Origin of the sequence: Fodinibius halophilus, assembly GCF_011059105.1 — a bacterium.
GTDB lineage: Bacteria > Bacteroidota > Rhodothermia > Balneolales > Balneolaceae > Fodinibius > Fodinibius halophilus.
Genome location: NZ_JAALLS010000002.1, coordinates 1 through 115343 on the forward strand (window position 1 = coordinate 1; position 115343 = coordinate 115343).

The window sequence follows — 115343 nt, forward strand, 5'->3', positions numbered from 1 at the left end:
CTTCTCAATTTTTACACAAGTATAGGGACATTACCAACCCGCCGGCAACTGCTTTGTCACCGACGGGCCTTTTGTTGATCAAGTTTTTAGTTCTGCAATTCCTGCCTGCAATCGTTTTCGGACAATTTCGCGCGTATCGGAATCCATAAGGAGCTTATTCATTTCATTAAGTGCTCCTTTGGCCTTCAGCTGTACCAACATATCGATAAGCGTAAGCTGCATCTGCGGATCCTCTTGGTGGGGCAACGCCTTCACCAATGCTTTTTGGATCGGTGATTCATCCCGAAAACGGAAGAGGGCTTCGGCAGCCGCCATGCGTACATTTACGCTGTTGTCATTATTCATCGTGTAGATTAAAATATCTGTGATCTGCCGGTCCAGCTCGTTATTATCGGAAACAAACCGCGTTGAGTTTTTGACAGCAGATAAACGCTCTCCCGCCGAGGCCTGCTGATAATTTCCTCCATACATCAGGGCCTCTTTCATCTGCTGCACCTCTTGTTGCAGAGCCGCAACTTGTTCCGTCGAAGCCCCGCCATTATTATTTAGAAATTGTCCTGCCGAAAAACCGATGAGTAACAATATAAATCCTGCTGCGATACGCAGAGACCAGACCACAGCTCGACTTCCAAGGCCACTCTCACTTTCGGTGCTCTTATCCAGCGGTGTAATGGGTACATCGGGTTCAGCCTCTACCTTTCCAAGAGGATCAAAACCGGAATCAGTATTTTCTCGTCTCATAACAGTAGTATAACGGAAATAGTCGGCATGCGACTGTAACTCTTCAGGGATCTGCTCATTTTGGAAAAATGCCTGTAGTCGCTGCTCCTCTTCGAGAGAGGTCTGCCCCTCATAATACTTTTCAATCAGTTGTTTAGCTTGTTCCTTCTTCATAATTCTGTTCTTTTAAATAAGCGGTTCGCACATTCTTGCGGGCTCGTGAAAGTGCTACCCGTATATTATTAACCTTCAATCCGGTTTGTTCAGCAATCTCCTCATAACTCAGCTGTTCTATATCACGTAACTGAATAACCAGTCGCTGGCGGTCGGGCAGTTGCTGAATATATTTATGGATGCACTGCATACTTTCATCCATTTCAATACTGGCAACCGGATCATAACGACCTCCGGTTGAGAGATTCATCAATTCCAGGGCTCCGTCATTTTTATTACGATTGCGATACGAGCGAAGCTTGTCAATACACAAGTTTTTTGTGACCGTAACTGCAAGTGCCTCCAAACTATTATATTGCGATAATCCATCGCGCATATTCCACAGCTTCAGATACACATCCTGAATGGTATCTTCCGCTTCCTGTCGACTGTTGAGCATCCTCAAGGCCAACCGAAAAAGCTTGCCCTTAAAGGGCAGTACATATGTTTTAAATTTTTGTTTTGTCATCTCTGTTGGATAGACGAGCGATCATAGAAATCATTACACCAACATTACCATTTTTTTCGGAAAAGGATTTGAGGAATAGAACTTTAGATTACTCTTTCCCAAATACACGGTCAAACAATTGACTCCAAACCTCTGATCGCATGTCAAAGGATGGCTCATATTGTTCAAAGCCCACTACTTGGGTTGAATCCTCATTAAAGATAAGTCTATAGTTCCAAACAAAAGGGGCAGTCTCATCCGTAAGCCACAGATCAGAACGGCCGAATCGGAGATCATGAACTAATAGGGTAGGCGTATTTTTACTTGCAGCATAATATCCCTGGGAAAACCACTTTAACCGCTCAACAGGAAGCTGACCTTCGTAGGGTTTTAAGAGCTCCGCATTTTGTTGTATTGACTTGAAATCAATAGTTCGGTCATCATCAAATACGGAATAAAGACCGGCATATAACCTATCTCCTTCTTCAGCATAACCGGTCCACAAGAAAATGCTGAACGGAGCAGGAGTAGTCATATACTTTTGAGGATGGATATCCTGCTGTGTAAAGTTTTGCTCAAAAACGTCATTTACATGGGCTTTAACCCCAAAGCCGAGCAGCAAGTAAAGCGAACTTATTGCTAACCCTATAGTGTTGGCCCATTTCCTCTTGGCAGTATTTCGTTTTAAAAACAGGGCCGTGAGAATGCCCGCCATCAGCGGGAGAGTATAAAAGGGATCTATAATAAAAATAGAGTTAAAGCTCAGCGAATAGTTACTAAACGGCTGAAATACTTGTGTGCCATAGCTCGTACAAACATCAATAAAAATATGCGTTATAATGGTCATAAATACCAACAACGACCAATCTCTCAAACTTGTCTCAGACTGCTTATAGTAACGATGCAGCAACCATCCAAAGAGGGGAGCAGCAATAGCGCAAAAAAATAATGAATGACTGAAACCCCGATGAATGGCTAGTGCCTGAACCTCGCTCACAAAAGGAGAAGCTAATACATCCAAATCTGGGACAACCCCAAAAATGGCGCCCCATAACGGGGCTTTATTGCCAATCTTTTTTCCTAATACCAACTCACCAACGGCAGCACCAAGCGTAATTTGGGTAACAGTATCCATCTGTATTTTTCTAAAAAATTTTCAGTATCAACAATTTAGTTAACGTTGAACCAATACGTGAATTTAACACTGAAAATATTATCTCCTGTCTCACCCAATGCATTTACGAGATCTCCGGGTTCCACAAACCGATTTCGTTCTTCTTGTACAAAACGGTTTTGCTGCCATACCAAAAAGAAAGTACTACCCGGACGCCATTGGTAACGAAGCACTAAGCTACTGCGAAATGATTTTACCAAGAAATCGTTATCCGCAGGTACTTCAAATTCATCCCCTTTATGATTAACCTTATATTTTCCATCCTCTATGCTATAATCTTCATAGCGATCTATGTTATAAGATTCTGCAGCGGGCAATTCTCCCGGTTTATAATAATTACCACTGGCAACAAAAGGTTCGGCATAGAATTCAAGCGTCAAGTCTGGAGAAAAGGCATAGTTTACCCTTGTTTGGAGAGAAAGGGTAGAACGGTCGATACTGGAGAAAATATAACGCTTACCGAATGTTTCGGAAGGGCCTCCCTCCTTCGTAGTAATATATTGACGGGTATTCTTTTGTCGCGAAAAACGAGGCTCTATTTCAAATTCCCATCGATCTCCCGTATTCACTCGCACCGAGGGCCTTACTGCTAGCTGCCAGCCCCCAAACTCATCTTCTTCATAGCGACCAAAGATCTCACCAAATACATTGTCACTTCTGTTGGTAAATAATCCTCCGAATATAGCATACTCCTCTGGTGATCCCATTAATGGCCCTCCTCTTGTTAAACGATCACTCATTGTGCGTGGACTGTATCTCACATTAAAAAATGTACGCCAGAAGTTATTCCATTCGATATTACTGTCGAAACCAAATCTATTTTCTCTCTGCGTACCACCATAGTTCCAGGAGCCATCCCAACTCAACTCTAAACGGTACGACTGGTACCACGAACCGGGGTCGTTTTCCCGAAACGTCAGTTCTGCTTTTGAAGAAATATCATCTGCTCTAAATAAGATCCCGGTATCATTAAGGTCGAAGCCCGGCGATTTAACCCGCGCTCCTGCTTCCCATAGCCAATGCTCCCCCGCGTTTTTAGATATTTGTAACCGTCCTCGATAACCACCGAGCTTAGTTTTTGTAGAATCGAGACTTAAATATGAAGCATCAGGACGCTGATAATATCGGGCACTCGATTGCTGAACATTCAAAATTGCATCCGGCGATCCTGAGACATAACTAAAGCCGGCATCACCCGACAACTGGTATTTACCATCTTCAAACCTGAGGTTCCAATCAGTTCCGCCTGTAAATGCCGTCTCGTTTAGCTGGCTATTCAACTCGGTGTTATCTTCTAAATTGCGATACACCCCGGTCATGATAAACCCAATAGTTGATGTATACTCCCCAAATTCCTGTTCCGATCTCAAAACCCCATAGGTTGTGGTTGGCTCAACAACTACCTCATCATAGGTATCAGTATCAGCATTATAGACCTCTGCTTTTTCTCGTGCCGTTACCGTACCCAGCCCTCCCACAGAGAGCCCAGAGGGGAAGCGGCCTGTTATTTTTGCAGCTCCGATAATGGAGGTGTTCGATATCTCCTCAGCATAGTCAATATCGTCATTTCCGGTAGGCCGTAAAGAGGGCGCGGCACCGATGCGTCGGGAGTAGAAGTAACGATCTGATCGCCCCCCACCACCGGATAATGACCGAAACAGCTGCTGATTTTGTGTAAAGAATGGCCTTTTCTCTTCAAAGAAAGTCTCAAAAGCCGAAAGATTAACCTGGGCCGGATCGGCTTCGACCTGTCCGAAATCAGGATTAACAGTACCATCAATTTTTAAGTTTGGACCCAGCCCAATTTTAAAATCGCCACCAAAGCGTCCTTTCCAATTTACGTTTTCACTAAACGGATTATCTGAATCAGGATCCCCTTTTAGTAGCGCACTACCTGCTGCATAGGGGACAAATTCTATTTGGCGCTTTTGAGATATATCTTTAATTCCGGTAAGTGTCCCGAAACGAGAGGCCCAACCATTTTCATCTTGAGGTACCATCACCCAAAAAGAATCTTCATTTCTCTGCGGGATATATCTATTAATATTTAGCCCCCATCGTTGTTTCTTGCTATCACTATATCGAAGCTGTGAAAATGGAATCCGTATTTCTGTAGTCCACCCCTTACTATCAATATTACTCTTTGTTTCCCATACAGGGTTGTAAGAGTAATCTCGATTTCGGTAGCCCATTTCATCTTCAGGCTGAAAATAATCGGCCCTTACACTGGATGCAGAAACGGCAAAACTTCTTGACGTACGACGGTCCAGATAAGTATCCAAAGAAATGATCAATCGTTCTGAATTACCCATATTGTCGCGTCGGCTCAACTGGGCTTTTATCTTTTCGGGGTTATCACTGTACATTCGGGCACCTATGTATAAAGCCTCATCGCTATAGACAAAAGCAACCTTTGTTGTTAAGGTGGCCTCGGCCCCCTCATTGGGTTCGCGCTGTGTAAAGCCCGAAGTGTAAGAAGCTTCCTGCCATACTTTTTCATCGAGCTTGCCATCTAAAACAATATCCTCCTCACCCTTGGCATGCGCTTTTGCGGTACGCACATCCCCAATACTACTCTCAGACTGTGATTCTTGTGATTTAGATACTGTAGGGGAAAAAAATAAAATCGATAAAACTAGTACTGAATTTAATAACAACTTAAATATGGTATTCACCGGCAACGTCTATTATTGTTTTTCTATTGTCTCTGTGGCGTTAAAAATAACGCTTTAACATCAACTGATTATATGTTTTTTCTTGAAATCTGGTAAAACATCATTAAAGTTGTAAAATACTGCTAATATTTATCTAATAATCATGGTCTGGCAAAATTTGACTCTTAATATTTGAGTATACTTATAAGATAAATTTAAATTCAATAACTAATTTATCTTGTGTCAATATCTCGCAAACATTTTCTTAAACAAACCGGCGCTTTAGCATTAGGTTTTTCAGGAGTTCAAACATCCAATAGTAGCAGTTCTGGCAACCCTGTTGACGATTTTAATTACAGGGCCCATCTGGACTGTTCAAATGGAACCCCAAAAAGACTTTTGCCCGTGACAAAGGTATGTGGTATGGCAATACTACTACCGAAGGAAAATTGGAGCTATTTGTTAAATCAAAAAGCAGCAATATCATAAGAAATACCGATAATTTAACGGTAGCTCTCTGGAGCGATCTTATTATCTGTGAAAATACGGATGAAAAAATAGGCTTAAAGAGGGCTTTGCAAAACCTTTGATTTCGTCATTCTGAGCTTGTCGAAGAATCTCCAGTATCCATCTGCTGCCGTTGAAAGGGAGATCCTTCATTACATTCAGGATGACTGCCTGGTTTTGCAAAGGTCCCTTAAATGGTATTATCCTGAAGGCAAAGCCTGCAAACTGGAGCATAATGCGAAACCCAGCTCCGAACTGGCAACACTGTGTTTTCACCTGCCGGCTCTTCGTTATTCATGAATATTCAACATTCGGGATTAACCATGGTAATTACAGGGCCGTGGTATAAAGCACAGAAATAATAAGCACATAAAAAGGCCCCATTCAATCTAGCTGATGGGGCCTAATCATTTTGTTGGATTTCATGCTTCGAATTCTATTTCACTTTCATAGCTACCTGCAATAAACCAAGCCCCGCCTGCAAGAGCTAAATCTTTAAGTAAATTGGTCATACTGGGCTGCATTTGTCCTCCAATAACAGCCGGCAAGTGAATACTTAAGACATATATAAGTAACAGTACACCTAACAGGATGCAAGCCAGGCGCGCTTTCTTCTCTATAATAATACTTACGCAAGCAGCCAACATAGCAACGCCCGTCAAGTATACCCAGAACTGCCCGCCTGGAATAGGTACCATCCCAGCCATCTGTCCAGCCTTCATAAAGTGAAATAGACCAAAAATACCAAATGGTAGTGCGTATAAATAACGTCCTATTTTAGAAAACATACCTATATGGATTTAATTAATGGTTAAGAAGAGTAATATAGGCATATTTGGTTCAACGTTAAACTATTTAGCATTATCAATACCGCTCCGGTCTTTTCTTATCACATCCAACCTTATTCTAAGACTTATAATCAAAAGACAATAACATTGCACTGTTGCAATAGGTTTCTTTGCAGTACTGCAAAGAAACGATCTCTCCCCTTTTTACTCTGGCATTATCCCTCTCATTTCTTTCCAAAAATTATGCCGACCACACCTTCCTAAAGGGCTTTTTCCCTATTACTTAAAAATAATCATGCCCCAACTGCATCTTGGAACAGATGTTGTAATAGTATAAACATGAAGACACACAAGACATCTGTTAACCAAAAACCACCACCTGTTTTAACACTAAAAAAAGTTAAATCCCAACACATATAGGTTACTATTATGAAATTCACTAACAAACATATCACTTTATTCCTCCTATCATTCTTTTTGATGGCAGGATCAGTTTTTGCTCAAGAAACTACTGATCGGGACTTACAATACTTTACCAGTCCGGACCAACGAGGACTCAACCAATTTGAAGCACCGTTCACTACAGATATTGAATTTGACGGTGTACAAGTACGAATTGGAGGGTCAAACGCAATACAGTTCCAGGGAATCAGTCAAGAAAACACTGGCGACCCCTATTATGCAGGAAAAGATGATCAGGGTAATCCGATTTTTAAGACTTTACCCAATCTTGAATCCAATTTTAACCTAGCCACCTCAAATCTGGATCTTGATGTAGGCTTGGCAAATGGCCTCCGAATGCACTTACGTACATACTTAACCTCACAACACCACACTGAGGCTTATGTGAAGAGTGGATATATGCAGGTAGATCGCCTTGACTTCATTAGTGAAGGACTTGCTTCCGGCCTGATGGATAACGTACGCATAAAAGTAGGTCACATGGAGCTTAACTATGGTGACAACCACTTCCGAAGAAGCGATAACGGTTCTGCAATCCATAATCCCTTTGTAGGTAACTATATAATGGACTCCTTTACTACAGAAGTAGCCGGTGAGATCTATTACTACTCTGGCAACATGTTTGGAATGATTGGTGTCAGCAATGGTAAGCTGAACCAACATGTTACTGATAAAGCAGCAAACGGTTTTAAAACACATGCTACTCTTTACGGTAAACTTGGGTTTGACAGCCAAATTAATGATGACATGCGGTTCCGCCTGACCGGTTCTATCCTTAATGTAGCTCAATCTGCATCTATCTACCTATACTCAGGTGACCGGGCAGGATCTCGCTACTACTCTGTTATGGATGACGGATTCCGTGCCGGACGATTCGCGCCTAGCTTCACTCCCGGATATGGACAAGCTCCTGCTCCCGGTGAAATGACAGCTTTCATGATTAACCCATTCATTAAGTACAATGGTCTTGAGTTCTACGGAGTATTTGAAAACACCAGCGGTAATATTTCAGGCAATGACAGCCGTACCTTTAACCAGTATGGAGCTGAACTTCTTTATCGCTTCGGTGCAGATGAAGACTTCTATCTGGGCGGCCGCTATAACTTAGTAAGCGGTGAAACAACCGGTGGTGATATCGAAATCGACCGTATTAATATCGGCGGCGGATGGTTCCTCACTAAAAACGTGATGGCTAAGCTTGAATATGTAACACAATCCTATAGTGGCGAAGGCTTTACGGGTACAAGAGGATTTGCTCCGGGCGTAGCCCCATCAAACTTAACCAACAAATACAAAGATGGTAAATTCAATGGCGTCATGATGGAAGCCATAATCAGTTTCTAAGCATAGATAACCTGCCATAACCTCTAGGTTGGTTTATTTTATCCCTAATGCGGTATCGTCATTGATCTGGCGATACCGCTTTTTATTTGCCCTCCATCAAGGCCTTACTAAGCCCATCACCGACCTTAGGAGTGCATTTTCTTCCGAACTTCATACCTATCCTCGGGCGACTGGAGCTATCGCCCGGCGTGAGATGGGAGCTCATTCAAAATAACGGTATTGTCCAATTCTAGTGCCCCACCAGCTGATTAGTTGCTCAAAAAGGTGATCAATTTATTATTTGAAATAGGAAAAACCCGAGATCCTGACAGAGATGCTTCGGCAAGCTCAGTACATGGTTCAGGATGACATAGTTTTTTGATTTTTTTTAAACAACGTGCATCATTGCGAGGAGTACTGTGGTTTGACGGTACGACGTGGCAATCTCCCTGAAACGATTGGGTAATGTATGAGAGCTTCTTTTTTTACGCTAGACGAATCTCTTCTGGGAGATTCCTCGACTCTCTACGCTCCCTTCGGAATAACATGGTTTTTCAGTCGGGGGGGCTGGTCCCAACAGCTGTCGGGATACCATTCCCTCAACAGTTTTTTCGTCTATTTTTTTGCTGACAAAAATACCCCTCCAACTACTGGAGATTTATATCAACTATATCTCAATATAATTTCACAAGTCGCAGCCGTGCATCAATATGAGAGGCGATCCTTGTTATCTTGGAATTGCAACAAAAAAGTAGACAGAGAGTTAAGGTAGATCATGCAGCTTGGTTGTGTGTTAGTTGTTGTTCGATTTGAACTGGCGTGCGGTAATCCAGGCCGAGTGCAGCCGTTTTTTGAAATAAACTTAATGTTGGACGGGTTGCATCCCCGTCCAACAACTAGCTAAAGGACGGATCAACAATCCGTCTAACTAAGAGAGAGATGAGTTACTACAAGAGAAAATTACCACATTGGCAACAGGTGGAGCAGAATATTTTATGATAGGGACCTTTGCAAAACCAGGCAGTCATCCTGAATGTAATGAAGGATCTCCCTTTCAACGGCAGCAGATGGATACTGGAGATTCTTCGACAAGCTCAGAATGACGAAATAAAAGGTTTTGCAAAGCCCTCTGATAATCAATTTGAAAGGGTCATTGCCGCAGTCAACAAGGTAGGTCGGACATCTTGTCCGACTTTGGATAAATTAATCTACTTTAAGAAACAGACGGGCAAGGATGCCCGTCGTACATCTATGGATTTTTATCAGAGAAAATTACCACATTGGCAGCCCTAAGGATGACACTGCTTTTACTGGGAGAAAGGAGTTTCCCTCCCTAATCGCAGGGAGGGACCAAGCGAGCACACCGAAACTTTCTTGGTCTACGAAGCCATACCTATGCCTAACGGGGCTACTGCGCCCAAGTAGCTTTCGGCTGCGTAGGCTGTACTTCGGCAAATTTCCCCTTAGCATAGTAGATAGTGCAGGTGTGGGTGGGCCATAAAAAGGAGTTTTACAAAACCTTGCTTTATATGATTTGCCGGAAAGTACCCCCCCAGCCGCCCGACGAAAGATGGGAGCTCATCCGAAATGACAAGAGGAAAAGGAAATAATTTATAGCACTTTTTATTGAGAAAGGATAGAAAGCTGGAACTTTATCTTATCAATAAGTTCCTTAAAATTGAGAGGCTTAATAACAAAATCATGCGCTCCGGCAAGAAGTGCTTTTTGCGTTACATCAACTTCTGCATAGGTGCTCATGATAATAATTCGCACTTGAGGGGTATTCTCTTTTAGAAATTGCAAAAAAGATTTGGACCCCAGCAAATGACTGTCGATGACAACTACTGCAATGGGTTCTGACAATAAAATCTTTTTGGCATTAATATCACTTTCTGCTGCTAAGCACTGAAAACCCTCCTCATTCAAAACCAGATGCAGAGACTCTCGTACAGCCTCTTCCTCATCTATAATAAGTATGGGTTGGGAATTCATTATTCTGTTATTAGCATTAGCAGTTAGTGCACTCTATGTATTACTAATGCAATTTTGAGTCCAGCTTTTTATAAACCTTACAACTTTTTGAATTCCCTTTTTTAACACCTACTTATCTGCGTTAAAAGGCAATTAAACAATTCTAATAGTCCTATTATTTGTGATACCCTTACCGGTGTCATTGCAGTAGTGCATGGATGCATTGCTGTCTATTTGCAATAGTGCAAGCAAGACACACTACCATTTTATTTTATAATTAGTTATTTCAAAAACCCCCTTTTGAGACTTATAAATAGGGTTTTATGAAATAAATACCTGGAAGAAATGAGCTCTTTGGAACAGGCTTTGCATTACTAATAGTAGGAAACAATCCAACACATATGATAAAAAAAGAGGCCATTATGAAAACTCTACTCACCAACTTAATTCTGATATTATTTGTTGCCACAAGCTCACTTACTGCCCAAACAACAGATTATGTTCTGCTTGATAAAAGCACCATGCAAATTGATGGTACATCGACCATCCATGACTGGACATCTGAGGTTGAAGAAATTAATACTACCATTAATATTGAGAAAGAAGCACTTAAGGAAGAAACAGTAAATACCCCTGTGAAAACTTTTACAATGAGTATTCCTGTTAAATCTATAGAAAGTGGCAAAGGAGGGATGAACAAAAAGACCTATAAAGCACTAAAAGAAGATGACCATCCCAACATCACTTTTAAAATAGACTCCACCGAGATGTTAAATTATAACTCCTCTTCATCAACAATGGACCTGAATGTAACCGGAGAACTAGCTATAGCCGGGGTAAATCGTACCATATCCCTACCGGTAAAAGGAGCTATTCAAGATGAAGGAATCTATAAGTTTACTGGGAACTATGAGATCAATATGAAAGATTATGATATAGATCCCCCTTCGGCCGTCTTTGGAACGATAAAAAGCGGAGAAAAGGTTACTGTATCTTTTGAGCTTTACTTTTCAGCCGATAACCCAATGTAACTAACCCTCAAGTTGCGTCTCACTCCAATTAAAACACAGCTAATCACAATGCTTCAAACAGCCGGTTTACTCACAATTATCTTATCGATGCTATTACCCTTATGGAGTGGGGCACAATCATTACCTGGCGAACTTACTATTGCAAATGGCGGTAGAATATGGATTGAAGGAACAGCAGGTCCCGTAGATTTTAGTTGTCACGCCCAAGAACTTTCGGGCCAAGGCCAAATTAACAGCACTACCAATCCCCAATCTGCAGTAAAAGAAGATGGAGAAGTACAAATATCGGTTTCGCTGCCTGTTCATTCCCTTGATTGTGGTAAAAGAGCGATGAACAACGATATGTATAAAGCGCTCAAGGCAGAACAGCATCCTTCCATCACCTATCAACTGTTGGAAGCCACTCTTGACAAGAAAGCAGCTACACCCAATAGCTGGATGCCTATTATAACACGTGGAATTATGAATATCGCCGGTGTCTCTGATACCACAGAGGTTGAAGTGAAAGGGAAAGTAATTGACAATAATCACTTTCAAGTGAAAGGAAGCAAAGCACTGAATATGGATACTTACGATATTAAGCCACCCAGCAAAATGTTTGGACTTATTCGGGCTGATAAAAAATTAGATTTACACTTTAACGTCACCGTATCACTTCAATCTCAAAACAAATAGCTATCTAATCTGAAAGCCCCAATCGCTCCATCTTCCGATAAAGTGTCGAGGGATCGATGCCCAGCAGACGGGCCGCTTCCGATTTATTCCCTTCGGTACGTTTCAACATACTTTTTATGTGATGTTTTTCAAACACACGCACGGCCTGGTCCAAGGATTCGCTATCCATATTAAACTCTTCGGATCCCGAAGCATCCCGGATGGCACTTGGCAGATCTTGCAGCTGCAAATAATCACTGTCACTTAACAATACCGATCGTTCAATCACATTCTCCAGCTCCCGGACCTGACCTTTCCACTGGTAAGCCATCATGGCACTCATTGCCTCGCTTGAGATACCCTTTAAGTTTCTTTTCAGTTCCTTATTATATTTTTTTAGGAAATGATGGGCCAACAGAGGGATATCGTCTCGGCGTTGCTGCAGAGGAGGCAGAGAAAGCTCAACAACGTTAAGTCTGTAATAAAGATCATCTCGAAAGTTTCCTTTTTCAACTTCTGCTTCCAGATCTTGATTGGTGGCTGATATTATTCGGGTATCAAAATTAATTGTTTTATTTGATCCCACCGGTTTTACTTCCCGCTCTTGCAGTACACGTAATAAATTTACTTGCAAGTTCAGTGGAATCTCAGCTATCTCATCTAAAAAGACCGTACCGCCATGGGCCGCTACAAAAACCCCATCCTTATCCGTCGTAGCCCCGGTAAACGCTCCTTTTGTGTGTCCAAAAAGTTCTGACTCAACAAGATCTTCTGGAATGGCACCACAATTAATTGCTAAAAATGGCTTATTAGAACGGTCACTATTTGAATGAATGGCACGGGCTACCAACTCCTTTCCGGTACCACTTTTGCCCGTCACCAACACATTACTATTAGCGCTACTTACTCGCTCTACCATTTTGTATACCTTTTTCATGGCATCGCTTTCGCCGATGATATGATTGAAATTATATTCCTGGTCGATCTTCTCACGCAGATATTTATTCTCCTGTGCTACTTTTTTATGCTCCAATAGATTTTCTATGCGGATGAGCACCTCATCAAAATCAAGTGGCTTTAAAATATAATCTGCAGCCCCTTTGCGCAGTGCACTAATGGCGGTCTCAATGGTAGCGTGGGCCGTAATAATAATTGTTAACGTATCTGAAGAGTGCTGCAGCGCATATTCCAATACACCAAGCCCATCCCTTTTGGGCATTTTTAAATCGGAGACAATAATATCGAAACTATTTTGATCTATAACCTGTATAGCCTCCTCACCATTCTCAACAGCCGTACAGTTGTACCCTTCATCTTCAAGTACAATGGTTAAGGATTCTCGAATGCTTGTTTCATCGTCTGCTACTAAAATTGATCCAGTCATATTATTAGTTTTTTATCGGTAATTCTATAATAAAAGTTGCTCCTTCTCCCGGCTCTGACTCCACCCAAATAGAACCATCCATTTTACTAATAATTCCATGACTCACCGAGAGGCCCAGCCCTGTTCCACTCCCCACTTCTTTGGTCGTAAAGAACGGTTCAAATATACGGGATTGGTCTTCTTCTGTTATCCCTTTTCCAACATCTGCTACTTTTAATTTAATATGCTGTTCTTCTCGGATAGTAGTAATGGTAACTACGGGTTCTGAGATCCCTTCCATCGCATCCACAGCATTTAAAAATAAATTTACCAACACCTGGTGTATTTGGTCGGGTACACAGGTAATGGGCGGGAGGTTATCCTCAAGATTCATTTCAAAATTCACATTACGACAGCGTGCATCATGCTTCAATAACCCAACAGCAGATTGTATTTCTTCATTTATCTGTACATTTTCTGCCTGCATGCTCGAGGGCCGCGAAAAGTCTACCAAATCACGGACAATCTTATTAATTCGCTGTATATGCTCACGAACCTTCTTAAGCTGATCCTGCAAAAAGTCATCGTCTGTTTTACGCTGGCATACCTGGACCAATGAAGAAATAGCAGTCAGAGGGTTGCCAACCTCATGAGCTACCCCGGCTGCCATATGACCTACAGTAGCTAATCGCTCAGATTGCTGAATCTGCTCTTCTCGCATCTTAATATCCGTAAGATCACGTAATATCTGAGACCGCCCCACAATTTCGCCATCTTTATTTCTGATGAATGATTCTGTTAAGTTAACCAGTTTTTTTTCACCATTTTGGGTCAATCGCTCAGTCTCATAATTTCGAACATGGCCCTTATATTTAAGGCCAAACTCGATACATTCCAGCTCTTGCATGGCAATAAGCTCATCAGGTACTATATAGGATATCGGTTTACCAATAATCTCATCCCGCTCCCATCCCAACATCTCTTCCGCACCCTGATTCCAGGAAGTAATAACCCTTTCATTATCAATAGTAATAATGGCATCGGCCGAATGCTCAATAATATCGCTGTAGCGTAACTTTGTTGCTTCAAGGCGATCCTCATAATATTCTCTATAATTGTAGACCGTCCAGGCAGCCCATAGCATGAGTACAAGAGCAACGATAACTCCTCTGCTAAAATATAACCACTGCATCGTTTCCGACGATGTTTCAGTCAACAACGTCTGATGAATAATTTCGAACGCACCAAAACCAATACCAATGATAATGAGTGAGGTAAAAAAGAGGTATCCCACTCGAGCTTCTCGTAAAAAGCGAAGAATTTCTTTCATCTCCGAATTGCTAAATAATTATTGAATTCCCTAACACGCATACTACCAACTGCCAAGCAACTTTCGCACCAATACAATTTGACCAATATGATAAGCATTATGATCGACAATTAGCATTGCTTCCCGAAATAAAGTTTGACCGTCTCCATGAGTAATTAGTTCCTGCAGCTCATGATCAGAATCTCGGACCAGAGACTTCATCTCTTCTATTCCCTCACGCACTTCCCGGATAGCATTTTGCAACTCGTCTTTACTGTTTGGGGAGTGGGAATCTGGCCAATATGCTTCTGGCCAGTCGATAGCCTCATATTCTGGGTTTTTACAAAATTCAAGAATATCGTTTTGGGCAATTCGGATATGTTCAATGAGCTCCCAAATGGTATGAGGAACACCTTCAACCTTGATGCCGGCTTGTTTATACGTAATACCCAGTACTGCCTGACTAAAGGTAACGTGGGCATTTTCACCTTCTAATTGTTCAAGCAGAAGTGTCCTGACCGACTTCTTTATAGCCATAACTATGGTTTTACAATTGAATTACCTTTTATATCAATATCTGCGATGCATAATAAAAGATGCCAAAAGAAAAGAAAGTTAAGAAAGGAAAAATACTACAATCAGAGGGGCTAAAAAAGGTAGTAAATGACAAAAGCCCTGCAGGCGCAGAGCTTTTTTTCAAGTAACTGTTTATAATATACGCATAGAACCCCATACAGAACAACTATTTCTTTAATTCCCCACTTAATATATAAGTGATCTATAACTAATGGCTATTAATAGGTAATTAAAGTATAACTTACAGCAGCATTTCTAATTTAAAATAAAGTTAAATATTAAACTTTTAGATGCCTATATGTGCACTCTTATACATATTAAGTAACATTTAGGGGGGCTAAAGCAAGAATGGAAATTCCACCTATTACATACGACAGGTTTCTTTTTTAAAAGTTCAGAATCGTAATAGTAGTGCCTACTGTAACTCAGTAAAGGAAAGTAAGTTATCCTAAAGGAGGAGGGAGAAATAGCAAAAGCCCTGCGAGCGCAAAGCTTTTTTGATCAACTGTTTACAATATACAAAGATTATAGTGTACAGATCAATAATATCTGTCACTACCCAACTAATCTATAAATAATATGTATGTAATATACTTTAAAACATATCTATTCATCTATTAATAATTAGCAGCGTGCTTATGGATATAATCTAATTATACATCTGAAATCATTGATTTGTGCTAATACTGAGCTATCCTTAAGACAAGCAAAATTATTTAACACAAAAAAGCAGTGATAATAAAAATCATATACCAAACCTGGCGGTTCTGATTGAATACATGAATGGGAGGGAATAAAACGACGCGGATTGCAATAGTGGGGAAGGGAAAAATAGCAAAAGCCCTGCTGATGCAGAGCTTTTTTCGAAACACTGTTTACAATATAAGCATAGATCCCTATACAGAACAACTATTTCTTTAGCTCACTATTTAATATATAAGTAATCTATAATTAATAGTTATTAAACTTTATGTAATATTAGGTTATTGTTATTTTAGAAATCGAAATACATTAATTTTTTTGAACACAAATAACTGGTATTTGTTCAGCATGCCTAAACAAGTTGGCGACCTGGTACTTTATTCGGTTGATGATTTACATAAACAGCTAGGACTCAGCAAAATGACGATCCGGGCCTACCTGCGGGATGGAAAAATCCGTGCTCGCAAATTAGGAGTACAATGGTATGTTACTGAAGAAGCTCTGCGAGAATACTTCGGAGAATCCTCTAAATCCAAATCAACAACTGTTCCTAAAAAACCAAAGAATTATCGCTATGTTGTCAAAGGCATAAATGACCTGGTAAGTGAACAAGAAGAATGTGCCACTATACAGGAAACAATCAGCTGTATTGAAGATCAGGCTATTATTAGTTTATTCCAGGTAGCAATTATTGATCGCGACTCCGACGAAGTGGTAGAGCTGATAAAAGCGCGCGATTTCCTGGATCGCCACAAATAAAAAAGCCCCCGGCATTTTACAGCCGGGAGCCTGTCTAGCCACTCATTACAATCAAGGATCACAGCAGACTTAACTACTGCTTCATTAATAAATACGAGAATTTTACTAACACAGATTTAATTTTATCCTATGCTCGAAAAAGAAGACACCAAACTTGAAATATTTGGCTTTGGAGATGACGATGACAAAGAAGATACGTTCTACTGTCTTGTAAACACTGTTAAAAATCCGGATGGAATAGATCTTGATAAACTCTCCATGGCCGACCCCCGAAAGTTCGATGAAGTACTCAATGAAATGGGCTGCATCTTGCTACTGCGAGGCGACGAGGTCGAAGAGCTGATCAACAGGGGCGATATCACTGACTCAGACCTTCATAAATCGATCTACGACTTAGCAGTAGAAGAAGAGATCATATCCTAACCTCCCTGGTGGCAGCACAGACAGCCTCTTACACTTCAAAGGGTTTATGATTCTGCCACCAATGCCAGGTCCGCAATAGGGCAATAACCGTTTTACCGTCGGTAATCTCACCTCGATGTACCATATCTATGGCATTTCGAAACGGGATACGCTCTGTTATCAAAAACTCATCTTCATCCACCGCCTGCTCAAAAGAGCTAATATCCCAAGCTACATAGCAGTGGATTATCTCATCTGAATAGCCAATACCGGGATAGAAGTGGCCGACATAGTCAAACCTCTTACATTGTAGTCCCGCTTCTTCTTTTAGCTCACGTTCGGCCGTTGATCCGGCACTTTCATCCGGATCAATCTTCCCGGCCGGCACCTCATAAAATATTTGACCCACAGGGTATCGAAATTGACGTACCAGCATAATATCCCCATTTTCAAAAACCGGTACTACGGCTGAGGCCCCCGGATGCTTAATCCACTCTCGTGTTGCTGTGGTATCATCAGGAAGAAGCACTTCATCAAAATAAACATGGAGCAGTCGCCCGCTAAATATTTTGGTGGATGTACGTATTTGCTCTACAAGTTCATGGGAGTCGTTCATAGCAAGATTTTTATGTATCTTTAGCCGTAGTTGGATTTATCCAATTTTCACAATTAAATGATAACAAAGATATAAGTTTTCGTTGTCCGAAACATTTAACATTGACCAACAAGATTTTGAGGTAAAGCAAGACCTTTTTACGTGGTCGAATGCGATCTCTTTTTCGCGCATTCTCATTGCCTTACCCATTGTATATTTGCACTATACCAATGGACAGCAAATTACGTGGGTAATTACTGCACTTGTGTTATACGGTATCTTTTCAGATTACCTGGATGGCTATATTGCACGCTTTACAAACAATGTTACCGAATGGGGCAAAATACTGGACCCGCTGGCAGATAAATTCTGCGCATTCATCTTATTTTTGTATGCTACCTATATCGGCATTATTCCCCTTTGGTTTTTTATTATTGAAATTGCCCGGGATGCTTTTATTATGGCTGGGTCGCTGTATATTCGAAATTTGCGCGGCAAAGTAGCTATGGCAGTAATGTCCGGTAAAATAAGTGTTAATGTATTGGGATTATACTGGCTTGCTGCCTTTTTCTATCCCGGGGCCACGGCAGTTCACCAGATGCTGATGGGCGCATCGCTGGCGCTTATGTTTTTCTCCTTCTTTGATTATCTTCATCGATTCAACCAAATACGAAAGGGCGTCGCATTTAACTAAGCCTTTTTTAAGTACGTTTTTAATTTTAGCACATAATAGCCTCTCCCTTGCAGAGAGCATCCTGGATCTCACGGGAACTACTCAGAGAAACAGGCTGACATTTTATTTTTTAAATACGAAGCACGACATATGGGTTTTTTAGAAAAAATTGGTCTCAAGAAAAAAGAGAAAGTAGAAAAGGGCGTCGAAAAAAGCCGCTCCGGTATCATGAAAAAAATTGGCAAGGCTATTGCCGGTAAAGATACCGTTGACGCTGCCGTACTCGATGAGCTGGAAGAAATCCTCATCACTTCGGATGTGGGCGTCAAAACAACGCTCGAGATTATCGACCGTATCGAAAACCGTGTTGCCAAAGACAAATACCTCAACAGTGATGAGCTGCAGCGAATTTTACGCGAGGAGATTATTGGCCTGCTCAAAGATCATTCCGCTGACAAACCGGCCGAGTTTGATGCTGAATTCCCTCAGAAACCCCATATTGTGATGGTAGTAGGGGTCAACGGAGTGGGCAAAACAACCTCGATCGGCAAGCTGGCCCATCTCTACAAAAAGGCAGGTAAAACCGTTATGCTCGGCGCCGCTGATACCTTTAGGGCTGCTGCAGTAGATCAACTTAAGATCTGGAGCGAACGCGCGGATGTACCTATCATCCAACAGGGACAAAATGCCGATCCCGCAGCTGTTGCTTACGATACCGTGGAATCTACCAAAGCCAAAGGGGCAGATATCGCCCTTGTTGATACGGCCGGACGCCTTCACAACAAGAAGTCGTTAATGGAAGAGCTTGCGAAAATAAAACGTGTTATGGGGAAAGTGGTGGATGGCGCCCCTCACGAAGTATTACTAGTGCTTGATGCTTCCACCGGACAAAATGCGATGCAACAAGCAAAGGCTTTTACCGATTTTGTAGATATCACCGGCTTGGTGCTCACAAAGCTTGACGGTACCGCCAAAGGAGGCATTGTTATAGGAGTCTCAAATGAATTGGACGTGCCCGTTAAATATATTGGAGTTGGGGAAGAGATCGAAGATCTACAAGTCTTTGATCGCGAACTCTTTGTTAATTCTATGTTTAAAGACTAAATATCGAGAGCGTAGAAAGAGCCACCGGAAATTTCCATTTTTATTTTTCAACTTTTTTAGTGACCATTAACCTTATAATGGCTTAAGGACATTTCCCAAAAAAGGTATCGGTTTGGCTTACAGGGCTCTCAACAAGCTATTGCAATCAGCAATAGCAATTGTATTACTCTTTCTTTTGACTCCAATCTTAGGATGGGGACAAAAAAGTGGGACTCTAGCACTTCAGAAAGGAGATTCGCTGGCTTATGCTGCACAATACGATTCAGCAAACTTCTTTTACAAACAAGCAACCCGCCTTTTTAATCAAGAAAAGAACTGGGACAAAAAAGTTACGGCCCTCTATGCTATTAGTAGTAACAAAACTTCACAAGGTAACATAGATGAAGCTGAACAGTATCTTGACAAGGCCAGAACTATTGCTCAGCACTACCTTACCAAGAGCCATATCTTCCATACAAAGTACTTATATCAAAAAGGGCGTATTGCAGAAACCAAGGCAAAGTATGATTCGGCACTAACCTACTATCACAAAGCCTCTGATCTTGCAAACTCCTCCAGTTCCGATAAAAGCCTGGAATGGCAAATTAAGGTACTGGCTGGTACAGGTGAAGTATATATTGCAAAAGGAAAATATGATCTGGCTTCACAAAAACTGGACAGAGCCGAAGCTCTATATCATCAATTCCAACTATACAAACCGAGAATATTAAGTCGTATCTATAATAGTCACGGCACGGCTTTTAAAAACTTGGGACAGTATAAAAAGTCCCTGGAGTACTATATAGAGTCACTGGAGATAGATCGTCAAACTCTGCCCCGCCACCACCCGGAATTGGCAAAGTCGAACAACAATATTGCCATTATTTATTTCTACCAGAGTGATTACCAGCGGGCACTCGACCATATGAAAAATGCGGTTAAGGTATTAACCAACTTCCATGGTGAAAACCACCGACTGGTCGCCCGCGGATATAATAATATTGGTATTGTCTATTCTGAAATAGGAGAACTTGAAAAAGCAACCGAATACCTTAAAAAAACGCTCCGAGTCCGAAAAAATATTTTAGGGAAAGAACATCCTGAAATTGCCATAGGTCACCAAAACCTGGGGGCGATCTATTATGATCGGGGAAAATATGAACAAGCAATTAATCATTATAAAAAAGCCCAAGCCATACACCTTAAGCATTTCCCAGAAGGACACCCCGAATTAGGCAACGTATACGCCAACTTGGGGCAGGCATATAATGCAAAGGGAGATTACAAAAAAGCTCTGGATTTCTATCATAAAGATCTGGATATAAACCTAGATCTTTTAGGGGCTGAGCATCCTTTTATTGGTGACACCTATGCTAAAATTGGAGAAACATACGCTCATAATAATAATTATACCAAGGCCTTAAGCTACTACGAGCGTGCTGTCTCTATTTTTGTTTCCAATTACAGCCAAGAGATTAGCCTCGGTGAAATTGCACTGGAAGAGGTTTTATATCCTGCTAAACTTCTGGAAACACTGCGTTTAAAAAGCCAAGCGATTAAACAGCATGCTGATAAATCAGATGAACCTCTATCGCTGCTGGATCAATCATTGCAAACCTACTTACAGGCTGTTCAGCTAATTAACAAGCTGCAGAAATCTTATAAAAGAGAAGGGTCCAAGTTTTTATTGCGCAATCGAACCTCTGAGCTATACCACCAAGGCTTTCAAACAGCATTTCGCCTATACCAAAGAACGGGAAATACCGACTACAAAGAGTACGCCTTCTACTTTGTGGGCCAGAGCCAAAGCCAAATTCTTCTGGAAGAGATGCAAAAAGATGTTGCGCAATCATTTGCCAATATTCCCGACTCACTTATTGCCCGAGAGGCCGCCCTTCGTACCAAGCTAACAACTTTGCAGCAACAACTTTCCAGCTCAGCCCAAAATCCTCAACAAACGGACTCTACCAAACGTTTTGCCCTGGAAGACTCTCTCTTCCACCTCCAAAAAGCATTGAGTAATCACACCAAAACCCTGGAATCATCCTATCCCAAATATTACCGGCATAAATATCAGCCCCTTATTACTCGAGCTTCAGAAATACAAGAAAAGTTTCTGGCGCCACAAAAGACTGCTATTCAATACTTTTTCAGCGAAGAGGCTTTATATGCATTTATAATAACAAGTAACGACTTTCAACTTCGTAAACTTAGTACCGACTCTCTTCTATCTCAAAAAGTTAAAGCATATCGTAACGTAATCACTGAAACCTCTTCAGCATCAGATTTCAGCTCCAAAAGTCACGCTCTTTATAAACAGCTTATAGAACCTATTGAAGACGCTATTGAGGGAACCAAGCTTCTTATTATTCCTGATGGGAATTTACACTACCTACCTTTTGAAAGCTTGGTAAGCAAAAATAAAAAAAACAACCCTTCCAAACGCTTCCATGATCTACCTTATCTTGTTAATGATTATACCATCAGTTACGCTCCCTCAGCCAACTATATAGAGCTATATCACCAGGAACGCCCCCACGAAACCTCTAAAAAGCTTGTCGCTTTTGCCCCGGTCTTCTCTGAAATTTCAACAGATGAAAAAAGAGAACTATACCCAGCTTATAAGCGGCCATTACCTTCTTTGCCTCTCAGCAAACAGGAAGTGCAAAGAATTGAAGAACTTATGAACTCTTCTCAAGGCTTTTGGCCTTTTCAAAAAGAAGAGGAAACGACAGTCCTCATTGAAGATGAAGCCACAGAACGAAATTTTAAAAACCTGCCTCTGGAAGATTATCGCTATATACACCTGGCAACGCATGCTTATGTCTCCGAAGAAAATCCCCACCAGTCGGGTATACTGTTCAGTGTTAATCCAGAACACCCAAAGGATGGTATTTTACATGCTTCCGAAATTTATAACCTCTCGTTGAATGCTGAACTTGTTACGTTGAGTGCCTGTAAAACAGGAGTGGGACAAATGGTAAACGGAGAAGGAATAATAAGTTTGAGCAGGGCCTTCCAATACGCCGGGGCACGCAACCTTCTGGTCTCGCTCTGGAATGTCAATGACCGGGCCACCTCCTATCTTATGGTCGCTTTTTATGAACAACACCAAGATGAACAATCCATCTCTTTAGCTTTACAACAAGCAAAAGAAAAAAATATAGCAGAAAAACGATATGCACATCCGAAATATTGGGCCCCCTTTATTTTTATTGGCCAATAAAAAAAGCCCCATGCACAAACATGGGGCCCTTTATAACTTTAAATTGATACTACCTATTCAGTTGTAGTCGTACTAGTATCTTCGTCCTCTGTTGTATCGGAAGTATCTTGATCTGGCATAGCTAGTGCTAACGATTGCTCTTCTGAAAATAAAAACATGATGGTCTCCTGATTTTTTTATTTATAATTAACGTACAACGCACTCTTTTTATAGAATGCTTAAAAAATATGACATAATTTGGCACCAAAGGCAAACTTGTTAACTTATACAAGAATTTAGATAAAAAGCATAGATATCGCTCATACAAATTCAGGATGAATATAAAACGGCTACTTATTATCGGGATCACCCTGCTGGCGGGGGTTCCCTGGGCAGTTTGTGGGCAAAGCCTGCAGCTGGCCGACTCGCTCTATCAAAAAGGGAAACAGTACGATAACAGCGGCCACAAAAAAAAGTCTGAATTCTATTACCGGGAAGCCTATAATATCTATAGCGACTACCAAGACACCGCTTCCTTATTAAAAGCCGGAAAGGAATATGCGAGTGCAATGATGTGGCTTTCAAAAAATGAGAAAGCCATGGCCCTTTATAAGAAGCTGCTCAAAATAGACCACCCTGCCAGTGATGCCTATTACCGGGGCGACCTCTACAATAGTATGGGATTGTCTTCGCGAAAAACCGGTAAATTAGATCAGGCCCTTACGTATTATGAGAAATCCCTTGAGTTAGCTAAACAGTCAAAAAACAGCCTGCTTATTGGGGTGGTGTTCAGCAATTTCGGAACCGTATATGAAACAAAAGGGAATTATACCAAGGCTATGGATTTCTATGAGAAATCATTGCCTTATTTTAAAGGAATAAATCGTAAAAAAAATATTGCCATCACCTTTTCTAATATAGGAAGTATCTATTCAGGCTTGGCCCTCTATGACCAGGCCCTTGTATATTTTAATCGAAGCCTGGAAATAAAGAAAAAAGATGGAGATGTCCGACAACTAGCTGAAACATACCAGCAAATTGGTAGCGTCCAACGGAAACGCGGAAACTACGATCAAGCGTTGGTTTCGTACCAAAAAAGCCTTGAATTCAGCCGAAAGGCCGGAACCCCTAAAGAAACGGCCAGTGCTTTAAATAGCATTGGGTTACTCTACAAACAGCTAGGAGAATTAGATAAAGCGCTCAGCTATTACCAACAGAGCCTTGCCATTGCCGAAAAAACGGCCGGCCCCTTATTTATGGCAACCAAGTTGAATAATATTGGGCAGCTGCTCTGGGAACAAGACAAAATTGAACAGGCAAGTGGCTATTTTATTAAAGCCTATAAGCTTCGGAAAAAAGCGGGGAACCCCCATGAAATTTATGGCTCTCTTATTAGGATGTTCAGGGTGAACCTCGAAAAAGAGAAGTTCCAGGAAGCAAAGAACTATGCCACCCAACTTAAAACGATAGGAGATTCGACCGACAGCTACAAAATGTTACGTACTGCTGCTGAGTTTTTTGGAGAAATAGAACAAGAAAAAGGAAATCTGGAATCTGCTCTCACCCAGTATAAAAAAGCGTATGCCTATAGTGAGTTTTTACCCCCAACCTATAAACTACAATCTGCTAAAAATATGGGGAGTCTCTATCACAAACTAAATTCTGACAGTGCTGTCACCTATGGAAAAAAAGCCATTCGGCTCATTGAAAAACACCGCTCCAATGCAGGTGCTGTTTCAGAGCTTAAATCGGGATATTTTGGCCAACACTCCGATTTCTATACCGAAGTTGCTTCCTGGATTCTAACATATTCGCAAGCCCCAGCACAAGCGTATAAACTGGTAGAGCAAGCCAAGGCACGCTCGTTGAGTGATCAGCTGGCCCGGGCCTCCCAAAACATCGACCAGATACTGCCCAAAGAGGTGCGTATTGAACGCCGGAAAAAACATAGCCAGATTGAAGAGCTATATACCCGGCTGGAACAAACGACAGACAAAGACGAGCGAGCTGATATTGAGCAAAAAATCCGATCAGTCGAGCTTAACTATGCCGCCTATGAAAATAATTTGCATAATGAATATCCAGAACTAAAATCGCTGAAATCCCCCGAACCAATATCTCTGGAACGGGCCCAAGCACTTACTGACGAACAAACAGCCGTACTTGAATATGCACTTGCGGGTAATCAGCTGATCATCTTTTTGATAAGCTCAAGTAATGTTCATGTAGAGCAAATATCGTTATCTGACAGCCAGCCATTGGACGAACAGCTCACTGACTTAGTGGCTAATTTCAAAGGAGCTATTTTATCCAATGCCCCACGCGCTCAACTGCGGTCTCAATCCACCGAGCTGTACAATACTTTGTTAAAACCTTTTGAGGACGAACTTGAATCATTTTCTAACTTAATTATAGTCCCGGACGGTGCTTTGGCTTACCTTCCCTTTGAAGCCCTGTCTCGAGGCGATCAGTACCTGATTGAACGTTTCAATATTAAGTATGAGCCTTCGCTTACGAGTTTGGCTCTGCTTAAAGAATCAGAAAGTCCCAGCCAGCAGGATTTACTGGCCGTTGCAGGGTCAAATTTTTCGGGAGAGAATAACAATAATCCCAGGTTCCGGCAGAGTAACCTTTCTGCCCTGCCTTCTACCCTGATGGAGGTTGACTCTATTGCATCCCAGTTCCCTCGGTCTGCTATCCTTAAAGAGGATGAAGTATCAGAAGAACGCTTTAAAGAGATGCTTCAACAGAACCAATATCGATATGTCCATATGGCTACACATGGTATTATTGATGAAGACCGTCCCAGCAGAAGCGGGCTGGCCCTATCCTCTGAGGGGGAGCTCACAGCATCCTCAAAAGAAGACGGCATGCTGCGCAGTTCCGAAATTTTTGGGCTCGATATAAATTCTGACATGGTGGTGCTAAGCGCCTGTAACACCGGCCTGGGCAAGGTGGTAAAAGGGGAGGGCATTCTGGGGATGCAGCGCTCCTTTTTCTATGCCGGGGCTTCTACCGTAGTTGTAAGTCTGTGGAATGTTTATGACCGTTCGACGGCTTCGTTTATGACGGAATTTTATAAAGCTCTCAAAAACACCCCCTCTGAAGAAGGGTGGACCGACAGCATGCTCCGATGGGTAGGGTGGGACGAGTCTATCCCCTTTGGGCCCAAAGCCAAAGCTATGCGAAAAGCAAAACTAAAGATGATTAAACACCCACTGTTTAATCATCCGGTATATTGGGCTCCATTTATAGTTGTCGGCCGGTAATATTTCAGAAATGAACAGTCTTTGGGTTGCTCAGATTATTATTAAGCAATTTTAATAAATATCAGTCATCCTATTATCCCTCTCACCATAGTTCTCATTCCTTCATAAGTTCAAATAGTACGTGCAACAACATGAAGTAAGCCCAGATAGGTGGTGGTCCTAGTACTTTAGGAATAACTCTTAAATCGTCATCGAAATTTCTCCTTCTTATGGAAGAGGAGTGGTTTGGCAACCACCCCTGTCCACTCTACTGCTGTCCAGACGGACTTGCGATATATCGACTTTTCCCCTCTAGAGCTGTGGAAAAAGTAACCAGCCTGGAGTCAAAAATACTGCCAGTTTATTAATCCAGTGCATGGACCATAACCTGGCCTTTGATAATGATCAAGCACTTTCCCACCATCAAAATATTGCTGAGGGGGACTTACTTGAATAAGATCTGCAAGAAGCACATTGGAACCGTCGATCAATACCTGAAGGTGATTCCTGTTCACCTATCCGGCAAACCTTAAAAGCTCCCTTTGTTGCATTAGTTAGTTGAATACGGCCTTTTATAAATTTACTTTTCCCTTTACAACTGGGTCTATAACACCCCGCTTAGCGATTGGAGGCCATGGCCCATAACGCAATATATCCCTCTTGTCATCCCGGACTTGATCCGGGATCTCTTGGTCGTATTTATAGGGCTTTCTATTTATTCAAAAATTCTGATCCTTCGTGATCTCAATAAATTTTTGGTTATCTACTTCAGGTGCTCTCTCAGCATTTGTTATTGCTACCGTTGATCCATAGATCGTACGAACGATCTTAGTTAATTTATCAAAACGTATTTTATGCACCTCGTCAGAAGGACGGTGGTAATCTTCGTGAACGCCAGTAAAGAAGAACACAAAGGGCACGCCCTTACGGCCAAAGTGCCAATGGTCGCTGCGTCGATAAAACTGGTTGGGATCTTGCAGATCGTTATATCGATCACTTAGCTTTATCTGTCCGCTGCGTTCGTTGCCGGCCTTTACAAGGCTATCGAGCTGAGAAGAGATAATATCACCGCCTATGATGTAGCTATAGTTCTCAATCCCCTCTTCTTCATGCTTTCTATCAATACGGCCAATCATATCAATATTAATATTAGCTACCGTTTGCTCCATGGAAAAAACCGGGTGATCGGAATAATATCGTGACCCCAGCAGCCCTTTTTCTTCTGCTGATACATTTAGAAAAAGGATACTCCGTTTGGGCTTTACGTTATTTTCACCGGCTTTAGCAAAGGCCCGTGCCACATTAAGTAACCCTATGGTGCCACTCCCATCGTCATCAGCCCCGTTATAGATACGATCGCCTGTAGAGTCAGGGGCCCCAACTCCTACATGGTCGTAATGAGAGGTGAGCACCACTACCTCATCTTTGAGTTCGGGATCAGCTCCTTCGTAAAAGGCCAATACATTTCTTGAATCAACTTCTTTCTGCGTTGAGTAAGGAATATGACTTAGCTGATATGGCAGCTCCTTGGGCTTGAACGCTGAAACATCTTCAATCAGACCTTGTTTATGTACAGCCAAGGCCGTTTCTGATTCGAGCCCCAGTATACGTGCCGCAAGTGACGGGTTTATAATGTTATATCCTTTGCTAAACCCACCGGCAGACTCCTTATCACGATAGGCAAGCCCTAGCCGACCAACCTTTCCGTAGTTGGTTTGTGCTTTTTGCGCACGCTCCTCAAACTCTGCTGTAGTTGCAGCGGGGATAATAAGCATCCCTTTAGCACCCCGGCTCATGATTGTTTGAAAACGTGCCCGAGTGTTAATTGCAGGATTTATCAGTGTGTCCTCATCTACTGTATGGGGTATCTTTTCAAATACCATTACCCATTTGCCTTTCAGCTCAACGTCGTTGAGATGTTGAACTCCGCGAGAACTATCGGCAACTCCAAATCCCGCAAAAACGATCTCAGCCTGCAGGCTGTCTGTACCCCCATAACGGCGAATAAAATTAGCAGATGAGTTTTTGCTGGCGGTAGAATGGTCAATGAGTTTCTTTTGGTCACTTTCAGTGTTATAGACACTAAAAACAACACTGTCACTTTTAGCTCCTGCTAATTTAAAGCTCTGAAAATAGGTATTGTTATCGCCTACCGGCTTCAGCCCTATCTCCCGGTACTCGGCAGCAAGATAATCAGCTGCCTTTTTTTCTGACGCTGTGCCAGCCTCACGCCCTTTCATAGAATCGGCAGAAAAGGCTGCTAAATGTTTCTTCAAATACGCAGAAGAGATTTCATTCTGGTATTCCAGCAGAGCACTACTGTTGGTACTGGGGGTGGGGGATGATTGCTCTTCTTGCACGGATGATTCTGAGCCGGCACAACCAATAAATAAAATTGCCAGGATCAGGGATAAAACAACGGTTCTTGTGTTCATAGGTCAATAATAAATTAGATTAATTGGTTCCAATAATTTCGTCAACGGGTTTTAAATCAAGATAAAAAGAGGTAGGATCGTCATCATCAACATAGAGATTAATCTGTCGTTCTTTTAACATCTCCAGGACTGCCAAAAAAGTGACCACAATTTTCGCTCTGGTTTCCAGTTCCATACAAAAATCATAAAAAGAGGTGCGCCCCTCTTGTTGCAATCGCTCTAACACGTATTCTGTTTGGTCTTCAATGGAGTGTTCAATTTTTTCGACGTGATGGACCGCCTCCTGCCTTTTAATATCTGTAAGTACCTTTTTAAAAGCGGTCATTAAATCAAACATAGTTACATCCTGCAGGGCCTCACCGCTTGCTTGCTTCTCCACCTGATCAGCCTGATGATAACCTCGGAAGCGCTTTTTCTGTGCCTCTTCTTCAATGTCTTCCATTTTAGCGGCCATCTCTTTATAGCGCTTATATTCCAGCAGCTGTTGTACGAGCTCATAACGAGGGTCGTGCTCATCCAGCTTATCATCACTTTCTTCTTGGGGCAGCATCATCTTTGCCTTTATCGACATAAGCATGCTGGCCATTAAAATAAACTCGCTGGCTACATCCAGGTCCAGCTCTTCCATTAATCCAATATATTCCAGAAACTGGTTGGTAATATATGAGATGGGAATATCATAGATATCGAGTTCGTCTCTTTTAATAAAGAACAGCAGCAGGTCCAGCGGACCTTCAAAATTTTTGAGTTGAACGCGATACATGTAATTGTCTAACTATATTGAGTTGTGCCAAATATAAGCTGATCTGCCCCAAAAAAGGAAATATTTCCCGCTTTTACTATTAAAGTTTAATACTGATGAATCTTATTGCTTAAATCTTTATACTCATTGATTAAACTGGTATAGACTTTTTTCCTATGGACTATTCTAACTTAGTAACAGCTCTACAAGAGAACGACACAAAAAAAGTGAATGAGTTGATTTCAGCGCTTCGCCCTCGTCTCATCGCTTTTTTGCGCATACATATGAATGCGACCCAAGAAGATGCCGAAGATTGTGCCCAAGACTCCCTTTTAACTTCTATTGAAATTATCAATGAAGATCGTATTCAAAATCCCGAGCAGGTAGTTTCTTATATCCTTTCTACCTGTCGAAATACGTACTTGAAGATGCAGAAAAAGAAGCGACCGGAAGCAACAGACGATATTTCTGACAAACATCAACAAGCTCCACGTCAACTTCAGTCACTACTGGACAAAGAGCAGAAGCGATTACTCAATATTTGTATGGACCAACTAAAAGAAAAACACCAGTCATTTATGCAGTATTGGTTTGATCATCCCGATGCCCAGGCAAAAAAGGTGGCAGACCATTTTAACATCAGCCTGAGTAATACCTGGACTCGCAAGCATCGCATCATAAAGAAGCTAAATGAGTGCTATACAAAAAAAAGTAAATTATAATGTAAGGATTCGGCTTTTCGAGGGTCTTACTTAACAGACCCTCGAAGTTAAATTGCTTATAAAGCAATTCAAGCGTGAAATAAACTTTTTTGTTATGAACAAGATATCAAGAGACTTAGAGCTCGAACAACAAATAGATGCCTACATCAAAGGCAAGCTTACCGAAGAGCAGGCCGAAGCATTGTGGGAGAAGCTTCTATTACACCCCCAGTATATTGAACTACTGGAAACTGAATTAGGTGTCCAATCAATTCTGGATGAGTCCGCTTCTACTGATACGAGTGAGAACTCTTCCGAAGTAAATGATGAAACCATCATCTATTCTATGCAGCGATCCTGGAAGTGGATTGCCGCTGCAGCTTCAGTTGCTATTTTAGTTGTTGCCATTAACTTTCTGCAACAGGATACTAATCAATCAATACAGGAACTGGCACTTAATAATATTAATATTTCTACCAATCTTTCCTCTGCTCCTGTCATGCGGTCACAGAAAGCAACCATTGCCCCGGCCGACTCGCTTCTAAATCGAGGGTTCCAGGCGTCACTTTCCGGAGATGTAAAGAAGGCACTGCAGTTCTACAATAAAATTATCACCCAGTATCCTAATAAGTCAGCTGCTGTAAAAGCCTATTTAAATAAGGGTATTATTCAGTATAACGCCGGCGAGTTCAAGTCTTCGATTACTGCTTTTAAAGAAGTTATTAATAACGTAAAAAAGAATCCGGTTACCGAAGAAAAAGCATACTGGTATATGGGGAACGCCTATATCAATATTGAACAACTTTCTAAAGCGCGAGAAGCGATTCATACTGCCTACTCTATGGATGGCATTTATCGACAACCGGCCTATCGCATCCTTCGAAAGCTGGACCACGAGCTTGGTAATGTTGATTTTGATGATTTTGAACAGCAAATGAAAGAAGGATAAACTCGCTTCGATACTTTGCAAATAATGAGTTAATTTTGCCTGTTGGAAAACGTACTTAACTCATTAGGTTTCCTATTTTGCAAAACCCTCTATTAGATGCTTCCGATAGCGACAGAGATTTTGAGCAACCCCTACGCCCATCTCGCATAAGTGAGTTCATAGGGCAAAAAAAGGTAATTCAAAATCTTTCTGTATTTATAAAAGCAGCTCAAAAACGAGAAGAAGCTTTAGACCACGTCATACTTTCGGGACCGCCGGGACTCGGAAAAACCACCCTGGCCCACATCATTGCGAATGAAATGGGGGTCCAGATTAAACCCACTACCGGCCCCGTACTTGAAAAACCGGGGGACCTGGCCGGCATGCTTACCAATCTGGAAGAGGGAGATGTACTCTTTATAGATGAGATACACCGGCTTAACCCCGTTATTGAAGAGTACCTCTACTCTGCAATGGAAGATTACAAGCTCGATATTGTTATCGATTCAGGACCTAATGCTCGAAGCATACAAATTGAACTCAACCGCTTTACCCTGGTAGGAGCTACGACCCGTAAAGGACTGCTTACCGCTCCTCTTAGGGCTCGCTTTGGTATCGATATGCGCCTGGATTACTATGATGTTGAACTACTACAGCGTATTGCTCTTCGCACAGCAGCAATCCTAAATATGGGCATTACCGATACCGGAGCCCACGAAATTGCACGCCGCAGCCGGGGCACCCCCCGTATTGTCAATAAACTGTTGCGGCGCACGCGTGACTTTGCCCAGGTTGAAAATATGGACACTATTAATGATGCTATTGCCGATAAAGCACTGAATGCACTGGATGTAGATCAGAACGGCCTCGATGAAATGGATATTCGAATCCTCAAAGCTATCATTGAAAATTATGAGGGTGGACCTGTAGGGCTTGGCACCCTTGGTGTGGCTGTAGGCGAAGATAAGGGCACAATAGAGGAAGTTTATGAACCCTATCTTATCAAAGAAGGCTTTTTGCAACGAACCTCAAAGGGACGTATTACTACACGTAAGGCTTTTAAATACCTTGGTGTTTCTCCTCCTGAAAGTGAGGACTAATAGCTCTTTTGCTGATCCCTCGCTGTTAAAGAAGAGGCTACAAACCCTATTATCCGGAGCTTAGCTATTTACTAATAGAGCTCTATTAATTCTAATAGCAATTTATCTGCAACATTAAAGAGTTTTTTGTAGCTTCAAGGGCTTTATAACTGACAACTTTTTCACGAATTTCGTATTAATAATGAAGAACCTCTTTACCTCCGAATCTGTCTCTGAGGGACATCCTGATAAAGTAGCTGATCAAATTTCTGACTCTATCCTTGATGCTATGCTCAAGCAGGATCCCCAATCAAGAGTAGCAGTAGAAACCATGGTAACCACTGGGTTGGCCGTTATATCCGGTGAAGTTACCACTGATGCTTATGTTGATGTACAGGAGATAGCTCGAAAAGTTATACGTGACATTGGATATACTAAAAACTCATATCGTTTTGATTCGGAGTCTTGTGGTGTTTTAACCACTATCCACCAGCAAAGTCCCGATATTGCTCAAGGCGTTGATGAAGGGGATGACAAAAAAATGGGTGCCGGCGATCAAGGAATGATGTTCGGGTATGCCACCAAAGAAACCGACACCTACATGCCCATGAGCCTGCAGTATTCGCACGACCTGCTTCGAAAACTGGCTCATATCCGAAAAAACACTACCCTGCTTCCATACCTGGCACCTGATAGTAAAAGCCAAGTTACCGTTGAGTATGATGAAGATGGAGCACCCAAGCGTGTTGATACTATCGTTATTTCTACACAGCACGATGAGGATGTGGATCAACCTCAAATCAAACAGGATTTAAAGAAGCACCTGATCCCGGAAGTTATTCCTGAAGAACTAATGGATCCGGAAACAATTCTGCACGTTAACCCTACGGGCAAATTTGTAATTGGTGGTCCACACGGCGATACCGGACTTACCGGACGTAAAATAATTGTCGATACCTACGGAGGCCGCGGAGCTCACGGTGGTGGTGCTTTCTCCGGTAAAGATCCTTCTAAGGTAGATCGAAGCGCTGCTTATGCTTCTCGCCATATTGCTAAGAATATTGTGGGTGCCGACCTCGCTGATGAGTGTCTGGTACAGCTTGCTTATGCTATCGGAATTCCAGAGCCGGTTTCCGTTAATGTGGATACTTATGGAACCGGAACCGTAAGTGACATCGAATTGGCAGAGGCTATACAGAAAACCTTTGACTTAACGCCAAGTGGCATTATTAGTCGATTTAATCTGCTGCGCCCTATTTATTCCCAAACAGCCGCTTATGGTCACTTCGGGCGCAAAGAATTCCCATGGGAAAAGCTGGATTATACTGATAAAATCAAGAATGCCCTGTAATTATTTCTAAGACAATAAAAAAGAGTCATCTCGTAATTGAGATGACTCTTTTTCTTTTGGGAAAATAAATAAGTTCTCAGCTATCTAATAAATCCTCGACAGCATCTCTGGCTTTGTCCTTAACACCTTGCCTGATTGCTTCTTGAGCAGCTTCTTCAAGAATAGGCTTCAATATCTGACTTAACACCTGTTCCATGGTATTGTTTCCGTCTCTGCCAATTCCCTCAATCTCAATTTTGGAAAAAGTGCCCTCAACTGACTTTTCTCCCCCGATCTCCGTAGTTAATGTGACCCGGCCATCTTCTACCAGGAGATAGTCAATAACCGCCCTTGTTCCGGAAGAGGAACCTTCTTTTAATTTGCTACTGAGGGTATTAAGATTACTGCCTTTCACTTTTTGCTCAAAGTAAAGTTCCGGTTCCTTAATACGAACTTCCTTAACAATTACCGTATCAGAAAGCAGGGAATAGGGATCCACTGTTAATGATATTTGCTGTAATTTAACAGCAGGGTTTTCACTAAATCCCTCAGGATTGTATATCGTAATACCTTCAATCGATCCTTCTCCATTTAGTATTGAAATAGCCACATCATCTACCTTTACCGTAGTTTCTAACATTTCGGAGGTAGTACTTTCAATATTTGACCTCACTATGCTGTCAACACTGAGAGAAAGAATAACGGCCCCAATAGTGACAACAATAATTAAGCCAAAAAGGACTTGGAAAACTGGTTTCATAAGAACGTATATTGAAAAAATTAAAAAAGTGTTAGTTTTTCGTCTCCTAAATATAAGGCGGCTAGATCAAAGTATTGGAAATAAAAAAGGCATAGAATTAAGAATATAATTCTATGCCTTTGGTGTTATTTATGTGACTAAAAAGCTATAGCCTAATTTCCTGATCCGCCATCGATCGTTTGACCAAAGAATATAGCATTCATAAACAGCTTGTTGGTTCCATACCAAAAAGCCCTGAAATTGGGGTTATCGGTCATCGAAATAACACGCCCGCGCCCGGTATCACTAACAATGATCGAAGCTGTTCCGGCTAGCTCTTCCAGATTCTCTTCCGAAATGTAGCCACTTGCCAGCGGTTCTTCGGTATAATAGAGGGGAGTAGCATATGGATTCTCTGCTTTTTGCAGAAACAGAGTACTATTACGGAAAACCGTCATCTCATCATCATTATATCCATATCCCAGAGGATGGGTTAAATCTAACTTAGCATTAAAGATAGCCCCGCCAATATACTGTGCCCCGCGTGCTTTGTCTCTCTCAGCATATGGTTTGGGATTAACCTCTTTCTCATCCTCTTTTGAATTATCTTCTTTAACAAATTCAATATTTGCCAAATCATTTCTCTCGGCCCACCTGTTAGCGTATTTCGTGGTGATAAGAGTCCCGCCAGATTGTACCCAATCTTTGATATTACTTACAGCTCCATTCGACAAGCTATTATAACCACCATTAACCATAACGATGACATTATACCGACTGAGATCTGCAAAGCTAAGACGATCCGGGGGAAAGAGTGTGAGAGTCATGTCATAGCGCTGATCCAACAGGTGCCAGACTTCACCCACTTCGTAGGAACTTGCCCCCTCACCAGCAAGAACAGCTACATTGGGCTGCTCAAGGTCTTCAAACGAACCACTACCGAGATCAATTCCGCGCGGAGTCATCCCCGTTCCTACAGCATATACCGTCAATCCATCTTCATTTGCTGCTTTTTTCATGAGCGAATAAATATCCGACTCATCAACAGATTGGGGCCCCACCGGAACCAGCACCGTCCCGTAATCAAACCTATGCGTTCCGTTAGCAGTTACACCGGTAAACGGTTTAGAGGCTACTTTTGTGCGAACATCCGCATCTTGCAAACGATTCAGGGCTCTGGGCGCATAGTATTCATCCCATTCAAAAACATAGGCATAATCACTTTTACCGCCTACAATTTCTCCCTGTGGCAGCTCTGGTACTCCATCAACCTTACTGCCCAATAAGTCATCACTGTAATCGCGCCCTTCAAGTTCGGCAAACGGCAGGTTAAATGCGTAAGGCATGGTCCATGCAGAAACATCGTAAAACAGGCTATCCGTAAACGAGGTCCGTCGCTCAAACAGGGCCTTCACAAACTTATATTGTTTCTGATCAGAAGGAATCACAAAAGAGGAGTTGGCCTGAAATGATTCTCCATCAGCATTAATATTCTTTGCCAGTTCATACAACTTTACCTTGTGCCGCTTCAGCATCTCCACAAAGTGATGGGTACGTGCCTTATCATGAGATGTGCCGAATACATACCCCTCAATATCAGCTTGTTCTCCCTTTCGCTTAGATTCCTGAAAGAAACTTCGCTGATAGTTCAGAATCTCTTGGCGTAAATTTTGAGAAGCCTCCCATGTAGAAAGCGAGGTTAAAAATTGATTCTTGATCGTGAAGGGATACTTCAACACACCATGCACACTTTCCTGGGCATGTCCCCGCGAGCTGGCCTGCTCAAACAGTATCCCAATCCCACCATTAACATCAGGGTAGGTAGATCCTTTGCCGTAATAGAAATCATCAAAACTTTCTTGAGAGTAGTATAGCCGCTTCTGATTGTCCAGCTTTTCAGCATGATAATCGGCAATTGCTTTAGTCAGACTCTGATTTTGCTCAGGAGTGATGGGATGAGTTCGCGACTGTATTCCCGGCTGGAAGAAAAAGGTAGAATTGGTGCCCATCTCATGGTGGTCGGTCAAAATATTAGGCTTCCACTTATGGAAGTTATCAATACGCCCCTGGCTTTCGGGATGTTGAACCAACATCCAATCTCGGTTCAAGTCAAACCAGTAATGGTTAGTACGCCCGCTCGGCCACCGCTGATTCAGTTCCAGACTATTGGGGTCGCTAACTAAATTTTCGCTTTTATGTGTATTTGCCCAGCTTGCAAACCGGTTTAGGCCATCGGGGTTTAGGCTGGGATCCAATAAGATTACGCTGTTATTCAACTTCTGTTCAATTTCTTTGCCCTGAGCTGCAGCCAAATAGTAGGCCACCAGCAAGGATGCATTAGAACCGCTCGATTCATCCCCGTGAATACTGTATCCCCAATACATTACGATAGGCATATTCTCAGTATCCAATTGCTCTGAGCGTTCGGGATTGGTAAGCGCTACATGGTTTTTACGAATCTGCTCAATATTCTGCTGGTTTGAAGCAGAAGTAACAGTCAAATAAAGCAGAGGGCGGTCTTCATAGGTCTCTGCAAATTTGTGCAAGGTAATTCGGTCCGAAGCCTCTGCAACAGCTTCCATATATTTTACAAGCTGATCGTGGCGAACATGCCATTCGCCAGGTACCATTCCCAACACCTCTTCGGGAGTAGGTATTTCGGAGTTGTAGGTTACATCTTGTGGCAGATAGTAATCCATGGAGGCCTCAGCCTCGGCAGGATTTTGCCCATACACACTTGTTGAAAGCAGTAAAGTAAAAAAACCAAATAAAAGCGTAGATAATCTCATAGGTCTGCTGATTTAAAAATTTTGAGCGAAAATTACTATTACCCTCTAGTGTAAAGGTTATGAATGAAAAATGTTTTAAAAAAATTGAGTTCAAGCAGTAAGTGCAACATGAAATAAGCCCTTCCAGCGAACCCTCCCTGGGGACTTCCGCCAAGCGGCTATATTATTTTCGTACGGCCTAAAAACGAAGAGCAGGTAGCTGGTGCCCCAGTGCTTTAGTGATGACTCTTAAATCACCATCGAACATTTATAGAAGGTTGAAAGAGCAATGGTTTGGCAACCACCCCTGACCCACCTTGATAAGGAGGGGAACTTTAATATTACCTCATTGCTATATTTATAGTCTTTTACCTCTCTAAACCGGCATCCATTTTTTGATTATTAAATAGAATTGGGAACGCGGATGAGAAGAGACTAGCGGAGTTTCACCGTTTATAGTTCGGTGAGTATTTCTTTACCCAAAATAACTAGCAAAATCATTAAGGCACTCAAACTGTTACGGTGGTATGTATTTTTTCTGTGCCCATCCATATGATCCGTAGCATCTGCATACTATATCCTGTGGTCGAATTGAAATACGAAGTCAACATGTCTTGGCTCGTCCGTTTCTCCTCCTTATGAAGGAGGAGATTAAGAGGAGGTTGAAAGAGCAAGACCTAACGTTCGACCGGTACAAAAATCTGATTACCTTTCCCCACCCCGACAAACCTTAAAACACCGCTGTATGGCATTAGTTACTTGAATGCAACAAATAAGAAAGGCATCGCCCATTAAGACGATGCCTTTCCCGATATCCAAATTTGTGTTAAGCGCTGCTATGCATACCTGAATATAGCTGCTATTGAAGAGCCATTAGGCATATCTTCTTTATCCAGCGCGTACACATTACCACTTTGGGTAAGTGTTTTAATAGCTGCCATATTGATAAGGTCATGTTCGCCGTTCTTTGGCTCAGAGCTGTGATGTACTACATCGCGTTCGGTATCGAACCAGCCCCAGCTATGCTCGCCAATAGGTACAAAAAGTGATTCGACCTTTCCATAGTAGGCAGCTTCCACAATTTTAGTAAGGTTATCCGACTGTTTTTCAGATCCGGATAAATCACCAAAACGTTCGATATCATCATACATATCCTTCAGGAAATATGACTTTATAACTTGCCAGCCTTCATCCTTGATCTCTTCATTACTCTTTGGATCGGGATTGCCTGAAATAGCCTCGTCCATCGTACGGCTGTAATGACTTACCTTTCGATATATTGCTACGGCTTCATCAATACCTGCCAACACCAACGGATCGTTACGCTGGCGCAATATAGAGGTAACTTCATTTTCGATAGTCTTTAAGTAATTTTCGACATAGTCTGTCTCTACCGAACCGTCGCCCCATCCATGGAACATCGATGAGGAACCGCCACTGCCGGCTGAGGTAATCGTTTTTTCATATACCTCATACTTCTTGAACTCTTCCATATTATCAGGAGAGTCTTCAAGCTCAATCTCTGTTACCCCGGCCCGGGTGCATCGTAGCAGCCGTACTTTCTTTTGACTGAGAGCCAGTATGCAGAATGTCCCTTCCAGTGATATCATTGGGACCAGGGGAGTAATTAGAAAATGGTCATTCACCAGTACCCGTTCTTTGAAGCTGTGGGGTACACGGTAGTACTCAAAATCATCCTCAGTGATAAAGAGAGCTAATCCCTTATCATTATGTTGCCAAAACCTAGGCTTGTCCAGCAGATCTCGTGGTTCTTTGAGTATGTTTTCTATACGCTGTTCTTTTACCTTATGCTCTTTGAGTTGTTCTTTTGCATCACTTAATAAATTTTTAAGTCGTATAGGATCTTGTTGCACTTCTTCACCCATCTCATGAGTAGGTAAATAAATTGAAATGCATATATCTTGTTCTTTCTCTGCAAGATTGAGGATGTCTTCACGCGTAATCATAGATACCTCCAACAATAATTAAATATTAACACCTTGCTGATTTGTTAAAAACAGTTCTTCAGAAGTAAAGATTCATATTAATCTCAACGAAAACTGAACTCTATTATTTACAACAACCACTAGTATTATAACGAATTAAGTTATACATATTACAATGTATTTAATGGGAAATAGGAGAAATTGTTCAACCATTAATAGATCTAAATTTAATTTCGCCTCCAATTTTATTATCGTTGTTTTCAACGTCGGGCAATACTAAATAAACATTCACTATGGAGGAGTTAGAAAAGGATACTACTGAAGAAACAAACCAAGAGGTCAGTTCATGGGATGGATTAAAACAAAGCTTAGGGCCGGGGCTGTTGATGGCTGCTGCCGCTATTGGGGTGTCGCATTTGGTACAATCTACCCGGGCCGGTGCTTCATACGGCTTTGCACTTATTTGGGCATTGGTTCTGGCTAATATTTTCAAATATCCCTTCCTCGAATATGGCCCGCGATATGCCATTGCTACCGGCGAAAGTATGATCGAAGGGTACAAGCGTTTGGGCAACTGGGCAATTGGTGTTTTTGCTGTTTTTACAATCGGTACAATGTTTATCATTCAAGCGGCCGTAACTATTGTAAGCGCTCATCTGGCGGCCGAACTTACCGGCATTGCCCTAACTCCCGTTCTTTGGAGTGCTATCTTGCTGACTATCTGTATTCTGCTGCTCATGTCGGGGCAATATTCTGCGCTCGACGGTGCCATCAAGCTTATTATGGTTGTTCTTGCCATTTCCACAGTAGTAGCAGTGGTGGCTGCTCTCTTTCAGGGAGGACAACATCAAGTCATCGATTACTTCCCAAGTATCTGGGATGTTGCCGGCGTCTCTTTCCTTATTGCTTTAATGGGGTGGATGCCTATCCCTATTGATGCCTCGGCCTGGCATTCGTTATGGACCCTGGAGCGCGAAAAACAGACACAGTACCGGCCTAAACTCAAAGAATCGCTACTCGATTTTAATATCGGGTATATTGGGGCTGCAGTGCTGGCACTGGGGTTCTTGCTGCTCGGTGCCCTCGTGATGTATGGCAGTGGAGAGGAGTATGCCAGCAGCGGTACCGTTTTTGCCGATCAACTTATTGGCCTGTATACCGAAAGCTTGGGCAGTTGGGCCTATACCGTCATTATCATTGCAGCTTTTACAACGATGTTCAGCACTACACTCACCGTTACGGATGCCTATCCCCGTGTCAACCGACAGATGATGAAGGTTATTACTCCCAGTATGTTAGAGAATAAAAGTGATATCCTGATTTACCAAGTGCTTCTGGTAGCTATTTCGGTGCTGTCTTTGGGTGTGCTTTACTTTTTGGGAAACTATTTTACCCTGCTTATTGACCTGGCCACCACACTTTCTTTTCTGATGGCCCCGGTACTTGCTTATATTAACTACCGGTTGGTTACGGCCGACCACGTCCCTGACAACTGCCAACCCAAGCCGTGGCTTCGCTCGCTAAGCTGGGGCGGAATACTTTTCCTAACAGCTTTTGCATTATTATACCTATACTGGCAAATGAGTTTTGGATGATTATAGAAGATCTATTATATACAGACATCATTAATTTATTAACTAATAGGTCCATTTGTGAGTTCTCTAGCAGACGATTTAAAAACACAGAAAAATGATCTCAATGAATTTTATTCTCTCTGTGTTAGAGTATTAAACTATTTACCAGCAGTTATTTCTTCTGAGGTAGAAATTCGTGGTTATAAAATAAAAACACATATTTCTGGCGGCACAAAAAAATTCTTGAGGCCAATTAATGAAGAGCTTTTTATTTATGACCCTGACATTTTTGAAAAAAAATATGACCTTTTTCTTCAAATTTTAGATCGAGTTAAATCTAACGAAAAGATTAAGGAAGATAACTACAAAATAGTTGATACTGTTCTTTATACAATACAACAATCTCTTGGAGCTGGATTCGACTTATTAGTTAATCCCAATAGTGCTAGAAAGCACGTTGGAAATAGATTTGAAGAACTCCTAAAAGCAGTTATAAATTATCTTGAGATTACAAACAAAGATCTTGTTTTCAAAATCCCCTATGAAACCGATGGTGGTAAAAAAACATATCGGTGCCAAACTGATTTAATAATTTCACCCTACGAACAAGTCCATTCAACTGCAAAAAATTTAGATGAAAATGAAGTTATTCTTTCTTTTAAAACTTCATCTAAAGATCGAATGGGTAAAATATTTTTAGATAAACTTTTGATGGAGAGCTTTTCTAATCAGACAGTTAAAGTTGTTGGCATTTTCTTAAATGATGTTCAACGTAAAAAAGAAGATAATATAAGTTATACTTTCGTTTCAGGACTATTTATGGTGTACACAAATTTTCTAATTAAACTCGATGGTGTATATTTTATTGACAAGCCACCCACTGCACAAAATTATCCCTACGATGAACATATATTTCAGTTTTCAAAATTCTTGATCGAGGACATTTGGAAATTACTCAAATAAGTCTCTTATTTTTTTTCTCCTTTCCCGACTTTCCTTCTCATCTTTTTCTGAAGCTATTCGATCTATGTGATTTTTATCCGTAACCCTATTTTTAATCAGATCACAAAAATCTTTATTTATCTCAGTACCAACCCATCTTCTTTCAAAAGCTTCTGCTACAGCGTATGTAGTCCCAGTTCCTCCAAATGGGTCATAAATCAAGTCTCCTTCATTTGCCGATCCCAAAACAAACTTCTTCACTAATTCTACCGGTTTTTGCGTTGGATGCTTATCAACACGCTCCCAAGACCCATTTGATAATGTTGGTATTTCAAAAACATCTTTGGGCTTTGCACCAAGGGGATGGGGTTCCCACTGATATTTTTTTCCGTCGCCATTATCGTATTGTGAGGATTTTGATTGTGTCCTTTTAGGATATTTTAGTGTATGTGCGTTATAAGGAATCCTCACATTATCAATGTTAAATGTAAATTTTTTGCTCTTTCTAAAATGAATTATGCTTTCGTGAGCACGCCCCCAATCCTTTCCTAAATTTGCCTTGTTTCGATAGTACCAGACTAACCATTTACATCCTTTAAACATATCACTAGCAGCCCATTTTATATCTGCAATAATTTCAGAAAACCCACATACGTATAAACTGCCATTATCCTTCAGTACTCTCTTAGCTTCTTTTATCCATTCAATACTCCACTCGACATATTCTTTTTGTGATTCAAAAGTGTCCCATTCAGCTTTTTTAATATTATAAGGCGGATCAGCAAAAATAAGATCTACGGACTCTGATTCCATAGATTTCAAAAAATCAATAGCATCTAAATTAAAAAGCTTTCCAAATTCTGTTTTAAAAAATGGATCTTCATCAATTTCTTTTGTTTTTTCTTTCTTAAATTCCACTTGTGCGTCTGACATAAAGTTATCAATCTTTTTTTCCTTATATACGCGGTAATTATTTATGGGGTGTCTTTCTGAAGGAAATTTTCCTGACTTATCCCATCGCCTCAACGTTTCCGTACTTACTCCCAATTTTTCAGCAGCTTCACCTATTTTTAAATAATTATCCATAAATCCAGAGGGTTAATTAAAGTAGTACAACATTATACAACCTTACACAATATTATACAAATTTATTATGATATCATATATTGCCCTCCTCCGCGGCATCAACGTAGGCGGGCACCGTCCCTTAAAAATGGAAGACCTCCGCAAGATGTTTTTACAATTGGGTTTTAAAAAGGTTGAGACCTATATACAAAGTGGCAATGTGGTTTTTGAGGTCCCTGAATCAAGACAGACCGACCAGCTAGTCCCTCTCATAAAAGAACAGATTGAAGAATCATTTGGATATGATGTGCCGGTTGTTGTCCGTTCTGCCTACAGGCTAGGAGCAATTCTCAACAACTTTCCCTTTGATATTAAGGAAGGATGGAAAGGGTATATCACATTTCTTGCTGAAGAACCTGATAGTGAGGCCAAAGAGCAGTTGGAAAGTCAATCCAATAATATCGAAACTTTCAAAGTAGCAGGAACCCAGGTCTATAGTGTTGTTAATAAAAAAGCTGATCAAAAACCTCAGTTTTCAAATCGATTTATAGAAAAACAACTTCGTGTTGCCGGTACTAACAGAAACCTGCGCACCATTAATAAGGTTTTGAACTTGGCTTCAGCTGAATAACGGTAGTTTGCTATGAATAGAATTGACCGGCTCACTGCAATTATCATCTACCTGCAGGGACGAAAGCGTGTAACAGTAGAAGAATTAGCAGAACGATATAACATTAGCAATCGTACGGTGTACCGTGATCTCCGTGCCCTTCAAGAAGCCGGAGTCCCCATAGGTTCAGAGCAGGGGGAGGGATACTTCATCGTCAGAGGTTATCACCTGCCGCCCGTCATGTTTGACAAACAAGAGGCTGCGGCCCTGCTAGCCGGCGAACGATTGATGCAAAAATGGAGTGAAACCCAGCTGGGCGAATCTTATATCTCTGCTTTGGACAAAATACGGTCGGTGTTGCGAAACCGGGAGAAGGAGTACCTGGAAACCCTGGATCAACATATCAAGACCCTTCCGTATCATGATGAAAAACCGGCAGAAACCAAACATCGTGTGTTCGGATTTCTACAAGATACTATTGTAAAAGGGGAAGTTGTTGCCATCAGTTACTATTCTCCTTATAAGGATCAAAATACACAGCGTGAGGTCGAACCCTTAGGCCTGCTACTGCGGGGAAATCACTGGTACTTGGCTGGATGGTGTCGCCTGCGCACCGATTACCGGATGTTTCGTGTTGATCGCATAAAGGAGTATAAAAGTACGATCAAACAACTTCCGGATCCTCCCGAACATACCCTGAAAGAATTTTCGGAACAGAGCCTGCGCAAAGAGCAGGATCTGCATGAGGTGATTGTACGGTTTAATGATGATATGATACGCTATATGGGCGATCAAAAATATTACCGCGGGTGGACATCAGAGGAAAAAGTGGAGGGAGGCGTTGAGATGACCTTTCTCACTTCTTCAACGGAATACTTTGCCCGCTGGCTGTTGCTTTGGGGAGCGGGAGTGACAGTGATAAAACCCAAGAAGGTCAAGCAAAGAATGCAGGAGCTTTCCGAAGAGTTATACCAGCACCATAAATCTACATAACCGCTACTATATCATCCTCTCCGCCGGACGGTGGACCAGGATATCGAAAAGCCCAGTAACGTTGATACAGGCTGGCCGCAAATCAACGTAGAATACCACTACGAGATCCCGGATCAAGTCCGGGATGACAAGGCGGTATATTTTGTTATGAGGCATTATGTCCAACCCCTAAAAAGCTGCCGCTATAGGGTTTTTAGAGGGTTTCCTGCTTTAACTATACCCGTGGTTATTATACTGGAGCGACTCTATATACTACGGTAGCGGGTTGGCTTCTTCTCCATCACCACCCTCGGCGGTAATTGTTAACTGACTGGGCTCAGATAAAAAATTGTCGTAGTCGCAGGGCATTTCTGCCTGTTCATCTTCCTGCACATCGAATGTACCGCAATAACCATCGGTATTATTAATATGAATATCAAAAGGTGGATTAAAGTTTGAGGTAGTAAGATTGATGGTAACAAAGAACCCTTCGTCAATATAAGCATCGTCATCTTCGGTTATAACCGATGTGGATACTGTTCCTATCTTGCTTCCATCACCGGATAGCGCAAGGTCATAAGTTTTAACTTCTTTTTTCGATCCATCATCGCCGGTAGCAGAATCTTTACACCCTACTATCATTATAGCTGCAAACAACAGCACAAGGGTACTATGAATCCATTTATAGTTCCTGGACTTTCGGTTTTTATGATTTCTAAACTGATTATTTCTGTATCCTGCCATGGCTTGTATTTTGTTAAACTGATGAACTGTTTTACTGTACTGTAGTATGCGTGCTACATACCTTAACTAGTTCAAAGCATTTTTTCTCATAGATATAGGATTATCAGTATCAAACAGCTGATCAAAACTTGTCACAATCCGGGATCCTGTCTCGTCTTAGCAATAGAAGACGAAATATCAATGTGAAAAAACTGACTCAATATGAAAGCGCAAGTTCAAAACACAGAAAAACCCCGACTAACACCTATTGAAAATCCCAGCTCCATAAAGGCGAAACTCGCATACTGGTTTACAAAAAGGAAAACAGGCAAAGTGATCACTCCTCTTAAGGTTCACTATTCACGATTTCCAGAGGGGTTATCTCTGGCCAAAGAGCTTATGAATATTCAGGAAAAATGCACTCTTGATAACCGACTCAAACATCTTATAAAAGTATATGTGGCTACTCTTAACGGCTGTTCATTTTGTGTGGATATTGGCAAAGCCACAGCTCAACAAGACGATATAGAAACCGAAGTCTTTGAAGATCTCCTTAACTTCAAAGAAAGTAACCGATTCACAAAATCAGAAAAAGCGGCCCTCACCTATATTGATGAAACCACAAGGGAATTGGAGGTTACGGACCAGACATTTGAGAACTTACAACGATATTTCAACGAAAGAGAAATTGTACAGATCACGCTACTCAACGCCGTGGAAAATTTCTATAATTTGATGAACAAACCCCTAAACATTGGTTCAGATGAGTTATGCAAAACCTTAAATGTATAACTATTTGTTAATCCACCCCTGTTATGAACAGCACCACAGAACTTTTTGAACAACATCGACCACAGCTGTTTAGGATCGCCTATGGGATGCTTGAACGGGTAGCACCGGCAAAAGATATCGTACAAGAGGCCTATCTCCGCTGGCAAGACCAAGATATCGATAATATAAAATCGCCACATGCCTATTTATCTAAAATTGTAAGCAGACTCTGTTTGGACGAACTGAAATCAGCCAAAAGCCGAAGGGAGCAGTATATTGGACCCGATCTGCCCGAACCGGTATTAACTTCCGAAAGTGGTAACCCGACAGAACATGTCGAGTTGACCGAAACGCTATCAATGGCCCTGCTGGTTGTTCTGGAACAGCTGACCCCGGTACAGCGCGCTGTCTTCCTGTTGCGCGAAGTTTTTGACTACGATTATGCCTCTATTGCATCTGTCGTTGACAAGTCTGAGGCCCACTGTCGAAAAATTGCGCAACGGGCTCGTGACCAAGTTCATGAACAGCGTCCCTATTTTGAAAAAGATATCCCCAAACAAAATGAACTAATCACTTCTTTCTTTGAAGCCGTACAGACAGGCGATATTTCGGAAGTAAAAGATTTACTGAAAAAGGAAGCTACACTCTATTCCGATGGCGGAGGCAAGGTAACTGCGGCCAGGAAACCGATCTACGGAGACGATAAGATCGCTCGGTTTATGCTGGGCATTCAAAAGAAGGCCCCCGAAGACCTTCATATTGAATTTCAAGATGTAAATGGAGAACCGGGCGCTGTAGTCTACATTGGTGATGAATTATACAACGTTTGGTCGTTCCACACAGAGGGAGAGGTAATAAGCAATATATTTGTGGTTTTAAATCCCGAAAAACTCGAGCATATCGAGCATGAATCCCTCTAAATAAAATTAAGCTCTATTGAACGGGAGCAATATTACTTATTCTTAGACCTGTTATATTTGAGTAGACACTCGGTTAAGATATTTTGGGATAACCTAATAATAGAATAATGGAACTTCGTCATCAGATAAAGATCAAATCCCCCATAGTCCCTTTTGCTCACATTGATTGCCATTATGCAGATACTGCCCAAAGGAGGACTTCTAAAAGAAGAGACCTACCATAGTCCGAGCAGACGCTCGAAGCATTTTGGTGTAGGTCGGACATCCTGTCCGACTTTTTAAAGATTACAATTAAATAAAGCTAGCCGGACAGGATGTCCGGCCTACAAGGCTATATGATAGCTCAAACGCCTGTCAATTAATTCCATATCTATTGACACAGGGTTGTCATAACCACTTTATAGTTTCCGGGGTATTCAAGTGTATTAATTAGAATAGTATCCCCCATGTATGCAGCAACATTATATAGAAGTTACCGGCGCACGAAAAAACAACTTGAAGAATATTTCCCTCAAAATTCCCAAACAGAAGATTACCGTCTTTACCGGGGTTTCGGGCGCAGGCAAATCGTCTATCGTCTTTGATACCATTGCTGCAGAGTCGCAACGACAACTGAATGAAATGTTTGGCTCTTTTATTCGAAATCGCCTGCCGAAATACGGCCAGCCCAATGTGGATTCAATAAATAATTTATCCACGGCTGTTATTATCGATCAAAAAGCGATCAGGGGCAACTCTCGGTCAACCGTAGGTACCATTACAGATATTTATTCGCTGTTTCGGTTGTTATACTCACGCATCGGTGAGCCCTCAGCCGGCTATTCCAATGCCTACTCATTTAATGATCCCGAAGGGATGTGTCCGAGATGCGACGGACTTGGTGAGGTGAAAAAGCTCGATCTGGATAAACTGCTTGATACCTCCAAATCACTCAATGAGGGGCCGATCAACTTTCCGGGCTTTAGTGTGGGCGGTTACTGGTGGGAAATCTATGCCAATTCAAATCTCTTTGATAATGACAAAAAACTTGCGAATTACACCAAAGAAGAGTGGCAAGGATTGCTCCATGAGCCCGACAATGTTGAAAACATAACTACACATGCCAAAGGGCATAAACGGGATTATGAAGGGTTAGTAGATCGGTTCAACCGTCTCTACATCAACAGGGACACCAGCTCGCTGAGCGAAAAAAAACGCAAACAAATTAAGCAGGTATTGTCCAGCGGCAGCTGTCCGCTTTGTGAAGGCTCAAGGCTCAGTCAAGCAGCGCTCGAGAGTACCATCAATAGCCATAACATTGCTCAACTTGCAGCAATGGAAGTTCGTGAACTCATCGAAGTGGTGCGAAAGTTGCAAAATACTGACGATACGATTGCCCTCCCAATCATATCAGAAATAACAAAAAGCCTGCAGTACCTTATCACCGTCGGACTTGGATATCTTACCCTCGACCGGCCAACGCCAACACTTTCAGGGGGAGAATCCCAGCGTATCAAAATTGTGAAACGACTGGGCAGCAGCTTGTCTGACATGCTTTATATTTTTGACGAGCCTACGGTTGGGCTCCATCCACGAGATGTACAGGGACTCATTGATCTGCTCCAGGAACTAAGAGATAAAGGCAATACCGTGCTTGTTGTGGAACATGACCACGATGTAATAAAGATAGCAGATCATGTGGTGGATGTTGGGCCCCGAGCGGGTAAGCAGGGTGGAGAAATCGTTTATCAAGGTAGCATTGATGGTTTATATCAGGCCGAATCACCTACCGGACGGCAGCTGCGACAGGAAAAGCCGATCAAATCGGAATCCCGTCAACCTACGGGACAGATGAAGATCTCGAACGCCACTTTGCACAACCTGAAGAATATTACGGTAAGTATTCCGAAAGGAGTATTAACGGCTGTATCGGGTGTCGCGGGAGCAGGTAAGAGTACGCTCATGAAAGTGTTTCTCCAAGAGTATCCCGAAGCGATAATTGTGGACCAATCTGCTGTTGGGCGATCCAGTCGCTCCATCCTTGCTACCTATTCCGGACTTATGGATGAAATCCGTAAACTTTTTTCCAAGTCCAATGATGTAAGCAAATCCCTATTTAGTTTTAATTCAGATGGATCCTGTCCCAAATGTGGGGGACGCGGTGTTATATACACTGATTTGGCGTTTATGGAATCCGTAGAATCAACTTGTGAAGCCTGTAACGGAAAACGGTATAGCAAGAAAGTGCTCCAACATAAATTCCGAGGCCAATCTATAAGCGATGTCTTAAAAATGACAGCAAGTGAGGCAGCAAACTTTTTTGAAGATGCACAAACTCGGAATACACTTCGGGCTATCAATGCCGTGGGGCTGGGATATCTTCGACTTGGCCAGACAACATCCAGCCTGTCGGGTGGCGAATGCCAACGCCTAAAACTAGCAAGTGAACTACATAAGTCTGGTGAAGTTTACGTATTGGATGAGCCAACTACCGGACTTCACAGAGCGGACTTAGAACGACTGTTATCCATTATTAATCGTTTGGTGGATGAGGGGAATTCGGTCATTGTTATTGAACACAATCTGGATATCGTAAAAAACGCCGACTGGGTTATTGACCTGGGGCCGGAAGGAGGAGCGGCCGGCGGACAGATTTTGTTTGAAGGTACTCCAGCACAACTGCTTGATTCCCAAGAATCAATTACAGCGACCTTCCTGAGAAAATCGCTCGCATCTGTTCCTTGTTAAATATTATAAGTGTAGGTCGGACATCCTGTCCGACTTTTTAAAGATAAAGCTAGCCGGACAGGATGTCCGGCCTACATGGCAGCTCAAATACCTGTTAATTAATTCCACACCTATTGACATAGGGTTGTCATAACCACCTGTTATGTTCAAAGCAGAAACTATTTATTTAACTAAAAGACAATCCTATAACTATGGAATTGATCCCGTTATTTACCAAAGAGCTGGAACAGGAAGCACAGACAACCCATGATTTTTTAGGGCTCGTGCCTACCGATAAATTTGATTGGAAACCGCATGATAAAAGTATGCCTATGCAGCGACTGGCTGTTCATATAGCAGAAATCCCGGGCTGGATAGAGACCGCATTAACTACAGAGGTCCTTGATTTTGCAGAAGACGACTATGAGCCAACTCCTGTTGAGGATACTCAAGGATTAATTGACCTTCTCGAGGGGTCGGTAGAGAGGGCAAAAAAAGCGCTAAAACAGGCTACTGAAGATGATCTACTACCCACATGGACCATGCGCGATGGTGACCAAGTACTCATAGAAATGCCCAAACATGGCGTTATTCGTCATTCTTTTGACCAGATAACCCACCACCGGGCCCAGCTAGGAGTTTATTTCCGATTATTGGATATCCCCGTACCAAATAGTTATGGCCCCACAGCGGATAACCAGCAGTTTTAGTATTATTTTCTACAGATCTCACTGGTTCAAGGTTGTTCCTTGGACCAGTATTTTATGTAGCTGGCACAAGTTGCAAACTTGCGCCAGGCAACGGATGTAACTAAACACAAGTTAAAAGTTGTGCCAGAAAAGATTCACCGCTGGTTCAAGTCTGTGACTTGGACCAGCTTTTTTACAGTCGGCACAAGTTAAAAATTTTTACCACACAACGGATATAACTAAACTCAGTATTTGAATCAATCAACAACTGATATGAATAACTCTACCATACAGCAATACAACTATCACCAGTGGGCCAATGACCGGACTTTTAACCACCTAAGCGAACTCCCGGATGAAATTTATGACAATGAAATCGAAAGCGTGTTTTCATCCATTTCGGAGGTGATTACTCATCTGTATCAAGTGGATGCTATGTGGCTAAGTGTGATGTCGGGTGACGCTTTTGAGGAAACCATGGCCAAACTAAAAGAGATAAAGAGACGGTCAGCCAATAAAGGATTGGAGCAAATACAGAAGTTATATGCTGAGCTTTCTGAACGGTACCAACCCTTTTTAAATGATGTCGCTGATCTTGATGCCGATATTTCGGTAAATCATCCCCAATATGGTACTCTTGAAACTACGGTATCAGAATTAGTACAGCATGTAGTCAATCACGGCACCTACCATCGTGGAAACATAACGGCTATGCTTCGTCAACAGGGACATTCCGGCGTACAAACCGACTTTGTTTTCTATCTCTATGAGATTGCCTAAACTAAAAACTGTGGTAATCCTACAGACCTCCGGGGTTTTCGACTTGAATGCCTTAGACTCCCAACTCCGCAAAAAATGGGTGTCTAGGGTACCGGCCATCGGGCATATTAAGGCACACCTTTAACATCCTAAAGAACCTATTATGCCTGATTTTAAAATTATACCTATTCCCGCTTCAGTGGCCCATCACATTCGCACTACGATGCAAGATCGGTATGGCCACTCACTGGAAGTCACCCAATCAGAAGAAGATCATAACAATCCCTGCCGGCTGTGCCTCGAAGATACCCACAAAGGCGATGAGCAGATCCTGTTTTCGTATTCCCCCTTTGCAGAAAACGATGATCCCTATGCCGAGGTGGGACCGATTTACATCCATAAAGAGTGCGCCGGACCATATCAAGAGGTACACACTTTTCCGCCGGATATTCGAGCTCGTCCCTGGCTTACGGTGCGTGGCTATAACGCGGATCATGCCATTCACACCGCCCAGCTAACAAAGGGCGAAGAGATAGAATTGGCGATTGGCGACGTTTTTTCTGATCCTGAAGTTTCTTACATACATGTTCGCCATGGCACCTACGGCTGCTATCTAATGCGCATTGAACGAGTTAATTGATAAGAAGATTCTTCTATGTACACCCCCAAACATTACAAACAAGACGACTGGGATGAAATCCAGCAGTTTATCAAAACCTATTCTTTTGCCACCTTGGTGAGTATCGGTGATGAATATCCGGTGGCTTCCCATATCCCCATTGAGCTGGAGACAAATTTTGATGACGAAACCGTGCTCTGGGGACATATTGCCCGCGGTAACCGACAGTGGAGAGGATTCCGGGATCAGCCGAATGTGTTGGCTATTTTTCAGTCATACAATAGCTATATCTCCTCTTCATGGTATCAAGAACCGGAGGTCCCGACCTGGAACTACCAGGCTGTCCATATCTATGGAAAACTATCTGAACTTTCTGAGGAGGCGTTGCGGGAATCTCTGCGACGGCTGGTCGATAAATATGAGCAGGAATCGGAGTGCCCGGTTTCTATGGACTCACTGCCCGATGCGGTGGTCGAACCTCAGCTTAAAGGGGTATTTGGTTTCGAGATATCCATTGACAAGGTGGAGGCTTCGTATAAGCTGAGTCAAAATAAGAGTGAAGAAGATCACGCCAACGTTATTGAGAAATTGATGGGAAGAGGAGATACACAGAGTCGTGGAGTGGCAGAAGCGATGAAGAGATCACAGAATGATGAATCCTAATAAAAGCGCAAGAATCGGGTTTTTAAGTTATCCAGCATGCTTAAATTGATGGAAAACGGTAACAGAATTTCCAAATATGATCGATTATAACCGCGTGGCCAAAGCCATCAGATACATCAACGAGCACGCTACCGAACAACCGAAGCTGGATAAGATTGCAGAAGCGATCCATCTTAGTCCCTACCACTTTCACCGGATGTTTAAGCAATGGGCGGGGGTAACCCCCAAAGAATTCCTGCAGTATGTCAGCCTGAACCATGCCAAGAAGCTCTTACAAAAGGATCAAACAATTGCAGAAGCTACCTATCAGACGGGACTTTCCAGCACCAGCAGGCTGCATGATCTGTTTGTAAAGATTGAGGGAATGACGCCCGGGGAGTATAAAAAGAAGGGGAAAGCACTCGACCTCCGCTACCAGTTTGGAGAAAGCTTGTTTGGGCCTACCCTGATAGCTTCAACCGGTAAAGGCATTTGCCATCTTAGTTTTGTTGATGATAAAGATAATGCCTTGCAACAACTTAGAAAGCGATGGACCAATGCCCGCTTTGGAGAGGAAAAGGATGGACATATTGAAAAACTGCAGCAACAACTAATCAATAAGCAGGAAGACCTTGATGAAGTAAAGCTGCATATTCGCGGTACCGATTTTCAATTGAAGGTGTGGGAGGCGCTGCTGAAAATTCCAGCGGGACAACTGGCTTGTTACTCTAATATCGCCCGTGCCATTGACAATCCCAAGGCCTCGCGCGCCGTTGGTACTGCCCTGGCCAACAACCCCGTGGCTTATCTGATTCCCTGCCACCGGGTCATCCGAAAGGTGGGAGGAATCGGGGAGTACCGATGGGGCAGCACTCGCAAGCAGGCCATTATTGGGTGGGAGTCGGCTAACGCAGAGAATAATGATGCAAATATATAGAGCACGAGCGGGACGCTCGCGCCAGTTTAGTTATAGAGGGCTCCGCAAAACCTAGCTTGTCATCCTGAATTCAGTTCAGAATCTTGAGTCAAGATCGCACTTTATGTTAGATGCTGAAACAAGTTCAGCATGACAAGATAATATTTATTCAATATCCCACTACTACGCACAAGGCTTTATAGAGCAAGCTAAATCCCACTTACCGCAGGTAGTCGGTCACGGCTCCAAGAGGGTGGTTCTTGCCTCTGAGTCAGTAAAAGAGTTCCTCCTTGGAGAAGAGCCTGTCCGCCCACCGGCGGAAGGACAGGAGGATTGAACTATTTTATAGCTTAAGACTTATTCACAGTATATGGAACAACCTTCATGATTAGACAAGTAGTACTCGGAATAACTGAAAAAGAACAGAAACAAAAAATAAGATCACTTATCCGAAATGGAACAATCAGCCTAGCCGGCAACCGGGACCTTAAGATATACGGGCGACTCAACTGTGGTTCTGGAAAACAAATGAATGCTGAAAACAGGGTCTTTTTCTGCAACGAGAAGGAGGCCCTGCAAAAAGGGTATCGCCCCTGCGGAACTTGTATGCATAAACGGTATCTTCAATGGAAAGAAAAACAGGCGTAAACTTCTCTTTTTTATTAATCAATGCTTAGCGAATTTAACTTTACAAAATGGTTTCTACTTATGCTGCCGATGACGTTGAGTGCCGGACCGGCTAATATCATGGGCGCATCTCTAGGGGCCACCCAGGGCTATCGGAAATCCCTGCCCTTCATCATAGGCTTAGCCCTTCCTGCGATAATTTATTCTCTGCTTATTGGCTATGGAGCAAATACCCTTATCTCATCGTATCCATTTATCGTTGATGGCCTCCAATACGCCGGGGCAGCTTACATACTATTTCTGGCTGTAAAGTTTTTACTTCCACAAAAAAAGAGTGCTGATAAAGTAACTCCTCCAAAGCTGGGCTTTCGATCCGGGTTTATCTTATCCGCCTTAAACGGCAAACTGCTTACTATGCTTATCCTGATGTACTCCGTGATGCTTGGCAGCCAAAGCACTTCTGGGGAGATCTGGCTGATGACTTTCCTCCTTTTAATTACCGGTACCACCAGTAACAGTTTATGGATACTTGGAGGAGACCTGCTGTCACGTTTCTTTGTGTCTGAGAAAGCCATCCGATCCCAGAATATCGTCTTCGGGATTATGCTTTTGATTGTAGCAGTATGGCTGGTTCTGTGAGGCAGGGGTTTGGTTGTTGGTTATTAGTTATTGGTTATCAGGTGTCAGTTCCTGAATAAGGTTGCTTGGCGTACCCATTTGTCACACTCATATACCGATCATTCTTCTAAGAACTTAGCCTTCAGCTCGGGCGTTGGCACCATGCAGCTGTCTCTTTTCCCAAACCATTGATAGCGGTTGTTGGCAATCACATCATACACCCAATCACGAATAACGGTGGGCAAAATTATAAACCCATACAGCATTGGGTACAGGCCCGAAAGATTGCGGGCTATTCTCAGCGCTGCTGATGATTTTATATAATAGCTTTCCCCCTCAATCAAAATGATGCTGTCAACCTTTTGTGTATCGATACCAAACTTATCGGTTAGCTCCTGACCTATATCCGACTGGAGAGCGGCAAAGCGGAACAGGTCATCTTTATCTCTTTTAATAATAAATACTACAGAGCCGGTGCAAAGATTACAGACTCCATCGAACAGTACTATTTTTTTGCTGTCTCCCATAAGGTTTAGAAGATAACGGTTTTTTGCCTCCTTTTAACAGCAAACTTCCCAGTCTGAAATTTACCGATATGAACTCAGTGTTCGCCAGAGGTATATATTCAAATAAGACTCCCAGCCGGCAAAAGGGGTGAATAGCTCTTCCACTTCTTCCCGGTTGGGTTTTCGATTCAGCCCAAGCAGCTCCGATACAGCACTTTGCAGTCCCGTATCCCCATAAGTAATGCAGTTGGGTTGCTGGAGCGACTTCATCAGCACATAATTAGCTGTCCATTCGCCCACGCCCCTGATTTTGGTCAGCCGATCGAGCATCTGTTGACGGTCGGGGAGGCTCGTGAGTGAGGATTTCTCCAATGCTCCTTCGGCAAACTGTTGCGCTATACCGATAATATATTCCCCTTTCCTGCGTGAAAACTGCATCTCCCTGAGTTCATCAGCTGTTAATTGTGCCAACACCTCCGGCTCCGGGAAAAAGTAGTGTCGTTGAGAATCGTAGGTGATGAAAGTGCCAAATTTCTCAACCAGTCGGCGCTTGAGTTTATATGCAAAGGTTAAGTTTATCTGCTGCCCAATTACGCACCAGCAGAGAGCTTCAAACAGATCAGGTATGCCAATCAACCGAAGTCCGTGATAACGATCAGGCATCCACGCGAGTTCGTCATGTTGTTCAAGTAATTCGTAAAACGGCTGCAGGTCACGCTCAAGGCCAAGCCAATCAACAATATATTGCTTTGCCTCGCTGAAATGATTTTTCGGAATAGCACCCGTGCACTCTTCTACTTTTAGATGCGTTTCTTGCTGACTGATTGCAAACAATCCCTTCTCCCCGTTAATACGCAACGGTTTTCGGATCGTCGCATCTTCAATTGAAAATAGGCAATCATCATAGCCGCGGTCCAAAAAGTTACGGCATTCGGCAAACGAAAATATCTTAGGTGTGGAAATGTAGATGGTATCATTTTCTGTACTCATAGAATCAATAATAAGCAACAGTGAAAGAAATCCCACCCATTACTTGCGTAACTCTTCAGTTACATATATATTAGTAACCAAACAGTTACGCATAATGTTATAATCTAATGAACCTATGCAACGAGATGTATTTCAGGCAATCGCCGATCCTACGCGCAGAGCAATTATCGACCTTTTGGCCAACAAGTCTCTCCCGGTTAATGGGGTGGCTAAAAACTTCGATATCAGTCGCCCGGCTGTTTCCAAGCATATCAAAATATTGAATGAGTGCGGCCTGGTGGTGATCCGAAAAAAAGGGCGGAAACGATTCTGCCGGGCCGATCCGCGTAAGCTGCAAGAAGTGGCCGAATGGACGGCAAAATACCAGAAGTTTTGGTCCAAAAAACTGGACGCGCTGGAAGCGTTGCTTGTTGAAGAGGATGACAATCAAGAATAAATAACCATCAAAATATGGACACTTTCAAAGCAGTAGCGAAATCCGAAATGCTGATCCGCACGCCGGTCAGCGAAGTTTTTGAATCTTTTATTGACCCTAAAATTACTTCCGAATTTTGGTTCACCCAAGGAAGTGATCGATTGGAAACAGGTAAAAAGATAGAGTGGAAATGGGAACAGTTTGGAATTTCAGCGACTATCAGCGTAACTGAAATAAAACAAAACGAACTTATCCGGTATCAGTGGCACTCCGGTGAAGGCGACACTGATTACAGGAATGTTGAAATATCTTTCGAGTCCAAATCGGATGAAACCACTTTTGTGCAGGTCGTTGAAAGCGGCTTTGATAAAAATGACGATCACTTAATTGAACAGGTTGCCGGCCAAACCGAAGGCTGGGCGCTGGTGTTGTCGGCATCAAAAGCTTGGTTAGAACATGGCATCAATTTGAACCTGATCAGTGATCATAAACCTGAGATTTAACCATCATCTGAAATAAATATGGGATCCATCGAAGTATATAAAACAGATGTAGAAGACCGGGTAACAGCAAAATCTATTGTGGATACCATCCGCCAAAGTCTGCCAAATTGTAATCCCAGCTTTGATCTCGAAGACTGTGATAAAGTGCTAAGAGTTGAGAGTTTGAACGATGAAATCAATGAGTCGAAGATCAGAAACATCCTGCAAGACTACGGTTACCACATGGAAAATCTACCTTAGTAGCGAAAACACAATAAAAAATCAGCCATCCTATGGAAAAAGAAGAGACCAAAAACCACCCGCAGCTAACAGTAACCAAACGTTTTAATGTCCCGGCCGAAAACGTATTCGACGCCTGGCTGGATCCGGAAATAATCAGCCAATGGATGTTTGGGCCAGAGCTGAGAGATGAAGAAATCATCAAGCTGGAAACAGATCCCCGGGAAGGGGGCCCATTTTCTTTTGTGGTCCGCCGGGGAGACGATGTGCTCAATCATTTGGGAAAATATTTGGAAATCGATCGCCCACACAGGCTGGTATTTACCTGGGGAGTAGAATCCGAATCGGCAGAAGAAAGCGAGGTAACTATTGATATTGAATCCACAGAAACCAGTTGCCAACTGACACTGGTGCACGAACTGGATCCAAAATGGGAAGAGTATGCATGCCGGACCAAAGAAGGCTGGAGCACCATGCTTGAAAAGCTGAAAGAAATCGTTTAACTCAAAACAACTATTATGAAAATTTCAATGACAAGCGTTCATGTCGATGATCCTCTGAAAGCATTTGAATTTTATACCGAAACGCTTGATTTCAAAGAGCAAATGTATATGCCTGAGGCAAAGGTGGCTATTGTGGTTTCGCCAGAAGAGCCAGAAGGAACAGCACTGCTTTTGGAGCCCAGTGATAACCCCGTAGCTCAACACTACAAGCAAGGGCTTTATGAAGAGGGGTTACCGGCCATAGTACTTGAGGTAGATGATATCTGGCAAGAATACGACCGCCTCACTAAGGCAGGGGTGGAGTTTAAAAAGGAACCCACCCAAACAGACTGGGGCTACGAGGCAATCTTTGACGATACCTGCGGCAACTACATCCAGATGACACAAGTGTAAATGATATATGTTCGATATAAAGAAGTAGGAGCACGAAAGTCTTCCCTTGAAGGGAGCTAATCAATTTCAGCAGTTTTGAAGTCGATCCGAGGGTGTTCTTCTCTCATAACGGAACACCTCCCGTCCAAATACCACAAAATAATGTGGGATTTGGACACCCTCTTCAAGGAGGGATGACAGATACCTATTTCGCCTTAAATACAAAAAAAATAAATGGAATATGCTATGAATGATAATTACGGAACCTTTACAGAACCGGGAACGGTTCGGTTTGAACGGCTGCTGCCGGGACCGATAGAGCGAGTATGGGCGTACCTGACCGATTCGGAAAAACGCGGAAAGTGGCTGGCCTCCGGGGAGATGGAGCTCCGCGTGGGCGGCAAAGTGGAGTTGAATTTCTATCATGCTGACCTTTCCCCGCATGATGATCCCATCCCGGAGAAGTACCAACAGATGAAAAATGGACACACGATGTACGGTCGCATCACCCGCCTAGATCCACCGCGCCTGCTGAGCTACACCTGGGGTGAGAAGTCAGGCGATGAGTCGGAGGTAACCTTTGAGTTGGAAGAAAAAGGAGAGCATGTTCGACTTACGCTAACACACCGGCGACTCGGCGACAATCTCGACACGCTAGCAAGTGTGGGCAGCGGCTGGCATACGCACCTGGGCATCCTTGTTGATCACCTCAACGGGCGTACACCAAAGGGATTTTGGAGGATACATACTAAACTGGAACCCCAATATAGGAAGAGAATTAATGAGCAATAGGTGGAAGCTAATCATGTAAATGCACCACATTAAAAGCAATGTCACTGCGAGGGATTCCGATGACTTTTCGGAAGACCGCGGCAGTCTCCTTTTCTTAACTCGCGAAGTGCGCCGAAGCCTTATGGTGTAGGTGTGCGTAGTATCTAAAGGATCTCCTTTAACACATCAAGTAACTATGTCAGGGAGATCGTTGCGTTTCGTTTCACTCCTCTCGCGATGACAGACGTTGATAGACCAGGCAATGGAAACCGAAGGAGATGCAGCTATGTGCCTCGAAGTTTTAACGTAGTGGCGGAAGATGGCCAGCAGGTTCTCAACATAACCTATACTGCAAGCCTCTCACTCGTGCTATGCTGACCCACCCTTGTTCCATCCCTACAAGTATGGAGGGAAGTTTCGGCCAATGAATAAGCCACAAGTCATTTCGTACCGCCGTACAGGTGGTGAGAAATACCATCCGTTTGCATGGGCATCACCGAGAGAATTGAGTTATTTTGTTCTGATGTTTTATCAATAACGATATTTGTATAGTGGAGTCACTTCTGAGTTGGAATGGGGTTACTGGAGAGTGTATGTTCATTTTTTCAGTGACGATCCGCCGGTGGGCGGACCAGCGAAGCTGGAACCACCAAAAAATTGACCGGCTGAGAATTCTGAAACCAGCTCCGAACATTCGGTGGGAGTATTTCAATGGTCCTTTGCAACAATTGCTTAAGATCTATGATATCACCGGTACTACTATGCCAAGGTGTAATCTGCCGAAACCTTTAGGTGTAGGTATGGCTTTGTAGCACAGGTATGACATACTCCTGATCGCCTGCTATTCTCTGCTCAGAATTCGTTATGCCGGAATGTTTTTTCTCCCATCTACTAAAAACTTTCTCACAAATAGCGCGAGCGTCTGGCTCGTGCTATTTGACCACCCTTAACCCGAGACTGTCCAGAAAGCCTCAGAGACTCCTTGTTTTAATATTATCTTGTACCAAGATAAGTGTGCGCACAATATCTAAAGCAAATAAAAACAGGGACACGGTAAGCCATGTCCCTGCTGTTATATTCACAAAATCTCTATACCGATATTACGCCAGCTCGTCGGATACCAGCTTGTATTTGGGATCCTCCCAATAGTTGACATCAATAATGGCAGAAGCGTTATCGAGCATATCCCGACAGTCGGAACTGAGATGCTTCAAATGAACTTTCTTGCCTACCTTGGCATAACGTTCAGTAACCTTATTCAATGCCTCAATAGCAGAATGATCTACCACGCGCGACTCTTCAAAATCGATAATCACCTCATCGGGATCTTCCTCTATTTTAAATTTCTCCTGGAACAGTCCTACTGATCCGAAGAAAAGCGGTCCATAAATCTCGTAGTGCTTAACGCCGTCTTCATCTATTCGCTTTCGGGCTCGAATACGCAGTGCATTTTCCCAAGCAAACTTCAAAGCCGAAATAACGACTCCAATCAACACAGCTACAGCAAGATTATGAAAGATAATGGTAACTAATGCCACAGTAATCATCACAATAAAATCAGTATGAGGCACATTTTTAAACATCCGCAAGCTGGCCCATTCAAAGGTGCCTATCGCCACCATAAACATCAGCCCCACCAGCGCTGCCATCGGTACCTGCTCAATCAGCGAGGCGCCCACCAGTACAAACAATAGCAGGGCGACGGCGGCCACGATGCCCGATATTCGGTTCCTTCCACCTGAACTTACATTAATAATACTTTGGCCGATCATAGCACAGCCGCCCATCCCGCCAAAGAAACCACATACAGTATTGGCGATGCCTTGGGCAACACTCTCTTTGTTACCACGACCACGGGTTTCGGTCATCTCATCGACAACAGTCAGGGTTAGCAAGCTCTCAATAAGCCCAACCAGTGCCATAATCAGGGAGTAGGGAAAGACGATCATCAGGGTCTCCAGATTAAAAGGAATATCGGGGATATGGAAAGAGGGAAGTCCACCTGAAATAGAAGCAATATCGCCCACCGTTTTAGTGGGGATACCCAAAGAAATAATAATTCCGGAGACAACCAGGATCGCCGCCAAAGATGCCGGAATGGCTTTGGTGAGCTTGGGAAGAAAGTGAATAATTGCCATGGTGAGCAGTACAAAGCCCAACATAATCAACAAGGGCGTGCCGGTAAGCCAGTGCATAGCTCCATCGGCGGCTTCGTATTGGAACTGTTTGAACTGTGACATAAAGATGACCGCTGCCAGACCATTGACAAACCCATACATTACAGCCTGGGGAACCAGACGAATAAATTTACCCAACCGTAATACGCCAATGAGTATTTGAATGGCCCCCATGAGCACAACTGCTGCAAACAGGTATTCGATACCATGCTGAACCACCAGGCTGACAATCACAACTGCAATTGCTCCGGTAGCTCCTGATATCATACCGGGCCGCCCACCTAAAACGGCAGTAATCAATCCAATTATAAATGCGGAGTACAAACCTACCAGGGGACTGACCTCGGCCATCAACGAAAAGGCTACCGCTTCGGGAACCAACGCCAGGGAAACGGTCAATCCGGAAAGTACTTCATTCTTGAGGTTAAATTCTTTGTTTTTAAGTTGATCAATAAATACCATTTGCTGTGCTAAAAGAAATAAAAATTGAAATTACCTATTCTGATGTAAACCCTCCTGATCTTATAGAAAGGACACAGTTTTAACGAACTTTTTTATCGCTAAGAAGTCTTAATAGGAGGTGGGCTAAGAAGCGAGCAAAGATACGGATTCTTCTAAGCAATAACTACTTAGAATTACACAAAATTTGGGGATGGGAATAGGTATAAAAATATTTCCATTAATATATGAGCCATCTTGCAAAGACTTTCATGAAAGATGGAAGCAATAACAGGAGTGTATTATTTACTTAGGGCTTTCAAGCACTATTGTCGCGACCTCTCCAAAATGAAACTCTATCACACCAATCATATTGTTACTTGCAGGTTCTGACTGGAATGTTGGAGCTAAATTACATTCTAATGAAAAATATTGTAGGCCTTATTATCCACAAAAAATGAACTAAGAACTCAAAACCTACTCGTCAGAAGCAGGGACACAATGCATAGTGTCCCTGCTAATACTTACCAACTAAAACAGATCTGCCTGACCACCGCTCCCATCAACATTAGGTACAAATAATTCGGTATCAAAAACCTTGTTCATTTCGTTAATAAAATGTGCAGCCAGTTGCGGTGATTTCTTCTCTTTATTTTGGTGGACAAAGAAGTGAATATTTTCCAGTCCCTGCTCATGCCATATTTGCAAGCGTTGTGTCCATTCATCCAGTCGCGATACATCGGTCGGGTGGTTAGCACCCACATACCGGATAAAGGCTTCGTTGTTCGTCAGACGCATATGTAGCAGATCGCGACGCCCGGCGGTATCGGTAATAATATTAGCTACATCATTTTCCTCAAATAAAGCATACAGCTCATCCGCCACGCTTTCCTCATCAAACCAGTCGGGATGACGAAATTCAACGGCCAGCGGAATGCCTTCGGGCCAGTATTCCACAAAGTTTTGTACGCGGTCAAAGAACTTCGGCTTAAAATTGCCACGCAGCTGCAGAAAAACGGTTCCCAGCTTCTCTTTGAAATGCACAATGCTGTCGATAAAATCATCGGTACGCTCTTCAATGCCATTCAACCACTTAAGGTGACTAATATAGCGGTTTACCTTAGGAAAGAATTTGAAGTCGGCCGGGACCTTATCGTGCCATTTTTTAACCTGATCCTCATCAAAGATGTTATAAAAAGTGGCGTTAAGCTCCACACAGTTGAACTGCCTGCTATAATAGGTCAGTTCATCACCGGTTCCTTTGGGATAGAAACCCTTTAAATCATTCCGATTCCACTTCGCACATCCCACAAAGAGATTGGGTTTTCCGGGATCCCCATTCTGCCCTAACATGGATTGGGTGCCGGGATGATCTTCCGGAAGGGCATATTCAACTTTTTCAGGATTATCGACGCTACCAAATTTCATAATGCTATTCGTTCTTTAAATTTTTCTGACTCTAACGCTTCAAAAAGACTGGCTAATTATTTTATTGGACTAGGCACTGGAAATTACTGTTCTTATCCGCCATATTCATTATAAAAACAATCGTTTAATCCATGGCCAGTTGCACCTACATACCGCAGGGAAAGTTATCCCTATATGTAAAGAAGTTTTACTATGTGGATGGCCATAGCCTACCGTCAATCCATAATTTTTAGCAACTTTATTTTGCAACATCTATTCTGATATTTTGTTGCATATCCGCAGGACGGCAAAACCAGCCGCCCGACGAAACTGTCACTACCTACAAAAAATACACAGGAAGCCCTAGAACTTGAGATTGTCATTAAAAGTTTCAGCATTTCTCCTAATGTCGCTCGTCCTGTGGGGTAGATACTGCCTCGCCACAAAATTATTATTTCCCCTTTGACATAACGTTGTCAGTAGTTCCTATTAACTTATTACAAAGTAAATAAGACTATATTAATTCTGTAGGCTAAAAAATTTAGAACTGTTTTATCAAAATGAATAATATTATTTCACCAAAGCTGAAGATACTTGTCTTCCGATCAAATATTGATACTTCCGAAAAAGTGATGCAAGTGAGAAATGAGCTGACAAGACTGGATCATATCTACCGGGTTGACGTTGATCTGAATAATTCAGAAAACGTTCTGCGCCTGGAATGTCATCCCAGCTTTTCATCTGAGCAACTTGAACAACAAGTGGATAAAATGGGCTTCCACTGCTCTAAACTCAAATGAGGACAGATCGCAATTTAAATAAACATTAATAAGACCCCCGGCATTTTTAAAATGCGGGGGATTTACTTCACGGCTATATTTTTTTGCTTATCTAAACTGATAAGCTATCTTCGTTTATCCCGTTAGGCTAAGCGATTAACAATACCTATTATGAAATACCGAGAGTTTGCCCCACCTGCCGACTTGCAGCACATCGTTCACTTTTATTGGACTCTGTCCACGGATAACACCGCCCCGGCTTTTTCTCCCTTTCAAACGATTGCCAATGGTTGTACGGGACTCATCTATCATCATACAAATAACAAGCTGGCTTTTGCTGAAGACGGTACTAACAAGCTTCCCCGCCTATTTTTGTATGGGCAATTTACCAGTCATGGAGCGCTTTATATGTCTCCCGGCGCCCAGATCATAGGCATCACCTTTCATCCCCATATTCTTAAAATGCTTTTCGGATTGGATGCAAATGAGGTCACCGACCAAGCCATTGACGCAGATCTTATCACTCCGGGCTTAGTCAATAAACTACAACAAGCGGAAACCGCTGAACAATGCTTTCAGCTTTTTTCAACCTTTCTCCGACAGCACATCCGGCAGAAAGAAAGCAGTAATTTTGCCATTGCCCACAGCATCGACCGGATCATTCAGTCCGGGGGCAATATCCCAACTCACAAATTGTATAAGTCCCTTAATATTTCAGAGCGTCAGTTTGAACGTCGCTTTAAACAGAATGTTGGGCTCACACCTAAGTTTTTCTCCCGGGTTATTCGTTTTAAATACGCCCTGAACCAGGTTCGTAACAACAACTACCAGCTGCTTTCCGATATCGCCTTTGATAATGGCTACGCCGATCAATCTCATTTTACAAGAGAATTCAAAGAGTTTGCCGGGTTGAAGCCCAGTGGATACCGCTCCAGAGAAGCCACCTTCCTCTGCCAAAAGCTAGAGCAAGCAGTTGCCGTATAGAGGACTCCATCCATAATACATTAACCTAACTACCCAGAGAGACACCTCTAAAAAGAGATGTCGGTTTTATTCTATTGAGCCGATTGTCCATTCCCTATCCTACTCTCACAAGAAAAACAGGCAACACTTCGGCGACAAAGTGTATTGCTGATAACAGAGAACATTTCCAAAGAGTAACCTAACCAGATATTAATTATGGATGTATTTATCACCGGGGCAACCGGATATATAGGCTTTAATATAGCTACAACTTTTCGACGAGCCGGCTATCGTGTGTATGGCCTCACCCGAAGCGAACAAAAAGCACAATGGCTGCAACAACAAGAAATCATTCCTGTAATAGGAGATATGAAAGATCCTGACAGCTATCGGGAGATAGCATCACAGTCCGCCGTCATCATTCATGCCGGTATTGATTACGGAGACGATACCATTGCTATCGATCAAACCACTGTTGATACACTAACCCAAATTTGTAAAGAGGAGGAATCTCCCCAAACCTTTATTTATACCAGTGGCTGCTGGATGCACGGAAATACGGGCTGTGAGCCGGCCGATGAATCGACACCGATCAATCCTATTGATATCGTTCAATGGCGCCCGGAAATAGAACAACAAGTACTGCAGGGAACAAATGTAAACTCCCTCGTACTGCGACCGGGCTGCGTATACGGTAAACGTGGGGGAATGACCGGCCAATGGTTCGAAGGGGCTGTCAACGGGACCATCAACGTTGTAGGCGATGGCACCAACTTCTGGACGATGGTCCACGCCGAAGACCTGGCGGACGCCTACCTGCTTGCCGCAGAAAGTGGTCGTGACGGTGAAGTTTTCGATATCAGTGATCGATCACGATATACCGTACGACAGATGGCAGAAGCTGTGGCTCAGTGTGTGGAAGGGGATCCTGAAATTAATTATATCCCTACCGAAGAAGCCGCCAAGAATATAGGCGTGACGGCCGAGGCAATGGCTATCGATCAGCATATTGTCTCCACGAAAACTGAACGTCAGCTGGGATGGAAGCCTAACCACCGCGGCTTCATCAATGATGTACAGATCTATTTTGATGCGTGGAAAGCTCATCAAAAGGATTAGCCCTTATCTTTGATAGTAACAGCCCCCCTGTTACGAGTTCTAAACTTACGGCAAGAGGCAAAATGGAATCAACATCGAAAAAATCATCTAACGATAAAACCCCCGGCATTTTAGAAATGCCGGGGGTTTATAAATTTGCTTTATTTATTTTAACCAATAGCGCGAGCGTCCCGCTCGTGCTGAAGAAGGCAGCCCATATTATTGCACAAGCGAGACGCTTCCGCGATGAGTGTATTGCAGTGACACAATGCATTGTGTCACTGCTTTATACTTATGCCATATTGTTTTTATACCTAGTGAAAACCGGGTTCTGGCCCCCCTGCTTACTGGTGCTATCTTCTTATAATGCTGGTCCAAGTTACAAACTTGAACCAGCTTAATTTGTCAATACCTATGTTGTGCTACCGACTCAATATCTCAAAATTGTGCCGTAGGGTAACGCCATCTTCATCAACCAGCGTAAGGCGATGCTGACCCGGTTCCGGCGACAGAGCCATCTGGTGCGGGGCCTCCGTTTTTCCGAGATATTGCTCATCCAAGTGCCAGTATATTGTTGACCGGCTGCCCCGATGTGCCACTTCGAAAACCGTTTTCCCTTTCGAGCCATCCATCTCTTTGGGCACATAGATCTGCGAGGCATCATGTGGGTAAATAAGCTCCATCGTTACCGTAGCATCAACATCCTGCTCACACTGCTCCAGCAAGGGAGGGAGCATGGCGTAGGAGGGATTGTTCCTCCTGTAATACCACTCTTGCACAGGGGGAAGCACAAACCACTCTTTCGATTTCATTTTTGATACCGGCATACAGCGGCTATGCACCCGATACTCTTGAGAGGTATCAAGGTGTACCTTGCGATGGTAGGGGCAAACCTCTGTTTTTAATCCGGTAGTGGGTACGGCAACCGTATCCACCGGTGTACAATAGGGACCGGCCCGGTGTCCGCTCTTTCGACATACTGGTACCTCCTTCATAGCATACAGCGGCTCGTGGAACCAACTCGTCTCATCCAGCATATCAAAAAGATCAAAGAGAATAGGACCCGCCGTTTTGTTACCAATAAGCCCGGGACGTCCCTCGCCATCGGCATTGCCCACCCACACGCCAATGACATACTCCGGGGTCACCCCAACGGCCCAACCATCGCGAAAACCGTAGCTAGTGCCCGTTTTCCAGGCTACTTTCCGTGACGACAGATATTGCCGCCAGTTGATCTCATCATCAGGTCGATAGACTTCAAGCATTGCCTCAAAAGTGGACCACACCGCTCCCGCATTTAAGGAAAATGAATCATTCGAAGGCGTTGGCTCTTTGCCTTCGATATAATGAAGCGGACGACTTTTAAACTGTTTTGTCTGGGGATCCCTAACATCATAACGATTCATAAATCGGGCAGTAGATGCATACATGCCGGTGATATCCCACAGCGTACCCTCGGCCCCACCCAAGATTAACGACAGTCCATAATGTTCGGGGGGATAGTAGAGCGTTTGCATGCCCATCTGCTGTAGGTAATGATGCAGGCGGGGCACACCGTAATCCTGGAGCAAGCGTACCGCCGGCACATTCAGTGACCGCGAAAGTGCTTCCGAAGCCGGTACTGCACCGGCATACGTTTTGCTAAAGTTCTTAGGGGTATAGTTCGATATTTGAGTAGGCACATCGGCAACCAGCATATCGGGCAGCAGCATTCCCTCATCCTGCATTAGCATATATAAAAACGGTTTTAAGATACTGCCCGTACTTCGGGGAGCCGTAACCACATCAACCTTATTTTGGTGATGATTCGCAGGATTTTTGGTATTTCCGATATAGGCTTTCACCGCGCCGGTCCGTACATCGGCAATCACAGCTGCCGCATTATGTATCTCGTTTTGACGCAACAGCTTATGATGGCGCTGCACTATCTTTTCTGTCTGCTTTTGCAGAGAAATATCTACCGTTGATCGGATACGCTCCCCCCGATGACCGCCCGAATATAACCTACTCAAAAGATGAGGAGCCCGTTGAGGCAAATCCAACGGTTTGCCCGGCAGCGGTTCTGCTTTAGCCAAGCGAAAGGTTAACGAATCGAGAGTCCCTTTTTGCATCAGCCGTTTTAGCAGTCGGTTGCGCTTAACCTCCAGGTGCTCACGATTTCTTCCGGGATGAATCAGGGCGGGACTATTGGGCATTACGGCCAAGGTCGCCGATTCTGCCCATGAAAGTTGTGAGGGCGGGCGACCGAAATAGCGCCATGAAGCAGCTTCCAAGCCTACTACATTTCCGCCGAAAGGAGCGTGGGCGGCATAAAGAGCCAAGATCTCTTCCTTGGAATACGAAAGCTCCAGCCGTAGCGCCAGAATCATTTCTTTAATCTTCTCCCAATAGGTACGAGGCTGGTTTTTGCGAGATAGCCGAATAACCTGCATCGTAATCGTGCTCGCCCCGCTGACCACCTTCCCGGCTTCAATATTTTGAATCATGGCCCGGCCGATCGCCGCCGGATTGACGCCCGGATGATAATAAAAAGCATCATCTTCGAACTCCAACAGGGCCTGCTCAAACTTTTGCGGCACCTCATCTTTTATCGGGAATCGCCATTGCCCATCTTCGGCAATTTTAGCTCCCAGCAACTGCCCGTTCCGGGCCTCAAGGACCGTGGCATAGGGCACCTCAAACAGGGGCTGGGGCAGACAGTTCCAAAAAAGCAGCAGTGCCAGAACCATCCCCATACCCAGTGCCAAACGGCCGGGATGGTCTTTGCTCCAATTAAGGATATTATTATATAAGCCTTTATCACGCATTACTTTGGCAATACCACCTCAACCCATTGACCGGCCGTACGCGCATTGACAGCTTCATCATACATCGCACTCGTTGAAATCGTAGGTAAGTAAAAGGTGCCGGTATAACTGACATTCAGAACCGTGCGGAAGGTTTTACTCTTACGCGGACCAAGGTCGAAATAGGTATAAACCCGATCATCCCGGATATCCTGGTACTCCGGCACGGCTGTCGGTTCTTTAAATTTGATATCATCCATGCGGACATTGCGGATCTCCCATCCGGAGGGGAAAATTTGGGTAAGTGCCAGCTCGCTATATCTCTTATGCGAAGTGGGATTGCTCACCGTTACCTCTGCTACGATATCTGTTCCTTGCGGCAGCTGCGTGGGATCAACTTTGTCGCCGTCCAGGGTACGGTAACGCACTTTTTGAACCAGGTTGTTCGATGTTGAGGTTGTATCACCGACCAAGGGAGTACCTTCTTGTATGAGGCGAGCAAATACTACGCCCTTACTGTTATTTTTCACCGTTACCTGCTGTTGCTGCTGCCCATCAATAGTAAAGGGGACTTGTGATATTGGGGCGGTGGATGTTACTGCCCCCTTGCCCGCCCCGGTGATATTATACTGCAGATCAATCTCTTTGGCCGTATCAGAAACATTCAAAAAGCGGGCGATGGCAATGAGACTATAGGCCGTCGTTTGCGTGCTCATCCACCGTTTCCGGTTTAACTCCTTGGCAATATCCCGCATGATGGGTGCTGCTTTTTCCCGCTCCTCCATGATGCTCAGCGTTTCCAGGATCATCGCCTTATCGCGTGTTGCCGAACCATAGGTACGACTCATCTCTCGATACTTTGAGATCTCAGTACTCACTCCGTTGACCAACTCATCCGCCGCTTCGGCCTGTCCCGCCAACTCGTAGGCTGCCGCAAGACGCCAGGCCACTTTCGGAGACAGGTCGTATTGCTCCCGCAACCTGTTCATTGCCCCAAGGTCTGGGGTGTTAGCCAAAGCCAAGGTATAGAGGCGATAAGCCTGCGTCAGTCCTTTATTATGGCCTCCTTTTTTCTTGAGCTGCCAGCCTGAACTTTTTCTCCGTTGAAAACTATTAATGTTGCTTAACAGCTCAGATGGTACATAGTATCCACGACTTTGCGCTTCCAATAAAAAGTGATAAGCGTAGTTTGTCCCCCACTCATTGGCATGATTGTGGCCCGGCCAGTATCCGAGTCCACCGGAAGAGGTTTGAAACGACTTTAATCGCTCAATAGCCGCATCTACATGCTTCTGGATTTTCTGTTTGCGCCCCTCACTGATATCCATAATTATCGGCAAATATAGCTGTGGGAATACGGACGAAGTGACCTGCTCAATACATCCATGGGGATATTGAATGAGATACTTCAGGCGTCGCCCGAGGTCAATAGGAGGGATTGTTGAAACCTCAAAAACTCCTGTATTCGTCCCGGCCAAGCCTACGGGCGTATAGTCAAAAGACCACTCTTCACCGGCCTCCAGCACTTTGTTATACAGATCCGTAACCGGCGGGTTGGGATTGCGCACCTTAATATCAATATCATGATGTGCCGTTTCACTTCCACTGAGGGCATCGATCTGTACCTTTCCGGCTCCAATACTAGACTTCACCTTCAGCTTAAACCGAATGGTTTTCTCCCCCGGTTCTTCAAAAGAGACCGTATGTGCAGAAACATCCTCGATATCAAAAAGCTCGTTTGCCTCTACCTGTACCTCCACCTGCTCAATATCATCATTCATTGCAAATACGCTCACCGGAAGCGTTACCTTTTCGCCCGGTCCAAGGACCCTGGGAAGCGTTCCCTGCACCATTACAGGCTTACGGACAGGCGTATCTTTTTCAGCATGACCATACGCGCCATCCTGACCGGCCACTACCATCGTTCGCACCGATCCCACATAGTTGGGTACATCAATGGAATGCCGGTTTGTGGTGCCCTCTTTAAGCTCGAAGGGGCCAACAAAACGAACCATCGGCTCAAAACGGTTAACTTCGGTGCTTTCTTGTCCCCCTTCTGCATCTTGATCACCCCCGATAGAGAGTATTCTATTCATACTTCCGGCATAGGCACTGGCCACATGATCAAACAGATCCCATGTTTTAACGCCCAATGCCTCGCGGGCATAAAAGCTGTTATGAGGAGCAGGCGTACTAAAGTTCGTGAGATCGAGCAATCCTTCATCCACCATAGCCACTGTATAGGTCATCGCCCGCCCGTTCTCTTCACTTACTTCTATATCAACCGTTGACTCCGGGCGAAGCTCGGAGGGCAGCTCCACGGTGGGATTAAGTTGGGTAGCCGGATTTTCAACCGAAATAGGGATGACCCCATACATTCGAATCGGCCGATCGTTTTGCTTCTGCCCGTGCGGCTGCATCATCAGCACATGGGCATAGATATTGGGCGCCATATCTTTAGACGCCAAAAAGCTGGCCTTGGTTTGTTCTTTCTGCGTATCTACCCAAAACTTCTGCAGAACTTTCGATCCGGATTCCAGGCTCACCAGGGCCTTGCCGTCCGCACTGCTGGGGATAGTGAGCGTTACTTCTTCTCCGACCTCATATTTTTCCTTATCCGATTCAAAACTCAACCGCGAAGGATTACCCACTTGGTTATTTCTGAAATAACTCCAGCCCAGATAAAAGGTTTCACCGGTACTGCTACCCGAGACCACATCCGTAACCCGAACCATAAATCGCCCCCACCGATACTCATCAATATTAAAATCTACCTGGGTCTTACCATCGCCATCGGTTCGGGTTTCGGTTGAAAAGACTGATTCCACATCGCGCCGGCCGAAGTACTGACTCAGGTTTTCATTCGACTTCTCCCACCACCAACGCCAGTCAATTTTAAAGATCTCCACCTTCACTTTTTGGCGAGGTGCAGGCTCCCCGTCAATATCTAAAGAGACCAGATCCAGGGTATGGGTTTTATCCCGGTCGAGCATATTTCGGTTACTCTTCGTCTCCGGCATACGCAGCCCCACCATCGTCTCGTAGGGATAATAGGGAATAGAAGAACGATTCACACTGAAGTTGCCAGACTCCTCATACACGCGCGTCAACAGGCTGAGACGCAATGCGCCGGGCACCTTATCCATCTTATTAAGCGTGTAGGAAAAATCCGTTTGACCGCTTTCATCCAGTTCACCGGTGAAGATCTCTTCCGTCGCAGCCGACAGCGAGCGGGAGGGATCATCAAAAATATAATCCTCATAGCCCTCAAAACTTTTACTTGCCTCCAGCAACGTCATGGACATATCCGTTTTAAGATTACGTGCCGTTGCTCCATGTAACCATTGGGCAGAAATTTGCCCGTCAAGTGTCCGGTCCGAGGCCGTCAGGCGTTCATTATTAAAGCCCAAGTTAACCTTCAGGCGATTGGGCTTAACGGTCTCGATCTTCAACGTCTTTGAAAAGGTATTGCCCCCCAATTGGGCACTCAGTCTCCAGTTCCCGGTGGGATCATCTTTGCCGGTTCGGTGCTGATAACTGTAAAACCCATTTACCGGGTTATTGATGGTCTGCTGATCTCTTAGCTGCCCTGACGGATCACGGAGCTCAAACGTCACTGGGTGATTAGCTGGCAATACATCCTGCTTATCCTCGACCATAAGCGTTACAAACAGGGAATCGCCCGGACGCCACACCCCGCGTTCGCCGTACAAAAATCCTTTAACGCCTTCTTTTACTCTGGCACCGGATACATCAAATTCACTGAGTGAAAGTGCACTGCCATCTTTCATACGCAGATATCCACGCTGGGGGCCATCTTTTGCCACAACCAAAAATGGTTTGCGATCAAACGTTGCCTTGGCCATGCCCTGCCCATTGGATGTTAGGCTAGCCAGCTTCTGCTGCTGATAATCATATACCGCCAGGTTAACGCCGGACTTGGGCTGGGCCGTCTTAAGATCAGTAACCACAAATTGGGTAGTGCCCAGTTTCCCTTGCTTTGCAATAAGCCCTAAGTCTGATGCCAGCACATTACGCTTCCCAAACCTGCTCCTTCTATAGTAAGAAACATCGCATGGGTTTTTACGCTCCCGCCAGTTATAGCCGTCGGGGTAATATGAATCCTGAAAAGACTCCCAATACTCGTTCTCCTCTTCTGTACTTAATGTCCATTTGCGATCTTCAATATCAGCAAGGGCCCCATCCCCACAGGGATACACCGCTTGGTGCTTGCGAAAGCCAATTACGACCTGGTAAATGGCTCCGGGCTCCGGCTCTATAAGATCTGATAAATCCAAGGCGTAGCCATTCCAGCTGCTAACATCTGCATTACCCAATGCCGAAAGCGGAATAACCTTCTGTACTATGGGTCGGCCAACTTCTTTTAAGTTTCGACGTCCCCCAAGGCTATTAAACTGCAAAAACTGGGAAACGTTATTTTCAAATATACGGGTTACTTGTACATCTACAGCCCCCAGGCTCACCGCCTCAAAGGGAACGAGCAGCTCCTCTGAACTGGGAATAATTTCTCCCTTGCCCACAAAACGAACCTGTGGTTTAGGTTGATGCAGCCGTATGGTACGCGACACCTTTTTGCCAAGTCGCTTACCGTGACGACTACGTATACCCGGGGACAAATGCAGCGTACGCTTCCCTTTAATTTTTTTTCTGGGATACAATTCCACACGATTCTGCTGGACTATAATATCCAGATCATCATACGAGTCGATGCGAATAAGACCCTGCAGATCCTGCTCGGTATCTAGTTCGTCGGAAAAGGCCACTTCTACATGCGGGTTCACATCGCGGACGACCTCTGCTCGTACCAGCTCAAATGCATCCAGCGGTGGTATTTCGATGTTTCGCTGTCCCCGTACCGTTGCCCCTATAGGCGAGCCATCCCAGGATAAATATACTGATTCCGGGCTGTTGGTCCGTTCAATATCCTTAACAATAAAGTGGTGTGCTTTCTCGTCCGACTCCTGCTGCCATTCAACAGGCAGTTCCCGGCTACCTTGCTCGGCCTCAAGCACTTTTTTCACCGCTTTAAGCTCTGCCACATCCGCGGTATAAACCGTCCCTTCCAGCTGTTGCCGGGAGCGATCCCCGGTGGCTGCAGCCGTAGCATCACCAACACTCACTTCCAGATTCTGCTGCAGTATTTCAAAATCGAATTGAAAGGTTTGCAGGTTTTCAGACACATCAAACAGACTGCCCGTCCGGAAGCTGGCTATATAGCGCGTACCATTTTTGAAGCCTTCATCCGGGCGAAAAGCTACTGTTCGCCCATCCAGCCAGACTTGCTCACCCTCAACGGATGGTTTAAATTGGAATAAATTGCTCTGGGGTCGACTACTTTCTTCAAATTCTGATGACAGCCGCACTACTACCTCTCCGCGCGAACTTATCACATTGGAGGTATATCCGGTTATATAACTGGCAAAGGCCTTATCCTGCTCGATAACCTGGCGCTTATTTTCACCACATCCCGAAATTATTAAGAGCAGTAAAAGTCCAATACTGAAGAATAAAGAATTGCGCATCAAAAAGTGTCGTTGGCGAGATAATATTGTTCCCATCGTTACTCTCTGTAAGTTGAATTATTGTACTAGCTATGACGCAGACAAGTAAATAGCCGTCCGGAAGGGAAGAAGCATCATGTACCGTAAAAAGCTACTGCTTGTTTACTTTTGAAAGGATACGAATTTTTAAATGCTTTCGATAGCTATTTACAAATTAATAATGTAACGATGGCAGAATCATGAATTTCAGTCCCTGGCGAATAAACAGGAGAATAGTCGTTCAACAAGTTTTTCTTTTCGCCATCCCCCCCTTGAAAAATCTTCTCATTTTAAGAGGGCTTTGCAAAACCTTTTATTTCGTCATTCTGAGCTTGTCGAAGAATCTCCAGTATCCATCTGCTGCCGTTGAAAGGGAGATCCTTCATTACATTCAGGATGACTGCCTGGTTTTGCAAAGGTCCCTTTAATACATAGCCTTCCGGCAGTAGGCAAGGCATGCGCTGGCTTTTTAGTTCGGTGTTGGTTATTTAACAATTTAATATTCATCCAGGTATAGCTTATTAACGGGCAAAATCTGTTATATCAATAAAGTTCAACTACTATAACCAAGATGAAGCTTATTAAGATTGCAATTCCGGTTATCATCCTTCTCGCACTGTTATTATACAGTTTGGGCGGAGTATCGGATCAATCCGAAGAACCAATACCTCAAGGGCACGTCTTCGATAAAGCTGGAATCATCAGCAAAACCGATATCCGCCGGTTTGAATGGATGCTTGACCTTATACAAAAAGAATCCGATCTCGATATCAAATTTCTATTTGTAAAGACTATCGGAGATGCAACGGTTGAAGAGGTAGCTGTGAAAAAGATGGATACATATGGGATAGGCCGCAAAGGAGAAAAACAGCGCGGGGTTCTCTTCCTCTATGTAATGGATAAAAATAAACTCAAAATAGAAGTTGGATATGGCCTCGAGGCATATATGCCTGATGCATTTGTTGGTTACCTGATCAGGAATCAGGCGGATGCTTTTTTTAAGGCTTCTAACCCAAGTATGGGGCTCAGACTTTTAATCCGTATTCTGCAACACAGAATACGAGAAGCCGTGCTGGAGCAAGGTTATGATCCCTCTATATTAAAAAAAGGAGTTGAATTACCATACCTGTCAGGCGGAGCCGGAGCTGCAGAAAAGGTCGGTATAAATAAACAAGGCCAACCATTTAAGCGCGATCGATATGACAAGGAAGGCAAAGCCCTATTTGTAGCTAAAAATACCGTGGAGGGCACCTTCAGCAATTACATTTCCTGGCTTTATAACCGAAAGTTTGATCCGAATGTAGGTCTTTTCACCAAAAGGAGCCTCCCGATTCTGAAGCGTTTTCCTATGACGCGAGCTTATTTTGATTATATACTTCTGCAGTATGCTAGTAAAGAATATAAGATCATCAAACGCGAAGAGTTAGCCATTCTTTATTTTACTGAGGATCCATTAGTCACACCGATGTTTTTTAATAAGATAAATGGAAAGTGGCGCATCAATATACGCGCTGAATTAAGAAACAGCCGTAACCATGTGGGAGGAGTATATACATGGTCCTTTAATCCTGATAGTAATGATAAGTTTGCGAGGACATTCAAAGATCTACTTGTTAACATCAGAGGCTACTATCGTTTTAAAGATGGAGCGAACCAACAACTTCCCGTAAAGGTTGATGTTCAGAATAAGTAGTAAACTAACAATGGTAATACGCTACCTGCACAGAGATTATTCTATTGAGGAAAGCTTAGACTGCCGAGATACTGCGAATTTCGAAACCTGCCTTGCCTTGTGGAACGTGTGCAACTCACGGACTCTTAGGACCATTTTTTTTTAACCTAACCGATGGTTATAGGTAATACCAGATTTTACTAAATAGCATAGGTTGGGGATCCCAATTTATACCGAAGAACTTAACCCTCACATTGCTAAAACGGTAATTTTGACCCACTCATGTTCTCTCCCTACCGATTTAAGGGAGAAACTTCGTCGGCGGCAGTACAATTGGTCTGTCAATAGTGCGAAGAGTTTACTCTAATTAAAATGTAAGATAATCGTACCAGCAAGGCACTTGTTCGATGGTAAATTAATATAGCAGTTAGGCAGCTTTACTGTTTTTAGGTTCAACAGCTAGTGAACAACATATAACTCTCTGTGGCATCCTTTTAAACGCTTTCCCTTTTATCTTTTAATCTTATAAAATACCTTATAATAGCGTTTATGTGTTAATTTTATCTGTAGAACTATGTCAAAACAGCTCAGCAAAAATGCCCAAAAAATACAGACCTTTCTCAATAAACACGGCTTTGATTTCGAGGTTATAGAACTTCCGGATTCCACCCGAACAGCCAATGATGCTGCCCAAGCCATCGGCTGTAGTGTGCCACAAATAGCTAAATCTCTCATCTTTAAGACAAAAGATACGGAAGAACCTATACTAACAATTGTAAGCGGATCAAACCGTTTAGACCTGACCAAAGCAAAATCAGCTTTGGATCGAGCAATTCAAAAAGCCGATGCCAACTTTGTACGAAAACACACCGGCTTTCCCATTGGCGGAGTTCCACCGGTAGGTCATAAGAAAACCATTACTACCCTGATTGACGAAGACCTGCTGCAATACGATACCATTTGGGCAGCAGCCGGAACGCCGCATGCCGTTTTTCAACTCCCTCCCGAAGCATTGAAAGGGCTTACAAAAGGAACTGTAAAAGACATTAAGCAATAGAGGATTGATCTTTATTGCTTATCGTCAGGCCACAGACATCTCTTTATTGTATTTATCCCGGTAATCAACTGGGGTTAAGCCTGTAATACGTTTAAATAGATTTCGAAACGATTTCGTATCAGAATACCCCACCTCATACATCACTTCAGACACATTTTTTCGGCTGGTTTCCAGGTCTCGCTTGGCAGCCTCTACTTTTACCCGCTGTTTATATTCTGTAATGGTATTTTGGGTTGCCTTTTTGAACCGGCGTTCGAGCGTCCTGCGACTTACGGCCAACTTCTCGGCCAGCTCATCTACCGTAAGCTCATCCTGGTAGTTATTTTCGATATAGTTTTGTGCCTGCTTCACCTTCTGATCTTCGTGATTTTTTTGTCCTTCGAAAATGATAAAGTCCGACTGGCTTTCGCGACTGATATCCAGTGAAAATGTTTTGGAAGCCAGGATGGCTTCTTCACGACCGGCATATTTTTCGATGAGATGCAACAGCAGATCCGTAAAAGCGTAGGCGCCCCCACTGGTATAGATGCCATCTTCCTCTGTCATTATTTTTTCATCCACTAACTCAACTTCCGGAAACATCTCTTTAAAATTATTAGCGTGCTGCCAGTGGGTAGCACACTGTTTGCCATCCAAAAGGCCGGTTTCTGCCAGGAAAAAAGCACCTACACAAAAACTGGCCACCTCAGCTCCCGCTTTATACTGTTCAACAATCCAGGGAACAAATGCTTTATTCTGTTCATATCCCTTTTGGGGATCATCATGGATAGCTGGAATTATAATCAGGTCTGTTTCATCTACCTCTTGTATCAGAGAATCGGGACTGGCAGAAAACAACCCCGTTGACTGGGGTACCTCTTCTTCCAGTCCAACCAAATGCACATCAAAGATAGGGGGTTTGTCCATCCCGGCCCGCATCTGATTTACCATATTAAAAATCTGGTGCGCTCCTGCAATATTCACCAAGCTCGTATGTCCTCGGGGAATAAGTATAGATAGGTGTTTCATAGTTTTGATTTTTTAAATAACGGAATTTGTCGCAATTCACCAGTAGAAATGACGGATATCCACTGGGCACGCACTCAATCCAATCCTTATAATGAATCTAACCCAAAAGAAGTATGAATGAAAGTAATGCCTTATTGATACAGTTCGACCTGCACCACCGGTTATATAATGACGTATTGGACGGATTTGCCGACCAGGAAACCAACCGACGGCTGCATGGCAATACCGATATAAATCACGTGAAGTACCTGCCCGGACACCTCCTTGATTCACAATACGGTTTGGCGATGTTGGCCGGTATCAAACCGAAAATAAAATGGGAGGGATTGTTTGAGGGAATGGGCCAGTCTGAAGCCCGTGACGATATCGAATATCCCTCCATCGGAGCCATACGGCAGGAATGGAACCGGCTCCATGATCCCGTGCGCGAGGGACTTAAACAGCTAACAGCGGAAGAGCTCAAAACCAGCCACATCCGCCCTTCGATGAGGTTGCAGAGTCGGTTATAGAGTTGTGGGCCTTTCTCAATCATCATGTCGCTTATCACATAGGACAGATTGGAATATTGCGACGAGGATTTGGAAAGGAGCCGATGAGCTATGATTAAAAATAAATCCCTCCTTGAGGAGGGTGGGCCAATTCGTGGTTTTCGAATTGGGTCGGGAGGTGTTTTGCTCTTGGCATAGAACACCCCTCGTCCGTCCTGCAAAGCACGGGATCGACACTCCCCTCGAGGGGATATTTACAAGAAGTTACAACGCGATTGAAGAGTTCATCAACTGACGATAATTAATAAGCAAAATTAAAGGGTCAAATAATATGGAAACGAAACAAATTTGGGCTAATCTATCGGTAAAAGATCTGGAACGCACCCATGAATTTTATACAAAGCTGGGATTTAAACCCAATGGAGAATTTTCCAAAGAAAATGGACTGGTCAGCTTTCTGGTCGGTCAGGATGAATTCGTGGTGCATTTTTTCTTAGAGAAAAACTTAAAACCATCCATGGGTGGAGAAATAGCAGATTTAGACCAAGGCAATGAAATAATGTTCACTCTTTCGGCGGATAGCAGGGAAGAAGTGGATGAATGGGCGGAAATAGTTAAAAAAGCAGGCAGTGACCTGTTTAGCAAGCCACAAACAATACAAGGGAATAAGAATTGGTACGGATGTAGTTTTGCAGACCCGGATGGACACAAATGGAACGTATTTTATAACGGAAAGTGAATAAAATTAACCGGGAAGACAATAAATTCAATATTACAGAACAATTATTATGGAAATTTTAAAAATAACATTTCCCGAAATTGCCTCCCGCAAAGAATGGCTTGCCCAACGCAAAGAACTGCTCAAAAAGGAAAAAGAACTCACTCGGAAGCGCGACAAGCTCAACGCCAAGCGCCGCCGGCTGCCAATGGTGGAGGTTGAAAAGGATTATACATTCGAAGGTCCGGAAGGTGGAGCAAGCCTGCTCGATCTGTTCGACGGACGCCGACAGCTCATTATTTATCACTTTATGTTTGATCCCGAGTGGAATGAAGGCTGCCCGAGCTGCTCTGCATGGGCCGATCATATCGCACGGGGACATCTGAACCATCTGCATGCACGCAACACCACGCTGGCTCTGGTGTCCCGGGCACCCTTATCCAAAATAGAACCGTTTAATGAGCGCATGGGATGGCCGATGCCTTGGTATTCTTCCTACGGCATCGATTTCAATTACGATTTTCATATTACCATGGACGAGTCCGTCAGGCCGGTACAGTACAACTATCGCGACCAGGCCACACTCGAACACCTGGGACAGGACTACCATACAAAAGGAGAACAGCCCGGATTAAGCTGCTTCTTGCGTAAAGGAGATAATGTATATCACACCTACTCCACTTATGGACGGGGCATGGAAACCGTCGGCGGAGCCAACTATTTCCTCGACCTCACAGCCCTTGGCCGCCAAGAAGAATGGGAGCAGCCCAAAGGGCGCGCAACAAAACTCGGTACCACGGCGGGAAGCGAGAACATCCGCTATCCGGATGAGTATGAAGGGTAATAATTCATATTGTCGCAAACAGCCCGCAAGGTTGGCGTATTTCCACCGCGCAGGGTTCTATAAAGGTCGCTATACTACTATTGAGTTAGATAATTAAAAATAACAAAGACCAATTATTATGACTGACCAAACCAAATCTAACGGTAAAGAAATTGTAATCGCAAAAACCTTCGACACATCCCGCCAAAAAGTGTGGGATGCATGGACCAAGCCCGACCAGATTGAGCAATGGTGGGGACCAAGAGGATTCACTACCAGGGTTGACGAGATGAATTTTGAGCCCGGAGGCAAATGGACCTATGTAATGCTGGATGAAGAAGAAAATGAGTATCCCTCTGAAGGCATTTTTAAAGAAATTTCCGAAGGTAAACGGCTAGTTACTACTGATGAGTTTGGTAACTCGGACAACAATGACAACGCCGCCCCGGAAGGACTCCCCACCGGTATGGTAACAACGGTTGATTTCAACGGAAATGGTGATACCACGTCGGTAAACATCTCCATCATGCATCAGTCTGTAGAGGACCGGGAAAAGCATGAAGAGATGGGCGTTGTTGATGGCTTTAACCAACAGCTGGACAAGCTTGCGGAATACCTGGACTAAGGGACTGGTGTATTGGTTATTAGTTATTTGTTAATAGGTACCCGAATAACTAATAACCATTACCCACAACCAAATCGCCTTGCATCACCTAATAAAGAAGGAGCAATATTATGACAACACGAAAAACGAATCGTATCAGCACCTGCCTTTGGTTTGACGATCAGGCAGAAGAGGCTGCAAGCTTTTACGTATCAATATTTGAAAATGCTGAAATCCTGAACACTACCCCTTATTACGCGGAAACGCCCTCCGAAAAACCGAAAGGCAGCGTAATGACTGTGGATTTTGAGCTGGAAGGTCAGGGTTTTACCGCACTCAATGGGGGTCCGCACTTTACGCCCAATCCCTCCATCTCATTTTTCATCAACTGCGAAACCGAGGAAGAAGTTGATCGACTGTGGAACGCTTTATCTGAAAATGGAAACATTCTAATGCCGCTGGACAGCTATCCCTTCAGCGAAAAGTATGGCTGGGCTCAGGATAAATACGGCGTATCATGGCAAATTATGATATCAAATTGGGAGCACGGTCAACCGCCTAAGTTAGTACCATCTTTAATGTTCAACGGCAGAAATACCGGTAAAGCCAAAGAAGCTATCGATTATTACTTGTCGGTCTTCAGAGACTCTCAGAGGGGCATGTTTTTCCCCTACGGCCCGGACCAGCAGCCTAACAAAGAAGGTACAGCGGCATACGCCGACTTCATGCTTGAAAACCAGTGGTTCGCCGCCATGGACAGTGCCCTGGATCACGACTTTACGTTCGGTGAAGCCATATCCCTGATGATAAACTGTGACACACAAGAAGAGATCGATTACTACTGGGAGAAACTTTCGGCAGATCCCGAAGCCGAGCAGTGCGGCTGGCTCAAAGACAAGTTTGGCGTCTCGTGGCAGATTGTGCCCACTCCATTTAGTGAGATGCTTGAAAACGGTACCAAGGAACAGTCGGAACGACTAATACAGGCAATGCTGAAGATGAAAAAGCTGGATATCGCGAAATTGGAGCGGGCTTATAAGCAAGAATTATAAGTAGGAAATCGGTATTCAGGAGTCAGCAGTTAGAAGTCAGAATAAATTTTTCTGGCTTCTAAACTACCAACAAAATAAAGCTAAAGAATCGTAGCATACAGAATCATAGAAAATATTATCAGATAACTACTAATATACTGAGCACTGTAATCTCAGTTCCTTGTTGGTACAAAATTCTAACGTTTCACTTATGAATAAAGACCTCTTAAAAAGTATCGGCACTGTAATAGCAGGCATTCTAATCACCGTTATTTTCTCTAACGGCACCGACTTTGTGCTGGAATGGCTGGGCGTTTTTCCCGCCATCGGTCAGGCAGAGTTTGATGCATGGATGTTTATCCTTGCTATCATCTATCGAACAATTTATTCAGCGACTGCCGGCTATCTTGTTGCAGCGTTGGCCCCCAACCGCCCCATGCGTCATGTTATTATCCTGGGGATAATCGGAACTATTGCCGCAACATTGGGAGTATTGGCATCCATATCAAAAGGGTTTGTCGTATGGTATCCGATTGTTTTAGCAGTATTGGCATTTCCCAGCGTATGGGTTGGCGGTAAGATGAACGTCACAGCTAAACAATCCCTAACACCAGAAGAAGTAACATGAGGGAAAAGGTTCTCGTAATGATTAAAGTGTATAAAACAGACGTAAGTGATGAGGTAACTGCTGATAAAATTTTGAAGGAGATCCGGCGACAACTACCTGGTAGTGTACCCAGTTTTGACCTGGGGGATCGTGACCGGGTGCTCCGAATCGAGAATATTGACGGGAAGGATGACCAGTTAACAATCAAGAATATTTTACACGACTACGGACAGACCATAGAAATTCTTCCTTAATATTTAAGTATCGATTAAAACCCCCGGCACTTTTAAAGTGCCGGGGGGTTTAGGATGAAAATGTAACCGATGATATTGAATGGAGCGTCCACGGAGATTTTAACCTACAGGGGAAAACCCTTATAAACTTGAAATCCACAATATTATCACTCACGGAGATTCAGCTACGGTGGATGGCATTATGACCACTCCCAACGTAGAACCAAGCTACGCCTTTTGTGATGTTTATAAATTTCGAGGCTTTGAGGATCCCAAGATCATAAAAATGACTTCTTACGTGATTGAATTAAAAAAATAAAATATTCAATCCTGGCCGAGTAGTTCGGGGTGCCGGTAGGTAGCTGCAATACCCAGTATTCCTGCCAGGAACAATATCCCCGGAGCCAGAAAAGGGTAGGAGCCGGTCATCGCCGGCCAAATAGCTTCGGTCCAGGTCATGGATGGATTTATTTCCAAAGCAAAAAAGAAATTCCCTGAAAAATGAAAATACATCCCCAAGAGAGATACCAGGCATATTCCCAACATTATCCATCGCAGGGTCTTTAATGAATTTTCAGTTGCACTTTTCCATACCCATCCGATCATAACTAAACCCAAAAAAGAAGCAATAAAAGGAATCCATTGCTGGCTTTCTTCGGTATGGCCAAGCAAGATAAGCTCAAAAATGGTACCAATAAAAATAGCAGCGACTACAAGCAGTAAAAACTGTCGCAGTCGCTGTAATGTATTCTCTGCCGACATCTATTTTTCAGCCTTTATATACTTTTTGGCGGTCGCCAGTTGCTCTTCATTGAGATGTGAAGAAAGAGCCTCAAAAAATGCTTCGTTTGTTTCATAAGGACGTCCTTCGATAAGCTCATTCGCCACTTTTTCATCCACTCCGGGAATCTGTTGCAGTGTTGCCGCATCACTGTCATTGCGATGATAGGGCACAAAAATATACTCTTCATAAGCAGCAACCTGCTCTTCATCTACATACTTGCCAATCTCTTTACGGAACTGGCGGATACTTACATACGGGCGATACTCTTCAAACTCGTGTACCATTTTATCACCCACATCAGGAATTGTACGAAAAGCTTCTTCTGATGCCGTATTGATATTCAGCTTGGCTTCAAAAGAGGTCGTATCTGCAACCTGTTCCTTAGCAACTTTTTCAGTCTCCTTTTCCGTTTCTTTTTCTGTATTTCCACCACAAGCAACTACAGTGCCCAATAGCAGCACTAACAGCCCACTTTTCATATACTTAGTCAAATATTTCATCTTCGTGTTCGCCTTTTATTTATATAGATTCAATTTAAATAGCTGAAGATACAGTTTTCTGATCCAACTGCAACCCTTAGCTGTTATTTCTTAACATTTTATAAAAATTGACTATTTATAGAAGCAGTAATAGGGAAGTCTCTTTAATACGAAATTGGCTCGTGTAGATTATGTAGAAACCTACTCTGCTATTTAGTTCCTATCTCTTTTATAACCTTTGCGCTATAGGGACAAAACCGGCCAACATCATCCACCCAATAATCAAGCTCTTCTTCTACAAAGCTGGGACGCCCGTCACAGACTTCTGTCGCCACCTCTGTAAAACTCCACTTACCAGGTACGAAATGCCAGCTCCAACTTTTGTTGTGATTAGTACCCCGTTCAATTTCTCCATTTATAAATTTATTTCTCTCACTTTTGGGGAGGGTCAACTGTTCTCTGGCCATCTTTATAACGCTCTCATCTGATGTTCCCGCTATAACGTGTTCATCACCGGTAGTTTCAAATTCATAATACACCGTACCATCCGGAATACTTGTTGAAGAACTTTCATTACATGAAATTGTTACACCCCATAAAAGCACTATTACCAATAAGTAATCAAGCCTAACCATATAGTTCTGTACACTTTTATCAATTCTAATACTGCTGAATTTATAGGTCTCCATTATTTCAGATGTTTCAACGAATAAACACACCATTTCTTGCCAATCAACATATGTAAATGAAGAAACCCTCGCCTTCTTATACATTGGAAACGAACTAAATAACTAGATAAAAAAATTGTCCGACCAATGCAGTTAATTGATAACCTGGAATGGCGATATGCTACCAAACATTTTGACCCCGGAAAAAAAGTTTCTGAAACTCAATTAAAACAGATAAAAAAAGCAATACAGCTTTCAGCCTCATCCTATGGCCTCCAACTATATAAAGCTCTCATCATTGAAGATATTAGCACCAGGGAAAAGCTGAAACCGGCTTCATGGGATCAACAACAGATCACAGAGGCTTCTCATTTAATTGTATTTTGCAATTATACCAATCTACAACGTAAACATATTGATAATTTTTTAGCGTTGAAATCAGAAACACAACAGCTCCCCTTATCCGAACTTAAAGGCTATGGCGACTTTATGGAAGGCAAAATTAATGAAAAGTCAGACGAGGAGTTAAAACACTGGACTGCCAAACAGACCTACTTAGCCTTAGGAAATCTACTGGCTGCTTGTGCTGAACTAAAAATTGATGCCTGTCCCATGGAAGGTTTTGAAGCAGATAAATATGACAATATCTTAGGGCTATCCCAAAAAGGACTTACTGCCTCAGTTATTGCGGCTATTGGTTATCGTTCAGAAGAAGATCAAACCCAATATCACAGGAAAGTACGAAAGCCGACAGAACAACTTTTTGAAACTATTTAACAGCAATTAAACTCATGATATCCGACAAGGAACAGTACATCTCGGATCTAAGAAAAACCTTCAACTCTTTTTCGAATGTGGGTGATGACTCTTGGAATAAGGTACGATCTATTGTACAATTTCAACATCTCGAAGAAGGGGACCTGCTATTACAGGAAGGGCAAGTAGCCCGAAATTTTCACTACATCTGTAAAGGGGCATTGCGAGCCTATATTACCGATTACGAGGGAAATATCTACAACAAGAATATTTTCATGGACCAGAACTTTGCCGGGTCCAAGGCTTCCCTTCTTCAACAGGAGCCTTCCGAATTTACCCTGGAAGCACTGGAAAAATCAATCCTTATAAACCTGGACTACAGAAAATATAAGCGCCTTATAAGCGAATATAAGGATCTAAATAAATTCTATATCGCCTACCTTGAGAAGCACTGGGTAATTGAAAAAGAGCAGCGCGAAGTTTCGCTGGTGATGGAAAACGCCACTGACCGATATCTTAAGCTCCTCGACAAACACCCCGATATTGACGACCGTATTGCCCAACGCCATATTGCAGCACACCTCGGCATTACGCCGACACAACTCAGCAGAATACGGAGAAAGCTAAAAAAATCGCACTGACTCAATATATAAATGTCCCGGGCATACGATTTTGTCATATTTCCGTTATATTACTCAAAAGCCAAATAGCATAGCTGACCTATGGAAAACACTATTGACAAACAGGAGTTGATCGAGTGGATTAACGATCTGGATAATCAAGCGCTGTTAGTTACCCTCCAATCTATGAAAAACAATGCTACTGACGGCGATTTTTGGGATGATATTTCAGAAGAAACGAAGCAGGCAATTAGTACGGCAAAGGCGCAGCTGGATGAAGGCAAAGGCATTTCGCACGATGAAGTAATGCGGCAAATTAGAGAGCGGTTCTTGTAGTAATGCCTTACGATATCATTTGGTCCCCGGCAGCCCGATCTACGTATTTTCAAATTCTGCAGTATCTCGACGAACATTGGTCGCAGGCCGACCTAGCATCTTTCCAAAATCATGTAAGCCAAGTCCTGCAACTAATTGGCAAGTTCCCGAGGATGTATGAGTATTCAGAAAAAAGCGACACGCATCAATGCGTATTAACCAAACATGTGAGTTTGTATTATCAGGTAAAACAAAACCCGAAAGAAGTTGAGTTACTTATATTTTGGGATAACAGGCTAGACCCGGAAAAGTTGGATTTGGGCGAGTAATCCCCGGCTAAGAAAAGAGAATTTGATGCCCCTGTATTTTGTCAAAAACTACAGAAGCAGCTTCAAATATGTAACCACGGTGGGAAGCTCAAAGAAGAAATAAATAATAAAATTCTCGTCCTGATGGAAGGTAGCTTTAACAAGTTATAAAGGCTGTTTTACCCAATAATAAACTTGGGAATTTCTCTGTATAAGTTCATCCCTTTCCACTAAATCAACATATGTTAATGCCCTTGCCCCAACATTCTCTCATATTTGTGATGAAATAATTATCACAAAACGAAAGCTTTGCAGGATCAACCATAGAATTCAATCCTCCTGTCCACCTTCTCCAAGGTGGAACTCTTTTACCATTTTTGGGGACATGCAGAGGAAGTCCCTCTTGGAGCCGTGACCGACCACCGTCGGTATAGAGGGGTTTAGCCAACCGACGGAGTAGTTGAGGGAGGTTGAATACATACTATCTTGTCATGCTGAACTTGTTTCAGCATCTAATAAAAAGGGCAATTATGACCCAAAATGTCCCGGAAGAGATACCTCGGGAGTCAAGGCTTCGGTTGATATACTTAGTACATGCTTCAGGATGACATAGTTAGCCTTGCAAAGCTCTCAGCAACCTAATTTTATTAATGTATGAACCACCTATTTCTCTTATCACTTGCGTTTATCGGGGGCGTATTTCTGGCCATTCAAGGAGCCCTCAATGCCCACCTGGGCGTGTTGTTGAAAAACCCCTTATTGGCGTCGGTAGTAGCCTTTTTTAGCAGTACGGTATTTGCCATCGGCTTTGCCCTGGCCAGTATTGAACAGCTACCAAAACTGGCAAATTTATCCAACATCCCTTGGTACTTATGGTTCACGGGCGGATTCTTTAGCGTCTTGGGAATCAGCTTGTACTATTATACTATTCCAAAACTAGGTGTTTCTACGATGATTTCTCTGGGGCTGTGCGGACAGCTTATTTTTGCCGTTATCGCCGGGCACTTCGGCTGGCTCAACCTCCCGGTCGAACCCATTACGGTAAAGCGGGTCATAGGCGTTGTATCAATGATAATCGGAATCTTACTCATCCAACTGAAATGAACAGCACACAACTCATCCGCAAAAACATTAGCAACTTAACCGACCTCTGGAAAACAGCAGGCAGGGCTTTTAATACCTTATCACAGCAGGAAAAACTAAATCACTGTGTCATATCAGACGCCGACTGGCCCAACCGACTTTGGCTTAACCAAGGCAATCACGACAAAAATAATATAAAGGCGGCCATCCAAAAGCTCTCAACAAGTACTACCGATCTTATTTTTCCTTTTTGGGATACAAACGGAAGAGCTGAAACCCAATTTGTTGAACAGCTGGGCGGAACCTTGCGGTTTGAACAAACAGGGATGTCGTTAAAGCTCGATCAACCTTTTAAACATCAAGACCGCCTACAGGTCGTTCGTATTACTGATAAAGAAAAGGCGCAGCAGTGGGCCGAAATTTACCCAAAAGCTTTTGGATATGGGATCACCTCGGAGATCCTTAACAAAACAATGAATAATATCGACTATTACCTGGCTAGTTATCAAGACCGACCGGTAGGCACGGCAATGCTTTATCACACGGGAAAAATTGCCGGTATTCACGGGGTAGGCATCGTTCCGGAGGTACGCAGACAAGGCTTTGCCAATGAACTGATGTGTATTATACTTAACCAAGCTATTGAAGATGGTGCTGATTATACTACCCTTCAGGCCTCATCTATGGGAAAAGGACTGTATGAGAAGCTCGGCTTTGACGAACAGTTTATGATTTATAATTACGTTCTTTAATAGTCAATTTGCTAATAGCCACTTTGGGTCAAATTCTGACAGGAATTTAAGCATAAGTGTGCTTATGACCACTCCATAAAAGCGTGATCATTACTAAAGGACTTTGAAAAACGAATCTGATTGTTGTCGTCAATGGCGACTATGCTTCGGTCGGGCTTGAGAATGCAACCCCAGCTACGTCACTCCGAGGAATACTCATGACAAGGAGTATCAATCCGGATTACCGGCAAGTAACTATTCCAAGAAGCGATGCTTTAATACCATTTGAAACTCCTCACTGCGTTTGGAGTGTCTTCATGGGTTAGAAACAGTGTTAAAGACTTGTTATCAATGGCAGTTTTGTCCATAACTTGCACCGGCAATACCACAATATCGGTACACTGGGTAATGAGTGCTAAATGCTAAAAGACGCATCAGTGCAGGCTCAACATATTGATAGAATCATGCGGAGAGAATAAAAAAATCCTTTACTCAGGCGTAATATCTAATGAAAAGCCCCTCTCTGTCGCCAGAAAGGGGCTTAATAATTAAGGAATTAATAAAACTTACTTTTCATCACCGGTTGTGGAGGTATTTTCTTTGACCTCTTTAAGGATGTCCCCCTTTTCAGAGACATCAACCACATCATAGCCCAATTTCTTCAACTTGGGACGATGCGTTTTTGCATCACCAACCACCAAGATATACATCTTACCGGTATCAATATGCTTTTTCGCCAGCTTATTGATCTCTTTTTTGGTAATAGAATCAATGATTTCGCGCTGTTTGTCTACAAACGATTTATCAAGATCGTAGTGGACAATCTCCTGCAGGAATCCGGCCTTTTGCCACGGAGTTTCATAACTGCGGGCATCACGCTGACCAATAGAGTTACGCATAAAGCTGAGCTCTTCATCGGTGATTCCATTCTTATGGAAATCATTCATCTCTTTCATAAACTCATATACCGCACTGTCGGTCGCCGCTGCTTTTACGCCAGCTTGAGCTGTAAACGGTCCGGGAGTATCACCGGAACGGAATCCGGTACGCGCGCCATAGGTCCATCCTTTATCTTCACGAAGATTTAAGTTGATACGGCTGTTAAACGCTCCACCGAGATTATAATTCATAAGCGTTGATTTAAAGTACTCGCCCGTTGCATCATACGTCATATCTGTCATGTAGCCAATACGAATCTGCGATTGCGGGGCATTGGCTTTATCAACAAGGTAAACCTTGGTGTTTTCGTTTGCCTTGGGTTCAGGAAGCTCGGGCAGATCAACACCTTTGGTCTCCCAGTTTTTCAAGAAATCCAGTTCAGACAAGATTTCATTCTTTTTAATATCACCAACAACAACCAGCTCTGAGAGCTCCGGCGCATAATATTTTTCGTAGAAAGACTTCACATCATCTAACGTAATACGTTGCACTGTTTCTTCAATACCACTCGAAGGAACCGAATAGATATGCTTATCACCATAGAGCAGGCGGTTATATACTTGACTGGCAATAGCAGCAGGGTCTTTGTACGAGGATTGAATACCCTCAATTTGTTGCTTTTTAACCCGGGCAAAATCGGTAGAATCGAAGGCGGGACGATAAAGAACCTCTTCTACCAGCTCCAGGGTTGGTTTCAGATTCTTTTTAAGTGCTCGTACATTGAGACTAGTACTACTTTTAGAGGCGGAGACACTAACAGAACTTCCTAGTTTGCGAAGTTCTTCCTGTATCTCTTCTGCACTATAGTTTTCCGTAGATTCATTCAGCATTGACGCTGTTAATGAAGCTAACCCTGCTTTAGTAGAGTGATTTATATCGAGTCGATGTCCACCATTAATAGTGAGCTGAAGGTTTACTACCGGAATTTCATTATACGAAGTTCCGATAACTTCAATTCCGTTATCCATCTTTGTTTCCCAGAAATCAGGTACACTTACCAGCGGTGCAGGTCCTGCCTTTGGCTTTTTACTGCGATCGAAGTTATCGCCTGTGGGTCGGGTATATTCCAGTCCGGAATAGTCTGTTGTGGGATATGGATTTTCGCCTTCTTTTTTGGGCGTATAGTTATCAGCCTTGGCCGGTTTTGTATCTTCATTAGGCAGTACGCTTTGAATTACCGCTGGGTTTCCTTTGATATACTTTTTATACACACGCATGATATCTTCTTTGGTAACCGAGCGATAACGTTCCAGGTCGTTTTTGATAAAATCCGGATTATCTGCAAAGGTCTCGTAGCTGGCTAATTGCGAAACCTTACCACTTACACTGGCTAACCCATTAATAAAGTCTGATTCATATGAAGCCTTAATCTTCTGCAGATCCTCATCAGAAACCCCATCTTTTTCAAAGTCTTTCAGGATTTGCCGCATCTCTGCTTCAAAATCAGACAGCGTTTGTCCGGGGAATGGCAGTACAAACATGGTAAACTCACCGGCCAGTTCACTGGTATTATTGAATGCAGAGGCTTGTATCGCTTTTCGAGGCTTTACAAATTTCTTATAAAAATAGGAGCTTTTGCCGGTACCTAATATCTGTGCTAAAAAATCGAGCGCAGGTTCATCTTTGTGATACTGTGGCACCGTGGGGAAGGTGTATAACAGGGCCGGGAAGCGAATATTATCATCTACATAAGACACATAGCGATCTTTGTCGATGCTAACCGGATCTAATGTCATATCCTTTACTTCGGGTCCGCGAGGAATAACACCAAAGTATTTTTCTACTTTATCAACAACTTCTTCGGGATTTACGTCTCCACCAATAGTCAGGGTAGCATTATTGGGACCATAATAGCGCAGGAAGAACTTCTTCAGATCTGTAACCTCTACGCGATCCAGGTCTTTCAGCTTACCGATCGTCAACCACGAATAGGGGTGACCATAGGGATACAAAGACTCAGCATTTAATTCTCTCCATCGACCGTAGGCACGGTTATCATAGTTTTGTTGCTTCTCATTTTTTACCGTAGCCCGCTGTACTTCAAACTTTTTCTGCGTTACCGCATCTAAAAAGAAACCCATACGATCTGATTCCAGCCACAACATTACATCCAGCTGGTTAGAGGGGACAGTCTCAAAATAGTTAGTACGATCACGATTGGTAGTACCGTTAAGCGTACCGCCGGCCTCCGTAATGATCTTAAAATGTTCTTCGTCTTCAACATTCTCAGATCCCTGGAACATCATATGCTCAAAGAAGTGAGCAAAACCCGACTTGCCCAATTCTTCGCGGGCAGAACCTACATGATAGGTTACATCAACATGTACAAGAGGATCGGAATGATCTTCATGAATAATGAGAGTGAGACCATTATCCAGCTCATACTTTTCATAGGGGATGGCGATTTCGTCCCCCTTCTGATCGACTTTCTCGATAAGTTTCGTCTGGGCAAAGCCAATGCTCTGAATAAGCAGTAGCCCTACAACCAACAGTGAACTAAATTTTTTCATTATAAAAGGATTAATTGAACATTAGTTTAATGGAGAAACGACCGTTTTAAAAATCTACCTCTCCAAAAATAGTCTATTACGTAAATAGTAATAAAAAGTTTAGCCAAAGATAGGTTTATTTTGTTTTTCTAATCTAATAGAACATACTATTCCTACCCCCTCTTGCAGATGATGTCATACACCTTATAAAAGAAAGTAACTATAGCTCTTGACAAATCCATTAAAGTAATACGATACATCTACCGATAAATAGAGTAAAGCAGCAGTATAAACAAACTATTTGGCATTCTTTCTCGTTACCATTTTTTGTATCTTATACTTAATTCATTTCTATGAAACAGTTTACCAAATATATACGCGAACCCGTTAACAGTATTACCCATGGGATAGGAGCCATTTTATCTCTGGTGGGGTTGCTGTTTTTACTCTATGAGGCAATCACCCTTGGCTCTGTGAGCCAGATTGTTGCGTTTTCTATGTTTGGTCTCAGTATGTTCTTGTTATATACAGCGAGTTCACTTTATCACGCTCTGCCTGCAAAAGAGAAAACCCTGGAACTATTTCGCAAGCTCGATCATAGCATGATCTATGTACTCATTGCCGGTACCTATACCCCTATCTGTTTACTTGTGTTGGATGGCAGCTGGAAATGGGGCCTGTTTTCTACCATTTGGAGTTTAGCAGTTATTGGTATCATCAAAAAGTTTTTATGGATGAACGCTCCCCGATGGCTTTCAACTGTATTTTACCTGGTGATGGGATGGCTGGCCGTTATCATGTTTCCCACACTTCTTGAAAAACTACCCTTGGCTTTTCTCATCTGGATAGGATTGGGAGGCCTTGCCTACACATTGGGCGCCGTCATTTATGGTATCAAAAAGCCCGATCCCATTCCCAATATTTTTGGATTCCACGAAATTTGGCATCTCTTTGTAATGGCCGGCACTTTTTCGCATTTCTGGGCTATCTACTGGTACCTTTCCTAAAGCAGGGTATTAATAAATAATACATTCCACCTTAAGTATTGCTTCCCTTTAAAATATGTAGTTTTTTAAACTCATATTTTTACCCCCTATAAATCACCTGTTAATACCTTATTCCATCACCTTAAAAGATGCCCCTGTATATCAGAACTATTGCAATACTTACTGTTATGCTATCAATACTACCCATCTCTTCTACACTCCGGGCACAGTCTCAACATGCGATCTCTTTCAATCCCGATGTAGAAAAGCCATACCAGTATGAAGTTCAGTTAAAAGTTTCAAGAAGCAGTAGCCGGTATTTTAACCTCCGCAATAAGCTAACGTTTTCTAAAATTGACAAGGGATACCGGCTCACTGAAACAATTAATAAATTCTCCATACTCTCCGGGGGTAAACTAAAGTTCACCCTTTCAGCACCTTTTCCAGATAAATCCAAACTTCAAAAAACGCAGAAGCTTCTAAAAAATATCAGGCTCACCAGGCAGCTGGACAAAAAGGGAGCTCCTCTTGGGCCCTGGGATTACTCATTTGGCAACGGTTCAAACGCGATGAATCCTGAGGAAAAGAACAAAACAACTAAACTACTGGGCATGTTTAGTCGGCAGTTGCAACCCTTTTACACCAATAAAACACTAACCAAAGATACTGAATTTAGCCGCCGTACCCTGGCACCCGCTTTTTTTCAAAAAAATGACAGCACCTACTATCGCACAGACTATAGTGTTTTACGAAAAACAGACCGTACCACTATTCTTAGTTATAATCGCATGCCCGAATCAATTAAAAAAGGGCAGCGGCAATCCAACATCCAAATTGAAGGGATGGTTGTCGTTGAAAATAAAACAGGTATGCTACTGCATCGCCGCGAGCTGCTAAAAGGCTTTGACTTGATGAAATACCAGCTGGTGATTAATCGCAAGGATGTCCAAAGGCTCAGTTTTAATAATCCCTATTTAGATAGTAGTGGATTCATGGCCGACTTTAAACACTATAAAAAACTACCAGACACCCTGAATACAGAGCAAATTAAACGCTTGTATTCTAAACAAAATAAATTGCCAGACTCTTTTGAAAGTAAAGAAAAAGCAAAGCGCTATATCTATTCCCTACAGCCGTTTCTCTACTATCGTAAATACCGCTACACCCAAAGCGGACAGTTGCTTTATAAAAATATTGACAACACCCCCTTTATCAGCGGACATATAAAAGGGCTTAAAGGATTTAATAAAAGTGGGGAGCACTTATTCACTTCTGAATTTTCAAAAGATGAACACCCATTTACTGTTCCCCAGGGAACTAACAAAGGAGTTAGAAGAATTCCGGGCGCCCAATTTATAATTCCTGATGCAACCGACTCAGTACGTGGTTCTCTGGTATTCCATACAGAAGTCGGAACCCAGGCTCAGAAACTTACCAAAAGAGATGTGGGCAAGAAGCTTGATCTGCCAAATATGCATTTTAAAATAATAGCATGGAACGACAGCAGCATTACCTACCTCGGTTTTGGAGGCCTTAACTTTTATGACAATAACAACAATATACTCTTACCCAAAAAAGCCACAACTATTAACCATTATATCCCTCAGCTTACCTCCCTTTTGGATAAACCGGCCGATAAATTAACACATGATGATTTCCTGCTGTATTCAAACATCGACGGATTTCCTGATTACCTCCCTCATCATACTGTACATTTTGGGCGCCCTGTAGCATACATAAAGCTCTATGTTCCAGAACAGGTGCATCCTGTAAACCGAACGTTTACTATTGATAAGAAGTAGATCTCTCTTCAGTAGTAGTACTTTAAAAGAAAATAGATATTTCAGCTTTATTTGATCATTATTCTATCGTACTATTATTGGCGTAACCATAACAACTGTTTTGACTATTTGGGAAATGTATGCGTAAGATTATTGGAATTCTTTTTCTGCTAATTTTAGGAATAAATTGTCAATCGGCTTTTGCCCAACTGTACCCTACCCAATATCGCCCACCACAGCAAAACTGGCACGCCCTTACTACCGATCATTTTAAAATCATTTATAACCAGGAAAATGATTCTTCAGCATTAGTAACTGCTCAACTGTTGGAAGATCAATATACCTCAATTCAACAATTGGTAGGTGGAGAGCTTTCTAACTTTCCTGTTGTACTTAACAACTATAATGATCGATCTAACGGTTTTGTTAATCCCTTTAATTTCCGGTCAGAAATCGAACTACCACCTATTAAAAGTAAAAGTATGAACCCACGTACCGGGGGATGGCTCCAAAACGTAGCCCCTCACGAGCTGGTTCATGCTATGCAGTTTAGCAATTTAGGAGATTATAATATTCCGCAGCTAGTCAGCCTTTTTTCACCCGATCTTGCTCGATCTTTTCACGGTGCCATTCCAGCGGGTATCGTTGAGGGTATTGCGGTACATCACGAATCAGAGGGTATTACAGATAATGGAGGACGAGGAAATTATCCCTTCTTTACCAATCGTTTTAATGCCATATTCAAGAGCAATCAACGATGGTCAATGGGCCAACATATACACTATTCCAGCAACACGCGTCCCTTTGACAGACATTACATTGGGGGCTATGAATTTACCTCATGGCTGCACAACAAATATGGGCCTGCAACCAACAAAGAAGCACTGGACTTCTATATGGATTGGCCGTTCCTCGGTTATGGGGTAGCTCTTCGTCATGCTACGGGACAATGGCCAGGGCAGTTGTATAATAAATTCGAAAAAACGCATAGCCAGGAATTAAAAGGTGCTACTGCATCCGATCAGCAGGTTATACATCCCCATTTACCCTACAAAGGCAGAAAAATTCGCCGACCTAAATGGTTAAGCAGTTCAAAACTTATTTTTTACGGATCATTCTATAATAAACGGCCCGGCTTTTATTCCTACAACCTACAAACAGATCAGCTAAATCAGCTACTTGTTACCAATACCGTTAATGACTATAACTATAGCCTCTCTGCCGATCGGTCGCGAATGGTCTATAGCTATTATGAGGCAGATCCGATTTATGACCGAACCTCTAAAGCTGAACTTGTTCAATATCATTTTGCAAGTAACAAGAAAGAACAACTTACCCAGCAGGCCCGATACTATGCCCCCGTTTTTTTTAAAGATGATCTATTAGCATTACAAACAGCACCGGCTTCATCTCGTCTTGTATCTCTTAATTCTCCCGTGATTTCCAATTCCAAAACCAAAATCATAGCGGAAAACAAGGAATATGAAATTAAAGCAGTTGCTACTAATCCAAAGAATAGTTCACTAGCTATTGTAGCAAATAAAAACGGACTTCAAGCACTTTGGATTACCTCCCGCGAATCTCTGGAGAATACGCTTGAGGAAGCTCCTGATATTGCATTAGATGGGGGTTCGATTTTTGATCCCCAATGGCACCCGGATGGAAACAAATTACTTTTCAGCAGCGATGCCTCCGGTAGTTTTCAGCTCTATGAATATAATTTGAGCAGCAAAACCACCATCCAAATAACAAAAAATGGGTACAACGCCTTTGAGGGAAGTTATAGTCCTGATGGCAACCGAATAGCTTTTATTCAACAGGTAAAAAATGAGCAGCTTCCTGTTGTACTATCCCGTTCGAACTTTTTTGATAAAGCCGTTAATAAAACAAAAGGGCAATACAATGCCTTAAATAAAAGCAGGCTCAACAGTTCAACAATATCAGATTCTATAAAGACCAAATCCTCAGAATGGCCACGCACCTCTTACAGCCCGGGGATAAGTTGGCTAAAACCCCGAACCTTTTTACCTGTTTTTGAAGAAGTTTCAAACCAGGATGTATATCAATGGGGCCTGGAATTTCATAGTACCAATACTTTGTCCAATCAATCATATTCTGCAGAAGTAACCCTATTAGAAAAGCGGACATGGTATGATCTAAGTTATCAGAACAAAACCTTTTATCCCGGTTTTAAAGCCAGTCTTTATAACAGACCGGATTACCGATTCTTTTCTCTTTCTGGAAGTTTACAAAACCTGCCTTTTTTGCGACAAGAACGGGGCGGTTCTGTGAGTATCCCAATTTCAGTTACACTCAATAATAATATTTTTAGTACTGGTTTTTATATAGAACCGGAAGTTCGGTATTCACAAATTAGATTTATTGACCTTTCCGGACATGAACTAACAACTGAGTTTGGCAATACCACTATTGGTAATATATATGGGCAGTTCAACTTTCGTCTGCAGCAAAACGCCAGAGATATTCAACCAAATTCCGGGGCTCTTATATATGGCGAACTGGAGCATTATCTGGGCAGTAAAGATATCAGCAAGGGAATAGATATCGACTTTATTGAACCTACGGGCTTTCAAGGAGGGTTATTTACCTATTTTTCTCCTTTGCGCAGGTGGAACCAGTCGCTGCGGCTAGGTATTAAAGGGATAACCCAAACAGCCCCCATATACAATAATCAAAATATTGTATCTAATGCTTTTTCAGATCCCGTTTTTTTAGCTTCAAATAATATTGTCAGTTTTAACAGCCGTTATACAATACCACTGTTTTTTGTGGATGACGGGGGATTCTTGCTTCCATTATATCTAAATAACCTGTACCTGGTTGGTTTTACAGATACGGTCTTAGATCCTACTGCCAATAACTGGTATGAACAATCGCGTACTGTTTTTGGACTGGGGTTACGAGCTCGTTTTAGAATTTCAAATATGGCTATCGACCTGGGGGTAGGATTGGGATATGAAGCAAGCAGAAATAAAACTCACATTTTTATCGGAGATTTTTAACATTTTAGATATTGCTACTTTTCATCTGTAAAATAAACTATCACGTTTCAGCATTTACTGAATCTTTTTTATGTCTTCATTCAACTTTATAACAGCTATTTGTCTCAGTTGTATTACTTTTATTACAGCAGTGGGATGTCAACAGGACAAACCTAAAAAACCCGAAGAACCAAACCCTGTACGTCGGAAAAGTCCCACTGCTATAGCAAGGGCCCTTCATCCCGAAACCAATACCTATATCAAAATTACCTATGGACAACCTTCTAAAAGAGGGCGTGATATTTTTGGTAATATAGTAGCCTATAACGAAGTTTGGCGAACCGGAGCCAATGAAACTACAGAAATAACGACAACAGAAGATATTAGAATTGGGGGAAAAGAACTGGAGGCGGGTACTTACTCCTTTTTTACTATTCCGCGAAAAGATAGTGCATGGACTATCATTATTAATAGCCTCGTTGGCCAGTGGGGAGCTTTCGATTATAATAAAACGTACGATGTATTACGAGTAGAAGGAAATTCCCGAATCAAAGACAAATCAACTGAAATATTTACACTCCAGTTTTCTGATATTAAGGATGACTCTACCAATATCGTTATGGAATGGGATCATACCGTTGTAAAAGTACCGATTACATTTATAGAAAAAGATTCCACTTCTCCATAACCATCTGTCGCCAACAAATACCTATTACTTCACTTTTGCCAGCAGATCATCAGGTACGGCAATATCCATTCGCAATAACATAGAAGCGTGAGTTTTCCCCTGAGCATCAAGTTTTAAAGATACCGTTCCGCCTCCGCCCAAGCTTTCGTGTAATACAAAGTTAAGAGCACCAATGTTAGGGAGCTCATATCTCTTGACTTCTCCTTTACAAATATGCTTCATATGATCTTTTACCACTTCAGCCGTGAGCTTCTCTTTTAAAAATGGATAAAGATCCGGATGTCGTGCAATGATACCTACATTACTGCCATCTCCTTTATCCCCGCTTCGTCCGTGTGCAATATCAATGAGCTTAACCTTGGCCATAGTAGTTGGTCTAAAAATTGCTTTTTTATTGTGCTAAAAGATAGACCGATGTTAGAGATCCCGCAAACGAAATTAATATTTTTTATGTAATTATATCAGGTCTTTACACTGGATTCTATAATCCCTACTACCATAGTATCAGGTTAACTATTAGCTGCTTCGTGCACAGAATAGGACCCTTTATAATTGCGAATCTCGGTAAATGATTGGGAGAGTGTAACAATTGGCTTTCTTTTTCTCGCTTAGGTTTGGTTTATTGTTTACCGTTAGTGGAAGAAGAAAACATCGAAAGATTTTATAGTTGTTACACCTCTGCTAACCAACTAAAAACTGAAGTTACATCTCTAAAAATATTACCAATGAGTAAGCCGAAACGAGTTGTCATTACGGGACTGGGTGCATTATCCCCACTTGGAAACAATGTTGAAGATTTTTGGGAAAACCTTTGCAATGGTGTCAGTGGTGCCGACCGTATCACCAATTTCGACCCCTCTGAATTTCGCACCCATTTTGCATGCGAACTTAATGACTTTGATATCTCTGAACATCTGGAGCATAACACTATTCGCCGCTCCGATCCATATAGCCAATATGCGTTGGTAGCTACCGACGAGGCTGTAGAGGATTCCGGTCTCGATTTTGAAGAAATGGACCCTTTTGATACCGGCGTTATATGGGGCAGTGGACAGGGAGGTATGCATACCTTTGAAAATGAGGTGAAGAATTATGCAGAAAACGATTATAAACCACGATTTAACCCGTTTTTTGTTCCAAAACTGATCATTAACATGGCGCCGGGCATGATCTCAATGAAGTATGGGCTGATGGGTATTAACTATGCTACCGTATCGGCATGTGCTACTTCTAATACTGCTATTATGGATGCCATGAATTACATCCGGTGGGGGAAAGCCAAAGTAATGATTACCGGTGGGTCTGAAGCAGGTATTACCGAATCATCTTTCGGAGGCTTCTCTGCAATGCGTGCGATGTCGCAGCGTAATGACGATCCCAAGCACGCCTCGCGTCCCTTTGATAAAGATCGCGATGGCTTTGTAATGGGAGAAGGTGCTGCTACTCTTATCCTGGAAGAATATGAGCACGCAAAAGCTCGCGGTGCTAAAATCTATGGGGAAGTGACCGGTGCTGCTATGACCGCTGATGCTTATCATATGACGGCCACCCACCCCGAAGGTCGAGGCGCTAAAATGGCGATGAAACAAGCACTGGAAGATAGTGAACTTAATGCTGAAGATGTTGATTACTTAAATACACATGCAACATCAACGCCTGTTGGCGATATCAGTGAAACAAAAGCCATTGCCAGTGTTTTTGAGAATAACCTCGATAACCTGCATATCAATGCTACCAAATCGATGACGGGGCACCTGCTTGGTGCAGCCGGCGCTATTGAAGCTATCGCCAGTATCAAGACAATTAATGAGGGAATTATTCCTCCAACTATCAATACTGAAAACGTTGATGAAGAGATTGCCGACGGAATTCAAATTGTACTAAATGATGCGATCGAAAAAGAAGTGGATGTTGCTATGAGTAACACCTTTGGCTTTGGTGGGCATAACGGTATTGTAGTTTTCAAGAAGGTATAACTTTAAAATACGCTAATTTTTAAGCCCGGTCATCTTGGCCGGGCTTTTTTATTTTATAAAAAAGTCAATTATCGAAGTCGTTAACACCTTCTGATTTACAGCCTCAAAAGGATGCTTCGTTTTAGGCAAGACCATAAGCTGACTATTCGGCATCTTTTTATAAACTTCAACCGTTTTCTCAATATCAGCTGTGTTATCTTTATCACCAATATGCAACCGTACGGTGTGTTCAATTTCTTTCCAATCTTTAGAGGATATTGAAGGATTCATACCTAAGTGTTCTAACATCTCTTTTGTACGCCTTACCACCCGTTTCCATCTATCGGGATGTCGTTGATTTAGGATATCGGCAAAACGAGGTACTTTTTCTTCTATTTTTTTAGGGTATAAATAACGGCACTCTCTCTTTACCACCTCCTTATCCCACTGTAAAATAGTACCAAGGGTCCCAATTTTATTGATCCGGTCAGGATGGGTGAGTGCTATATACAGGGCCACATATCCTCCCATACTGTATCCGAAAATATTTGCTTTATCTATGGCGTGCTCGTCGAGGTATCCCAAAACATTTTCTGCAAAATAAGAGATCCGAAATGGACTTTCAGTTTTCCCCGACTGTCCATGACCTTCAAAGTCCAGCTTATGAATTTCAAAATACTCCGCAAGTGCTGGTTCAATCTCACTGAATTGCTCTTTACAGCCCAAAGCACCGTGTAATAAAAGGAGATGTGGCATAAAATAATTTTAACTATATGGTTAATTAAACCCTGAAATATTCATCTAACTCTTCTGTCATCTGCTGTTTATCAGCATTCAGATCTTTTTTAATTATTCCCTTTTCCAAAATTACAATACGGTTACATACGTCTGTAACATGAACCAGATCGTGACTGGATATAAGATAGGTAACCTGATTCTGTTGTTTTTCTTTTGTTATGAGCTTTTTAAGCCTGCTTTGTGAACTGGGATCCAGATTTTCAAAGGGTTCATCCAGAATTACAACATTCTTGTTACCCAACATAGCTGCAGCAATACCAACTTTCTTTAAATTACCCTTAGAAAGGTCGCGAATATACTTGGCATTATCGATTATCTCTCCGTTAAACAGTTCTTCAAACTTTTGAAGGTGCAGCTCCAGGTCCCGTTGCGAAAGCCCGTAGATAGAACGCAGAGTATCAAAGTATTCACTTGCCGTAAGGTAGGTCAACAGCATGTGCTCATCCAGGTAGGCCCCTACATTATTTTTCCACTCTTCGGTATTTCGTACGTTATCACCCTCTAAAAAAACAGTCCCTTCTGAAGGACGAATAAGATCTAAAATAAGTCGAAAAAGGGTAGTTTTTCCCGCTCCATTATTACCCACAAGCCCGAAACATTCTGCTCTGGGGATAACTAACTGGGGGATATCCAATACCTTTTCGTTGTTATATACTTTTTTAAGATGTTCTATTTGTATCATAACTCCTGCCTGAATGAGGAACCAATTTTATACTGGTTCTTTAAAATTTTGTTTACTTGTAGCTGAATAAACTTTTCATGAAAGAATATTCCTATTACTCCCGTAGTTGCAAGTGCGGCAACGCCTGCCATATCATTAACCATAAATGCAAATGGCAGGTAAATCAAATACGGTAAAATCAACATGGGAATTATCATAAGAAATTGGGCCGCCCCCATGCCTTCATAGTTAAACATCGCCCTTTTATTAAGATCAATAGGCTTTGGTTTCATTAAGGCCAGAAAAACTATGCAGTTTACTGTTACTCCCATATTAAATAAAAAAGTAGCTCCGTTTACCAACACTACTTTCCATCCGTAATACACATAGGGAAGAGATAATACGAAACATATTAACGAAATAACCCCAAACAATATGTACTTACCTGTTACCAGGGCTTCTACACCTTTGTAATTTGATGAGAAAAAGTCGAAATAGGCTGAATTCCAGCTTAAAAAATATTGCCCGTAATTCATTATAAAGATGCCGGTAATAAATATGCCTACAAAAATAGTCATTCCCGGAATACCTTCACCGAAATCCATATCCCCGTAAAAAATGAGCCCATACAATAAAAACAGGGGGGATAGAGCCAGCATTACCCGAGGTCGCTTATGACGCAAAATTAGTTTTAATTCAACATCAGCCATCTTACCTGCAATACCAAAACGATCAAAAGCGGATATGGAACTGGTAAAATAGCGGCTGTCTTTTTCTTTACTTAGCTCCTCTATATATGCGTTGTTTAGGTAGTACCTAAACGTTTTATAATAGAGCAAAACAGCCATAAAAAATATGATGCCACAAGGTATCCAACTTGTTAGAGCTAAATCATAAAATGGAGCTACCCATTTTCCAATGTTAAACCATCCAAAATAAAAGCCGGCTGTGCTGCTTATAAATACTGTAGCCATAAGGAGCAGTCCCATGCTACTTTCTCCGTACTTTTGTTTAAAAAAAAGCACAAACCAATGAATTGCCCAGCTGATTAATAATACTGCCAATAACCATGAAACAGCACCTGATGTACCAAATGCACCACTAAAATGTGATACTGCTATGGGCCCAAAAAGTAACAAGGGAACAATATTCAGGGCAGATATAAAGGAGTTGGATAACACAAAATGAATAATGGAAGGTCTGCCAATGGGTAAGTGTAAATAGTTGGCAAGATCAACAGGGGATATCTTTTGTAAAAAGTAACGGTATATGATTTCCGTGAAAAAGTAGAAGATCAGGTAGGTATTAATAAAACCACTTATATTATTTTGATACCCAAACTCCTCGGCAAGCATTTCCATAGAAAAACCGACTACCAAAATATTTACCAGTAATACAAAACCAATAAAAAATAGAAAAACTCCTGTTACCAGGTCTCGGCTTAGCGTAACTGATCGTACTGCTTTTAAAAAACGTAGTTTTAAAAATGTAAAGTACATATTATTTATACTGCTCTATATTTGACACCGATAGCTATATTTATCTCGGATTTGTTACTGTGATGATCTCTTGGTCTTTAACTATACTCATAAACTTTGAGTATTACTTTCCTGTCATCAAAAATAAAAATATTATAGTTGGCATTTACTTTTTTTCAAAAAACAATGTAATAAGCCTTGGAATATCATCTTTCTCACTTTGATATTCCTGCATCCTTAATATCTCAAACCCTGCATTAATCGCTTCGTTAACATATTCCGAAACCGGGTGTGTAAAAGCATTCACTAATACTTCTTCCCCTGTCTCTTGACGAGTAAACTTTGCTTGTGATTGCTGCAGCTGTTTATACGGATGGAGTTCAGCTAAATATAGTTTCCCATCGGTGCGGAGTACCCGAGAGGCTTCACTGAATACATGAGAGAGATCTTTGACATGCTCTAATACAAGATTCCCCACGATAAGATCAAACGACTCATCTTTAAAATCCCACGGTTCAGTAATATCCGCAACTGTAAAATCGATCCCGGTAGATACTCGTTGCCGAGCCTTTGCCAACATTTCTTCCGATATATCTACCCCTGTAACATTTTTTGCCTGCTCAGCAAGAAATGCGGTGTTTAACCCTGTACCGCAACCAATTTCTAAGATCTCTTTACTTTCAAGATCTAAGGACGCTTTTCGAATCGCTTCATAGTTGAGATCTCGCGTCAGATTATTTTTTGAGTCATAAACTTGCGCCCACTCATCGTAAGCCTCTCGAATCTGATCAGTATTATTAGACATACTTTACTCAATTTTCCCAATGGTAATGACTTCTTCATTCATCGCATCAGCTTTTTCCCGTACTTTATTTGCCGTATCAGCATCTACGATAGCAATGAGGCCAATACCCAGGTTAAAAGTAGATCGCATATCGTCTTCGGGAACGTTCCCGATATCCTGAATTAACTCAAAAAGAGCCGGACGATCCCAGGCATCCCAATCTATGTTGATGTTAAGATCATCGGGTACTACGCGCTTGGTATTTCCAATAATTCCGCCACCGGTCACATGAGAAAAACCATGTACGCCTTCAAAATCTCGTAGCTCTTTGATAATGGGTAAATAAGATTTGTGAACTGCAAGCAGTGCTTCACCTACGGTTCCATCAAGCTCTTCTACCTCATCAGATACTTCATACTCAGAAAACAGCACTTTACGAGCCAGCGAATAACCGTTCGTATGCAATCCCGTACTGGGGAATCCCAACAGTAGATCCCCTTTCTGAATATCTTCACCGTTGATCACTTTTTCGCGATCAACCAAACCTACAATGGTTCCGGCCAGATCAAATTCGCCCTCACTGTAGATATCGGGCATTTCTGCGGTTTCCCCGCCGATAAGTGCTACCCCATTTTCTTTGCAGGCTTGGGCAAAACCTTTAACAACTTCGTAACCAACATCTTGCTCCAGTTTCCCGGTAGAAAAGTAATCCAGGAAGAACAGGGGATCTGCACCACAGACGGCTATATCGTTTATGCAGTGATTCACCAGATCTTGGCCAACCGTATCATATTTTTCGGATTTAAAAGCTACAATAAGCTTCGTTCCTACGCCGTCAACACTGCTCACAAAAACAGGATCATCGTAGCTTCCTAAATCCGGACGAAAGAAACCGCCAAAACCACCGATATTGCTTAATACCGCATCGCTGTGGGTCTCTTTTACTACGCCCTTAATTGATTCTACCATTTCTTCTCCGGCTTCGATATCAACGCCGGCGTCTTTGTAGGTAAATTTCTTTTTACTCATTGCGTCCAGTTTTTTCGCTTTTTCAAAGTTGTGATGTGTGCCAGATGATGTTTCCCGTGCCAGGCATAAAGCCCAATCAGGCTTTTAAGCACAAGTATACCTTTGTCGGGATGAACTAGTTCTCGGTTGAGCTGATTTTTATCCAGCGATTTTAGTACATGAGTCCAACGCTGGTGAATACCCGTAATCATTTTCAGTGAAGACGCTACAGGTTGCATCGTATCACTGAGATTAGCCCAGGAATCCTGATCATAGGATTTTATGGTCGGTTTATCTTCTGTAAGTGTCAGTTTTACTCGTAAATAACCATTTAAGTGGCTGTCAGCAATATGGTGAATCACTTGCCGAAGGGTCCAACCATTTTCCCGATAAGGAGTATCAAGTTGTTCGGTTGTCAGTTCTGAAACTTCATTCCGGAGCTGTTCTGGTAATGCTTCAATCTCGTCAATCCAGCGGGCAATATCCCTGGGAGAAATAGGATCTTGGGTCTGGTATTGACCGATCGGATATTTGAGACTTTGCATACTAAATCCAGAACGTTTCAGAGGTTCGCTTTTTTAACTGATATGAATATAGCCAACTTGGATCTCGTTTTTAAGAATTTTTTCTCCACATTATCCACCGGAAAACACTAAATACTATAAGATTATAATATTTGTAGTACATAGTAGTTGCTGTGGATAAGTGGATAACTTTTTGATACACACCAATATAAAATTATTAACAGTATTGTGGATTATTTTGTGGAAAACTATCGTATAAAAAACAATTACTTAGCGGTAACTAATTTTGGTTATCCACAATCCACAAAAAAGTGAGTGTCAAGAAAAAAATGTTATCGACACGAATTTTCGATTGGATAACCTGTGGAAAACAAAATTAAGTTGTTGAAAGCTGTGGAGAAATTTTGTTGGTTTTGAATGTTCTATTTTGAGAAGAAGTTATACACATACTTATCCACACACTTATCAACAGACTTAAATATGAAAGTAGTTCTACAACGGGTATCAAAAGCGAGTGTTACAGTCGACGATGTGCGAATCGGAGAAATATCAGATGGATTGATGCTGCTGGTCGGTATCCACGAAGATGACAGCGAAGAGCAGATGGAATGGCTTGCAGAAAAGATTTTAAAGCTTCGTGTGTTTGATGACGAAGGTGGCAAAATGAATTTATCGGTTCAGGATGTAGAAGGAGAAATTCTGGTTGTGCCCCAATTTACCCTGTACGGGGATTATGAGCAGGGGAACAGGCCCAGTTATTTTGAGGCGGCTGGGCCCAAAAAGGCTAAACAATTATATAAAGAGATGATCACCTATTTTGAATATAACTCTGCTCTAAACATAGAGACAGGAAAGTTTGGGGCCTATATGGATGTCCAGCTCAACAACGATGGACCGGTTACATTGGTTTTAGAGCAGTAAGGCCTATATAATAGGCGTTATTAAATAGGTATTATCCTGATTATTTTTGAGGATCTTTAACGAACTAATAGATGCTGAAATGAATTCAGCATGACATGAGTCTTTTAATGGATTAATAAGAATGTCCGTACTTTTTTTATTTATAGACGGTGTTGGTCTTGGTGCACAAGGTCCATTGAACCCATTTTGTGATGTTAATTACAGGGGTTTTACGGCTATGGCGGGTGATCGTAATTTTACAGTCGATTCGCCTTCTTTTAAAAATAGTGAGCATATATTCAGAAAGATTGATGCAAATCTTGGGGTCGAAGGACTACCACAGAGCGGAACAGGGCAAACGACCTTGTTTAGCGGAAAAAATGCATCTCTAAAAATAGGCAAACATTTTGGTCCTTTTCCGCATTCAGGAATCAAACCTTTTTTAAAAGAGGAGAGTCTTTTCCATAAGGCCCAGAAAATGGGAAAGCGCTGCCAGTTTATAAATGCCTATCCCGACATCTTTTTTGAGAAAGCTCGCGAGAGAAATCGCTGGAGCTGTACTACCTTAATGGCAAAAAGTGCTGATCTTTCTCTTAACAGTACCGAAGATGTTAAGGAGGGCAGGGCATTAACGGCAGAGATTACCCAGCAGGCTTGGAGAGAGCAGCTGGACATAGACGTACCCCATATTTCTCCCGAAGCTGCTGCAGATCGATTGTTAGAGCAGGCAGAGAGCTTTGATCTGCTGCTGCACGAATATTATTTGACGGATAAAGCCGGTCACAGCCAGGAGATGAAAAGAGCGCACCAATTTCTGTCGACCTATGATCGTTTTCTGTGGCACTTGATCCGAGAAAAACCAACTGATGTAACAATAGTATTATCCAGCGATCATGGAAATGTGGAAGATCTATCAGTAAAAACACATACCCTGAATGATGTACCGCTTTTTGCATATGGACCTGGAGCTGAAGTGTTTTCGGGGGCATCCAGTATTATGGATGTAACCCCGGGTATTATAGAAATGCTATAGCGAATGTTTGGCTAAGAGACTATTCTATATAGTAAGAGCGACTTTGTGTGTACCCATTAATTTGCGGAATCTAACTCGATGAATGTATTATTGATATAATTAAATGGTTAGTTAGTAATTGTTATTGGTTAATTATCAGGTATAAAAAAAGCTCCCTGCTATTATACAGAGAGCTTTAAAAACGGTTGTAAAAGATAATCAGTTAATTATCCAACGTATCTTTAATTCTGTTGAAGATCTCTTCAATAGAACCTACGCCATCGATACCGATAACTACATCCTGCTTTTGGTAGTAGTTTAATACCGGTTGTGTTTCATTTTGGTATACCTCAAGGCGGTTTTTAACTTTTTCGGGGGTATCATCAGAACGACCCTCACCCCGGCTTAAGATACGGTCCACAAGTTCTTCTTCCGGGACTTCTAACTGTAAAAAAGCATCTAGCTGTTTATCTTTTTTCTCAAGAATTTCATCAAAGGCCTCGGCTTGGGGAACGGTACGAGGAAATCCATCCAAAATGTAGCCATCGTCGTACTTATCATCTTTTAACTCCTCTTCAACAAGTTCAACAACTTTTTCATCGGGGACCAGTTCTCCTGCGTCAAGGATAGATTTAACCTCTTTGCCCAGAGGGGTTTCATTTTTTATAGCAGAACGGAATATTTCACCGGTAGAAAGGTGGGGAATCCCATATTCTTTGCTTATAAGTTGTGCTTGGGTTCCTTTGCCGGCGCCGGGAGGTCCAAAGATGATGATGCGCATAAAATTAGGTTACTGAGAGTTTTGGTTGCTTTGAAAGAAGCTGAAAATAGGGCAATCGGTAAGTATATTCAATTTTAAAAGGAACTTAACTTCTTCTTAATGAAAATGTGTTATCGAACCCCTAACTTAGACTTGAAATAACGACAAAAAAATAAGTTTTATGCGAAAGAAGTTATTATCACTTTTTATACTCCTTATTGTATCAACAGTTACTCTATATGGGCAACAAACGACAGAGTTATTGGAGGCCGGCCCGATGTTGGGCTATGTAGAGATGCAGGAGGCTAACTTATGGTTACAAACTACAAAACCGGCAGAATTTGAACTGAAGTATTGGAAGAAGGGAGAAAAAAATAATCTTGTTCAATCGGTTAAAAATGAAACACGGGCAACTGCATCGAATACTGCCCACATTAAATTAGCTGATCTTAAGATAGGGGCTACTTACAGTTATGACTTATATATAGAAGGAGAGAAGGTCTCACTGCCGTATGATACCGAGTTTAGTACGCAAGAGCTCTGGCAATGGCGCAGGGATGCTCCCGATTTTAAAGTTGCAATGGGATCTTGTCTCTATATTAATGATTCCAAATATGACCGGCCGGGTACTCCCTATGGAAAGGGCACAGAGATCCTTAGAAAAATAAATAAGCAAGATCCTGATATCATGTTATGGCTGGGCGATAATGTTTATTACCGGGAACCGGACTTTTATTCAAAGTCGCGTATGGATTACCGATTCAAAGATGCTCGGAATACACCGGATATGCAGCCCCTGTTGGCAAATGCTGTTAATCTGGCTACCTGGGATGATCACGATTACGGTCCTAATAATTCTGACCGATCTTACCGCATGCGCGAAGAGGCATTGGATATTTTTAAGCGGTATTGGGTAAATCCAAGTTATGGTACTGCCGAAGCCAAGGGAGTGTTTACTAAGTATAAATACAGTGATGTTGAGTTTTTCTTTATGGATGATCGCTACCATCGGGCTCCCAATAATATAGATAGCGAAGAGAAGGATTTCTTTGGAGATGCGCAGCTGCAGTGGTTAAAGGATAGCTTGGTTGGTAGTTATGCTACCTTTAAGATTATTGTGGTTGGTAACCAGGTGACTAATAAGATGAATGACCATGAATCGCTGGTAGCTTATGGAGAGGAATACGATAATCTTATGGCATTTTTAGATAAGCATGATATCCCGGGCGTACTATTTATATCGGGCGATCGACATTTTACCGAGCTCCTTAAAACAGAGCGCGAAGAGGGGTATCCTATTTATGAGTTTACCTCTTCACCTTTGTCCAGTGGCGTCTATAGCACATTAGATGAGTCCAACGAGTATCAAAATCCGCAGCGAGTAGAAGGGACCCTGGTTCATAAAGATCAAAACTTTGGGATGTTGCATGTGAAAGGAGGAGAGGATAACCGGCGATTAGTGTTGGAGACCTACGGATCAGATGGAGAAAAGCTTTGGGATTATAGTATTACCGAAAAGGAGCTTTCTAATAAATAATGGCTTAAAAGCTGATTTTTGATTCAATTTCGCTATATATTGCAGTAGGGAAGTTGTTTACTATAGACAGTTTCCCTATTTGTTTAATTTGCAATTAATTGCCGGTGATATGAGTTGGGAAGAATTTTTTAGTTATATCAAGAATGTTCTAAGCTTTGAGCTATTTACGATTAGTGGTGTCCCGGTTACAACGGCTTCCATTGTAACATTTTTTCTACTCCTTACTTTCTTTATTGTCGCAGGTATATTTGCTCGTCGAGCAATAAATCGTAAAGTATTTAAGCGATTTCATGTTGATGAAGGCACGAGTTATACGCTTTCTCGAATAACACAATATGTTATAATCACCATTGGAGTGTTGATCTCTTTTAACTTTGTTGGGATCAATCTTAGTAGTCTCACCGTCATATTTGGACTTCTTTCGGTAGGTATTGGTTTTGGGCTACAGAATGTAACGTCTAACTTTATTTCAGGGCTTATCATTCTGTTTGAACGTCCCATTAGCGTAGGTGATCGCGTGGTTGTCAGTGATATTGAGGGAGATGTTATTGAGATTAATATACGATCTACGATGGTGCGGACGGTAAATAATATTTCAATTGTAGTACCAAACTCTGAATTTGTCTCCAAAAATGTGATCAATTATTCCCACGGCGACCCTACCTACCGGTTGGATGTAAATGTTGGCGTTTCGTATGACTCAGACTTGGATACGGTGTTAAAAGCGCTTGAGGAAGTAGCTGAAAATAATAGCAGCGTAATGAAAAAGCCCGAACCGGAAGTTTACTTGGAAGAGTTTGGAGAATCTTCTTGGAATATTCAGTTGCGCTCATGGATTCCCAACGTTAAAGATTATCCTAAAGTACGTAATGAGCTTAACCAGGCGATTGTACGAACATTCAATAAATATGATATCGTGATTCCATATCCCCAACGTGATTTACATATGCGGAGCTCGGTAAAATTGCCTATTGATGGAGGAGAGCAAAAATAATAAAGTAGCACCACATATACTCGTGATGCTACTTAAAAACAAAATAATATGGTTGAATTAGTTTTCGATTGGAATGGCTTCTTGTTCAATCTCCTCAACTAAATTAGAGACCTCTCCTTTTAAAATGGGCTTAACCTTCTTGAATTCGGCATCTACTTTAGCAGCCAGTTCTTCATATACTGCATATTGTTGCTCGGTAGGACGACCATCGCCCGTAGCAACAGTACTCGCAAGAGAAGCGAGTTTATTATTCAGCTTTATCGGATAGTTAAGTACATCTTGGTAAGACTCTGCTTTTGTTTGCATGAGGTTACTTTCCACATCAGAAAGAGTAGTCATTATTTCTGTTACCCGCTCTTGGACCTGCTCGTTATTTTTATAATCAGACTTGACCTGTTTTAGCTCTTTCCGTACCGTTCTGATCTTATTAATCATTTTGTGAGTAGTATCCAGCTTAGAGATAATGGACTGATGCAGATCAAACTGCGCCTCGAAATCATCTTGGGTGATTTCAATACGTGGATCTTTGGTGATTTCAAACTCTTTAGCCATGATGGTTTCATCATCTACAATCAGCCTTACTTCATAGGTGCCGGGTACGGCTGTGGGACCTCGGGTAGAACCGGCCCATAGAATTTGACGCCCGTTGAGGTCGGCAGCACCGGGATAGCGCATATTCCAGGCAAAAGAGTTGAGTCCGTCTTTAGTAGTCAGAACATCAGAAGAAACGTCATGCTCTTTCTCATGAAACTTCTCAGATTCTTTAACCTCGTTTCCTTCAAGATCCTCTTTATTGGAAAAGGTGCGTATAACATCACCATCGGCCTCTGCAAACTGTAGCTGTACCTCTTTATTACCGATATCCTTATTGAGGTTGTAATGAACAACCACCCCATCTTCAGGATTTTCTCCTAACGTTTGACCGGGATCAATATCAGTGTGGCTTCCAAAGAGATAGGTAGTTTCAGGCTGATAGAGGTAGTAGTCCGAATTTGAAACTTTATCGCTTAGCTGGTGAAGTACATTCAGATTGTCGAGTATCCAGAACGATCGTCCCTGGGTAGCTACTACGAGATCTTTGTCCCGTTTGTGAACAGCAATATCAGTGACAGGCACAGATGGTAAATTGAGCTGCAACGGCTGCCATAAATCTCCGTCATTAAATGATACATAGACCCCGGTTTCTGTACCGGCATAAAGCAGGCCTTCTTTGTTAGGATCTTCCCGTATAACGCGGGTAAAATCTTTAGAAGGGATCCCATCTGTAATCTTTGTCCAGCTTTTGCCGTAGTCATCAGTTTTATAAAGCATGGGGCTAAAATCATCAAACTTATATCGGGTAGCAGCCAGGTAAGCAGTACCGGCATCATGGGGCGAAGGATCAATGATACTGGCCATCGCCTCAGGCATACCGTCAGGCGTTACCTCGGTCCAGCTTTCGCCGTTATCACGGCTTATATGGATGAGTCCATCGTCGGCCCCGCTCCACAGGATGCCCTTCTTAACGGGCGATTCTGCGAATGTGAAGATTGTATTGTAATACTCAACGCTGGTATCATCCTTAGTAATAGGTCCGCCGGATTCCTGCTGCTTAGATTTTTCGTTTCGCGTAAGGTCTCCGCTAATGGTTTCCCAGCTCATGCCTTCGTCATCAGAGCGGTGCACATATTGCGAGGTGGCATAAAGCATATCCGGATTGTGGGGAGAGATATAGATCGGGAATGTCCACTGGAAACGATATTTCAGACCTTTAGCTCCGGCGCCCATAGGATTGTCCGGCCATACATCAATACGATCGCTCTGATCGGTAAATTCATTGAACTTGTTAAAGTAACCACCGTAACTACCCCCATAGGTTATATTGGGATTTTCGGGATCGGGAGCAATATATCCACTTTCTCCACCGGCAACCGCATCCCAATCTCGGGTACTAATGCCATAGCCCGAAGTTCTGCTTTTGATACCTACGGTACTGTTGTCTTGTTGGGCACCATAGATGGTATAAGGAAACTGGTTATCTAGGATAACCTGGTAAAACTGAGCGGTAGAATATTTATGATATGAAGACCAGCTTTTTCCTCCGTTGTAAGTAACCTGGCCTCCGCCGTCGTCAGCAACAACCATGCGATTACTGTTATCGGGATCGACCCATAGGTCATGGTGATCGCCATGGGGGGTGCCAATTCGTTCAAAAGAGCTACCGCCATCGGTTGATTTATGAAAGCTTACATTAAGAACATATACGGTATTTTCATTTTCAGTACCGGCTACGATGTGAGTATAGTACCAGGCCCGTTGACGCAGACTTCGGTCACTGTTAATGCGGTTCCATGTTTTTCCACTGTCATCAGAACGGAAAACCCCACCGTTTTCACTTTCAATAATAGTCCAAATACGATCGGGATTTACGGGGGAAACAGCTACTCCAATTTTACCCATCAGACCCTTGGGCATGCCCGGGCGTTGCGAAATATTAGTCCATGTTTCTCCGCCATCAGTACTTTTGTATAAGCCACTGCCTTCACCACCGCTCGACATTTTCCAGGGATTTCTGAATGCTTCCCATAACGATGCATATAGAATACGGGGATTACTAGGGTCTACTTCAATATCAACTGCACCGGTATGTTTATTATGGTAGAGCACTTTTTTCCAGCTTTTCCCGCCATCAGTAGTTTTATAAACGCCGCGCTCTTTATTTCCTTTTGTTCCAAATGCGTGTCCCATGACGGCAACCCATGCGATATCGGCATTATCGGGATGTACGGTGATCTCCCCAATAAAGTGAGATTCAGGTAACCCTATGTGGGACCAGGATTTACCACCGTCAACCGATTTATAGACTCCATCACCGGCCGACATATTACCACGGATGCATGTTTCTCCCATTCCGGCATATATCACATTATGATCAGAGGGAGCTACGGCAATTGCACCGACAGAGCCGGTTTTAAAATATCCATCCGAAACATTAACCCAATTTCGGCCGCCGTTAGTGGTTTTAAAAACACCACCGCCCGTAAATCCTGCATAATAGGTATTGGGTTTGTCGGGATGTCCACTCACCGCAACAGAACGCCCGCCCCGGAAGGGGCCAATATTTCGATAGTCTAGCTCCTGCAGATATTGCTGCTCATGTGTAACCTCTTCTACTCCTTCAGCGATATCATTGCCGCCGAAACGCTGAGCATGTGATATGAATGAATTCCCTAAAAGTAGTACTGTTGAGAATACAACAACTAGGAATACAAATCTTTTTTTACATGGTACTATTGTTTGGATAAGCATAACCCTGAGTTTATTAGAAATTGAAGATACTGGAAAAGCAATGTATAAAAATAGTTATACCATTTTAGGTAAAAAATTGTGAACTAGGGAAGTACAAATATTGGGAGGTGGTATCTTTCGTGATTATGGTTATTTTTAACCTATGAAAACAACTGGATTTATAGCCAAGCGCTACCTTTTTTCTAAAAAGCATATTTCATTAATCTCGACCCTTACCGGTATTAGTATTACCGGCGTTACTATTGGTACGGCATTACTAATTGTGGTACTAGCAGTATTTAGTGGTTTTTTTGAGGTTATAAAGGGTTTTCTATTGCAAAACGACCCTGATATCCGTATCGAAGCAAAAGCATCTGACTCTTTTCTATACACCGGCGATATGAAAGAAAAGCTTGCCGGTATTAAAGAGGTGCGTAACCTGGCGCCTTATATACAGGGCAAAGCATTACTGGCGCTTGCTGGAGAGACAGATCAAGTGGTGAATGTACGGGGAATCGATCCTGAAAAGTATTTCAAGATTAATCAACTGGATAAAAGTATCGTTGACGGAACGGCAGATCTAAAGGTACGCAATAAAAAGCCGGGTATTTTGATATCCAGCAGGGTAATGACGGATTTGGGCTTAAGTATTGGTGATAAGGTCGTATTATTAAGTGCGGACGGTATGCGTAAATCGTTAACGCAGTTTTCGTTACCGCGCACGTACCGTTTTGAAATAAGAGGAACCTATTCAAGGAAAGGAATTACAGAAGGCCCGGGCCTCTTTATAGATTTGAAAGCGGCCCAACGGCTTTTTGAGACCCGATCTAATGTATCAGGAATTGAGGTACGCCTGCAGGAAACAAAGCAAGCGGAGGAGCTTAAAACTTCACTGGCTCAAATGCTGGGGAACGATTTTAAAATATCCACCTGGTATGATCTGCAACGCCCGCTTTACGATGTGATGTATCTTGAAAAGTGGAGCGCCTATTTTATCCTGATGATTATCGTCATTGTAGCAGTGTTAAATATTATTGGGTCTTTGAGTATGATTGTGATCCAAAAAAACCGCGATATTGGAGTGTTGCTCACAATGGGTTTTACGCCTGCCGATATCAAAAATATATTTATGAGACAGGGGTTATATATCGGGTTAATCGGATGCGGTATTGGGGGCAGTTTAGGACTGCTTCTGAGTTGGTTGCAGAAAGAATATGGGCTTATAAAACTCTCTTCCAATTTTATTATTGATGCCTATCCGGTTACGATAAACTCTTTTGATGTGTTTATTGTGTTGGCCGGTAGCTTGGTCCTTTGTATACTGGCAAGCTGGTATCCGGCCAGGAGGGCTTCAAATGTGGAACCGGCTGATGCTGTACGCTATGACTAGAAAAGCTTAATCTTCTTGAAGACCAAGCTTTTTACAGATCCTGCTAATGCTTTCGAGTTCATCATCAGAAAGTACTTCAAACTCATCCATAATAAACTCGAGATGTTTAGGAAAGTAAGAAGAGATAAATTCTTCACCATCTGATGTTAGGTGCACAAGTACAGAGCGTCGGTCTTCGGGGTCTTTTTGGCGTTCAACCCAGTTGTTCTTTTCCAGGTTATCGACCACCATCGTAATGTTACCACCGCTTTTGAGTAGCTTTTCAGCCAACGCTTTTTGGTTGAGAGGTCCTAAATGAAATAATGCTTCTAGTACACCGAACTGGCTAACTGTCAGGTCAGCTTCAGCCAGGTGGCGGTTTAACCGATTATTAATCGATTCTGTTGACCGCATTAGCTTAATAAAAGCATTAAGGGTTTTTTGTTCTTTATCGCTGCCGTCGTAATGCGTACCCATTGATTCTAGGGTAAGTAGTTTAGTATTAAGAAGTTAAGCTGTGATAATATAATATTTTAAAGCGTCAATACCATTACAGACCATAACTGATGGTAACAGGTGCATGGTCAGACAGATCCCATTCCATTTCTATAATGGCTTCTTGAGCAGCATCCAACATTTTGGGACAGGTTATGTGGTAATCGATGCGCCACCCCTTATTACGGTCTTTTGAAGCAGCTCGGTAGCTCCACCAGCTGTAGAGGTCGGGTTCGCCTTCATGAAGACGACGATAGACATCTTCAAAGCCTGTTTCTAATAATCTTGTTACCCATTCTCGTTCTTCTGGCAAAAAACCGGAGCTGTTTTTATTTCGCTTGGGATTGTGAATATCAATGGGTTTATGGCAGATATTGTAATCTCCGCAGAAAACCACGGGCTTATCACCGCTAAGATATTTTTGTGCAAAGGGTAGAAAGTGATCCAGAAACTCCATCTTTAGATCTTGTCGTTCATCGCCGGTAGTACCGCTGGGGGCATAAATAGAAAATACAATAAGATCGTCGAACTCAGCTTTCATCACTCTGCCTTCACTATCGATCCAATCAACACCAATACCCTTTTCAACTTGCAGTGGTTCTTTTTTTGATAAGATACCAACTCCGGAATAGCCTTTTTTTTCTGCTGTATGATAGTATTCGTGATAATCCAGTTTATTAATAGGTCCGGGTACCTGGTGTTCCATGGCTCGGAGCTCCTGCAGGCAGATGATATCGGGATCTGTCTGGTCTACCCAATCAG

104 protein-coding genes (1 of these 104 running past the window's edge) are annotated in these 115343 nt (G+C 42.7%); 63 read left to right on the forward strand and 41 right to left on the reverse strand.

The genetic code is table 11. The annotated features are described in order from the left end of the window. Positions 1-78: 78 nt before the first annotated feature. The 6 genes from G3569_RS01640 to G3569_RS01660 all read right to left on the reverse strand — a co-directional run bounded on the left by G3569_RS01640 (position 79) and on the right by G3569_RS01660 (position 6504). Complete coding sequence (locus G3569_RS01640) at positions 79-894, reverse strand: HEAT repeat domain-containing protein (RefSeq protein WP_165265435.1); 816 nt, start codon at positions 892-894, stop codon at positions 79-81. After that, positions 875-1402: a GFO_1088 family ECF-type sigma factor gene (locus G3569_RS01645; protein ID WP_165265437.1), complete on the reverse strand. Its 528-nt coding sequence runs from the start codon at positions 1400-1402 to the stop codon at positions 875-877. The genes G3569_RS01640 and G3569_RS01645 overlap by 20 nt, the downstream gene beginning before the upstream one ends. Before the next feature lie 88 nt (positions 1403-1490). Then, on the reverse strand, positions 1491-2516 hold the full coding sequence (locus G3569_RS01650) for a metal-dependent hydrolase (RefSeq protein ID WP_165265439.1): 1026 nt from the start codon (positions 2514-2516) through the stop codon (positions 1491-1493). Between the two features lie 35 nt (positions 2517-2551). Further along, a complete protein-coding gene (locus G3569_RS01655; protein WP_165265441.1) occupies positions 2552-5116 on the reverse strand; it encodes a DUF5916 domain-containing protein in 2565 nt (854 codons plus the stop codon). Between the two features lie 624 nt (positions 5117-5740). Next, positions 5741-5899, reverse strand: a complete 159-nt coding sequence (locus tag G3569_RS18295; RefSeq protein ID WP_205719984.1) for a hypothetical protein — start codon at positions 5897-5899, stop codon at positions 5741-5743. A gap of 239 nt (positions 5900-6138) precedes the next feature. Further along, entirely contained in the window at positions 6139-6504 is a 366-nt protein-coding gene (locus G3569_RS01660; RefSeq protein ID WP_165265443.1) for a DoxX family protein, read from the reverse strand. A gap of 429 nt (positions 6505-6933) precedes the next feature. Between G3569_RS01660 and G3569_RS01665 the strand changes: the two genes are divergently transcribed. Continuing rightward, on the forward strand, positions 6934-8310 hold the full coding sequence (locus G3569_RS01665; RefSeq protein ID WP_165265445.1) for a hypothetical protein: 1377 nt from the start codon (positions 6934-6936) through the stop codon (positions 8308-8310). Between the two features lie 987 nt (positions 8311-9297). Next, positions 9298-9582 (forward strand): hypothetical protein, encoded by a 285-nt coding sequence (locus G3569_RS01670; RefSeq protein ID WP_165265447.1) that lies wholly within the window; start codon positions 9298-9300, stop codon positions 9580-9582. A 330-nt stretch (positions 9583-9912) separates the two neighbouring features. On the opposite strand, the gene G3569_RS01675 is transcribed toward G3569_RS01670, so the two are convergent. Next, positions 9913-10281, reverse strand: coding sequence for a response regulator (locus tag G3569_RS01675; RefSeq protein ID WP_165265449.1), 369 nt, complete (start codon positions 10279-10281; stop codon positions 9913-9915). 401 nt (positions 10282-10682) lie between these two features. Between G3569_RS01675 and G3569_RS01680 the strand changes: the two genes are divergently transcribed. Beyond that, positions 10683-11291: a YceI family protein gene (locus G3569_RS01680; protein WP_165265451.1), complete on the forward strand. Its 609-nt coding sequence runs from the start codon at positions 10683-10685 to the stop codon at positions 11289-11291. A gap of 87 nt (positions 11292-11378) precedes the next feature. Next, complete coding sequence (locus G3569_RS01685; protein ID WP_165265453.1) at positions 11379-11966, forward strand: YceI family protein; 588 nt, start codon at positions 11379-11381, stop codon at positions 11964-11966. A gap of 4 nt (positions 11967-11970) precedes the next feature. Here the strand turns inward: G3569_RS01685 and G3569_RS01690 are convergent, their stop codons facing one another. The 3 genes from G3569_RS01690 to G3569_RS01700 are packed head-to-tail and all read right to left on the reverse strand — an operon-like array spanning position 11971 to position 15154. After that, on the reverse strand, positions 11971-13329 hold the full coding sequence (locus G3569_RS01690) for a sigma-54-dependent transcriptional regulator (RefSeq protein ID WP_165265455.1): 1359 nt from the start codon (positions 13327-13329) through the stop codon (positions 11971-11973). A 4-nt stretch (positions 13330-13333) separates the two neighbouring features. After that, positions 13334-14638: a two-component system sensor histidine kinase NtrB gene (locus tag G3569_RS01695; RefSeq protein ID WP_165265457.1), complete on the reverse strand. Its 1305-nt coding sequence runs from the start codon at positions 14636-14638 to the stop codon at positions 13334-13336. A gap of 42 nt (positions 14639-14680) precedes the next feature. Then, positions 14681-15154 (reverse strand): DinB family protein, encoded by a 474-nt coding sequence (locus G3569_RS01700; RefSeq protein WP_165265459.1) that lies wholly within the window; start codon positions 15152-15154, stop codon positions 14681-14683. A 1089-nt stretch (positions 15155-16243) separates the two neighbouring features. Between G3569_RS01700 and G3569_RS01705 the strand changes: the two genes are divergently transcribed. Next, entirely contained in the window at positions 16244-16654 is a 411-nt protein-coding gene (locus tag G3569_RS01705; protein WP_165265461.1) for a helix-turn-helix domain-containing protein, read from the forward strand. Positions 16655-16783: 129 nt separating this feature from the next. Further along, positions 16784-17077: a vWA domain-containing protein gene (locus G3569_RS01710; protein ID WP_165265463.1), complete on the forward strand. Its 294-nt coding sequence runs from the start codon at positions 16784-16786 to the stop codon at positions 17075-17077. A gap of 28 nt (positions 17078-17105) precedes the next feature. On the opposite strand, the gene G3569_RS01715 is transcribed toward G3569_RS01710, so the two are convergent. After that, positions 17106-17672: an NUDIX domain-containing protein gene (locus G3569_RS01715; RefSeq protein ID WP_165265465.1), complete on the reverse strand. Its 567-nt coding sequence runs from the start codon at positions 17670-17672 to the stop codon at positions 17106-17108. An 82-nt stretch (positions 17673-17754) separates the two neighbouring features. Between G3569_RS01715 and G3569_RS01720 the strand changes: the two genes are divergently transcribed. The 4 genes from G3569_RS01720 (at position 17755) to G3569_RS01735 (ending at position 25881) form a co-directional block, all read left to right on the forward strand. Then, entirely contained in the window at positions 17755-18345 is a 591-nt protein-coding gene (locus G3569_RS01720; protein ID WP_165265467.1) for a CDP-alcohol phosphatidyltransferase family protein, read from the forward strand. Positions 18346-18474: 129 nt separating this feature from the next. Then, positions 18475-19428 (forward strand): signal recognition particle-docking protein FtsY, encoded by a 954-nt coding sequence (ftsY, locus tag G3569_RS01725; RefSeq protein WP_165265469.1) that lies wholly within the window; start codon positions 18475-18477, stop codon positions 19426-19428. Between the two features lie 175 nt (positions 19429-19603). Then, positions 19604-22633 carry a CHAT domain-containing protein gene (locus G3569_RS01730; RefSeq protein ID WP_205719985.1) on the forward strand — a complete coding sequence of 1010 codons (3030 nt, stop codon included), beginning with the start codon at positions 19604-19606 and terminating at the stop codon, positions 22631-22633. 314 nt (positions 22634-22947) lie between these two features. After that, positions 22948-25881: a CHAT domain-containing protein gene (locus G3569_RS01735; RefSeq protein ID WP_165265473.1), complete on the forward strand. Its 2934-nt coding sequence runs from the start codon at positions 22948-22950 to the stop codon at positions 25879-25881. Between the two features lie 698 nt (positions 25882-26579). Here G3569_RS01735 and G3569_RS01740 read toward each other — a convergent pair. After that, positions 26580-28295, reverse strand: a complete 1716-nt coding sequence (locus G3569_RS01740) for a M28 family peptidase (RefSeq protein ID WP_165265475.1) — start codon at positions 28293-28295, stop codon at positions 26580-26582. 19 nt (positions 28296-28314) lie between these two features. Then, positions 28315-29058 carry a segregation and condensation protein A gene (locus G3569_RS01745; protein ID WP_165265477.1) on the reverse strand — a complete coding sequence of 248 codons (744 nt, stop codon included), beginning with the start codon at positions 29056-29058 and terminating at the stop codon, positions 28315-28317. Between the two features lie 155 nt (positions 29059-29213). On the opposite strand from G3569_RS01745, the gene G3569_RS01750 reads away from it, so the two are divergent. The 4 genes from G3569_RS01750 (at position 29214) to metK (ending at position 33096) form a co-directional block, all read left to right on the forward strand. Next, complete coding sequence (locus tag G3569_RS01750) at positions 29214-29759, forward strand: RNA polymerase sigma factor (protein WP_165265479.1); 546 nt, start codon at positions 29214-29216, stop codon at positions 29757-29759. Positions 29760-29853: 94 nt separating this feature from the next. Further along, positions 29854-30687, forward strand: a complete 834-nt coding sequence (locus tag G3569_RS01755; protein WP_165265481.1) for a tetratricopeptide repeat protein — start codon at positions 29854-29856, stop codon at positions 30685-30687. Between the two features lie 77 nt (positions 30688-30764). Next, the gene (gene ruvB / locus G3569_RS01760) at positions 30765-31766 is read left to right on the forward strand and encodes a Holliday junction branch migration DNA helicase RuvB (RefSeq protein WP_165265483.1); all 1002 of its coding nucleotides are present in this window, start codon (positions 30765-30767) and stop codon (positions 31764-31766) included. Positions 31767-31947: 181 nt separating this feature from the next. Continuing rightward, complete coding sequence (gene metK, locus G3569_RS01765) at positions 31948-33096, forward strand: methionine adenosyltransferase (RefSeq protein WP_165265485.1); 1149 nt, start codon at positions 31948-31950, stop codon at positions 33094-33096. 76 nt (positions 33097-33172) lie between these two features. On the opposite strand, the gene G3569_RS01770 is transcribed toward metK, so the two are convergent. The 3 genes from G3569_RS01770 to G3569_RS01780 all read right to left on the reverse strand — a co-directional run bounded on the left by G3569_RS01770 (position 33173) and on the right by G3569_RS01780 (position 38549). Beyond that, entirely contained in the window at positions 33173-33835 is a 663-nt protein-coding gene (locus G3569_RS01770) for a DUF748 domain-containing protein (protein ID WP_165265487.1), read from the reverse strand. A gap of 152 nt (positions 33836-33987) precedes the next feature. After that, positions 33988-36603, reverse strand: coding sequence for a M14 family metallopeptidase (locus tag G3569_RS01775; RefSeq protein WP_165265489.1), 2616 nt, complete (start codon positions 36601-36603; stop codon positions 33988-33990). An 815-nt stretch (positions 36604-37418) separates the two neighbouring features. Then, on the reverse strand, positions 37419-38549 hold the full coding sequence (locus tag G3569_RS01780; RefSeq protein WP_165265491.1) for a baeRF7 domain-containing protein: 1131 nt from the start codon (positions 38547-38549) through the stop codon (positions 37419-37421). A gap of 272 nt (positions 38550-38821) precedes the next feature. On the opposite strand from G3569_RS01780, the gene G3569_RS01785 reads away from it, so the two are divergent. After that, positions 38822-40123 (forward strand): Nramp family divalent metal transporter, encoded by a 1302-nt coding sequence (locus G3569_RS01785; RefSeq protein ID WP_165265493.1) that lies wholly within the window; start codon positions 38822-38824, stop codon positions 40121-40123. Between the two features lie 57 nt (positions 40124-40180). Continuing rightward, on the forward strand, positions 40181-41065 hold the full coding sequence (locus G3569_RS01790) for a hypothetical protein (protein WP_165265495.1): 885 nt from the start codon (positions 40181-40183) through the stop codon (positions 41063-41065). On the opposite strand, the gene G3569_RS01795 is transcribed toward G3569_RS01790, so the two are convergent. Further along, positions 41054-42130 carry a DNA methyltransferase gene (locus G3569_RS01795; RefSeq protein ID WP_165265498.1) on the reverse strand — a complete coding sequence of 359 codons (1077 nt, stop codon included), beginning with the start codon at positions 42128-42130 and terminating at the stop codon, positions 41054-41056. The genes G3569_RS01790 and G3569_RS01795 overlap by 12 nt on opposite strands. A gap of 67 nt (positions 42131-42197) precedes the next feature. On the opposite strand from G3569_RS01795, the gene G3569_RS01800 reads away from it, so the two are divergent. Further along, positions 42198-42740: a DUF1697 domain-containing protein gene (locus tag G3569_RS01800; protein WP_165265500.1), complete on the forward strand. Its 543-nt coding sequence runs from the start codon at positions 42198-42200 to the stop codon at positions 42738-42740. A 12-nt stretch (positions 42741-42752) separates the two neighbouring features. Continuing rightward, positions 42753-43712: a helix-turn-helix transcriptional regulator gene (locus tag G3569_RS01805; protein ID WP_165265502.1), complete on the forward strand. Its 960-nt coding sequence runs from the start codon at positions 42753-42755 to the stop codon at positions 43710-43712. A 252-nt stretch (positions 43713-43964) separates the two neighbouring features. Here G3569_RS01805 and G3569_RS01810 read toward each other — a convergent pair whose 3' ends face one another. Continuing rightward, a complete protein-coding gene (locus G3569_RS01810) occupies positions 43965-44435 on the reverse strand; it encodes a hypothetical protein (protein WP_165265504.1) in 471 nt (156 codons plus the stop codon). Positions 44436-44636: 201 nt separating this feature from the next. On the opposite strand from G3569_RS01810, the gene G3569_RS01815 reads away from it, so the two are divergent. The 10 genes from G3569_RS01815 to G3569_RS01860 all read left to right on the forward strand — a co-directional run bounded on the left by G3569_RS01815 (position 44637) and on the right by G3569_RS01860 (position 53702). Continuing rightward, entirely contained in the window at positions 44637-45206 is a 570-nt protein-coding gene (locus G3569_RS01815) for a carboxymuconolactone decarboxylase family protein (protein WP_165265506.1), read from the forward strand. 23 nt (positions 45207-45229) lie between these two features. Further along, on the forward strand, positions 45230-46105 hold the full coding sequence (locus tag G3569_RS01820; protein ID WP_165265508.1) for an RNA polymerase sigma-70 factor: 876 nt from the start codon (positions 45230-45232) through the stop codon (positions 46103-46105). 450 nt (positions 46106-46555) lie between these two features. Next, a complete protein-coding gene (locus G3569_RS01825) occupies positions 46556-48832 on the forward strand; it encodes an ATP-binding cassette domain-containing protein (RefSeq protein WP_165265510.1) in 2277 nt (758 codons plus the stop codon). A gap of 191 nt (positions 48833-49023) precedes the next feature. Next, positions 49024-49521: a DinB family protein gene (locus G3569_RS01830; protein WP_165265512.1), complete on the forward strand. Its 498-nt coding sequence runs from the start codon at positions 49024-49026 to the stop codon at positions 49519-49521. Between the two features lie 252 nt (positions 49522-49773). Then, a complete protein-coding gene (locus G3569_RS01835) occupies positions 49774-50280 on the forward strand; it encodes a DinB family protein (protein WP_165265514.1) in 507 nt (168 codons plus the stop codon). 142 nt (positions 50281-50422) lie between these two features. Further along, entirely contained in the window at positions 50423-50899 is a 477-nt protein-coding gene (locus G3569_RS01840; RefSeq protein WP_165265515.1) for a DUF1203 domain-containing protein, read from the forward strand. A 15-nt stretch (positions 50900-50914) separates the two neighbouring features. Further along, complete coding sequence (locus G3569_RS01845) at positions 50915-51541, forward strand: FMN-binding negative transcriptional regulator (RefSeq protein WP_165265516.1); 627 nt, start codon at positions 50915-50917, stop codon at positions 51539-51541. A gap of 76 nt (positions 51542-51617) precedes the next feature. Next, on the forward strand, positions 51618-52457 hold the full coding sequence (locus G3569_RS01850) for a bifunctional transcriptional activator/DNA repair enzyme AdaA (protein WP_165265517.1): 840 nt from the start codon (positions 51618-51620) through the stop codon (positions 52455-52457). Positions 52458-52820: 363 nt separating this feature from the next. Continuing rightward, the gene (locus G3569_RS01855) at positions 52821-53084 is read left to right on the forward strand and encodes an Ada metal-binding domain-containing protein (RefSeq protein WP_165265519.1); all 264 of its coding nucleotides are present in this window, start codon (positions 52821-52823) and stop codon (positions 53082-53084) included. A 21-nt stretch (positions 53085-53105) separates the two neighbouring features. Further along, complete coding sequence (locus tag G3569_RS01860; protein WP_165265521.1) at positions 53106-53702, forward strand: LysE family translocator; 597 nt, start codon at positions 53106-53108, stop codon at positions 53700-53702. A gap of 98 nt (positions 53703-53800) precedes the next feature. Here G3569_RS01860 and G3569_RS01865 read toward each other — a convergent pair whose 3' ends face one another. Continuing rightward, on the reverse strand, positions 53801-54208 hold the full coding sequence (locus G3569_RS01865) for a thiol-disulfide oxidoreductase DCC family protein (RefSeq protein ID WP_165265523.1): 408 nt from the start codon (positions 54206-54208) through the stop codon (positions 53801-53803). A 60-nt stretch (positions 54209-54268) separates the two neighbouring features. Further along, the gene (locus G3569_RS01870) at positions 54269-55177 is read right to left on the reverse strand and encodes a DNA-3-methyladenine glycosylase family protein (protein WP_165265525.1); all 909 of its coding nucleotides are present in this window, start codon (positions 55175-55177) and stop codon (positions 54269-54271) included. 115 nt (positions 55178-55292) lie between these two features. Between G3569_RS01870 and G3569_RS01875 the strand changes: the two genes are divergently transcribed. From G3569_RS01875 to G3569_RS18300, 7 genes are all read left to right on the forward strand, one after another. Then, positions 55293-55613, forward strand: coding sequence for an ArsR/SmtB family transcription factor (locus G3569_RS01875; protein ID WP_165265527.1), 321 nt, complete (start codon positions 55293-55295; stop codon positions 55611-55613). 14 nt (positions 55614-55627) lie between these two features. Then, a complete protein-coding gene (locus G3569_RS01880; RefSeq protein ID WP_165265529.1) occupies positions 55628-56095 on the forward strand; it encodes an SRPBCC family protein in 468 nt (155 codons plus the stop codon). Between the two features lie 18 nt (positions 56096-56113). Further along, entirely contained in the window at positions 56114-56335 is a 222-nt protein-coding gene (locus G3569_RS01885) for a hypothetical protein (protein WP_165265531.1), read from the forward strand. A gap of 32 nt (positions 56336-56367) precedes the next feature. After that, positions 56368-56817 carry an SRPBCC family protein gene (locus G3569_RS01890; protein WP_165265533.1) on the forward strand — a complete coding sequence of 150 codons (450 nt, stop codon included), beginning with the start codon at positions 56368-56370 and terminating at the stop codon, positions 56815-56817. A 15-nt stretch (positions 56818-56832) separates the two neighbouring features. Beyond that, entirely contained in the window at positions 56833-57210 is a 378-nt protein-coding gene (locus G3569_RS01895) for a VOC family protein (RefSeq protein WP_165265535.1), read from the forward strand. A 225-nt stretch (positions 57211-57435) separates the two neighbouring features. After that, a complete protein-coding gene (locus tag G3569_RS01900) occupies positions 57436-57981 on the forward strand; it encodes an SRPBCC family protein (protein ID WP_165265537.1) in 546 nt (181 codons plus the stop codon). A gap of 572 nt (positions 57982-58553) precedes the next feature. Next, positions 58554-58772: a hypothetical protein gene (locus G3569_RS18300; RefSeq protein ID WP_205719986.1), complete on the forward strand. Its 219-nt coding sequence runs from the start codon at positions 58554-58556 to the stop codon at positions 58770-58772. A gap of 288 nt (positions 58773-59060) precedes the next feature. On the opposite strand, the gene G3569_RS01905 is transcribed toward G3569_RS18300, so the two are convergent. Together G3569_RS01905 and G3569_RS01910 are read right to left on the reverse strand one after the other, a co-directional pair. Beyond that, entirely contained in the window at positions 59061-60599 is a 1539-nt protein-coding gene (locus tag G3569_RS01905; protein ID WP_165265539.1) for a SulP family inorganic anion transporter, read from the reverse strand. Between the two features lie 507 nt (positions 60600-61106). Further along, complete coding sequence (locus tag G3569_RS01910) at positions 61107-62003, reverse strand: DUF72 domain-containing protein (RefSeq protein WP_165265541.1); 897 nt, start codon at positions 62001-62003, stop codon at positions 61107-61109. Between the two features lie 539 nt (positions 62004-62542). On the opposite strand from G3569_RS01910, the gene G3569_RS01915 reads away from it, so the two are divergent. The 4 genes from G3569_RS01915 to G3569_RS01930 all read left to right on the forward strand — a co-directional run bounded on the left by G3569_RS01915 (position 62543) and on the right by G3569_RS01930 (position 65223). Then, positions 62543-62782 carry a heavy-metal-associated domain-containing protein gene (locus tag G3569_RS01915; protein WP_165265543.1) on the forward strand — a complete coding sequence of 80 codons (240 nt, stop codon included), beginning with the start codon at positions 62543-62545 and terminating at the stop codon, positions 62780-62782. 150 nt (positions 62783-62932) lie between these two features. Continuing rightward, on the forward strand, positions 62933-63745 hold the full coding sequence (locus tag G3569_RS01920; protein WP_165265545.1) for an AraC family transcriptional regulator: 813 nt from the start codon (positions 62933-62935) through the stop codon (positions 63743-63745). 195 nt (positions 63746-63940) lie between these two features. Beyond that, positions 63941-64843, forward strand: a complete 903-nt coding sequence (locus G3569_RS01925) for an NAD-dependent epimerase/dehydratase family protein (protein ID WP_165265547.1) — start codon at positions 63941-63943, stop codon at positions 64841-64843. A gap of 62 nt (positions 64844-64905) precedes the next feature. Beyond that, positions 64906-65223 carry a hypothetical protein gene (locus G3569_RS01930; RefSeq protein WP_165265549.1) on the forward strand — a complete coding sequence of 106 codons (318 nt, stop codon included), beginning with the start codon at positions 64906-64908 and terminating at the stop codon, positions 65221-65223. 21 nt (positions 65224-65244) lie between these two features. Here G3569_RS01930 and pbpC read toward each other — a convergent pair whose 3' ends face one another. The 3 genes from pbpC to G3569_RS01945 form a co-directional block, all read right to left on the reverse strand. Then, on the reverse strand, positions 65245-67629 hold the full coding sequence (gene pbpC / locus G3569_RS01935) for a penicillin-binding protein 1C (RefSeq protein ID WP_165265551.1): 2385 nt from the start codon (positions 67627-67629) through the stop codon (positions 65245-65247). Further along, positions 67629-73187 (reverse strand): alpha-2-macroglobulin family protein, encoded by a 5559-nt coding sequence (locus G3569_RS01940; RefSeq protein ID WP_205719987.1) that lies wholly within the window; start codon positions 73185-73187, stop codon positions 67629-67631. Before G3569_RS01940 ends, pbpC begins: the two co-directional genes overlap by 1 nt. A gap of 272 nt (positions 73188-73459) precedes the next feature. Continuing rightward, the gene (locus tag G3569_RS01945; protein ID WP_165265555.1) at positions 73460-73627 is read right to left on the reverse strand and encodes a hypothetical protein; all 168 of its coding nucleotides are present in this window, start codon (positions 73625-73627) and stop codon (positions 73460-73462) included. Positions 73628-73740: 113 nt separating this feature from the next. On the opposite strand from G3569_RS01945, the gene G3569_RS01950 reads away from it, so the two are divergent. Both G3569_RS01950 and G3569_RS01955 read left to right on the forward strand, forming a co-directional pair. Further along, a complete protein-coding gene (locus G3569_RS01950; protein WP_165265557.1) occupies positions 73741-74862 on the forward strand; it encodes a TPM domain-containing protein in 1122 nt (373 codons plus the stop codon). Positions 74863-75415: 553 nt separating this feature from the next. Next, positions 75416-75898 (forward strand): YbaK/EbsC family protein, encoded by a 483-nt coding sequence (locus G3569_RS01955; RefSeq protein WP_165265559.1) that lies wholly within the window; start codon positions 75416-75418, stop codon positions 75896-75898. Positions 75899-75922: 24 nt separating this feature from the next. Here G3569_RS01955 and G3569_RS01960 read toward each other — a convergent pair whose 3' ends face one another. Continuing rightward, positions 75923-76906 carry a GlxA family transcriptional regulator gene (locus tag G3569_RS01960; protein WP_165265561.1) on the reverse strand — a complete coding sequence of 328 codons (984 nt, stop codon included), beginning with the start codon at positions 76904-76906 and terminating at the stop codon, positions 75923-75925. A 113-nt stretch (positions 76907-77019) separates the two neighbouring features. Between G3569_RS01960 and G3569_RS01965 the strand changes: the two genes are divergently transcribed. The 7 genes from G3569_RS01965 to G3569_RS01995 all read left to right on the forward strand — a co-directional run bounded on the left by G3569_RS01965 (position 77020) and on the right by G3569_RS01995 (position 81431). Continuing rightward, positions 77020-77415 carry a DinB family protein gene (locus tag G3569_RS01965; RefSeq protein ID WP_165265563.1) on the forward strand — a complete coding sequence of 132 codons (396 nt, stop codon included), beginning with the start codon at positions 77020-77022 and terminating at the stop codon, positions 77413-77415. Positions 77416-77725: 310 nt separating this feature from the next. Beyond that, positions 77726-78133, forward strand: coding sequence for a VOC family protein (locus G3569_RS01970; protein ID WP_165265565.1), 408 nt, complete (start codon positions 77726-77728; stop codon positions 78131-78133). Between the two features lie 49 nt (positions 78134-78182). Beyond that, positions 78183-78956, forward strand: a complete 774-nt coding sequence (locus tag G3569_RS01975) for a DUF899 domain-containing protein (RefSeq protein ID WP_165265567.1) — start codon at positions 78183-78185, stop codon at positions 78954-78956. 118 nt (positions 78957-79074) lie between these two features. After that, a complete protein-coding gene (locus tag G3569_RS01980; RefSeq protein WP_165265569.1) occupies positions 79075-79560 on the forward strand; it encodes an SRPBCC domain-containing protein in 486 nt (161 codons plus the stop codon). 110 nt (positions 79561-79670) lie between these two features. Then, positions 79671-80591: a VOC family protein gene (locus G3569_RS01985; RefSeq protein ID WP_165265571.1), complete on the forward strand. Its 921-nt coding sequence runs from the start codon at positions 79671-79673 to the stop codon at positions 80589-80591. A gap of 190 nt (positions 80592-80781) precedes the next feature. Next, positions 80782-81198, forward strand: coding sequence for a hypothetical protein (locus tag G3569_RS01990; protein WP_165265573.1), 417 nt, complete (start codon positions 80782-80784; stop codon positions 81196-81198). Continuing rightward, positions 81195-81431, forward strand: coding sequence for a hypothetical protein (locus G3569_RS01995; RefSeq protein WP_205719988.1), 237 nt, complete (start codon positions 81195-81197; stop codon positions 81429-81431). The genes G3569_RS01990 and G3569_RS01995 overlap by 4 nt, the downstream gene beginning before the upstream one ends. Positions 81432-81734: 303 nt before the next feature. On the opposite strand, the gene G3569_RS02000 is transcribed toward G3569_RS01995, so the two are convergent. From G3569_RS02000 to G3569_RS02010, 3 genes are all read right to left on the reverse strand, one after another. Continuing rightward, complete coding sequence (locus G3569_RS02000) at positions 81735-82172, reverse strand: hypothetical protein (protein ID WP_165265577.1); 438 nt, start codon at positions 82170-82172, stop codon at positions 81735-81737. Then, entirely contained in the window at positions 82173-82694 is a 522-nt protein-coding gene (locus G3569_RS02005) for a ComEA family DNA-binding protein (RefSeq protein WP_165265579.1), read from the reverse strand. A gap of 188 nt (positions 82695-82882) precedes the next feature. Beyond that, on the reverse strand, positions 82883-83446 hold the full coding sequence (locus G3569_RS02010) for a BP74-related protein (RefSeq protein WP_205719989.1): 564 nt from the start codon (positions 83444-83446) through the stop codon (positions 82883-82885). 42 nt (positions 83447-83488) lie between these two features. Here G3569_RS02010 and G3569_RS02015 point away from each other — a divergent pair, with 42 nt between their 5' ends. From G3569_RS02015 to G3569_RS02035, 5 genes are all read left to right on the forward strand, one after another. Continuing rightward, positions 83489-84118 carry an NAD(P)H-dependent oxidoreductase gene (locus tag G3569_RS02015; protein ID WP_165265583.1) on the forward strand — a complete coding sequence of 210 codons (630 nt, stop codon included), beginning with the start codon at positions 83489-83491 and terminating at the stop codon, positions 84116-84118. Positions 84119-84132: 14 nt separating this feature from the next. Beyond that, complete coding sequence (locus G3569_RS02020; RefSeq protein ID WP_165265585.1) at positions 84133-84738, forward strand: Crp/Fnr family transcriptional regulator; 606 nt, start codon at positions 84133-84135, stop codon at positions 84736-84738. Positions 84739-84819: 81 nt separating this feature from the next. Continuing rightward, the gene (locus tag G3569_RS02025; protein WP_165265587.1) at positions 84820-85053 is read left to right on the forward strand and encodes a hypothetical protein; all 234 of its coding nucleotides are present in this window, start codon (positions 84820-84822) and stop codon (positions 85051-85053) included. Positions 85054-85994: 941 nt separating this feature from the next. Next, entirely contained in the window at positions 85995-86444 is a 450-nt protein-coding gene (locus G3569_RS02030) for a DMT family transporter (RefSeq protein WP_165265589.1), read from the forward strand. Then, positions 86441-87175, forward strand: a complete 735-nt coding sequence (locus G3569_RS02035; protein ID WP_165265591.1) for a GNAT family N-acetyltransferase — start codon at positions 86441-86443, stop codon at positions 87173-87175. Before G3569_RS02030 ends, G3569_RS02035 begins: the two co-directional genes overlap by 4 nt. Before the next feature lie 545 nt (positions 87176-87720). Here the strand turns inward: G3569_RS02035 and G3569_RS02040 are convergent. Further along, the gene (locus G3569_RS02040) at positions 87721-90603 is read right to left on the reverse strand and encodes a M16 family metallopeptidase (RefSeq protein ID WP_165265593.1); all 2883 of its coding nucleotides are present in this window, start codon (positions 90601-90603) and stop codon (positions 87721-87723) included. Positions 90604-90935: 332 nt separating this feature from the next. Here G3569_RS02040 and trhA point away from each other — a divergent pair, with 332 nt between their 5' ends. From trhA to G3569_RS02060, 4 genes are all read left to right on the forward strand, one after another. Further along, positions 90936-91589 carry a PAQR family membrane homeostasis protein TrhA gene (gene trhA / locus G3569_RS02045; RefSeq protein ID WP_165265595.1) on the forward strand — a complete coding sequence of 218 codons (654 nt, stop codon included), beginning with the start codon at positions 90936-90938 and terminating at the stop codon, positions 91587-91589. A gap of 167 nt (positions 91590-91756) precedes the next feature. Then, on the forward strand, positions 91757-93370 hold the full coding sequence (locus G3569_RS02050) for a hypothetical protein (RefSeq protein ID WP_165265597.1): 1614 nt from the start codon (positions 91757-91759) through the stop codon (positions 93368-93370). Positions 93371-93489: 119 nt separating this feature from the next. Beyond that, positions 93490-96372: a TolB-like translocation protein gene (locus G3569_RS02055; protein WP_165265599.1), complete on the forward strand. Its 2883-nt coding sequence runs from the start codon at positions 93490-93492 to the stop codon at positions 96370-96372. Between the two features lie 70 nt (positions 96373-96442). Continuing rightward, the gene (locus G3569_RS02060; RefSeq protein WP_165265601.1) at positions 96443-97039 is read left to right on the forward strand and encodes a DUF2911 domain-containing protein; all 597 of its coding nucleotides are present in this window, start codon (positions 96443-96445) and stop codon (positions 97037-97039) included. Between the two features lie 24 nt (positions 97040-97063). On the opposite strand, the gene G3569_RS02065 is transcribed toward G3569_RS02060, so the two are convergent. Next, entirely contained in the window at positions 97064-97405 is a 342-nt protein-coding gene (locus tag G3569_RS02065; RefSeq protein ID WP_165265603.1) for an AtuA-related protein, read from the reverse strand. A gap of 359 nt (positions 97406-97764) precedes the next feature. Between G3569_RS02065 and fabF the strand changes: the two genes are divergently transcribed. Then, positions 97765-99015, forward strand: a complete 1251-nt coding sequence (fabF, locus tag G3569_RS02070) for a beta-ketoacyl-ACP synthase II (protein ID WP_165265605.1) — start codon at positions 97765-97767, stop codon at positions 99013-99015. A gap of 48 nt (positions 99016-99063) precedes the next feature. Here the strand turns inward: fabF and G3569_RS02075 are convergent, their stop codons facing one another. From G3569_RS02075 to G3569_RS02100, 6 genes are all read right to left on the reverse strand, one after another. Further along, complete coding sequence (locus tag G3569_RS02075) at positions 99064-99750, reverse strand: alpha/beta fold hydrolase (RefSeq protein ID WP_165265606.1); 687 nt, start codon at positions 99748-99750, stop codon at positions 99064-99066. A 25-nt stretch (positions 99751-99775) separates the two neighbouring features. Next, positions 99776-100474, reverse strand: a complete 699-nt coding sequence (locus G3569_RS02080; protein WP_165265608.1) for an ABC transporter ATP-binding protein — start codon at positions 100472-100474, stop codon at positions 99776-99778. Beyond that, complete coding sequence (locus G3569_RS02085) at positions 100471-101952, reverse strand: DUF5687 family protein (protein ID WP_165265610.1); 1482 nt, start codon at positions 101950-101952, stop codon at positions 100471-100473. Before G3569_RS02085 ends, G3569_RS02080 begins: the two co-directional genes overlap by 4 nt. A gap of 145 nt (positions 101953-102097) precedes the next feature. After that, entirely contained in the window at positions 102098-102736 is a 639-nt protein-coding gene (locus G3569_RS02090) for a class I SAM-dependent methyltransferase (protein WP_165265612.1), read from the reverse strand. Positions 102737-102739: 3 nt separating this feature from the next. Further along, positions 102740-103744, reverse strand: coding sequence for a phosphoribosylformylglycinamidine cyclo-ligase (gene purM, locus G3569_RS02095; protein WP_165265614.1), 1005 nt, complete (start codon positions 103742-103744; stop codon positions 102740-102742). Next, positions 103741-104268, reverse strand: a complete 528-nt coding sequence (locus G3569_RS02100; protein WP_165265616.1) for a YfiT family bacillithiol transferase — start codon at positions 104266-104268, stop codon at positions 103741-103743. Before G3569_RS02100 ends, purM begins: the two co-directional genes overlap by 4 nt. Positions 104269-104727: 459 nt before the next feature. Between G3569_RS02100 and dtd the strand changes: the two genes are divergently transcribed. Continuing rightward, positions 104728-105168 carry a D-aminoacyl-tRNA deacylase gene (gene dtd / locus G3569_RS02105; protein ID WP_165265617.1) on the forward strand — a complete coding sequence of 147 codons (441 nt, stop codon included), beginning with the start codon at positions 104728-104730 and terminating at the stop codon, positions 105166-105168. Between the two features lie 121 nt (positions 105169-105289). Beyond that, a complete protein-coding gene (locus tag G3569_RS02110; RefSeq protein ID WP_165265619.1) occupies positions 105290-106180 on the forward strand; it encodes an alkaline phosphatase family protein in 891 nt (296 codons plus the stop codon). Positions 106181-106382: 202 nt separating this feature from the next. Here the strand turns inward: G3569_RS02110 and G3569_RS02115 are convergent, their stop codons facing one another. Next, positions 106383-106940 carry an adenylate kinase gene (locus G3569_RS02115; RefSeq protein ID WP_165265620.1) on the reverse strand — a complete coding sequence of 186 codons (558 nt, stop codon included), beginning with the start codon at positions 106938-106940 and terminating at the stop codon, positions 106383-106385. Between the two features lie 160 nt (positions 106941-107100). On the opposite strand from G3569_RS02115, the gene G3569_RS02120 reads away from it, so the two are divergent. Together G3569_RS02120 and G3569_RS02125 are read left to right on the forward strand one after the other, a co-directional pair. Continuing rightward, positions 107101-108456, forward strand: a complete 1356-nt coding sequence (locus G3569_RS02120; RefSeq protein ID WP_165265622.1) for an alkaline phosphatase D family protein — start codon at positions 107101-107103, stop codon at positions 108454-108456. Positions 108457-108565: 109 nt separating this feature from the next. After that, positions 108566-109450 carry a mechanosensitive ion channel family protein gene (locus G3569_RS02125; RefSeq protein WP_165265624.1) on the forward strand — a complete coding sequence of 295 codons (885 nt, stop codon included), beginning with the start codon at positions 108566-108568 and terminating at the stop codon, positions 109448-109450. A gap of 57 nt (positions 109451-109507) precedes the next feature. Here the strand turns inward: G3569_RS02125 and G3569_RS02130 are convergent, their stop codons facing one another. Further along, on the reverse strand, positions 109508-112738 hold the full coding sequence (locus G3569_RS02130) for a WD40/YVTN/BNR-like repeat-containing protein (RefSeq protein ID WP_165265626.1): 3231 nt from the start codon (positions 112736-112738) through the stop codon (positions 109508-109510). A 142-nt stretch (positions 112739-112880) separates the two neighbouring features. Here G3569_RS02130 and G3569_RS02135 point away from each other — a divergent pair, with 142 nt between their 5' ends. Then, positions 112881-114107: an ABC transporter permease gene (locus tag G3569_RS02135; RefSeq protein ID WP_165265628.1), complete on the forward strand. Its 1227-nt coding sequence runs from the start codon at positions 112881-112883 to the stop codon at positions 114105-114107. A 6-nt stretch (positions 114108-114113) separates the two neighbouring features. Here the strand turns inward: G3569_RS02135 and G3569_RS02140 are convergent, their stop codons facing one another. Then, on the reverse strand, positions 114114-114563 hold the full coding sequence (locus G3569_RS02140) for a MarR family winged helix-turn-helix transcriptional regulator (protein ID WP_165265630.1): 450 nt from the start codon (positions 114561-114563) through the stop codon (positions 114114-114116). 73 nt (positions 114564-114636) lie between these two features. Beyond that, on the reverse strand, positions 114637-115343 hold the 3' portion of the coding sequence (locus G3569_RS02145) for an exodeoxyribonuclease III (protein WP_165265632.1). 61 nt of this gene lie beyond the right edge of the window; 707 of the gene's 768 nt are visible here — the last part of the coding sequence; its start codon lies beyond the right edge, outside the window — the gene reads right to left on this strand; the stop codon is at positions 114637-114639.

Excerpts from the sequence above, each read along its gene's own strand:
- G3569_RS01640 (WP_165265435.1), bottom strand. The coding sequence starts at position 894 with ATGAAGAAGGAACAAGCTAAACAACTGATTGAAAAGTATTATGAGGGG.
- G3569_RS01645 (WP_165265437.1), bottom strand. The coding sequence starts at position 1,402 with ATGACAAAACAAAAATTTAAAACATATGTACTGCCCTTTAAGGGCAAG.
- G3569_RS01650 (WP_165265439.1), bottom strand. The coding sequence starts at position 2,516 with ATGGATACTGTTACCCAAATTACGCTTGGTGCTGCCGTTGGTGAGTTG.
- G3569_RS01660 (WP_165265443.1), bottom strand. The coding sequence starts at position 6,504 with ATGTTTTCTAAAATAGGACGTTATTTATACGCACTACCATTTGGTATT.
- G3569_RS01665 (WP_165265445.1), top strand. The coding sequence starts at position 6,934 with ATGAAATTCACTAACAAACATATCACTTTATTCCTCCTATCATTCTTT.
- G3569_RS01675 (WP_165265449.1), bottom strand. The coding sequence starts at position 10,281 with ATGAATTCCCAACCCATACTTATTATAGATGAGGAAGAGGCTGTACGA.
- G3569_RS01680 (WP_165265451.1), top strand. The coding sequence starts at position 10,683 with ATGAAAACTCTACTCACCAACTTAATTCTGATATTATTTGTTGCCACA.
- G3569_RS01685 (WP_165265453.1), top strand. The coding sequence starts at position 11,379 with ATGCTATTACCCTTATGGAGTGGGGCACAATCATTACCTGGCGAACTT.
- G3569_RS01690 (WP_165265455.1), bottom strand. The coding sequence starts at position 13,329 with ATGACTGGATCAATTTTAGTAGCAGACGATGAAACAAGCATTCGAGAA.
- G3569_RS01695 (WP_165265457.1), bottom strand. The coding sequence starts at position 14,638 with ATGAAAGAAATTCTTCGCTTTTTACGAGAAGCTCGAGTGGGATACCTC.
- G3569_RS01700 (WP_165265459.1), bottom strand. The coding sequence starts at position 15,154 with ATGGCTATAAAGAAGTCGGTCAGGACACTTCTGCTTGAACAATTAGAA.
- G3569_RS01705 (WP_165265461.1), top strand. The coding sequence starts at position 16,244 with ATGCCTAAACAAGTTGGCGACCTGGTACTTTATTCGGTTGATGATTTA.
- G3569_RS01710 (WP_165265463.1), top strand. The coding sequence starts at position 16,784 with ATGCTCGAAAAAGAAGACACCAAACTTGAAATATTTGGCTTTGGAGAT.
- G3569_RS01715 (WP_165265465.1), bottom strand. The coding sequence starts at position 17,672 with ATGAACGACTCCCATGAACTTGTAGAGCAAATACGTACATCCACCAAA.
- ftsY (WP_165265469.1), top strand. The coding sequence starts at position 18,475 with ATGGGTTTTTTAGAAAAAATTGGTCTCAAGAAAAAAGAGAAAGTAGAA.
- G3569_RS01735 (WP_165265473.1), top strand. The coding sequence starts at position 22,948 with ATGAATATAAAACGGCTACTTATTATCGGGATCACCCTGCTGGCGGGG.
- G3569_RS01740 (WP_165265475.1), bottom strand. The coding sequence starts at position 28,295 with ATGAACACAAGAACCGTTGTTTTATCCCTGATCCTGGCAATTTTATTT.
- G3569_RS01745 (WP_165265477.1), bottom strand. The coding sequence starts at position 29,058 with ATGTATCGCGTTCAACTCAAAAATTTTGAAGGTCCGCTGGACCTGCTG.
- G3569_RS01750 (WP_165265479.1), top strand. The coding sequence starts at position 29,214 with ATGGACTATTCTAACTTAGTAACAGCTCTACAAGAGAACGACACAAAA.
- G3569_RS01755 (WP_165265481.1), top strand. The coding sequence starts at position 29,854 with ATGAACAAGATATCAAGAGACTTAGAGCTCGAACAACAAATAGATGCC.
- metK (WP_165265485.1), top strand. The coding sequence starts at position 31,948 with ATGAAGAACCTCTTTACCTCCGAATCTGTCTCTGAGGGACATCCTGAT.
- G3569_RS01770 (WP_165265487.1), bottom strand. The coding sequence starts at position 33,835 with ATGAAACCAGTTTTCCAAGTCCTTTTTGGCTTAATTATTGTTGTCACT.
- G3569_RS01775 (WP_165265489.1), bottom strand. The coding sequence starts at position 36,603 with ATGAGATTATCTACGCTTTTATTTGGTTTTTTTACTTTACTGCTTTCA.
- G3569_RS01780 (WP_165265491.1), bottom strand. The coding sequence starts at position 38,549 with ATGATTACGCGTGAAGACATCCTCAATCTTGCAGAGAAAGAACAAGAT.
- G3569_RS01785 (WP_165265493.1), top strand. The coding sequence starts at position 38,822 with ATGGAGGAGTTAGAAAAGGATACTACTGAAGAAACAAACCAAGAGGTC.
- G3569_RS01795 (WP_165265498.1), bottom strand. The coding sequence starts at position 42,130 with ATGGATAATTATTTAAAAATAGGTGAAGCTGCTGAAAAATTGGGAGTA.
- G3569_RS01800 (WP_165265500.1), top strand. The coding sequence starts at position 42,198 with ATGATATCATATATTGCCCTCCTCCGCGGCATCAACGTAGGCGGGCAC.
- G3569_RS01805 (WP_165265502.1), top strand. The coding sequence starts at position 42,753 with ATGAATAGAATTGACCGGCTCACTGCAATTATCATCTACCTGCAGGGA.
- G3569_RS01810 (WP_165265504.1), bottom strand. The coding sequence starts at position 44,435 with ATGGCAGGATACAGAAATAATCAGTTTAGAAATCATAAAAACCGAAAG.
- G3569_RS01815 (WP_165265506.1), top strand. The coding sequence starts at position 44,637 with ATGAAAGCGCAAGTTCAAAACACAGAAAAACCCCGACTAACACCTATT.
- G3569_RS01820 (WP_165265508.1), top strand. The coding sequence starts at position 45,230 with ATGAACAGCACCACAGAACTTTTTGAACAACATCGACCACAGCTGTTT.
- G3569_RS01825 (WP_165265510.1), top strand. The coding sequence starts at position 46,556 with ATGCAGCAACATTATATAGAAGTTACCGGCGCACGAAAAAACAACTTG.
- G3569_RS01830 (WP_165265512.1), top strand. The coding sequence starts at position 49,024 with ATGGAATTGATCCCGTTATTTACCAAAGAGCTGGAACAGGAAGCACAG.
- G3569_RS01835 (WP_165265514.1), top strand. The coding sequence starts at position 49,774 with ATGAATAACTCTACCATACAGCAATACAACTATCACCAGTGGGCCAAT.
- G3569_RS01840 (WP_165265515.1), top strand. The coding sequence starts at position 50,423 with ATGCCTGATTTTAAAATTATACCTATTCCCGCTTCAGTGGCCCATCAC.
- G3569_RS01845 (WP_165265516.1), top strand. The coding sequence starts at position 50,915 with ATGTACACCCCCAAACATTACAAACAAGACGACTGGGATGAAATCCAG.
- G3569_RS01850 (WP_165265517.1), top strand. The coding sequence starts at position 51,618 with ATGATCGATTATAACCGCGTGGCCAAAGCCATCAGATACATCAACGAG.
- G3569_RS01855 (WP_165265519.1), top strand. The coding sequence starts at position 52,821 with ATGATTAGACAAGTAGTACTCGGAATAACTGAAAAAGAACAGAAACAA.
- G3569_RS01860 (WP_165265521.1), top strand. The coding sequence starts at position 53,106 with ATGCTTAGCGAATTTAACTTTACAAAATGGTTTCTACTTATGCTGCCG.
- G3569_RS01865 (WP_165265523.1), bottom strand. The coding sequence starts at position 54,208 with ATGGGAGACAGCAAAAAAATAGTACTGTTCGATGGAGTCTGTAATCTT.
- G3569_RS01870 (WP_165265525.1), bottom strand. The coding sequence starts at position 55,177 with ATGAGTACAGAAAATGATACCATCTACATTTCCACACCTAAGATATTT.
- G3569_RS01875 (WP_165265527.1), top strand. The coding sequence starts at position 55,293 with ATGCAACGAGATGTATTTCAGGCAATCGCCGATCCTACGCGCAGAGCA.
- G3569_RS01880 (WP_165265529.1), top strand. The coding sequence starts at position 55,628 with ATGGACACTTTCAAAGCAGTAGCGAAATCCGAAATGCTGATCCGCACG.
- G3569_RS01885 (WP_165265531.1), top strand. The coding sequence starts at position 56,114 with ATGGGATCCATCGAAGTATATAAAACAGATGTAGAAGACCGGGTAACA.
- G3569_RS01890 (WP_165265533.1), top strand. The coding sequence starts at position 56,368 with ATGGAAAAAGAAGAGACCAAAAACCACCCGCAGCTAACAGTAACCAAA.
- G3569_RS01895 (WP_165265535.1), top strand. The coding sequence starts at position 56,833 with ATGAAAATTTCAATGACAAGCGTTCATGTCGATGATCCTCTGAAAGCA.
- G3569_RS01900 (WP_165265537.1), top strand. The coding sequence starts at position 57,436 with ATGAATGATAATTACGGAACCTTTACAGAACCGGGAACGGTTCGGTTT.
- G3569_RS18300 (WP_205719986.1), top strand. The coding sequence starts at position 58,554 with ATGTTCATTTTTTCAGTGACGATCCGCCGGTGGGCGGACCAGCGAAGC.
- G3569_RS01905 (WP_165265539.1), bottom strand. The coding sequence starts at position 60,599 with ATGGTATTTATTGATCAACTTAAAAACAAAGAATTTAACCTCAAGAAT.
- G3569_RS01910 (WP_165265541.1), bottom strand. The coding sequence starts at position 62,003 with ATGAAATTTGGTAGCGTCGATAATCCTGAAAAAGTTGAATATGCCCTT.
- G3569_RS01915 (WP_165265543.1), top strand. The coding sequence starts at position 62,543 with ATGAATAATATTATTTCACCAAAGCTGAAGATACTTGTCTTCCGATCA.
- G3569_RS01920 (WP_165265545.1), top strand. The coding sequence starts at position 62,933 with ATGAAATACCGAGAGTTTGCCCCACCTGCCGACTTGCAGCACATCGTT.
- G3569_RS01925 (WP_165265547.1), top strand. The coding sequence starts at position 63,941 with ATGGATGTATTTATCACCGGGGCAACCGGATATATAGGCTTTAATATA.
- G3569_RS01930 (WP_165265549.1), top strand. The coding sequence starts at position 64,906 with ATGGAATCAACATCGAAAAAATCATCTAACGATAAAACCCCCGGCATT.
- pbpC (WP_165265551.1), bottom strand. The coding sequence starts at position 67,629 with ATGCGTGATAAAGGCTTATATAATAATATCCTTAATTGGAGCAAAGAC.
- G3569_RS01940 (WP_205719987.1), bottom strand. The coding sequence starts at position 73,187 with ATGGGAACAATATTATCTCGCCAACGACACTTTTTGATGCGCAATTCT.
- G3569_RS01945 (WP_165265555.1), bottom strand. The coding sequence starts at position 73,627 with ATGCCTTGCCTACTGCCGGAAGGCTATGTATTAAAGGGACCTTTGCAA.
- G3569_RS01950 (WP_165265557.1), top strand. The coding sequence starts at position 73,741 with ATGAAGCTTATTAAGATTGCAATTCCGGTTATCATCCTTCTCGCACTG.
- G3569_RS01955 (WP_165265559.1), top strand. The coding sequence starts at position 75,416 with ATGTCAAAACAGCTCAGCAAAAATGCCCAAAAAATACAGACCTTTCTC.
- G3569_RS01960 (WP_165265561.1), bottom strand. The coding sequence starts at position 76,906 with ATGAAACACCTATCTATACTTATTCCCCGAGGACATACGAGCTTGGTG.
- G3569_RS01965 (WP_165265563.1), top strand. The coding sequence starts at position 77,020 with ATGAATGAAAGTAATGCCTTATTGATACAGTTCGACCTGCACCACCGG.
- G3569_RS01970 (WP_165265565.1), top strand. The coding sequence starts at position 77,726 with ATGGAAACGAAACAAATTTGGGCTAATCTATCGGTAAAAGATCTGGAA.
- G3569_RS01975 (WP_165265567.1), top strand. The coding sequence starts at position 78,183 with ATGGAAATTTTAAAAATAACATTTCCCGAAATTGCCTCCCGCAAAGAA.
- G3569_RS01980 (WP_165265569.1), top strand. The coding sequence starts at position 79,075 with ATGACTGACCAAACCAAATCTAACGGTAAAGAAATTGTAATCGCAAAA.
- G3569_RS01985 (WP_165265571.1), top strand. The coding sequence starts at position 79,671 with ATGACAACACGAAAAACGAATCGTATCAGCACCTGCCTTTGGTTTGAC.
- G3569_RS01990 (WP_165265573.1), top strand. The coding sequence starts at position 80,782 with ATGAATAAAGACCTCTTAAAAAGTATCGGCACTGTAATAGCAGGCATT.
- G3569_RS01995 (WP_205719988.1), top strand. The coding sequence starts at position 81,195 with ATGAGGGAAAAGGTTCTCGTAATGATTAAAGTGTATAAAACAGACGTA.
- G3569_RS02000 (WP_165265577.1), bottom strand. The coding sequence starts at position 82,172 with ATGTCGGCAGAGAATACATTACAGCGACTGCGACAGTTTTTACTGCTT.
- G3569_RS02005 (WP_165265579.1), bottom strand. The coding sequence starts at position 82,694 with ATGAAATATTTGACTAAGTATATGAAAAGTGGGCTGTTAGTGCTGCTA.
- G3569_RS02010 (WP_205719989.1), bottom strand. The coding sequence starts at position 83,446 with ATGTATAAGAAGGCGAGGGTTTCTTCATTTACATATGTTGATTGGCAA.
- G3569_RS02015 (WP_165265583.1), top strand. The coding sequence starts at position 83,489 with ATGCAGTTAATTGATAACCTGGAATGGCGATATGCTACCAAACATTTT.
- G3569_RS02020 (WP_165265585.1), top strand. The coding sequence starts at position 84,133 with ATGATATCCGACAAGGAACAGTACATCTCGGATCTAAGAAAAACCTTC.
- G3569_RS02025 (WP_165265587.1), top strand. The coding sequence starts at position 84,820 with ATGGAAAACACTATTGACAAACAGGAGTTGATCGAGTGGATTAACGAT.
- G3569_RS02030 (WP_165265589.1), top strand. The coding sequence starts at position 85,995 with ATGAACCACCTATTTCTCTTATCACTTGCGTTTATCGGGGGCGTATTT.
- G3569_RS02035 (WP_165265591.1), top strand. The coding sequence starts at position 86,441 with ATGAACAGCACACAACTCATCCGCAAAAACATTAGCAACTTAACCGAC.
- G3569_RS02040 (WP_165265593.1), bottom strand. The coding sequence starts at position 90,603 with ATGAAAAAATTTAGTTCACTGTTGGTTGTAGGGCTACTGCTTATTCAG.
- trhA (WP_165265595.1), top strand. The coding sequence starts at position 90,936 with ATGAAACAGTTTACCAAATATATACGCGAACCCGTTAACAGTATTACC.
- G3569_RS02050 (WP_165265597.1), top strand. The coding sequence starts at position 91,757 with ATGCTATCAATACTACCCATCTCTTCTACACTCCGGGCACAGTCTCAA.
- G3569_RS02055 (WP_165265599.1), top strand. The coding sequence starts at position 93,490 with ATGCGTAAGATTATTGGAATTCTTTTTCTGCTAATTTTAGGAATAAAT.
- G3569_RS02060 (WP_165265601.1), top strand. The coding sequence starts at position 96,443 with ATGTCTTCATTCAACTTTATAACAGCTATTTGTCTCAGTTGTATTACT.
- G3569_RS02065 (WP_165265603.1), bottom strand. The coding sequence starts at position 97,405 with ATGGCCAAGGTTAAGCTCATTGATATTGCACACGGACGAAGCGGGGAT.
- fabF (WP_165265605.1), top strand. The coding sequence starts at position 97,765 with ATGAGTAAGCCGAAACGAGTTGTCATTACGGGACTGGGTGCATTATCC.
- G3569_RS02075 (WP_165265606.1), bottom strand. The coding sequence starts at position 99,750 with ATGCCACATCTCCTTTTATTACACGGTGCTTTGGGCTGTAAAGAGCAA.
- G3569_RS02080 (WP_165265608.1), bottom strand. The coding sequence starts at position 100,474 with ATGATACAAATAGAACATCTTAAAAAAGTATATAACAACGAAAAGGTA.
- G3569_RS02085 (WP_165265610.1), bottom strand. The coding sequence starts at position 101,952 with ATGTACTTTACATTTTTAAAACTACGTTTTTTAAAAGCAGTACGATCA.
- G3569_RS02090 (WP_165265612.1), bottom strand. The coding sequence starts at position 102,736 with ATGTCTAATAATACTGATCAGATTCGAGAGGCTTACGATGAGTGGGCG.
- purM (WP_165265614.1), bottom strand. The coding sequence starts at position 103,744 with ATGAGTAAAAAGAAATTTACCTACAAAGACGCCGGCGTTGATATCGAA.
- G3569_RS02100 (WP_165265616.1), bottom strand. The coding sequence starts at position 104,268 with ATGCAAAGTCTCAAATATCCGATCGGTCAATACCAGACCCAAGATCCT.
- dtd (WP_165265617.1), top strand. The coding sequence starts at position 104,728 with ATGAAAGTAGTTCTACAACGGGTATCAAAAGCGAGTGTTACAGTCGAC.
- G3569_RS02110 (WP_165265619.1), top strand. The coding sequence starts at position 105,290 with ATGTCCGTACTTTTTTTATTTATAGACGGTGTTGGTCTTGGTGCACAA.
- G3569_RS02115 (WP_165265620.1), bottom strand. The coding sequence starts at position 106,940 with ATGCGCATCATCATCTTTGGACCTCCCGGCGCCGGCAAAGGAACCCAA.
- G3569_RS02120 (WP_165265622.1), top strand. The coding sequence starts at position 107,101 with ATGCGAAAGAAGTTATTATCACTTTTTATACTCCTTATTGTATCAACA.
- G3569_RS02125 (WP_165265624.1), top strand. The coding sequence starts at position 108,566 with ATGAGTTGGGAAGAATTTTTTAGTTATATCAAGAATGTTCTAAGCTTT.
- G3569_RS02130 (WP_165265626.1), bottom strand. The coding sequence starts at position 112,738 with ATGCTTATCCAAACAATAGTACCATGTAAAAAAAGATTTGTATTCCTA.
- G3569_RS02135 (WP_165265628.1), top strand. The coding sequence starts at position 112,881 with ATGAAAACAACTGGATTTATAGCCAAGCGCTACCTTTTTTCTAAAAAG.
- G3569_RS02140 (WP_165265630.1), bottom strand. The coding sequence starts at position 114,563 with ATGGGTACGCATTACGACGGCAGCGATAAAGAACAAAAAACCCTTAAT.